The sequence below is a fragment of the Erythrobacter sp. S259 genome (genome assembly GCF_057364965.1).
Window position 1 is genome coordinate 1,818,729 of sequence record NZ_CP200286.1, and the last position, 115,343, is coordinate 1,934,071.

Genomic DNA, 115,343 nt, shown 5'->3' on the forward strand with positions numbered 1-115,343 from the left:
GGAGACAAAACCGTTTGACCCGTCGAGTTACCTCGATACCCAAGAGGACATCCTCCATTTTCTTGAGGCCGCGATGGAAGGCAATGATCCAAAACACATTTTGAGCGCTTTGGGCGATGTTGCGCGTTCAAAAGGCATGAGCGAAATTGCCCAGAAGTCAGGATTGGGCCGGCAGGCTCTGTATCGCGCTCTGTCGGAGGATGGGAACCCGACTCTCGAAACTCTACTGAGCGTGCTGGACAGCCTCGGCCTTCAGCTCTCAGTGCAACCGCGCGCTGCCTAGATGCATGAATAGTCGGCTGCCAGCCTTTGGCCTTTGTACCCCACTCTTCGCCCCTTTGCTTTTGGCGGCCGCCTGCAAGCCGCCGCCAACGGACGCGGATATGCTGCGCGATATGCCTGAGGCTGCGCCTACGTTTGCGTCCTCACCGCTGCCTTCGCCGGATACAGAGGGCGCGCAATGGGCCGCCTCGACGCGGAACGAAAGCCGCATTATCTACGGCGTGCCGGGTGAGCCTGCCCTCCTTGCACTTGAGTGCATTGATGAGGCCGCCCCGCTCATCGAAGTCAGCCGCTTTGCGCCCGCTGACGAAGGGGCTGGAGCATTGCTTGCCTTTGTGGGCAACGGCCATATCGGGCGCATTGCGGTGGATGCGAGCGAAATGGGCGACACCTTTATCTGGCAAGGTCGCAGTGAGGCGCTGGATGATGTGTGGGAGCCGCTTGCGGGCCCCCGCGAGCTCACCTCAACTGTACCGGGTGCAGGCATGGTGACCTTAAACCCCAGCGCTTTGCCGGGACTACTTATAAAAGCATGCCGCTTAGGCATCACGATTGACGAGGCTGCTCTTGCTGAAGCAGAGCCCGGAGAGACTGAAGAACCAGAAGAGGAAGCCTCACCGCTCCAGCGCTAACGATTTCGTTGAGCCCGCTCGCTCAGCATTTCAGGAGTGAGCACTTGCGGCAATTTCTCAGGCTCATCCGCGCCCGGCTCATACCACAGGTAAAGCGGCACGCCTGCTGCGCCTTGCTCGGTCAGGAATTGCGTGATCTCCTCATCGCGCACCGTCCAATCGCCCACAATGGTTATCACGCCCACCCGTTCGAAGGCTTTTGCCGTCGCCTCACGCTCAATCGCGACGCTTTCGTTGACCTTGCAGGTGACGCACCAGTCGGCGGTGAACCATACGAACACCGGCTGTCCGCTCTCGCGCGCGCTGGCCAAAGCCTCACGGCTGAAAGCATCGGGTAAAAGGAGGGACTGTGAGAGGTCGCGGACAGGCGGGGAATAGGCATAGGGAAGCGCGAATGATCCGAAAATAAGGAAGGGTGCCACAACCAGTCCAAATGCGGGCCACGCCATTTTCCCTGCTCGCTGAAGCCGCCCAACGATGAAAAGCGCAAGCAAAATGCCGATCAGCATGACTAGCGCCGACAGCCCAAATCCGCGCCCGCCCAATTGCACCGTCAGCCAGATGAGAGCGACCGCGGTGAGCGCCATGGGAAATGCCATCGCCCGGCGGAACGTGTCCATCCATGCGCCCGGCTTGGGCAACATTTGACGAAGCGAGGGCAAGAACCCGATAGCAAGAAACGGCAACGCCAACCCAAGGCCAAGCATTGCGAAGAGAAGCAGCGCCAGAGGCGTTGGCAAGAGAAGCGCTGCACCCAAGGCGGCCGCCATAAAGGGCCCGGTGCACGGCGTTGCAGCCACCGCGGCGAGCAGCCCCGTCCCAAAGGCGCTGCGCCCTTGGCTATTGCCCGTGTCCACACTGGGAAACTCAAAAATCCCCGCAAAGTTCAGAGTGATGACTGTCGCCAGCACCAGAAGCGCAATCACAACGCTCGGAGATTGCAATTGGAACGCCCAGCCCACTTGCTCGCCCGCAGCCCGAAGCGCGAGCATAATTCCGCCCAGCGCCACACAGGCGATCACCACGCCTGCGGTGTAGGCGATGCCCTCTGACCGGGCTTCCGCCTCGCTTCCACCAGCGCGCGCCAAGCTCAGCGCCTTGAGGCTGAGTATAGGGAAGACGCAAGGCATGATGTTGAGGATGAGGCCGCCAAAGAAGGCTCCGAGAATAAGCGACCATAGCGGCGGGGTGAGCCCTTCCGCGCTGTTCATCGTGACGATGGGGTCGCCGCCCAGCGCAACGTCCCCAGCCTCCGCCGCAAAGCGAACGCCGGTTTGGCCGCCAAACGAAAGAAGCCCCTCGATCTTTGCAGCTTCCCCTGTTCCAAATTCGCTGAGCGGAATTTCCACCACCAAGCGGTCGCCGTCGCGCCAGAAGCTTTGGAAAGCAGCGTAATCCACCAATTGCGTGTTCGCGACGAACACAAATGGATCGGCAAGTTCAACGCTTTCCGGGAGCGGAATGCCAAGGCGCAAGCTATCGCCATCAATCGCAAAGCTGGCCTCCGCATTGAGCATTGGCGCGACCTTGGCGCGCCAACGCGGAAAGTCTCCGCCCAAAACACCGGCCTGCCCTGCGCTCAATACAGCGCCCTGCGGCACACAAATCTCGTCGGTGCAAGCAAGGTATTCGACTATGCCTGTGACCTCCGGAATACCTTCGAGCACCGCATCAGCAGGCACCTCAACGGGCACCAACACCGCATATTCACCCTCGTAGATGTGGTTCATCAGCTCTGCGATCAAAAGCCGCTTGGGCACCGGATAGAGCGCCTCTCCCGCTTCCCACCCATCAGGCAGGTCGAGCGACAATTGCATGCCCAGCCCTGCATCACCGGGGTTTGCCCAATAGCCATGCCATTCCGGCGCGCTTGGAGTGAACTTCAGCGCGAGCATCCATGTCTCGCCCGCTTGTGGTGCGCCATCCGCAAACAGATCGGCCGAAATGCGATCGTCGCCTGTGAACTCGATCCTTTGGAGTGCGCGTTCCCGGTCACTTTCGCGGTCAATTTCGGGGTCACTCTGGCCGCTGGTGGGACTATTCGCGCGGGCATCCCTCACTTGCGCCCATCCAATGTGCGGGAACGCCAAAAGCGCCGCAAGGGCCAGCAAAAGCGCAGCGGCCCACGCCCGGTATAATGCGCCAGGCACAAAAGGAGATGCAGCGATTGTCACGTGTCTGGGCTTGCCTCAAATGGGTTGGTGGACCACTAAAAACCCTAACGCACTAATTGGTCTTCGCAAGGCCCACTTGAAGAGTTAGAGGGGTTATCATGAGCACATCAGCCGAAAATCAATCGCGTGACCTCCTCATTCTGGGTGGCGGCCTTGTTGGCATGGCGCTCGCATTGGCGGCTGCAAAACAGGGCATTTCGAGCCATGTTGTCGACCGCGCAGACCCGGCGGATCTGACCAAAGAAGGCTTTGATGACCGCGCCACCGCGATTTCAACCGCGAGCTGGCACCTGTTCGAAAACATCGGGATCGCGGATTATCTTGAACCCTTCGCTTGCGACATTGCCAGCATTGCGGTGACCGATCAGAACAAGCCGGGCCGTCTCGACTTTACGCCAGAGCCGCATGAGGGCACGCTGGGGCGCATGTTCCCCAACAGGCGTTTGCGGCTGGCCTTGTTTGAAGCCGCAGCCGCAGAACCGCTGATCAATTGGGCTTCTAAGGCAGATATTGTAGATCGCGAGCGCAGCGAATTTGGTGTTGCCGCTGTTCTGGCAGACGGCCGCAAGCTAAAAGGCCGCTTGATGATTGCAGCCGAGGGCCGCCAGTCCCCCACCCGCGATGAGGCAGGCATCACGCTTGCCAAATGGGATTACAAACACCGCGCGATTATCGCCGGGCTCACCCACTCGAAACCGCACGGCAATGTCGCCTGGGAGATTTTCTATCCCGCTGGGCCTTTTGCGCTTTTGCCGATGAAGGATGACGCGGACGGCACTCACCGTTCCAGCCTTGTTTGGACGGTCTCAGAACAAGACGGCAAAGGCGTCGCCAAGTTGAGCGACCGCGCTTTCATCGCTGAGGTGCAAAAGCGCATGGGCGATATTCTGGGCGAAGTGACCAGCGTAGGCGCGCGCTCAGCCTATCCGCTGGGTTTCCACCACACGGCCAAAATTACAGATGAACGCCTCGCTTTGATTGGTGATGCAGCGCACGGCATTCACCCAATCGCAGGACAGGGCCTCAATCTGGGCCTGCGCGATGTGGGTGCCTTGGTGCAAGTGCTGGTCGAAGGCGCCCGGATCGGGCTGGACCCGGGCGATCCGGAGTTGCTCAAACGCTATGAAACCTGGCGCGGGCTAGACAGCTTTATGGTGGCGCTGGCCACCGATGGCCTCACCCGCCTGTTCGGAGTGCCCACAGGCGCGGCCAGTGCGGTTCGCCGTCTGGGCATGGCAGCGGTTCAGCGCACGCCTTTATTGAAGACGTTCTTTATGGACGAAGCCCGCGGCGTTTCGGGCGATTTGCCTGAACTTTTGAAGGCCTAGTTGTCGCCGTCAAGCGGACTTGGCTGAGTGACGACATTGCCTGCACCATCGCGAAGCCCGCTTTGATCAAGAACAGCTGCAGTTTCAATCACTTCCAACGCCTCCATCGCGGCTTTCAAACGCTCGGCATCGGCAATCCAAGCCTCTGCTTGCGCGGCCCCCGGCATGCCTTTGATCTCATCAATGGCGTTTTGATAGCGGCTCTGTTCGAGCGCAATTCGTGCACGTTCAAGGCGCAATTGGGGCTGCGGAGAAGGCGTGCTTTCACGGCGCACCACGAACAATTCGCCAATCTCACGCTGGATCCGGGCCCAGCTTATACTCTCTTCCTGACTTACCAATTGAGGGCCAAGTCCATCAAGCCGCGCGGTCAGATTATCCACCCGCAAAGGGTCGCGCGAAAAGCTGATGATCGTGGCCACTGCATTGGGCCATTGGTCCGAAAAGCGAAGGCGCAATTGGTCCGCCAGATAGCCGAGCTCTGCCCCGCGTTCGACCGCACGCCGGGTGGCAAAAGCGATTAGCAGACCCTCGGCGCGCGCAGCGTTTCCAGCCGCTGCCTGGGCCTGAAGATCGAGCCGTGCAAGCCGCTGTTCCGCCGCAGCAAGGCGAGAATCGATGCCGCCTTGTTGATCAACGACGCCGCGCACGACGTCTGCTGCGCCCTCAGCATCTCCATCCTCAAGCGCAGCGGCGGCCTCTGCCAAAGGCGTTGGCGCAGCGCTAGCCGATCCGGTTGGACTGGGCAAAGTGTCACCTTCAATGGGCGCTGCTGCTGGTAATTCAGGCGTGGTGTCTGCGGCTGCGATAACCGCCTCATCTGGCTGCAGATTGTACCAGACCACATAGCCAACAAGCGCGCCGCCAATACCAAATAAGGCAAGCGCGGCGACGAGAAAACGGCCCGTTGAGGCAGTTCTTTTTCGGCTCCCGAATTTTGAGTCCATATCGGATTACCCCTGTCAGCCCGTTCTTTCGTTTGCTTCGGAAAAAGCCAAAAGCAATGCGGGTTCGTTACATCTATATGGCCTGTGCGCGCGCCAATTCCAACATGGCAGCGTCATTTGGTGCTTCACAAACGTGGATATCCGCCCAGCCCCTGCCCGCGGCAGACGCCACTCGCGGCCCAATTGCAACGAGCGATATACGTCCCCGGTGAAGCGCCATACGCCGCGCCTCGCTATCAAATTGGCGCGCGGCTGCCGCTGAATGGAGGAGAACGGTGAGCCCCAATTCTTGGAGAGCGCGCAAAGGTTCGGGAAGTTCCAGCGGGACCGCTTCATACACGGTGCGTGTATCGACGGTGACCCCTTGCGGAGCCTCAAGCGGGACATGTTCAGCTCCGGCAAGCCGTAGAAGCCGGGTCCCGGCGGCCACCGTTTGGAGTACATTTTGCAAGCCGCCGCTTCCAACAGAGGCAATGGCGAACCCAGCGTCTTTTGCGGCCTCAGCGGTGGCATTGCCAACCGCATGGACGGGTTTGTTGGTAAGCCGGCTGAGCGCCTCGCCTCCAAGCCGGAACGCATTCGCGCTCCCAATCAAGAGAGCGTCAACACTGGCGGGATCGGGGCATTCCCAAGGAACAGCGCGCATCTCAAACAGCGGATATCCCACTGCATTCAAACCCATTTCCTCGGCAGCGTGAAGCGTTGCGGCAAGGCCTGGTTCTGGCCGAACGACAAGGATCATCCCGCCCATCAATGCGCCTCAGGCTGGCCCGCCAAAATGCTCAGCAATCGCCGGGGTCGCGCGGTCCAGAAGGTCTCTTGCAAGCGCCTTTACCGGAGCCCTATCCAGCGCACCGAACACGGCCTCACCCTCGACCCGTTCGGTTCCGTCAGGGCTGAATAGCACCGCGCGCATGGCGAGGCCTTCACCGCCGGGCTGGCACAGAACCGCGATAGGCGAGTGGCACGTTCCGCCAAGCTCAGCCAAAAGCGCGCGTTCCGCTTCTAGCTCAGCGCAGGTGGCGCGGTCATCAATGGATGCGAGCACAGCTTTGGTCGCCTCATCATCAGCCCGGCACTCCAAGACAATCGCGCCTTGAGCGGCTGCTGGCACCCATTCGTCAACGTCCAATGGCGAACCAACGGCGCTCTCACCCAAACGCTCAAGACCTGCAGCTGCAAGAAACGTCACATCCGCCTCGCCCGCCTCGAGCTTGCCGAGCCTTGTTGCGACATTGCCGCGAAAGGTCACAACCTTGCAATCAGGGCGCAGGTTCAAAAGCTGCGAGGCCCGGCGCGGGGCAGATGTTCCCACAATAGCGCCTTGGGGAATATTGGCGATGCTTTTGGCTCCTACCAGACAATCCCGGCGATCGGCGCGGGGCAGGACGGCCCCAAATTCAAACACATCCGGGCGGATCGTCTCCACATCCTTTGCTGAATGCACCGAGACATCAATGCGTCCCTCGGCAAGCCAAACGTCGAGCTCTTTGGTCCACAGCGCCTTGCCGCCGATTTCAGCCAGCGGCCGGTCGAGCACTTTGTCACCGCTCGCCAAAACGGGCACAAGCTCAACCTGCGCCTCATCCCAGCCGTGCGCGGCGCACAGTCGCTCCCGCGTTTCAAAAGCCTGCGCCATAGCAAGCGGCGAATTGCGCGTTCCAAGGCGCAGTTTCACCGCCGTCTCAGTGTCCTGTGTCACCAATCAAGTCTCCCCTCGCGCTTGCTCTAGCGGGCACAAGGACTAGATGGAAGCGTGATGGGATCAAAACCACACATTGAACCGCAAATTGTCTTGGGCATTGAATCGAGCTGCGATGAGACCGCGGTGGCGCTCGTCACGTCTGATCGGCGTATCATAGCAGAGCGGATTGCGAGCCAGGAAGAAGAGCATGCGCCCTATGGCGGCGTGGTGCCTGAAATCGCCGCGCGCGCTCATGCAGAGCGATTGGCGCCGATGCTTGAAGGCGTCTTGGCCGATGCAGATATGTCTTTGGCCAGCGTGGATGCGATTGCCGCGACCGCTGGACCGGGTCTGATCGGCGGCGTCATGGTGGGCCTTGTTAGCGGGAAAGCGCTGGCGATGGCTTCGGGCAAGCCTTTGATCGCAGTGAACCATTTGGAGGGCCATGCGCTTTCGCCTCGGCTTGCTGATGAGAGCCTAGGGTTTCCTTACCTTTTGCTGCTTGTGTCCGGCGGGCATTGCCAGATTTTAAGCGTTGAAGGCGCGGGGCAATACCGCCGCCTTGCCACAACTATCGACGATGCTTTGGGAGAGGCTTTCGACAAAACCGCCAAGATATTGAGACTGGGTTATCCGGGCGGCCCTGCGGTAGAAAAACTGGCGTTTGAAGGTGATCCAAAGGCAGTTCCTCTGCCCCGGCCTCTCAAAGGATCGAAAGAACCACACTTTTCATTCGCTGGGCTTAAGAGCGCAGTTCTGCGAGCATTCGAAAGCGGCAAATACGAACCCGCTGGCCTTGCCGCGAGCTTCCAGCAGGCCGCCGTTGATTGCCTGATTGACCGGTTGGAGAGGTCGCTTAGCGCAGCAGGCCCTCACCCAGCCCTTGTCGTTGCAGGCGGTGTAGCCGCCAACCAAACGATCCGCAGCGCTTTGGAGGCGCTGGCAAGCCGCCATGCGATGCAATTCGTCGCGCCGCCGCTCAAGCTGTGCACTGACAATGCGGCGATGATCGCTTGGGCGGGATGCGAGCGGCTTATTACCGACCCAGAATTTGCAGGCGATCCGCTGGACCTCAAAGCCCGGCCCCGCTGGCCGCTTGATCCGGATGCGGAGGCCGTGCGCGGCGCGGGGGTGAAAGGATGAACGCTAACCAAACGATAGGCGTAATCGGAGCAGGCGCGTGGGGAACAGCCCTTGCCCAAATGCTCAGCAGCGATGGGCGGGACGTGCTCTTGTGGGCTTTCGAGCCCGAAGTTGTCGAGGCAGTCAACGAAGACCACCGCAATCCGCAATATTTGCCCAGCGCGACACTATCACCCACCATCCGCGCGACCGGCGACCTTCGTGACTTCGCCGAGATCGACATTGTTCTCGCCGTAACTCCCGCTCAGGCTTTGGGCCATGTGCTCCAAGGGCTGCCAAAGCCGCCACGTGACCTTGTCCTTTGCTCCAAGGGCATTGAGGCAGGCACGGGAAGGCTCATGAACGATGTGGCGCGGGCCGCATCACCCAAAAGCATCATCGCTGTCTTATCCGGTCCGACCTTTGCGCACGAAGTGGCAAACGGCCTGCCAACCGCAGTGACCCTCGCCTGTGAAGGTGGACGCGGCCAATGGGAGCGCGTGGCACCTGCAATCGCGAGGAGAGCCTTTCGCCCGTACTATTCGGACGATGTCACAGGCGCTGAAATAGGCGGTTCGATCAAGAATGTGCTCGCCATTGCCTGCGGCGTTGTTGACGGGCTTGGTCTTGGCCAGAACGCACGGGCCTCGCTGATTTCTCGCGGATTTGCCGAAATGCTGCGGTTTGGAGAGGCTCTGGGTGCGCGAGGCGAAACGCTTTCGGGGCTTTGCGGGCTTGGGGATTTGGTGCTGACTTGCTCCTCGACCTCAAGCCGCAATTTCTCGCTGGGCAAGGCATTGGGCGAAGGGAAAACCGCCAGACAGCTCTTGGCCGATCGCACAACGGTAGCCGAAGGCGCTCACACCGCACCGGTGCTCGGACAACTTGCTCTAGACCGCCAAATCGCAATGCCTATCGTTACCGCTGTCAACGCTATCCTCGAAGGCGAAGCACCGCGCGATGTTGTCTCTCAGCTTCTCGCACGGCCGCTGACCGCGGAACAGGCCAGTAGTCAGGCCAGCGATCAGGCAGATATCGGTTGAGCACCTCGCCGCCTCCCCCGGTTGATGTACCCCCGCCCGGCGGCCTACCGCCCGACAAAGGCGGCGACGATATGGCGACGCTTGCCAAAGGCGGCCGGACCAACACGCTCGGCTTCATCCTGCGCTTGCTCGGCGGGCTACCGTTTCTATTCGTAGGCTTCCGCTTTTACGGCGTTGAGGAGATGGGCAAGTTCGCCGCCGCCTTTGTGGTGATCGAGATATTCGCGCTCGTGTGCGCTCTCGGCGAAAAGCGCGGGCTCGCACAGCGGCTGACTGATGGGATCGAGAGCCACGAGGGGACCGCTGCAAACCTCGTGTTTGATGCGATGCTCGTATCGCTCATGTTCTCAGGCCTCGCGTGTCTTTTGATGATTGCCTTCCCGGTGATCATCTTCCCAAGCGGTACGGGCAGCCAGTTTGACATGTGGATGATCGCTGCAATCCCAGCATTTGCACTCACCGAAATATTGCTCGCAGCGCAGGCTTACAAGTACGATATCGCAACGACTGTCCGGGCGCGTGCATTGGTGGAACCGTGGACCAAATCACTGCTTGTGGCAGGTCTCTTTTATGTGCCAGCGCTCGCGGCAGGCGGCATCGCGCTGGCGTTTCTCGCAGCGACCTACGCCGCTTTCTTCACTGCGCTCTATTCTTTCGTCAAGACTTACGGCCTTCCCAAAGGATGGCGCCCTCGCCCGCGCTACCTGCTTAAGATGACCTCGCGCGCGGTGCCGCTTATCGGCGCCGACGTAATCGAACGCAGTACGCGCCTTCTTGACGTCTTCCTTTTGGGCCAGTTCACCTCAGCTGGCACAGTTGGCATTTACTGGTTCGCCAAGGAAGTCGTGAGCCTGCCGCAGAAACTAAAAACCAGTTTTGAACCGATCCTCGCACCCGTCATCACCAAGAACCTCAAGACCGGCAATATGGCAGCCATCGCCTCGCAAGTGCGCCAAGTCGGTTTTTGGATCATCGCGCTTCAGTTCGGCATTGCCCTCACCCTCGCCATTCCTGGCGAAGCGGTGATGGGGCTCGGCGGGCCTGAAATTGTGGGCGGGACGGGCGCTTTGGCGATCTTGCTTGCCGCCGAAGTGATCGCGTCGATGGCGGTCGTTTCAGAAAGCGTGCTGGTATACATCGCAAGAAAGCGCAATCTCGCGATTTCTGTGGGCGTGATCACCTTGCAAGCCGTACTCACAGTCGTGTTTATTCGGTTGGTTCAGCATTGGGGTTATCCTGAAGGTTTCCAAGCGGCCGGGGCTGCCGCCGCATTGTTTGTGGCACTGAGCGCGGCGAGTTTGGTGAAGTCGATGGTGCTAAAAACGCTTCTGAAAGCCCCGATCTCGAACTGGCGCTGGGCTTTGGTCTGGGCAGCTGGCCCAGCGGTTCTTGTAGGGTATTTCTTTACTGAGTTTACGCCTGAATGGGTGGAAATCGTTTTCGGCGGCCCTGCCATTTTTGCCGCCTATTTCTGGGTAATCTGGAAGTGGGGTTTCGATGAGTCAGACAAGGTCCTCTTCCGCAAAAATGTTGTACCCGCTGAAGCGCCGACAACTCTATAAAGCGTTTAAAATTCGGGTTCTACGAAGGGCAGCCGGACCAATATTAACGGTGCAATTCAGCGCGGCTCATACACAGTTCATCTTTGAAATGAGACCTATTCGCGCCGGGGCTAACAGAGGTTTGATGCCTCTGGGAGCCGGCCGAATGCTGATAGGAGATGTGCAAGGCAAGCTGCGTTTGCAGCGCACATATGGCATTCACGGCGCTGCTCCAGTGGATGTAATGGAGGACTGAAGCATGCCATTTAAAACAATCGCAAACCAAAATTCGCAAGACAGCTTTCGGAGCCGGAAAACCGCAATTTTTGGCGGCGTCATCCTTGCGCCTGCGCTGTTGCTCGCAGGGTGCAGTTCGGGAACGAGCGATGTGGCAAGCACAGGCACGTCACCAACCGATGTAGCGATTGCACCTCCGCCGCCACCACCTCCTCCGCCGCCTCCACCTGCAACGGCAGAAGCAGATCAGTCGATTGTGGTTTCAGGGTCACAGGTTCGCCCGAGCGGCTTGGAATCGGCATCGCCTGTTGCGTCTGTTTCTGCTGAAGCGTTGAACCGCACAGGCGCAAAACGGCACCAGATTTATGCACCACCAGTCATCGTACCGGCCGATCCGGGCCGCGAACAGTATGATGGCGAAGAAGTGTCTCCGGTGAAACTCACTAATGCAGAGCCTGTGAGCACCTTTAGCGTCGATGTTGATACGGGCGCATATGCCAATACGCGGCGTTTCTTACGGCAAGGCGCCATGCCGCCGCGCGACAGCGTGCGCACCGAGGAAATGATCAATTATTTCCGCTATGACTATGATAAGCCGAGCGGCAAGAGCACGCCCTTCACCACCAATATCGACGTCGCCAAAACACCTTGGAATGACGATACCTATCTGATGCGTGTCGGCCTTCGTGGGTATGATATCACGCGCGATGAACGCCCTGCGTCAAACCTGGTGTTCCTGATGGATGTTTCGGGTTCCATGGGCCGCCCTGATAAACTCCCGCTCGTCAAAACTGCGCTCTCTGGCCTTGCCGGGGAACTGGGCGAGAACGACAAGGTCTCTATCGTCGTGTATGCTGGCGCTGCTGGCCTTGTGTTGGAGCCCACGAACAAAACCGCACAAATCCGGCGCGCTTTGAACCAGCTTAATGCAGGCGGCTCAACCGCTGGCGGGGCGGGAATTGAACTTGCCTATAACATCGCCGAAGACAACTTCATCAAAGGCGGTGTCAACCGCGTAATCTTGGCCACCGATGGCGATTTTAACGTCGGCATCTCTGACCGCGATGCGCTTGTCGAGATGGTCGAGAAGAACCGCGACCGGGGGATCACCCTCACCACATTGGGCTTTGGTACAGGCAATTACAACGAAGCCTTGATGGAGCAGATCGCAAATCACGGGAATGGCAATTACGCCTATATCGACAGCGCCTTGGAAGCGAAGAAGGTGCTTGGCGATGAGATGTCATCGACGCTCTTCACCATCGCTAAGGACGTCAAAATCCAGGTTGAGTTCAACCCAGCGGCGATAAGCCAATACCGCCTTGTCGGTTACGAAAACCGCGCGCTTCGCGAGGAAGACTTTGACAATGACGCGGTCGATGCAGGCGATATTGGTGCAGGTCACCAGGTGACTGCGATCTACGAAGTGGTTCCCACAGGGACCAAAGGCTGGATCGCACCGCGCCGGTACGAAGATCAGCCAGCACGCGCGGCGACTGCCCGCATCTCAGAGGCAGCCCATGTGAAGCTGCGTTACAAACTGCCAGATGGCGACCGCTCGCGCCTGCTTGAAAATGTCGTGACGAGCGATGCTTTCACAAGCGCAAGGGCGCCGCGCGGCGACTTTGCCTTTGCAGCTGCGGTCGCGGCCTATGGTCAACTGCTTCGCGGCGATGACATGATGATGGGCTTTACCCATGAAGATGTCGGCACGCTTGCCGGGCAGCAGAACAATTTCTGGCGCCAGGAATTTCTCGAACTGAACGCGCTTGCAGGGTCAGTCAACGCGGCGCAGCGCGGCGGAGGCTGACACTCCGCGCGTATGCCTAGATTTTGGTCCTTACGGCCAAAATCGGCCAGCCTTCCCAAAGCTTACCCGCGGATAAGGCCGGCCGAACTGCGTTTGCCTCCCCTCTTCACCTCCTCCGCATATGCCCCGCCGCGTTTGGGCGAACGGGCTTTTGTGATCTGTGCCCTTGCTGCTAAGGGCCCGGTTGCAAGTCAAACCGTTTGAAAGATCCCCATAATGCCTGAGAACCTTCAGCAATTCGTCCCGCTTATCCTGCTTGCCATTGCGCTGCTTGTGGCGTTTTGGGTGTTGGTCAGAGCCTCGCGCAAAACAAAGATCGTCGGTAAACAGGAAGGCGATGTTCTAGACGAAGGTGCAGCCCCTGCAGCGCGCAATCAAGCCTTGATCGATTCTGCCCCTACGGCGGCATCACAAACCGGCGTGCCTCTTGAAAGCTCAGATGTGGAGCCTGCTGCGAAGACGGCGGCGCCCGCTGCTCCGACACCTGCTCCAACCCCAAGAGCAGGCTTAAGTCCAAGTCCAAGTCCAAGTCCAAGGCCTACCGCCAAAAACACAGATGATTTAAAACGGATTAAAGGCCTTGGCCCCAAGCTCGTCACTCTTCTTTCTGATCAAGGCATTACAAAATTTGAACAAATTGCCTCTTGGAGTGACGCCGACATTGAGCGGATTGATGCCACGTTAGGCAGGTTTGCGGGCCGCATTACGCGCGACAAATGGGTTGAGCAGGCAAAATTGCTGGCCGCCGATGATGAGGGTGAGTTTGTCAAAACCTTCGGAAATAACGGCTAATCTGTAGACTCCTCGATAATGGAATCTGTTTCTGGCTGAAACTGTGATACGCTCCCTTCCGGGATCAGAATCGGAGGAGGGGCGTGCTATGAGCCGCATAATTTTGATCGCCGAAGACGAGATGATCGTAGCCCATGATCTGTGTGAAACCGTTGAAGAAGCAGGATTTCACGTCGAGGGGCCCCATTCTGGAATTTCGTCGGCTATGCTCGCGTTTCAAAAAGAAAAGCCGCATGCCGCTATTCTGGATGTCGAACTGACTGACGGCAATGTCTTCTCTTTCGCGCGAACGCTGAGTGCCGAAAATGTGCCGGTGATCTTTCATTCAGGAAGCCTCACCCGCCAAGAGATCAAGGATAGATTTCCAGAGGCAATTGTGCGCATGAAACCGTGCCCTCCAACAGCTATGCTGGACGCAGTTTGTAAGGCTTTTGCTTGAAGCTTGTCGAAGGGGACGTTGTTGTCCCTCAACCGTTTTGGCCCTTGCCCCACCGGTTCACAGCTGCCAAAGCGCATCAAACAAGTTTCAATAGAAACTAAATGATCTTGAGTTGAGGGGTATTTGTGAAACTTCACGGCTATTTTCGCAGTTCCACGTCATATCGCCTGCGCATCGCGCTGGAGCTTAAGGGGCTGGCTTACGAGAATATCGGGGTAAACCTGCTGAAGTCTGAACAGAAGGAAGCAGGCTTTACCGATCGCAATCCCTTCGGCAGCGTGCCTCTGCTTGAGGCCAATGGCCGTGACCGTGCGCAATCAATGGCCATGATTGAATGGCTGGATGAAGCCTATCCCGAAAAGCCGCTTCTGCCTATTGATGTGGAGGACCGCTTCACCGCGCGCGAACTCGCCTATGCCATTGCGACCGAGTTGCATGCTCCGCTCAATTTGCCTGTGCTGAAATATCTGAAATCGAAATTTGGCCAGTCACAAGATGAGATCGACGTGTGGTATGGCCACTGGCTCGGGCGCACGTTGAAGCCGGTTGAAGAACGGCTCTCTCAATTGCAAACAGGCGATTTTCTGTTTGATAGACCGGGCCTATTTGAAACCGTATTGCTCCCTCAAGTCTATAACGCGCGCCGTTTTGGTTATGATTTTTCCTCTGCACCTCATACTGTGCAGATAGAGGCGGCGTGTCTGGCGCTCCCCGAGTTTCAACGGGCACACCCAGACAACCAGATCGACAATCCAGAAAGGCAAAATCCATGAAGCTTGCAACCCTCAACAACGGCACCCGCGACGGCAAGCTTGTGGTGGTTTCAAGAGATCTGACGCGCTGCTGCACGGCGGGGTATATCGCGCCCACGATGCAGGCAGCGCTCGATAATTGGGAACGCGTGCTGCCAGAGCTTGAATTGCTGGCGACCGATGTGGAACATGAGGCTGTACCGTGCGAGCGATTTCACGAGCGCCAAGCCCATTCGCCCCTCCCCCGCGCATATCAATGGGCTGATGGCAGCGCCTATATCAATCATGTCGAACTTGTCCGCAAAGCGCGCGGCGCTGATGTTCCGGAGAGCTTTTACCACGATCCGCTGATGTATCAGGGGGGTCAGACAGCTTCCTGCCTCCGCGCGCCGACATCCCATTGGGCGACACCGCATGGGGCTGCGATATGGAGGGCGAGATTGCGGTTGTCGTCGATGATGTGCCGATGGGTGTCTCGGTGGAAAACGCGGCGGATCACATCAAGCTCATCATGCTGGTCAATGATGTGTCCTTGCGCGGCCTTATCCCGGGTGAACTAGCGAAGGGATTTGGCTTTTTCCAGTCCAAACCCTCAAGCACGTTCAGCCCCGTTGCGGTCACGCCTGATGAGTTGGGCGATGCGTGGAAGGACAGCCTCATCCACTTGCCGCTTATGGTGGACTATAAAGGTGAGGCGTTTGGCCGCGCAGAGGTCGGCGTTGATGCGACCTTCAACATGGCGCAGTTGGTGGCCCATGCCGCTAAGACGCGGCCGCTTTGCGCAGGCTCAATCATTGGGTCAGGTACAATTTCGAACAAGGGCAGCGATGGCGGTCCCGGAAAGCCCGTTGCCGAAGGCGGCCTTGGCTACTCGTGCATTGCTGAAATCCGCATGATTGAGACGATCGCCGATGGCGAGGCGAAAACGCCGTTCATGGCTCCCGGCGACACGGTGAAGATCGAAATGCGCGATGCGGAGAACCACTCAATCTTTGGCGCGATTGAGCAGACAGTGGTGCAAGGCTAAAGCTTGGGCAGATCGGCCGTATGAGGCTCATGCCCCCAATGGCGAGCCAGCTTCAAAATATCGGTGCCCGCAAGAGTGACTGTCGCAGTGTTGCGTAAGGGGTGAACGCCGACCGGTTCCCCCACCGCAAGCGCTTCGTCGAGCACCAATGCGATCGCTCCGGGCTTTGCGTTGATCATCGCAAGCGGCGTTACAGAACCGGGGGAGACGCCGATCAGCTCTTCCATCGCTTCTGGCTTGCCAAAGCTCAGGCGGCGGCGATTCAGGAGCGGGTGAACGCGCTTGAGGTCAATCCGCGCCTCGGCTGGCACGGTGAGGAGGAAATAGGCTCCGCCAGCATCCTTCAAGAACAGGTTCTTGGTATGCAGACACGCCATATCGGTCTTGACTGTCCGGCTCTCCTCGACGGTGAACACCGCCAGATGGTCAAACACTTGATAAGCAACCCCAAGCTCATCAAGATCAGCCATAAGCCCCGCCTCGCCGCGCCTCGGATAAGACATGCTAGACCTCGACAGGTTTGTAAGCGGTCGCCTCGTCGCCTGTATTGGGCGTGCCGTCTGCGTCCATTATCAAGAGCTTCACCTCACCCTTGCGCGCGCAGGGACGGTGCTCGGTCCCCTTGGGCACCACGATCAAATCGCCTGCCGCCATCGTTTCGGTCCGGTCCCGAAACTCCATATCAAGCTCGCCTTCGACCACCAAGAACAGCTCGTCCGTGTCAGGATGGGAGTGCCAGTGAAATTCGCCCTCCACCTTAGCAAGGCGCACTTCATTGCCGTTGTAATGCGCGGCGAGACGCGGCGCCCATTGCTCGCCGAATAGAGCAAACTTGTCGGAAAGAGTGACCTTAGTCGCCACTAAAACACGACCACACTTCGGATGCTCTCACCTGCATGCATCAGGTCAAAGCCCTTGTTGATCTCCTCAAGGCTCAGGCGGTGAGTGATCATCGGATCAATTTCAATCTTGCCGTTCATATAAAGGTCAACGATGTCAGGCACATCGGTCCGGCCCTTTGCTCCGCCAAAGGCTGTCCCGCGCCAATTGCGGCCCGTCACCAGCTGAAAGGGCCGCGTGGAAATCTCTTTGCCAGCTTCGGCAACGCCAATGATGATCGAAGTGCCCCACCCCTTGTGACAGCATTCCAAAGCGTCGCGCATGACGTCGGTTTTGCCGGTGCAATCGAAGGAATAATCCGCGCCGCCATCGAGCATCTCAACAAGGTGCGCGACCACTTCGGTGGTCTCTTTGGGGTTTACAAAGTCGGTCATGCCGAACTTCTCTCCCCATTCGCGTTTGGAGGCGTTGATATCGACGCCCACGATGCGGTTCGCGCCTGCCATCTTCGCGCCTTGAATGACGTTAAGGCCAATCCCGCCAAGACCAAAGACAACGACATTGTCGCCCGGCTGTACGTTGGCGGTTTTCGTGACTGCCCCCACCCCTGTGGTGACCCCGCAGCCAACATAGCATGCGGTATCAAACGGCGCGTCCTCGCGGATTTTCGCAACCGCGATCTCTGGCAGAACAATGAAGTTCGAGAAGGTCGAGCACCCCATATAGTGGTAGATCGTCTGGCCCTTATAGCTCATCCGTGAGGTCCCATCGGGCATCACCCCCTGCCCTTGTGTCGCGCGAATTGCGCCGCACAAATTGGTCTTTCCCGAGAGGCAGAACTTACACTCCCCACATTCAGGGGTGTAAAGCGGTATCACATGGTCATCGGGCGCGACGGAGGTGACGCCGGGGCCTGTCTCGCGCACCACGCCGCAGCCTTCATGGCCCAGAACACTTGGAAAAATGCCTTCGCTGTCGAGCCCGTCCAGCGTGTAGGCATCGGTGTGGCAAATGCCCGTCGCCTTAAGCTCAACAAGAACCTCGCCCGCCTTCGGCCCCTCCAAATCAAGCTCAACGATTTCAAGCGGTTTCTTCGCTTCGAAAGCGACGGCGGCTCTGGTCTTCATTGCAATGTTCTCCTGCTGCCGGAGTATCCTGACAGCACGAGAGAATTTTGGTCAAGCCGCGATATCAGGCGCGCTTGGCGTCAATCGCTTCGACAAAGCCGTGGTTCACATCGCGGTGTTCTGCCTCATCGGCGCGCACCGCGATAATGACCTCGCGGAGGCGGGCGTCTTCGGGAAGCTGCCAATAGTCGATGGCTATTTGAGGCGCCGGTACGTTCTCGTGGCGGCCCGCATCAACCTCTGCGAGGTATCCTGTGTAGCTGATCACCGCTTCCTCTTCGAAATAGGCGACCACACGGTGCGCCGTGCGAGGGGCAAACAGGTAGAGGAAGAAATAGAAGTTGTAGAACACCATTTGAGTGACTGCGATCACCATACGCTCAAACCAACTGGGCCGGGCAATCTCGATAAAGGTCATGAGGTGCATCCGCTCATTTTCCGCCTCGTCGAGCAGAGTGCGGATCCAGCCCTCATCATCGCGCATATAGCGTAGCGCTTTTAAATGTAGCCAAAGCCCGCCGACCATTCCGGGAACAGCCGCAACAGTTTCTAGCACAACCGCGCGGTGGCCATAACGCTTGGCAAAGAAGGTATCGGCAAAAAATCTTAAAAGCTTCACGAAAGCAAATGCGATCTTGTCACTAAGGGTCTGAGGCGCGACATGACTGTCTATCTCTGCGTCGTAATTGACTTGACGCACTAGCGGGCGCGGATCGACATTTTGCATAGCGGTTCCTCACGGTTAGGCGCACAGCATGCGGGCGAATGGTGGGTGCGCGGGTCTGCCTTACTAGTGATGAATATGGGTTTTTCTGGTCCCTATTTCTCTCAGAACGCACGCAATAGATGTTCGGTTCCGCGCAACCCTGAGCCCAAAGCGCGCGTCAAACACTGCAAAATCCGCATACCTGCGTTTTTTCGCAGTTCTTTGATGAAGCCCTGCACAAAGATTGAATTGCGCGCTCCATCTGCTATTTGGTTTCCATTGAAACCAATACGAACCAAGGAACCGCTATGACCACGTATCCCGCAATCAAGATGCTGATTGGAGCCGAATGGGTGGAGAGCGGCGGCGATGGGTCGATGTCTATCATCAACCCGGCGAATGAACAGGAAATCGCGCGCGCACCCAAAGCATCCAAAGAGCAATTGGATGCAGCCCTTGCGGCAGCTGGCGAGATCGTTCCCACTCTGGGCGAAAACGCCAGCGATTGAGCGTTACCGGATCATCCGGAAGGCAGCCGATCTTTTACGCGAACGCACGCAAACCATCGCACGGGTCATGACACTCGAAATGGGCAAACCCCATGCGCAGGCTGTCGGCGAGACAGCTGGTGCTGCTGATCTGATCGATTTCCTTGCAGAAGAAGCCAAGCGTCAAGGGGGCCGCCTTGTCCCGGTGCGTAGCCACAACTTGCTTCAACAGCGTGTCACACAGGAGCCTGTGGGGCCGGCCATGCTGTTCACGCCGTGGAATTTCCCGATCAACCTATCTGCCAAGAAAATCGCCGGCGCGCTTTCGGCAGGATGTAGCGCAATCTTGAAGCCGGCTGAGACGACGCCGGGGACGGCGCAATTGCTGGCCGAGTGCTTTGTTGACGCAGGACTTCCCGCTGGCGTGCTCAATGTCGTTTACGGTGATCCTGCAATGATCTCCGAGCATCTAATCACCTCTGACATCACGCGTAAGGTGAGCTTCACCGGATCAACCGCAGTAGGGCGGCAATTGGGAGCGCTCGCTGCGCAAGGCCTCAAACGCTTCACTTCCGAGCTTGGCGGGCATGCCCCGGTGGTGATCGGCGAAAGTGCGGATTTCGAGCGGACTGTGGCGGCCTGTGCTGACAGCAAGTTCCGCAATGCTGGGCAAATTTGCGTCTCCCCCACCCGTTTCCTCGTCGCGCGCGGGATCTACGACAAGTTTGTCGCAGAGTTTGCGGCGCGCTCGCAGAAACTCAAAATCGGCGATGCTAGCGTAGACGACAGCGTTGACATGGGCCCTCTCGCGCACAGCGGCAGACTAACGGCAATGCAAGACTTGATGGCGTCGATGGGCGGCGCCGAGGGTGAGATCGTCTCGGGCGGGACTGCGCTAGAGGGTGCAGGCTATTTCTTCGAGCCAACAGTGATCGCCGGGCCTTCCGCCGGTAGCCGGTTGATGAACGAAGAACCCTTCGGTCCGGTGGCCGGCATTGTGCCTTATGACACGATCGAAGAAGCGGTCGAGATCGCAAATTCGCTGCGTTATGGTCTGTCTGCTTATGCGTTTACCGGTTCACTCGATGAAAGCCACTATCTGGGCGATTCTTTGAGAGCGGGCATGGTTGCAATCAACCACTTCGCGGTAGGCTCTCCGGAGACACCTTTCGGAGGCATTGGCGACAGCGGATTTGGTTCTGAAAATGCGGTTGAGGGCTATATGGGATACACAGAGACGAAGCTGGTCACGGTCGCCAAATCGGCGCCGTGAACTTCGCGTTTCGGTGATCGTTAGGCTCGTCGCTAACAAGGCGCCTCACCGGCTTTAGCGAGCGCCGAATACACCCGATACAAGCTTAGAAAACGTGCTTTGTTTAGACATGGGACGAATGCGTCCATAGTGCGCGCGGCGTGAGCTTTCGTCGCCAAAGTATACAGTACGGCCCATGGCATCTGGACCTGATGAGATAATGGTTGGTCGTTCCATTGTTTCGCGTCCCCGATTCGTTTTTTGTTATGCGGAGAAGCTATCATCACTAATGTGGAAAACTAAGTCAAAATTTAGCATTCGGCGCGGTTTTTTACAATTTTGGTCAATCAGGCGCGGCCAAGAAACTGTGTGCCTCCTCGCATGGCGTAACAATCGTTCACACTTAAGCACGATCAGTGCGCTGCGCCCCGGCCTCACGCACAGCTGCCAGATCGGGGTATCCGTTAACGGCCATCAAGAGATCAGCTTCAGCCAGCATACTGCGAAGAACCCACGAAGCTCCTTTTGCCCCGCCAATTGCAAGCCCGTATATGTACGGACGTCCTACCCCAACCGCAGTTGCTCCCAGAGCCAGCGCCTTCACCGCATCGCTGCCAGAGCGCACACCGCTGTCGAAAAGAACGGGGGTATCACCAGAGGCAGCAACCACATCAGCCAGCAGATCAATGGTTGCGATCCCTCCATTGGCTTGCCGCCCCCCATGGTTGGAGCAGTAAACCGCATCCGCGCCGTGATCGACCGCTTTGCGCGCGTCCTCGGGGTGACAGATGCCTTTTAGAACGATTGGCAAGTCGGTGACCGACTTAAACCATGCGACGTCTTCCCAAGTAAGCACCTGACCAAAGGTCGCAGCAAACAGCATGATCGCAGAGCGCGGGTCTTCCTCTGGAGGCTTCTCCAGCATGCCCCGAAAGACTGGATCAGAGAAATAGTTCTGCATCACCTTGCCGCGCAGCTGCGGGAAGTTGGACGCATTAAGGTCACGCGGACGCCAACCGGTAAGCCATGTGTCGAGCGTCACCACAATTGCTTTAGCGCCCGAGGCTTCTGCTCGCTTGATTAGGCTTGTGGCCAGTTCGCGGTTGCGCGGGGTGTAGAGCTGGAAAAAAGCGGGTGTGTCACCGCATGCATCGAACACATCCTCCATCGGATCGTTGCCAAGGGTCGAGACGCAAAACGGCACTCCCACTTCGGCAGATGCGCGGGCGGCTGCCATATCCCCATGGCGGTCCTGCGTTGCCTCTCCGTTGAGACCGATTGGCGCCATGAAAAGCGGGCTTTTGAGCTTCATCCCAAAAAGGTCGATAGAAAGATCGCGCTGCGTGCAATCGACCATCATTCGCGGGATCATACCCCAACGGTGGAACGCGCCCGAGTTGCTTTCCTGAGTGTGCTCGTCCCCGCAGCCGCCAGCGACATAATTGGTGAGCATCTCGCCCAGCGCCTCATGTCCGCGCTTCTCAAGCAACGCGAAATCAACTGGAAAATCAGGCAAAATCCCCTGAAGCCCGGCGTTATAGATTTCGTTTTGCATCCCACCAAAATTTTCCAAGGGGCACCTCTCTCCCAAACTGTACGTTGGATTAGAGAATGCGCCCAAGGAGCCGCTTACGGCAAGTCTTTTCGGTAGAATTTTAGCCGAGCCGTTCTTGCAGATGGGGCCGTCCACCTAGGTACCACGCATAGAACGCTTTAAGCGCCGACAGGACAAGTTGGCTCCGAGCGCTCAGTCCAAGCGGCATAGCTTTTGACGCCTATTTGAGCGCGAGCCATGAAAAGGCACAGCGGCCTGCGCTGATCTTCGGTACGGGCATTGAAGGGGGCTCCAAAAGCGAACCGGTTGCCCTCGGTGTCCGTTAGATCGGACGGCTCCCAATCCCCGCTCCTCGCCCAGGCGGCCGGCCCAACTGAGCCAAAATCGTTGGCGGTCTGCATCTGCCACTCGCCTCCAATCTTGTCAGAGAGGAACATTTCCCGCGCCCAGTCTGGCAACTCGTCCAAGGCTGCGAAAACTCGCCAACATATCACGGTCGGTCGCAGTTCGCTCGGTCGTCACATCATCGCCCCGGCGCCGCTTTATTCTCTCGCCCCGATCACGGCCTCACTGCAAACATGGACGCTCTGAGCGGCGATGGTCATCGGCCAGATTGGCGATCATATGGACGGTATTAGGGATGGGATTGCGTGTGCATGCAACCACCAAATGCACAAAGCGGACCCGCTCTTCTTCGAGCACGTCCGCCGCGCCAAGCGTGTCTTGGGTTTCGCCCAAGCCGCGACATTGCTGATCAAAAACAAAAGAATTGAGGGTGCTGAGCTTTCACCCAGCACCCCAAATCAAATCAGGAAGCTTCCGCCTCTGCGATATCACCAAGTGCAGCGAGCTGACCCATGCAGCCCTTTTCGGCCAATGCCGATGCCAGCGCGTCTGGTTGACGATAAGTCTCAGTCATAGCGACGATCTTTACGTCGACCGATGCAGGCGCTGTTTCTTCAGAAGCTGGACCAGTAATGGTGTAGGTAGCGCCATCAGCAAGCTTCATACCTTCAGGATCAAGAGCGCGCATGCTCTCTGTCTCAACGAAGTTCACATCCAGCGTCGTATCGCTGCCTTGAGGTGCGATGGTGTAGGTTTGACCCTCTGCCGCGCCAGGCCGCCATAGGCGCACATTTTCAAGGTTATACAGGCAGGTCGTGCCAGAAGCGGCGACATTGATGAGCCAAAGGTTTGGCATAGTCGCAGAGCTGCCTTTGCCGCCCCGCACTGCCCCTGTCCGGGCGCGGTTGGATGCGCCTTGGCGAGTCAAACGCGCAAAACGTGCGCGGGTCCGGGTGGCGCCTTCGCCGACACGGAAAGTTCCGGGGCCTTGCATGACTTTAGTGCCGCCATTGACGAGTACAGTAACCTTATCACCGGCACGAAGCGTCACTGTCGAGCTATCGGCTACCTTTTTGCCGACAGGATAGGTTCCCGCCGAAGGGCCTGTTGATTTCACCACAACACCAGCCGACGCTGCACCTGATACTGAAAGAACTGCGCCAGCAAGCGCGAGACCCAAAGTACGAGCCTTAATTTTATCCGAGAACATATGCTCCCCCATCGTTCAAATTGCGAATTCGGCTAGCGTAGTTTTCTAGCGCCGAATCCTTGGGATGACCAGCAACCACTTGGTCGATTAACTCCACTGCTAGTTCATAGTTGCTATCTATAACCTGAACAGCCTCTACGAGTTTGCGCCGATCTTCCTCAGGAAGGTCCGGCATTGGTTGGTAAATATCCACCGGCTGAGCGCGGCCGCGCAGGACAATTCGTCCCATCGGAACCCACCAGTCCGGATTGGATCTCTCAATAAATTCGCGGCTCGCTGACACGCTTGACTGAAGCGGCTTATTCGCCGCCTCAAGCCGTGCAGCGGTGTTCATCGAGTCGCCGAGAGCCGTGTATTGGATGCGGGTTTCTCCCCCGAAGTTTCCAACCACCGCCTCGCCATAATGAAGCCCTACGCGGGTCTTGCCGATTTTGGGCAAGTCGGGGTCCATCTCTGCCACTTCCTTGCGAAAATCTTCACCCGCCTGCCATATTGCATAGCCTGCATTCAAAGCGCGCTCTGCATCATCCTCGCGGGCGATAGGTGCCCCCCAAAAGGCCACGACCGCGTCGCCCACATATTTGTCAATAACACCGCCGTGGTCGAGTACGACTTTGCTGAGCATCTCGAGATATCGGTTGAGCAATTTCGCGACCATCTCTGGTTCGATTGCGTGGCTCATTTTGGTGAAGCCCTCAAGGTCTGAGAACATCACAAAAATCTCGCGCTTCTGGCCGCCGAGCGAAAGCAGGTCAGGCTCGTCAATAATCGCCTCGGCGATGTCGCGCGGAATATATTTGCCGAGCGCGCCTTGCGCAAATGATCTCTGCGCAGCCCCTGCCGAACGCGCCGCAGCGGTCACAACAGTAAAGGTGATAATCCACGCAACCAACCAACCGACCGCAGGCAGGCCGTAGGTATCGACCTCGTTGAAATGAAGCACAAATGGCAGACCGATATAGATCGCTCCCAGCCCGGCCAAAAGCGGCACAAGTTTTTGCGCTGGCCATTCTAACAAAGCGACCACGACAGCACTTGCAACAACCACAAGGGCCATCACCCATATGCTCCACATGGGTATCTGGGTGAGCCGTTTGCCGTCGAGCATTTGCGCAATGAGCTCACCATGGACCGACAACCCTGATGGTTCTGCTCCGGTCCATGAAGTGAATGAGGTAACGACGCGGTCGTAATCGAGAATGTCGCCGCCGATCAGAACATATTTGCCTGCAATCTCCTGCGCGACAAATTCTGCAACCGCGGGGTCAAGATCAAGGAAAAGCTCAATCGACAATGTCAGGAAAAGCGGCTCTTCCACCGCCGCCTGCTCGTCTCCGCCAGCTTGTGGATCATCTCCAAAATCAGCACGCAGCGGCCTGCGATATTCGATCGCGCCTTCGTAGCCGTTGAATTCTTCAAATGGGCCAGCGGCATCCTCGATCATAGAGCGCCCCAAGAGAGGGGGTAGATCGGCTACGATATCGGGCCACACGCGAGTTGCGCCAAAATCGTCGTCAAGTCGGATACTTGCCCGCTTGGAATTGGTGTCGCCATCTTCAATTGCGTACATGAACTCATCGAGGAACTGCTGCTGCTGATACATAATGTCATCAGCGTTCGTGGCCACAGTCGCATAGGCAACCGATGTGGGCGTCTCCATCGCGCGCAATGTCTCAACCAGATCAATATCCTCTGTTTGAGGTTGGTCGAAGAGAATATCTATCCCAATAGCTTTGGCACCCATTCCATCCAAATTGCGCAAAGCTTCTGCCAATGCGCCGCGCGGCAGTGGAGAGCGTTTCTCCAGATTGATCAGCGACTGATCATCGAATACGACCAGAACAATGCGGTCATCCTGCTCAACCAAATCCGCAGCAAGATAGGCGCGCGTATCGTAAAGAGCCCGCTCTGCATCGCTGGTGATTGCTGTTGGCTCTTGTCCGCCAGGCAAGGCCCAACTGTAACGGGCAATAAAAACGGAAAACAGAACGAAGATGACCATTCCGATAAGCTGAACGGTGCCTGCCTCGCGCAGTCCCCGCACGTTGCGCGCAAATGCGCCAATACGCTTCTTCTTGGCCGTCTCATCTGCCACTAAAGATCCCCCGCAAGCCCAATCCAAACAATCTCGTCTCTTCCACGCTGAAAGCAGCTTTGCCACTGGCGAGCAAGCTCTAAGGCGGGCCTTAGGGCCAAATCCCTAAGGTGCGGCGTCTCGTATACAAGAATGGCGCCGAAATTCTGTGACCTATATCACTCCGTGCCCAAGGGGCATCAGCGAGCAAGAACGCAAGTGCCTGATAGCGCCAAACCGACCGTGTAAATCCGGTTGAAAAGAGCGCTTCAGGCTTTGCAGCGCGGCTTCGTTATTAGCCACAATCGGGCGATCACTAGGAAAAAGTTCATTTTCTCATGCTTTGGTGAATGCAGACAATGTTGAGGCACTTAGTCGTTTATGCAAAATCTCTCTCAGATCGCCCCGATCCTTGGCGCATATGATCGCAATATAGCGCCGTATTCGCGCCTGCCACATACAAATGTGCGCAGGCCATTTGGCAATCGCGGTAAGTCACGTTATGCATACCCAATGTCAAACGACGTTTTGCAATGCTCATCTGAACAGCGAGGAAGCGCTCTTGTGCTTTTGCCTGAGGGCAGAGTGGACGAGACGAGTGCGGATGCATTCAAGGACTTTCTTGTCAGTTCGGTAGAAACCGGCCCTCAAACAGCCATTATCGACCTGTCGGGCATTGCTTACATGTCATCGCGTGGCCTTCGCGGCCTTACACTGGCACAGCGCGCCGCCGGGGACAGCGGGACGACCATTGTGCTGGCGTGTCCCAACGAGACAATGCGCGAAATCCTCAGCATAAGCCGCTATGATATGGTGTTCAGAGTGGTAGACACGATTGAGGAAGCTATCGGAAATTAGCATTCGTTAGGGGGGATTATGCAGGTCCGGTTTTGGGGAACTCGCGGCTCACTGCCTGTGGCGCCGCACGCATCGACCATTGCTGATAAGGTTGCAGATGCGCTTCTTCATGCATCGGGCAAGACGTTTTCAGATAAACAAGCCGCTCTCGACTACGCCAATAGCGAGCTCGATTTCGCGGTTGGGCAAGGCTATGGCGGCGCGACCAGCTGCGTTGAGATGGACGTTGGTAAAGGCGCGTTCGTGATCTGCGATATGGGCTCGGGCCTGCGCGAACTTGGCCTCGATACGCTCAAACGATTGGCGCAGGGTAACCGCCCCAAAGAGTGGCATTTCTTCTTATCGCATCTTCATTGGGACCATATCATGGGTTTCCCGTTCTTTGTGCCCGCCTTCGTTGAAGGTGCTAAGGTAATCATTCACTCCGGGCATTCGGACGCGGAAGCAGCTTTAAGACGCCAGCAAGAAGAGATTTCCTTCCCGGTTCCCTTCGATTGGCTCAAAGCCGATATCGAATTCCGTACTCTTGAGACAGGCAAAAAATACCCAATCGGTGAGCTGACGGTTTCCTTGACCAAGCAAGACCATAGCCATGACAGCTATGGATACCGCTTCACCGATGAAAACGGCTGCAGCGCGATTTATTCGACCGATGCCGAGTACAAGATCGACAAGATGGCTGACGAAGATGAGATGGCACAGTTCATGTCAGGCGCGGACCTTGTGATCGCTGACACGATGTATTCGCTGGCCGACAGCGTTTCGATGAAAGAAGATTGGGGGCACTCCTCCAATATCGTGGCAGTAGACCTTTGCCATCAAGCTGGGGCCAAGCGGCTTGCCCTGTTCCACCACGAGCCCACCTATAGCGATAGCGATATCGCCCGGATGCACGCTGAAACCGTTCGCTACGAAGAACTCGTGCGCGAGAGCAGTCCTCTGGAAGTTTTGTGCTCCTATGACGGGCTGTGCGTCGAGCTTTGAGAGCCGAGCATACAGGAGTGATGCCCCCCAAAACCAAGCGTAGGATCACAGCAGCAGTGCTTGCAGGCGCTCTGATTGGCGTCCTCCTCAGCGTTTTTGGCGGTGAGTTTCAGAGGCGGCTCGTCTTTGATACCTGGCAACAGTGGACGCAGCGCGAGGGAACAAGCGACGATGTGGTCGTGGTCCTGATCGAAGACCGCAGCGTTGAGGCAAAGGGCGAATGGCCTTGGCGCCGCACAGATATTGCGCAGCTTGTAGCCACCATTAATGCGGCTGAGCCCAAAGCGCTTGGCATTGATATCTTCTTCACAGAGCCAGACCGTTTCCGCCCTGAGAAACTCATCGAAATCGCAGCACAGGAGGGGCTCGACGAAAATCTGCGCGCCGCTCTCACGACCTTTCCCAATGGCGATGAACAGCTCGAAGAGGTCTTGCTTCAAAGGCCTACTGTCATGGCCCAGGTTCCCAGCAGCAAAGGCGGCCGGACAATTGACGATGAGCTGACCTTTGATGAGGTGCAAGGCGCCCCTCCCAAAGGCATCCTCACCACCAACCGGCTCCTTACCAGCATCCCTGATCTGGATGCCGCCCCTTCTGCGCGCGGGATTGTATCGGGGCCGCCTGACAGCGACGGCGTCGTGCGCCGCGTTCCTTTATCGGTTCAATTGGATCAATATGTCGTTCCCGGATTTGCCGCGCAATTGGCTCTGCTAGCACTGGGTGATGAGGAACCGATGGAGTGGCGGGGCAACCATCTCAAAATCGCAGGCAAAATGGTGCCATCCGATCCCCGAGCCAACCTTGAGCTGAAGATGAGCGCCGCATGGGAGCAGAACGTCATCACCGCGATCGACATTCTGGAAAACCGCTTCACGATTGATCAGCTCAAAGGCAAAGTTGTGCTGATCGGGTTTGGCGCAACCGGAACAACTGACATCGTGGCCACCCCTATCCAAAGCGAGATGCAGGGCACTTTGGTTCAGGCCCAGGCGGTCGATGCGATCTTGAACGGGCATTGGCTGTCGCGTCCCGGCTGGGCTAAGGCGGCTGAGTTTGCCATCGCATTTGCATTGGTTGCAGCGCTCCTTGCGGCCGGGCTTGGGCTTGCAAAATGGCTGTTTGTGCCAGTCGCCGTGACAGGCGCGCTTCTTCCCGCAGGCTCCTATCTCGCGTTTGATCATGCCGGCCTGCTGATTGATCCTTTGCGCCCGATTATCATCGCTTTGTGCGCTGGCATCGCTCTTGTGCTTGTGCGTTATGCCCTTGCCTTTGCCGAACTGGTCGAAAAACGCATTGTGACTGCCGAGCAGGAAAAGGAAAACGATAGTGCGCGCAAGCTTCAGCTCACAATGGTGCCAAGCGCCGCACGCTTAGCGAAATTGGGCACCCGCACAGAAATCGGCGCTGTGCTTGAGCCGGCAAAATCGGTTGGCGGTGACTTTTACGATGCGATGGAGTTGGAAGGGAACAGGCTCGCCTTTCTCGTGGGCGATGTCAGCGGGAAAGGGCTGCGCGCTGCTCTTTTCATGGCCTTGTCGAAATCTGTCTCAAAGAACAATCTCCTGCGCTCAAGCGGCGATTTGGAGGCCGCTGTGCGTCAAATGAACGCTGAGCTCATGGCCGAAGAAGATGAGGAGATGGACCTCACATTGCTCGTAGGGGTGATTGATTGCTCAACTGGCAAAATCGAAATGGTGAACGCAGGCCACGAAGACCCGATGGTGGTCCATACTGACGGCAGCGTTGACGTTGTCAAAATGGCCGGAGGCCTTCGCCTTCGTACCCTTGATGGCTTCCCCTACAGCGTTGAAACCCTTGAGCTTAAACCGGGCGAAACCTTGGTTATCATCACTGATGGCGCAACCGATGCGATGAATGTGAACGAGGACCGCTTTGGGCTTGATCGCGTCATGGCAGCCCTTTCACAAGACGCCGCGCAAACGGCGCCTGAGCGCGCTCAGCAGATCGCAGTCAAGGTCCGCGCCTTTGAAAAAGGTATGGACCCCGCCGATGATCTCACGATCTTGGCGCTGCGATACCTTGGCGCAGACGCAGAAGGTTAGCGAATGGTCACAACCGCGACACGGAAATCGCGGGCATTGTAAGGTTGGCCTGCATCAAGAACCGACTGCGCCCAGTTCTGGGAACCGGCAAGATCTTCGATATCCTCGTCGCTAACCGCGATATTGTTTTCTTTGATCCGTTGCTTCACCTGCTCAAGGACAGTTTTGGCCCGGCGTTCTGAAAGCGGCTTGTTGATCTTTTCACCGCCAGACACATCTGTATGCGCCGCTATCTCAACCTGGAAGCCGGGGCGATCTTGGATGTTTTCAGAAATGAACGCCTGAAGCCGGTCAAGCTCCTTGGGTGCAAGCTCGTTTTTTCCGCGCGCGAAATAGAAATAATCGCGCACCACCATGGGCGGAAAGCCCTCGGCGACATCAGTGTAAAACGGATCAGCCCTATCGTATTGGCGAACAAGACGCGGGGTTTTGGAGCCCCTGAGCTTGGCCTGCTGGCTAAATTCGCCAAGGAAAGCCTCGCGGCCGTCCTCATATTCGATAACGACCCCGCCAATATCTTTGCCCGCTTGTGACGGCGAAAGTAGGGTGACCCGCTCTTTGGACACGCAGCCAGCAAGAGCAAGCGCGGTGCCAAGGATGAAAAGTGTGAGACCTTTTCGCATCATTCATCCACCTCGACCACGAATGTTGTACCGCGCACACCAAGGATAGATGTCGGCGTTTTGAACTTCATCCGACCAGAACGCGCCAGGTCGCCTGAATCAACGCCAACCGTCCCGCGCTCAATCACCATCTGGGATGAGCCGGTTCTTTTCGCTCGGTCGAATTGATAGCTGGAAATGATCATACGGCTGCGCGGGCCAATCACCATGCGGGTGTTATCGACAAAGGTAATGCCCGCTCTTTGCCGAGCAGTTGTCACGACGATGTCACCCTCTTCGAGACGGAAACCCGATGTACCGCGATACTTCTTGCTGTCCCGCACGACTTCAATACCGCCAGCGGTCACATTCTTGATCCGCCCGATCTCTTCAGCGGCCACCGGCTGCGCAAAAAGCGCGAGGGGCGCGGCCAAAAGTAAAATGTAATTTCGCATGTATCCTCCCCTGTTGAAGCTGTGTTAGCATAGAAACATGGGGCACAGGAGACAGTTTTCAGCGTTCGTTACAAAAGATAGCAATTGTGCTTGCGCGGTTCGTCACGCTTTGCGGTTCACCCGCGACTTTCTGGCTGAATATTCTTTTGATCCGCGCCTTCAGGTAAAGCTTGTGATCCTCGTCGAAGAGCTTGTGACCAATGCCTTCAAACATGGAGGGAAATCGCGGGATCTAGCGCTGTGCCTGATCCTTTCGCAAAACGACTTGGCTGTGCACCTTTCAATCGAGGACGATGGAGAGGAGTTTAATCCGCTCTCCGCACCTCCCATCACTATGCCTGACCCTATAACCGGCGGCGGCATTGGGCTTGCGATTGTTCATGCTTGGGGTGAGGATGCGGTCTACACCCGGCAATCTGAGCGCAATCGGCTTGAGTTGACCTTGCGTTAGCCGCTCGCCGGTTATTGGCGCGCAAACAATTTGAGCTCGCACGCCGGCACAGGCGCAAAATCGTTCAGCTCCTCAGCGTCTTCCAAGCGGCGGGGATCAATTACCAAGATGTACTGCACGCCCCACGCATCGAAGAATGCTCTCCTGCCAGCCGTATCAAGCATGCCTCGGGCGATGTTGCGCGGCTCCATCATCGTGCGAAACCCGCCAAGGGCACCTGCTTTGGCGGCCAAGGTGTTGTCACCGATCACCAGAATGCGAGCGCCAGCGTTTTCACCAATACACCGGCGCAAGCGCGATACATCTCGCGGCGCTTCAAAAGCGGCCCATTGATGGCTGAAGGGCAGCTCTTTGTTTTGCGCACTCACAATATGCGAAAGGGTAAAGCCTGCGACCCAAAACCCAATGACGATTGCAAATATGGACGCAAACACCTGGCGCTGACGCGGCGTCTCGCCTTTGCTGATAAGCCACACACTAAGCGTCAAAGTCGCTGCCCAGAAGGGAGCTGAATAATAGCGATATTCTAGATATCCCGTCAGTATTTGCGGGACCATCAACGCAAACAAGGCAGCGGTAAAAATAACCACGGTGCACAAACGAGCGCTAGTATAAAGCTGGGCGGGCCGCGGGTGTGGCGCTTTAGCGCACAGGATTACCACACCGCCAAGTGCAGCTGAGGCCATCGCAAGGGCCAAACCAAAAGGCGTTAAGAGCAAGGCAAGCGCATTCACGAGCCACTGCCCTGCATTGCCCAGCACTTTCATGACCCATGCAGCAGGATCATCAAACACATTGGCCGGGGGCGAAAGCCACCAATCGGTCACAAATGCCTGCGGGTCCAGTGACGCCGCAATTCCGGCGTTGTCGGTGGCGAAAACAGCTCCAAAGGTCCAAAGCGAATAAGCCGCCCACGGCAAGACGGCGATGCAGGATGCTGTCAATGCGGCCAATGCGCGCAGGCCGCTTCGGGTCACCCAGCCGACAATCACAGCCATAAGAAATGGCAAGAGAGCTGCATCAAAGCGGTTCATTACCGCTATCCCTGCCAGAAGCCCAATCAGGCAAGCACGGGCGATACCGATCATTTTACCAGCCAAGAGATTCTGCAAAAGGAGCGCCAAAATAAGCAACTGTAAAGGGATTGTGCGCCCACCAATAAGCTCATCCCAAACCATTGAGTGAGCAAGCAGGAGCACAAATGCACCGGCCAATCCAAGCCAGTGCGCGCCCGTAATTGTTCGACCGAGCTGCTCTGAGACAAGAGCGAAACCGAAATAGCTCACAAAAGCGAGATAGAGCCCGGTGCGCGCACCCGTTCCGAGCAGCGCGTCGACGACTGCGATTGCGCTTGGCCAGAGTGGTGCAAAGGCGCTCGAATACTCAGAAACCTGCGAATAGCTGCGAAAATGGGTGAAGCGGTAGAAGTCGGAAAAAACCGTCTTGCTCAGTTCATAAAACGCCCAGCTATCGGGTGAGTAAGCCGGCGAAGCGATGACGCTTAGCAGGAGTATGCCCAAGATTAGACCAGCGACAAAAACAGGCCCGCGCCACCTTTCGCGCCGCCGGTCAACTGAGGTTGATGCAGGTTCCGGGGTGTAGCCGCCAGTGGCCGCCTTCACCGTCTCTCCCAAAAGGGCGAGCTTCGAGCCAAAACCGCCGATCTTTGTGGGCACGTTGCCGCTTTCGGGATAGCGTCTTATGACAGGCACATGGCCAACCTTCAGACCGAGTTGCCCTGCCCTTAGCGTCAGGTAAAAAAGAAGGTTGTAGACCTCAAACTCGGCGCGAAAAGGTTTAACATCGCTGTGGAGCAAATAGCGCGCGGAATAGGCTCTGAAGCCGTTTGTGGTGTCGGTGAAAATATGACGTCCGGCCACGCTTAGAATAGGTGCATGGATCAACCGGTTTGCAATCGCCCGCTCAAGCGGCGTGTTTTCCGCCTCGCCGCCTGGCAAATAACGCGAGCCTTGAACATAGTCACAGCCCTGGTCGAGCTTCGCGGCGAAATCGGCGACGGCCTCGACCCCATCTTTGCCATTGCCGTCGATGGTGACGATCCCGGCATATCCCTCACGCAGTGCCCACGCATAGGCCATGCGAAGCTGTGCGCTGAGTTTGCCGGGCCCGGTTTTGGTAAGCACAGCGCGGACGCCAATAGGCTCCACAAAATCGGCATCAAGCGAGCCATCGGTGGAACCGCCATCTGCAACTATTACGTCTACAGCAAGCCCGGCATCCTTTATGCGCGCCAACTGGCCCCGAATACGCTCACCCTCATTGATGACCGGGATGACAAGTGCGTATTGGTGCGCCTTCTCGCGGTATAACGCCACATCGTGGGTTGGGATTTCCCAAGCGCTATCATCAATTTCGAGGGGCTTCGCTGCGCTCATCGTGCTTGGCTCCTTGGCGCAGTTTCACCAAAGACAAACAGCTTACTCAGAGCAAAATTGACGAAGAACGAAATGCCCGCTCCGCATATCAAAATAAACAGAGCAAACGCCCCGGCAAAATAGGCATCAAGTGCGGCCACAACGGCTGCTCGCACCGCAAGAGTGATGGCTGCCACACATCCATACCGCGCCGCCCTGCCCAATGACAGCGCGCTCGTGCCGCCGTTGAAACTCCACAATTGATGCAGCACATAATTGGCGCAGGCCGCGCAAACAAAGCCGATAACAGCCGCCAGAGCCAAGGGCATGCCAAAGCCCTCATGGAGGCCGTATGCGATGGCAATATCAAGCACCACACCGAACACAGTCACCGCAAAGAAGCGCAGCATCTCGTTCATGCCCCCACCTCTTTGACCAGTTGGTCAACACCTTCGGAGATGCTGGGCAGCGCGTCATAGTCTATCGGGTCGTAGGTCCTTGCGAAACATGTGCCCCATCCGATCGCAGAACCATCCATCACCTCGAATGTCAGCCGCGATTCCTCACCCGCCGCCACAGGCACAGCGACTTCGACCATGCGGGAATTGGCAATGCCATAACGCGGAAAATCGCTCCATTTTGGGCTGGCTGCCGCGCGGGTCAGAGGCGATGCTTCGGTGACGGTGAGTAATGCCGAGCGAGAACTTGCATCAAACCCCTCGCGTTCCAAGAAGAGCGATGCCATCCCCGTTTTCGCGCCTTTGACCGTCACGGTAAAGCGATCGAACTCCCAATCGGTCATCTCGCATTGCACCTCTTCAGGGCGCGGTGATGCGTTGGTGCGCACCCACAAAATATGCTGATCAGTGCGGGCGATGGGCCGGTATAAGTCGCGCAAATTTTTGAAGAAGGACCAATTGGCGCGCGTATTCCATTCTGCCCAACCTGAATAATCCGGGGCAATCGTCGTCACTGCAACGGTCTTGCTAAACAGCAGCTCGTTGAACTCGATGCGATTGCGCTCTCCCAATGCATGGATGAGCGATCCCACCGGCGCAGGGCTTTTCGTCCCCGCCGCAATGTCGAGCGAGGAGGTATAGACAGACAAAAGCCGCTGATCCTCGGCAAAGCCCTTCTCGCCGATGAAGTGTGACAACCGCTCCATGCCCGCCAAATCCTCCGCCATTTGGCGGGTGACAAAAAAGCCCAGTTTTTCAGAGTACACGCTGCGATCTGTGCCTTGCATGACTTGTATAAGAGCGCTGCTATCGAGCCCAATCATCGCCAGGGCGGCCAGAGAGGCTGATATCGGCAGAGCCTTGGAGGGGAAACCGTGCAGAAGGCTCTTGGCCCAGGTCAAGATCGATTTTTGAAACACAATGATTGGGGCGCACACGCCAAGCACAAAGGTAACCGCGTTGTATTCAGATCCAATATGGCCGCCGACTTGCGGAAGAACCGCGGTGCCCAAAACGCTGGCTGCAACAAATACAAAAGCGCCCAAGCGGATAGGCGAGCCGCGCCCTTTCAGCCGTTTCACAAAAGCAAAGGCCGCGCAGCATGTAAGAAGGATCAGGCTCAGCGTAGAGAGCGAAAGGTTGCTGACAAAAATCCAAGGCAGGTCCAGCACCGACAAAATGCGCGTGTCTCTTGCCCAAGGCCCAAAGTACCAAAATTGGTCGCTGGCGACGTCTGAGAAATTGTATTGGAACCAGCCAGAGGGGGACCCCTGTGTGACTATCGTAAGCAGCGCTGTTGCTGACAAGACAGTCCCCGCTCCAAAGGTCACGATCGCCTTAAAAAGCAGCGCCGCGCGCTTGAACAATCCGGCGGCAAGCCCAATAACCGTAGCGAGTACGAGCGGGATACCGGCATCGTTCGACCACAAGAGCCCTAACCCTGCGACAACGCCCAGCCAAAAGACAGGAGTGAGCGCCCCTTGCTGCAAAGCGCGCCTAAGCGCCCACACGAAAACCGGTAAAACAAAGAACGGCAATGCGCCGCGTAGAGGTCTTAATGAAACGCCCGGATCAAGGGTTGCTGGATAGGGAATTTTGGCAAGACCCAGAGCTGTTGAGGCTGCGTAATAGAATACAAACACCAGCACGATCACCCAAAGCCAGCGCTGCGACTTGGGTATGGGCCGCAGCATCCAGATCACCGCAAAAGCGCCTGCGATACTCCCGATCAGGACCATCGTATACGAGGCAAAGGTGGACGCCCAAAGCGTCTCTCCAAAGGCTATGAACCCCGGCAAAAGGGTCAGCATGATCGTGATGCCGAGATAGGACTGAAACTCACTGCCAAGCGCTGCACCGTCAGCAAAATTGCTAAGCGCAAACCACGTCTGCATTGCCCCATCAATCGAATTGAGGTTGTGGTCGTAAAGCAATATCGCGCCGCGAAGTGCGGCAAGAATGAGGAACAGCACTGCCGCCCAAATCCATGCCTGCGGGCCGCTGCGCGGCGCAGATGGTGAGCGTAATGCCCCGGCCGCCTCAGGCATATTGAGCCTCGAGGACATAGCCGGAATGAGCCCGCGCAAATTCGGGCGCTGTGCCCTTAACCGCTTCGAACAAGTCGTAAATATTGTCGATCTTACCGCCCAGAATCGAGATCACACGGCCGCCATCTGGCGATTTGTGATAGAGAATGGGACGGCCATCATCCTGCTCATTTTTTACCAGAACGGTTTTCACATCATAAATCGAGCGGCGGTATTTCGAACCGCTTAGGCACGGCAAATAGCGCTGAGCATCGCGCAGCATAAAGGCATAGCGCGTGTCATATGCGCCCTGCCGGAACCGGCTCGCAAAATGGCGGTACGGATCGCGCGGTCCTGCCTCTTCGCTCCAACTTTCATGCGGTGTGTATCGCACATGTGTGAGCGAATAGAGGTCCGCAGAAGGGTACGGCATAGCTGAGAAAAACGGCCCATCCATAACGGTGACACCGCGTTCTTGCAGCTCTTCTGGAGGCTCTATCAGAGCAAGTTCAGCCACCTCATATTTGAGCCGGGCTTCGGGCAGATTGGCAAGGCCCAGGACCTTATTAATTTGCGCATAGGTAATGTTGAAGGCGTATCTGGTAGTGACTTCACGTCCGTCTGAGAGCCCTACTGTCACGCCATCGCGCCGCGCATCCAGCGCTAATACCTCGGCCGAAAGCCGCAGCTCAACACCGGCCTCATCCAGCCGCTCCGCCATTGCTTTAGCGAGGACAGAGTAATCAAAAGCGGTTTCGAAACAGGCAAAGACTTCCTCCACCATATCTTCGCCGAACAGGGCGCGGTCATTGGGTTTAGCCACCGCAATTGGCGCGCCCATATCATTAAACATCCGGTGGAATTTCTTCGCTGAAACTTTAGAGCGGCGTTTGGCAATCGCGTAGAGCATCTGAAACTCGTCGACCACTGCTTCGGGAAAATCCTCGAGGAATTTTCTGTGTAAAAGCATTGACTTAACTGCCGTCACAGCTGAACGCGGGTAGTGAAATCCGGTGTGCACCCGCGCTTGGTTGACGCGGCTTGCACGGGTCATCAAAGCATCGCCCGCTTCTACCAAAAGCACTTTCTGAGAGATCGAACGCAGATAAAGCGCAAGACAGCAGCCGTAAAAGCCGCCGCCGATCACGACATAGTCATAGCGGGCAGGAAGCGTAGCGCCCATCAGCCATCATCGCTCAGAGTTTTGGGGCCATTGGTGCGCGTCCAATTCTCGCTTTCCAGCTCAACATTCAGATCGACTGCTACTTTGCCAAACAGGTCGATGCGGTTGACCTCCTCCGCTACGCGCTCTCCTTTATCTCTGGCCTGTGCACGCAGCAGGTGCTGCAATCCAAGGCTAAGCCCAAGCGTCGACACCCCCATGAAAACAGCGCTCACCGCGAGCATTGTGTTTGTTGTCAGCCAGCCGGGCGCAAGGCTGTCAACCACGATAACCGCGCCTACAATCCACGCAGTATAAGCCAAGCCAACAAGGGTCAGCACGCTCGATGAAATGGCGACAACCGACAGAATTATGGGGGTTAGAAAAACCAGAAGCGTTTGCAGCAATTGCATGCGCCGTCCCACATCTGTGAAAGCACTGCGCGACGGCACCTCACGCGGCGCTCTATACGATGCAAGCGGAAGCCGGGGGTCGCGCGGAGGATATCGCAACGCGAGACGCGGCTCATCGTGCGAAAGCAGCTGGTTCAACAGTGTGCGCGGCATGGCTATGGATTGGAAATCGCTCGGGTAAACGGCAAAGCCCGCCAGCCGGCCAAGCGCGATAAATGGCCAGCTTAGAAACGCTTTAAAGGGCTGCGTCTTCCCGCAGTTCGCCAGCGCAATCGCATTGTGTTTCTCGGCATGTTTAAGGAATGCCAGCACATCAAGATGCGCCGCCTCATCCTCTTGCGCAATCAGGACCAGATCGCCGATGGCCTCTTCAGCGGCGATCACGCGCCTTTCATAATATTCCGTGCCTTTGCGCACCACGAACAGGCGCACATCGCTGACCTCTTCAACAATTGGCAAAAAGGCATCCTTCTGGTCGGCTTCAACCACAAGAACGATCTCGCGAAAGCGGTAGACTTGATCCAGCCGCTCAGCGATTTGCCTGATCGTTGCGAAGTTCTGCTTCGTGGCGGAAGGTGTTGCAAAACAAACCGATACAACCACATCCTCGCGCTGTTTGGCAAAGTCCTTGGAAGAGGGTTCATGCATGGACGGCCCCCTTCTTTGCGTTGCTGTGCCTGACAGCTTTTTCGAGCGCCGCAATCGAACTGCGGACCCCTTGCAGACCATTTTCGGGCCTGCGCATCTCTATCGAAATTGCTTTGTTGTATCCTTGGGCGTTGAGGGCCGAGAGCACTGGCACCAATCGCTCCGGATCGGCAGGAGCGGGAACCAGCTCCGGCTCGCTTACATGGACATGATTGAGCGGTGGCGTGAGCGATCTGAGATATCCGGGCACATTGTCAAAGCTCGCGTTCATATGCATCGCGCCAAGATCAAGTATTGCCGCAATTGCCGGATGATCGACGCGTTCGACAAACTCGCTCGCCTCTTCGAAAGTGGTGAGGAAATTTGTGCCGTAGGCGGCTGGGTTTGCCTCAATCGTGATGCACGTCCCGGCCGTTTTTGCTCTATCGCCAAGGGCGGTAAAGACCTCGGCGGCCTCATCCAACGCTTGGTCCATTGCCATATCATCTGGCACTTTGCGCTGCGCTGGCGATCCGAAAACGAGGTTTGGGATGCCAAACCTTCCCGCCAGATCAATCGCGCGGTGCATCCCTTCTATGAGAGCCGCTCGCGCCTCGTCACCTTCGAAGAGCCCTGCTCCCTCGACGCCGAAAAGAACCGATTGCATCGAGACCAGCGCGAACCCATGATCGTTTACCTCTGCTAAGGCCTCGCGCGCTGCATGCTCACCAGGCACGAATGGGTCAGCGCTTTTGTGGAAGAACAAGCCGGGTGCAATTTCAAGCCCGCCAAAGCCTGCATCGGCCATAGCGTCGTAGGCCTCAAAGCGCTCTTGCGGGGACCACGCGATGTTGGAGATCGCAAGGTTCATGCCTGCCCCTTTTCGCTTTCGAAGAACGCGCTAAGACGCTCTAATGTGGTTTTTGCGCCGAACAGGTAAGGCGCGTGTGAACCCCACAATCCGGCGTGTTCACTGTGCATGTCTTCGCTATGCAACCGCGCTCCGGTTTCGGGCATTTCTTCACCGGTCAACCGCTTGTGGATTTCGCTCGCTTTGAGAGGCTGCGAGGCGCAGTGGAGATGGGTGAGACTATGCTGCACTGCTACGCCAATATCGCTCCAGAGCCGTTCGATTTCATAATATTGATAGGTGGTTTCGCGATTGTGGAATTGGACGGCAGACGCACCAAGAGCCTTGATCTCGCGCTCCAATTCGCCTCGGCGCGCATCGCTGTTGAGCACCGCGCGATCGAGTTTTGGAAGGCCAGTGGCTTCATCGGGTTTATAGAGAGCCTTGACCCAATCGTGATATGCGCGCGGTAGTCCGTCAGACAGGCTAGCAAGCTTCTCTGCGTTTAGCAGTGAGGGAACCGGATTGAGCAGGTCAAAGATGAAGTTCTTGCGCAACCCATGCCCGAACAATGCAGGTAGACGCACGATCAGACTTCTCTCGAAGTTATCCTCGACAAAGGCCTCAAGCTCGCGCCGGTGCCGGCCATAGGCGAGGGTTTCTTGAAAGTCGTTGGTGCTTTCCGTGTGACCTCCGGCAAAGTCAGACAGAACCGCAATGGATGATATCAGGATGAAGCGCTCGGCCTTGACCTTGGACAGTCGCTCGATCAGCCCGTGGATCTGAGCACGGTCCCGCTCAGGCGCGCTGTTAGCCTCGATCATGGAGCCCGGCGCTGCGGCGCACACCAGCGTGCCGAAGGACTGCCCCTCAATGTCATCGACGTTCGCGCTGTTGAATTGGGCTTCAAATGCGGTTTGGCGCAGCAGCGCAGACCCCACGAAACCTGTCGCTCCCAAAAGACCGTTTACGGCGCTTTCGCCAGTCAGTTCCTGTGTTGAGCATGTCATCGAACAATCCGACCGTTCGGCCCTCGGGCTTGGTGAACCAAAAATTCACCAACGGCCCTAACGAAGATTGCTGAGGAATCTGTTAATTACGTCCCTGCTTGTGAGCGAATGGAAAAGCGTTTGTCTCAAATAGACATGGGCTCTGGGAAGCGCCGGGCGATGTTCAGTCGCATCCCATCCTGAGGCCTCAAGGTGATGCGCGACTTGGGATAGGGGATGAACCCGGGCACCGGGGCGAAGCTTACATGCCGCATCACATGAGCAAGGATTGTAACCGCCTCCATCATCGCAAATCGCTTACCAATGCAGATTCGCGGACCGCCGGAAAATGGAATGTACTGATAACGGTGATGCGAAGCGGAGCGCTCTTTTGAGAACCGTTCAGGATCGAAGCTATCTGGATTTTCCCAAAGCTTTTCATGGCGGTGCATCGGATAGATCGCAAGAATGACTTGATCGCCTTCATTCACTGACACATTGGTCAATTGCTGGTCATGCGCTGCAACCCGTCCCATGGCAGGGGCTGGCGGATAAAGCCGCATCGCCTCTTTGATGACCCACTCATGCGCTTGGAGCTGCGGCAGATGCTGTGCACTTACATCGCCGTCACCACACACATCGCGCGCTTCTGCAACCAGCCGCTCCTGCCACTCAGGCGCGTGCGAAAGCAAATATGACGCCCATGTCAAAGCAAGCGAGGTTGTCTCATGGCCTGCACCGATAAAGGTGATGATATTGTCGCGAAGCTCCAAATCGCTCAGGCCTTTACCGGTTTCCGGGTCTGCCGCTTCCAGCAAGAGCTGCAACAGATCGGCCCGCGATATCCCGCTCTCACGCCGGGCTTGAACCGCCCGAACGGCATCGCGCCTGAGCCGCTCAACCGCCGCGCGCCCCTTTGCGCCCCATGGCCGAGGCACATTTACAAGGCCAGGCACGAAATCGAACAGATCAATCTTGCCGAGAGTTTCAAGGAATAGCGATACATCTTGGGCAATCCGCTCGGCATCAAATGTCCGTTCATCCCCTGATAGCAAAGCGCCGGCAATGATCTCGAATGTCGCATCAATCATATATGGTAAAACGTCGCCTTCGCTCGCGGTTTCACCATCACGGCGCGCTGCGGCGATACGGCTCGCCACTTTACGTGCGGCGTCGTTCATATCAGGCAAGAGATCGTTAAGCCGGTCGTTCCGAAACGCTGGCGCTGCGGCTTTTCGCTGGGCTTTCCAGTCATGACCCTCCGCTGTCAAAAGGCCGTTCCCTGTCGCACCGGACAAGAGACGGTGCTCCACTTCTCCTTTGGGAAAAGCGTCTTGGTGCGTGAGCAATACTTCCTGAATTGTCTGAGGATCGCTCGTGTAAATCACTTTGCGCCCCAATACCACACGCTCAAAATGGTGTTCTCGGTAGAGTTGCGAAGAGAAAACCTCGACCGGGTTGCGAAGCAGTTTTCGGATGGCAGCAAACAGCGAGGCATCATCGGAAATGCGGTTCACGGATACAGGTTCAAACAGAGGTGCGCTGGCCATGATCGTTCCTTGGATTGCTCATTCCGCATGCGCTATGGGGCAAGTGCGTGCTGAAGACGAACCAGAAAAAAGGCAAACTTATCAACTCGAAGCCAGGGCGCTAACTGGTGCCCGCTGAGCGCAGCCGATCATAAAGGAGACGCGTTTCGAGCAGGTTCGAAATCCTAAGTCCCACCTCGATGACATCGAAAGGCTTGGCGACAAAATCCTTCGCTCCAAGAGCCAAGGCCTTCCGGCGCGCCTGTATAGTGGTGTCCGCTGTGAGGACCAGAACGGGGCGAAATTCATCAGCTGCATCGTGACGCGAAAATGCCTCGAGCAGCTGAAAACCATCAACCTCTGGCATCATCAGATCAAGCAGCACCAAGTCGGGCTGCAAATCGATATAAGATTGCAGCGCCTTGCTCGACTGTGTCAGGCAGTGAATGTCCTGATAGCCCTCGCGCTCAAGCAGGTTTCGAAGCAGCATGACGTTGGCTTCCTCGTCGTCAATCACTAGGATACGGCGCGCAAGGATTTCCTTAGGATCAATCAGTTGGGCTGGCATAGCCCTTCCTTACTCTGCTGTTTGCTGTGCGTCGAGCGGGTGGTTCTTTGCGGGCAGGGAAAACCAGAAACGCGCACCCTTGGCCAGTGGCGTATAGTCCAGAACCCCGCCCATGGATTCCACCAGACTCTTTGAAAGAGCAAGGCCAAGGCCAGTCCCTTCGCTATGCGAGTTTTTCTGCTGGCCAAGCCGGTCAAAGGCGGTGAACAGCCGCGCGCGGTCTGAGGCCGCGACGCCGGGCCCATCGTCCTCGACAAATATTTTGACCTCATCGCTTTCGCTGCCTGCACCCAGCCTTACAAATGCACCATCAAGGTTATATTTGGCGGCATTGCTAACAAGGTTCAAAATAACCTGGGTCGTGCGTCTTCTATCCGCCTGAATGCGCATATCCTTTGCTGGCAATTCCACTTCAAAACGAAGACCTGCGCTGGTCACAATCGGAGCAGCAAGATCGCGTATTTCCTCTAGTAGATCAGCGATATTGACCTCTTCAATCTCAACCTCCTCGGCGCCTGCCTCAATGCTGGAGATGTTGAGAAGGTCATTGATGAGCGCAAGCAAATGGCGTCCCGCTTTTGCGATTTGCTGGACCGCGTCGCGGTGCGGCTTGGCAAAATCCTGCTCGTCGATTTCAAGCAGCTGACCAAAGCCCAAAATAGCATTAAGGGGCGTGCGAAGTTCGTGACTGGTGCGGGAGAGAAACTCGCTTTTCGCAAGGTTCGCCGCCTCTGCTTCTTCACGCGCTTGCCTCAAATCTTCTTCGCTGCGCCGACGTTCTGTCATATCGCGCGTAACTTTGGCAAAACCTTGCAATGCGCCGCTTTCATCGCGCAGCGCGGTAATCACAACATCGGCCCAAAACTGCGTTCCGTCCTTGCGGATGCGCCAGCCCTCATCCTCGGCGGTGCCTTCTTCTTTTGCGCGTTCAAGCATTTTATCTGGCATGAACTCGCGTGTATCTTCGGGGTAGAACATGCTGAAATGTTTCCCCAGAACCTCCTCTGTTTGCCACCCCTTGATACGTGTCGCACCAAGGTTCCAGCTTGCAACAACACCCTTTTGGTCAAGCGCAAAAATGCCGTAGTCACGCACCTGTTCAATCACGAGACGGAAGCGCTCTTCGCTTGCCTTCAGATCGTCTTCGCGTTTGCGCAAAAGGGCGCTCGCCCGCGACATTCCGCGCGCCAACCGGCCCAGCTCATCAGCCTCGTCGGGCGGAGCCTCCAGGCGCTCTCCTCGCGCCAAAAGCTCTGCATCGCCCTCTAGCTTGCTCACCCGGCGCACGATGCCAGTGGAGAAGAGATAAACGGCCGCAAAACTGCCCAGAAGGCCGATTATCGCACTGACCGCGGTAAGCGTAAGAAAGCGCGTGCGCACGTCGTCCACAAGGGCACGCCTGCGATCAAGGACGATGCCCTCGAGCCGCTGGATATTGTCAATTTCCGCTCTGACCGCATCCAGCGCAAGCTTATTGGCAACCAGCGCTTCTTCGATTTGCTCCAGGCTCGGCTGTGCGGCCCCTTGCGCCAAGGCGATTGTGGTACGAAGGCCGTCGCGCTTTACCTGTGTCACCTCCAGAAGCTCAATAAAACGCGGGCGAACGGTTTCGTCCTCAATCGCTTGTTCAAGCCGCGTCAGGGTTGCGGGTAAGTCCTCTTCAGCCGTGTAGTAGGGTGCCAGAAATCGCTCTTCACGCGTCAGAGCATATCCGCGAACGCCTGCCGCCGCTTCGGCGAGCATAGCGTGTACCTGATAGACGTCGCGCTGAATTGCAAAGGCGCGGCGCACGTCGTCTTCGGCGCGGCTCTCAGCGCTTGATGCAAGGTAAAGCGAAAACAATGCACCCAGCAAAACCGCAAGCGGCAATGCCACGACGACAAGGCCTTTGATCGCAAGCGGGCGGTCAGTCCAAAACCTGATCGAACCTTTACTCATACACCGCCGGTGTGATCAGATTTGAGCTTGGTTGCAAGCACAGCGGCCTGTGTCCGGTCTGCGACGCCCAATTTTGCTATCAGCCGTTCGACATGGACTTTGACCGTAGCCGGGCTGATCCCGAGATTGCGCGCGATTTCCTTGTTGGTGAGACCTTCTGCGACCAGTTCCACCACCTCGCGCTCACGGGCTGTCAGTATCTTGCTGAGATCGCCCGAAGCAGCTGAGGTCGCGGTACTATTCATCGCCGCGCTTACAAGGTCGAGAGGAATGGCAGAGCGTCCGTCCAAAACCTGCTCAATCGCGCTTCGTAAATCGCCAATTTGTGTGTCTTTGAGGACATACCCCGCAGCGCCCGCTGCAAGAGCGGTGCGCACATAACCCGGCATGTCGTGCAGGGTCAGCATGATGACCTTTGTATGCAATTCGAGTGCCGCGATGCGTCGGGTTGCCTCAAGACCATCTATCCCGTCGCCTAGCCGGACATCCATCAGAACGATATCCGGCACTACATCGCGCACAATCTCAATGGCTTCTTCGCCAGTGCTGGCGAGATGAATGTCCTTAAAGTCGTCACCTGCCAGGACCGCGCGCAGGCCCTCCCGCGCCAGTTGATGATCATCAACAATGAGTATGCTGGGAGAGGGGGCTGCGTCAGGCATTAAGCGTACTCACATAAAGAGAGGGATGGATCATAGAGATGCGGGAAAACGCGCTTCGACCACAACACCACCAGCCTCTCCTGCCCCCCAGCTCAGAGTACCGCCGATGAGCGACATTCGTTCTTTCATTACTTCAATTCCGATGTTCTTTCCCGAAAAAACACCGTCTTGTGTGGTTTCTTCCGAAGGTCCGACCCCATGATCTTCGATCTGCAATATCAGCGGATCGGTGTCGAACTGCGCATATACCGAGACAGCGCAAGAACCGCCAGAATGCTTGCGAATATTCGCCGCAGCTTCTTGCGCAACACGAAAAACAGCATTTTCAATCAGAGGGTTGAGGCGGCGATCGTTTCGCAGCAGTGTTTGAGACACCTCGTACCCATCTGCCTCAAGACTATCAAACAGGGCTTGCAGGGCAGGCACCAGCCCTAAATCATCGAGCAGTGTGGGCCGCAGCCCTCCAATGACGCGGCGCAGTTCTGATACGAGCGAGCGGGCAACCTCGCTAGGCTGCAATTGGCCATTCGCCGGTCCGTTTCCGTGCGAGCTATCGACTTCGGGGCTCTCGAGAATACGCACCAAAGCCGTTGCGGTCTGCGCTACGCCGTCGTGCAATTCGTGACTGACCCGGCGGCGTTCCTCTTCTTGCGCGGTAAAAATCTTGTCGAGCAGCTTGCCAAGTGTTTGCTCACGCGCTTGTAGCTGTGAGACCAGGCGCGCGCGCTCGTTGTCTTTTGTGATACGGTCGATGGTCGACCCGATAAGGTCGAGTTTCATGCTGAAAGCATCGCGGTCTTCGGCATCTGGAATATCTCCAAGCTCCGTAAGGCCGTCTACGATCAGCCAAGCGATTGGAACCGTATCATCGCCCGGTGCAGCTATTGGGATAGCGCCTTCAACGCTCACGCCGTCTTGCGATACAAACACCCGTCCACCGCGGCAGCCGGCAAAAAAAGCCAGCCTTTGCGCGCAGCGTTCAAGAACTGCCTCGAGCGTGGCCTCGTTCGCCTCTGCCAGTTCGCGCGCTGAGATAGACAAAAGCCGCAGCCGCGCAGCGCGCGCTTCGGATGCGCGGTAAAGCTCGCGCAGCTCGGCGATTGATTCCGCATCTGACGGCATAACGGGCGATGGATCCTGCATACCCCCTATAATAGGGTGCGCTTTCAAAACTGCATAGGCCGCCCGGCCTAAACCGGGAAGACTGCCAAGCGGCTGACGCATGTGCTGCGTCACCGCGCTAGTCAGATTGCATGCCGGCATGGCCGGACTGTCAATAAAGCGGTGCCCCTTGTTTGCCCCTCCCCTCCCCTTCAAGGGGCACCGTGACAGCCCTCTAAGCCGGCCAGTGGCGGCCGTGGACGGCACATTACAGCAATGGCGCGCGGGCCCCGTCACACCGTTTGCCAAATGATACCGGCGATTGGAGCGCCGCTGCCTTTTTGAGGCAATGCCTTTTTCGACAAACGAGGTTGATCGTGACTTTTCCAAACAAGACCGCGCTTCTTATCGGGGCATTGGCGATGCCGTTTGCAGTGCCTGCGACCGCGACCGAAGATGATTTTAATGTGTGGACTGGACAATTTGTGACGGTCGACCTTGGCGAAGACCGTGATTGGTATCTTCGCGCCGAAGCGCAAGAACGCTTTACTGATGATGCCGAGAGGCTGGGCCAGTTGCTGCTGCGCTCATTCGTTGGTTACCGGATCACCGACAAAGTCAATATCGGAGGGGGCTATGCATATATACTTACCGATCCGGTCGGCCCGCCCGAACTTAATGAGCACCGCTTTTATCAAGAATTGAACGTGCGCCTGATCGACAAAGACGGCGTAACGCTCGATTCCCGGACCCGGCTTGAGCAGAGGACTTTTGAAGAGGCAGATGGCACCTCATGGCGGTTTCGCAACTTTGTCCAATTGAAGGTGCCGATCTCCGAGAACAACAAATTTGTCGCCTATACAGAGCCCTTCATCGAGCTGAACGACACCGCCGTGCAGTCAGGCGGGCTTAGTGTGTGGCGCAATTTTGTCGGCGTCTCGGTTCCGCTCGGCAAAAACATTGAGGCGGCTCCAGGCTATCTCAACCAAACCATCTTTCGAGACGGGCGCGAGGACCGAATGGATCACATTGCCAATGTGAACGTGTTTGTGAAATTCTAAATTGGTCGATTAAAGAAAGACGCGCAGCTTACATAAACCCGCGACTAGCTTTGTCGGCCACTTCGCTTTCATCCCAGCCCAAAAGCTCGCCCAAAACTTCCGCATTGTGCTGCCCCGGCGTCACCGGAGCCGTCCGGCGCACCTGCCCTTGCGTCTTAGAAAAGCGCGGGAAAGCGTTCTGCATCTTGAGCGGGCCATGCTTTTCAGTCTCGACCTCGATAATCGCCTCACGCTCCTGAAAATGGGGATCGGCGAGCATGTCTTTGGCGGTGTAGACGCGGCCTGCAGGGATTGAGTACTCGATCATCAATGCGTCCAATTCATCAATCGTCAGCACCGCGGTCCATTCATTGATGAGGTTGTCGAGCTCGGTCTGATGAGCCCCGCGCGCAAGGTGGGTCGCATAGCGTTCATCCTCACCCAATTCAGGCCTGCCCATCGCCTTCGCAAACCGCTTAAAAATCGCGTCATTGTTCGCGCCGATCATAAACGGGCCATCCTTGGCCGAGTAAACATTGCTGGGCGCGATACCTTTGAGGATTGAACCAGAACGCTCGCGGATAAAATCGTTCTTGTCGTATTCGGGGACGAGCCCCTCCATGACCTGAAGCACGGCTTCGTAAAGAGCGGTGTCGATCACCTGCCCCTCACCGGTTTTCTGACGGTGGTGAAGCGCGGCAAGCACGCCCATCGTGCCGTAAGTCGCGCAAAGCGTGTCACCGATTGAGACGCCCATACGTGCAGGCGGCCGGTCGGGATCACCCACAATATAGCGCCAACCACCCATAGCCTCGCCAATGCCGCCAAACCCGGCGCGAGTGGAGTAAGGCCCTGTCTGGCCATAGCCCGACATGCGCGCGATAATGAGGCCGGGATTGGTTTTGTGAAGCTCTTCGGGTCCAAGCCCCCACTTCTCTAGCGTCCCGGGCTTGAAGTTCTCGATCAGAATATCCGCCTTGGCGATGAGCTGACGGGCAATATCTTGCCCCTCGGGCACGCGAAGGTTGCAGGTGACCGAGCGTTTGTTGCGTGCGATCACTTCCCATTGGACTTTCTCCTCGCCCTGCCCCCATTCGCGCATGGGGTCGCCCTTTCCGGGCGGCTCAATCTTGATGACGTCCGCCCCCATATCGCCAAGCAATTGGCCGCAGAAAGGCCCTGCCAGAAGTTGGCCCATCTCGACTACGCGGAGGCCTGCAAGGGCGCCTGTGTTAATCGCTTCAACCATGGCGCTGCTGATCCCACGAAGGTTGGATTGGCGCCTCGAGGCCGGTATCGTCTTTGCAGTTGGCGCGAAGGGTTTCGATGTCGGGGCCATAATCGAACAACGCAAGCTCACCGCGCGCAGCCTTGATCGCCGCACGCGAGGTCTTGGTGCCGCTTTCATCGACGCTGTGATCGTCATTGATGATAACGCCGTAATCGCGCGCGCCTTCTTGCGTCACGAGACCTTGGCGCACTTCCAATGCCACCAGCTCAGGATCGCGTGTCAGCGGGTCACCCCAACCTCCGCCGCCCCATGTGATGAAGTGGAGCTGTTCGCCCGCCTTCACCTCGACGTCTTCGACCTTATTGCCGACGATTTCGGTGGTGCCGTCGAGGCGTTCGAGAAGCTTGGTCGCGCGTTTACCCGGATGGCCGCCGTTGACGCCCCAAGGCGGCACAAACCAGCGGTCATCGTGGATCGCAATCGCGCCGTCCGCCAAGAAGCGGTAGGTCATGTGAATGCCATTGCCGCCCCGGTGGAGACCGGCTCCGCCTGAGTCTGGTGCAGTCTCATAGCGTTCAATCCGCAAGGGGAAATAGCGCTCAAGAAACTCGTTGGGCACGTTGGTAAATCCCGGCCACAGCGAGTGCCCATCAGGACCGTCACCCAGTGGCCGTCCCGGAATACCGCCAAAGCCGATCTGGAAGAGCTGGAACCAATCCGCTTTCTTGCCCTCGCGGTTATCCCAACCCGAATAGAACAGGTGCGGCGATGAGGAGAAGCCAGCGGCATTCAGGAACTCAGGCGTACCTTGGCCGAGCAGTCCGCCAAGAATATCAAAGATGCGGCCCAGCGCGTGGGTGCGGCCTGACAATGCCGCCGGGAACTTTGGCTTGAGCAAAGACCCTTCCGGAATGCGCACTTCAATGAGATCATAGAACCCATCGTTGAACAGGATCTGAGGGTCGAAGACCATGATCATGTAGATGCCGAAGAACATCTTAAACATGTTTTCATTGAGGTAGAAATTGATCGACGCCGCTGACTGCGGATCGGTGCCGTCGAAGTCCAAAATCACCTTATCGCCATCGCGCCACATGGTGCATTTGATCTTGTAGGGGCCATAGCCCTTGCCGTCGTCGCAGATGAAATCTTCAAAGCTGTTTTTAGCTTCAGGGATCGCCTGACCAATCAGCGCCTTCATCGCGCGGTGGTTGCGCGCCAGCAGTTCCTGGGTGGCGGAGTAATACACATCATCGCCAAAGCGCTCTGCCATTTCGACAAGGCGATTGGAGGCCACGCGGCAGCTAGCAATGAGCGCGTTCAAATCCGCCTGACACCAATCGGGTTTGCGCGTTTGGTGCATGACGAGCTTCATCAGGTCGTCATTATATTCGCCTTTTTTCCAGATCTTAACGGGCGGAATGCGCACGCCTTCTTGGAAAATCGAGGTTGCCTCAATCGGCATGGAGCCGGGCACCATGCCGCCAATATCGGACTGGTGCCCGAACATGGCGGTGTAGGCGATCAGGCGTCCATCTTTGAACACGGGCAGCATGACGAGCCAGTCGTTCGAGTGACTGATCGCGCCTTCGCACGAATATGGATCGGAGAGGAAGATCATGTCTCCATCCTCAATCGTGCCCTCAAAGCTCTTTAGAAATCCACCGATGAAGCTGCCGAATTGGCCCACGATCATCTTGCCCGATGGGTCTGCGATCAGCGGGAAGGCATCGCCCTGCTCGCGAATACCGGGGCTCATGGCAGTGCGCACAAGCGTCGCGTCCATTTCGGTGCGCGCGTTCCTCAGAGCGTTCTCGATAATATCGAGCGTGACCGGGTCGATATCTAGTTTTTTAAAGGGCGCGGTGTTGGTTTCGATGATTTGTGCTGGCATTATTGCGCTCCAAAATTCTCTATGTCGGCATTCCGGCACAAGCCGGAATCCAGGGAGCGGCACTGGTGGCTCCGCACTGGACCCCGGCCTGCGCCGGGGTGACGGGAAAGGTGAAGTTTCTGCATCACGGTGCAGCCGTTGGATTGATCAAGATATTGCCCACCGCATCGATTGTCGCGGTGCAATCGTGCTCAACGAGGGTGGTTGAATCCATCTCGGTTATGATCGCAGGGCCGGGAATGGTGTCCCCTTGGAGCAGTTTCGCGCGGTCGTAGATGACGGCAGCGCGCTCCTCCCCATCCATCCACAACGTGTGGTCCTTTATCTTGGCATGGGCCGGATCGCCGCCGCCTTTAGCTAGCTCTTGGGCCTCCAATTCGAGCGACTCTCCGAGAGCCACAGCGCGCAGGTTCACGATCTCATGGGGTGTGTCCATGTTGAAGGTGAAGAGGCGGCGGTGCTCTTCGTCAAAGCGGGCCAGCAGTCCATCAATTCCAAGCTCACGCAGAGTGTTCTGATCAACTGTGAGAGGAACCTCAAAGGCCTGCCCTGCATAGCGCACATCAATCTCAAACTCGCTGGTGATGCTGTCTGGCGGAATACCATCTTGCTCCAACTCACTGCAAGTTTGCTCAGCCATTTCGTCCAGAACCTCGATCAGCTCGGCGACGTCGGTATTCATCGCAAGCTTGCTGAAAGAGCGCGCAGTCTCAGTCCGCATACGCGTTGTCGCATCGCCCAGAGCGCAGAGCACTCCGGGGGAGACGGGCGAGACAGCAGGCCAGGAACCCATCAATTTCGCTACAGCGTTGACGTGCAAAGGCCCTGCCCCGCCAAAGCCCATGAGGGCAAAGTGGCGCGGGTCATAGCCTTGCTGAACGCTAATCATGCGAAGCGCGCCGAACATATTCTCATTGACGATATCAATGATCCCGCGCGCTGCATCCATGAGGGGGACGCTGAGCGCATCGGCAATCGTCTGTACCGCCTTTTTTGCGCCTTCGCGGTCGAGCTTAAACGATCCACCGAGCAAGTCCTCGGGCAAATAACCGAGCACCACATTGGCATCGGTCACGGTGGGCAGTTCGCCTCCTTTGGAATAGGCCACCGGCCCCGGCACAGCTCCCGCGCTTTCAGGGCCGACCCGAAGCGCTCCGGTCAATTCCGGCACGTGAGCGATAGAGCCGCCGCCCGCCCCAACAGTCTTTACGTCAAGAGCCGAAGCACGCACCGACAAGTGTCCCACTTCCGTGGTCCGCACCCGGCGCGGCTCAAGCTTTTCGATGAGCGCAACATCCGTAGACGTCCCGCCCACATCGAGCGTCAAAATGTTCTTAAGCCCTGCGTTGTTCGCCACCCAAACCGCGCCCGTCACGCCGCCAGCAGGACCGGACATAAGGATATTGACCGGATGCTCCTGCGCCTTCTCGCTGCTCATCAAACCACCGTCTGAACGCAGCAGCGAGAGCTTGCCCTTCACGCCTGCTTCGACAAGCTTGTCGCGCAAATTGGCGATGTAATTGCCCACCACCGGGCGCACAGCCGCATTGGCGACGGTGGAGAGCGTGCGTTCATATTCCTGCATCTCGGGAAGCACTTTGTGGCTTAAGGAAATCGGCACATCGGGGCCGAAAACCTCCTCAGCAATCGCGCCGATCTGCTTCTCATGCGCGCCGTTGACATAGGCGTTGATGAGGCTGACGGTGATTGCCTCGACACCTGAGGCTTTTAGCTGCTGCAGAGCCGCCCGAGCCCCTGCCTTATCGACGGGGCGCACTTCATTGCCATCGGCGTCCATCCGGCCGCCCACGGTAAGGGTGTCTTCAAGCGCAGCCAAAGGCTGAGGCTTGGGCCATACGATCCACGCCGCCAAACCGCCGGGCACAAAACTGCGCGCGATTTGCATGATGTCGCGGTAGCCTTCGGTGGTGATAAGCCCGACACGCGCGCCCTTGTTTTGCAGAACCGCATTGGTCGCAACCGTCGTGCCGTGCAGGAAGAACTCAATATCACCCGGATCAACCTCGGCTTCAGCAGTGATCGCCAGCACGCCGTTCAGGATACCTTCCGAACTGTCATGCGGGGTCGAAGGCGTTTTGTGCCGCCAGAAAGCCCCAGAATCTTGATCGAACAGCAGCAGATCGGTGAACGTGCCACCCACATCCACACCCAGACGGTAACGCATCAGGCGATTTCCTTCTTGTCAGGTTGAGCGGCCGGAAAACCGCCAGACTTGGCAACCATCGCTGGTAGCTCTTTGGCCATAATGTGCGAAAGCCAAGCGTTGGTCTCAATGAGTTTTGCAAGCGAAACGCCGGTGTCTATCCCAGCGCGCTCCAGCATATATTGCACATCTTCGGTGGCGACATTGCCCGCAGAACCCGGTGCAAAAGGACATCCGCCCAGCCCGCCGATAGAGGCATCAATGGTCGAAGCCCCGGCCTCAATCGCGGCCCACACATTGGCGAGCCCCGTCCCGCGCGTGTTGTGAAAATGCATTCGCACGGGCAGATCGCCCACGACTTTTTTCACCCCTTTGATCAGACGCGTGACATGCGCTGGATTTCCCACGCCAATCGTGTCCGCAAGCGCGATCTCAACCGGCCCCGCCTCAACCACCGCCTTCGCTATTGCGATCACCCGTTCCTCAGCGACCTCACCTTCAAACGGGCATCCGAAACTTGCGGCAATGGTCGCTTGCGCTGTTTTGCCTGCTTTGTGAGCGGTGTCGATGATGGCCTTCGCCGCCTCAACCGAACCTTCCGAGGTCTGCCCTTGATTGCGCATCGCAAAGGTGTCTGTCGCCACACAAACCGCACCCAATTGGTCAATTCGCCCCGTCGCCAGCGCCCGGCCCGCCCCGCGCTGGTTCATAACAAGACCAATGTAGGTCACATCATCGCGGTCCGGCAGGCCAGCGCATACCACGTCAGCATCCGCCATTTGCGCCACAGCTTTGGGATTGACGAAGCTCGTCACCTCAATCCGCCGCGCCCCAGCGTCAATCGCTCGGAAAATCAGGCTGAGCTTATCTTCAGTTGAGACAGCCGTTTTCTCGTTCTGGAGTCCGTCACGCGGGCTCACTTCAACGATTTCGACAGTTTTTGTATACACTGTTGCCATTACGCCGCACCCTTCGACCGCTTAACTTCCGCCTTCCCAAATCCAGTGTGGGCATCCGCATAGGCGTGAAAAGCGCGGCGAATGTGTCCCGCCATAATGCTCATCGCCCAGACCCCATCGCGCCTCTCAAAAGCGGTCAAAAGGTCAGCATGCTCGCCATGCGAACTCTGGAAAGCCTCTGGATCATAATGCTGCGCTGTGCGCCAGATAACCGGCTGCTCAATAAGGGTTGTCAAAAGACTCTTCAAACGCGGAGACCCTGCCGTCTCAAGCACGAGCGCATGAAATTCACGGTTGCGATCCAAAAAGGTCGTGATATCGGGCTCCGCCTTGGAGATTGCTATATATATCCCTTCGTTACATGAAGTTAGCCGCGCAAGGATATCACCTGTCATGCGTTCAGCTGCTCGCTTCGCCGCATGCCCTTCCAGCATCGCGCGAAGCTCAAACGCATCGGCCACGTCATCCAAAGACCAGTCTGCAACATAGCTGCGCTGCGATTCGGTACGGCGCACCAAAAGGTCCGCCTCCAACTGTCTAAGCGCCTCGCGGACAGGTGTACGCGACACGTCGCAAATCTGCGCCAATGCCTCCTCGCGCAATGCATCCCCCGAGGACAATTCGCCGGATAGGATCATGTTTCTGATCGTCTCATAGGCGCGGTCTGACGCTTTTGTCATAGTAAGATTTTCATCCAACATGAAGGGCTTGCAAGAGGTCGCGCCAAGGCTTTGAGCAGCCTTGACTCCAAGCAATTGTATACAATAGTGTCTGAACCATGCAAGGCGCTCTTCGAAAAGCGCGCTGCTTGTGAAGTGGCGGGATCCACTTTGGCTGCAACAACGCAGTCTGGTGCCAAAAGGATCATTCGTGTCAGCAAATTGTTCTAATGACGCCCCACAATGACCGACAGGGACGGTCAGGCGGCAACAGGGCAATTGAAAAAGGGAAAACACATGCGTCACCTCCACCTTTTATCCGCAGTCTCCTTTGCCAGCCTCGCTTTGGCCGCACCGCTCAGCGCGCAGGACAACGCCGCGTCTCAAAACGCCGACGCTCAAAATGCAGCGGAAGAAGACGATAACGCGATTATCGTCACAGCTCGCCGCCAGAATGAACGCTTGCAAGATGTGCCTGCTTCGGTGTCGGTTCTGACGGCGGATGCGCTGGAGAAGACGGGTGCTCAAAACGCGGCGGACTTCTCGCAGCTCACTCCAGGCGTGACCATCGTGACCGGTACGGCGGAAGCGGGCGACACACAGATTAACATCCGCGGCATCAACGGTGCGCGCGATGCGGAGAGCTCGGTCGCTTTGGTGGTCGACGGAATCCTTAAAACCAATACCGCGCAGCTCAATCAGAACCAAGGCACACTGCGCCAAGTCGAAATTCTCAAAGGTCCGCAGGGCGCTCTGTATGGCCGAAACGCGGCAGCCGGCGCAATTGTGCTCCAGACAGTGAAGCCCGGAGACTTTGCCGAGGGGGGCGTGCGCGCTTCTTATGCCAATGACAACACGTTCGAGGGGACAGCATATATCTCTACCCCGCTAGGCGAAAACATTGGTGTGGTTGCATCGGGCTACTACCGCACCACAGACGGCTTTTTCTTCAACGAGTTTCTCGATGACGATGTGGTCGACGATCAGGAAGTTTGGTCGGTCGACGGCCGTTTGGTCGCAGAGCTTGGCGATGCGACCGAAATCGACGTGAAGGCGCGGTATTCGCAGCTTCGCGGTGCGTCCATCAACTTCAACTCCTCGTTCCACATCCCGGCCTTCGGCGGCACCAACCCAGCTTTCTTCGAAGACGTGAACGAGCACCCATTTGTCTTCAATGGCAATATCCGCCCGACAAACGAGCAAGACAGCTTCGACATTTCAGCCAAGATCGAGCATGAGTTCGACAGTATTACGCTTACCGCATGGGCGCTTTACTCCGATGTCGATCAGCTCCTGACCGCCGATGGCACCAGCGCCGACTTTGCGCGCTTCATCTCGGCCGCTGACCCGGCTGCACAAGGCGTCGTCGACAGCTGCTTTGCGTCTACCGCTGAGCTTACCGGTTTTCCGATCGCTCAGCCCGGGTTTATCGGCCAAATCCCTGTGCCGTTTATCTTCGCGCCGGCCAATGGCTCCACCTTTGGCGCATACAGCCCGACCACATGCGACGGCACACAGCTGCAAATTCGCGAGCAATCCGACATCAGCGCTGAAATCCGGCTGGCCTCCAATGGCGGTGATGCACTGAGTTGGCAGATCGGCGCTTACTTCCTCAATATCGACCGTGAAACCGGCGTTTCCATCGGCGGTGATACAGGCGCGGGCGTTAGCCGCGAGCTGTTCAACGCGCCCGGCAGCTCCAACCCTACAAGCCTCCTTTTGAACGATGAATTCGATACCACGGTTTATGCTATCTTCGGCAATGCGGAGTATGCGTGGGAGGATATCACTTTGGGCCTTGCGCTGCGATATGACATCGAGGATCGCTCTTCAGAGAGCCTTGTACCTGCGGGCGCGCTTGACCCGTTCGCAGGCGGTCCGATCAACCCCGGCCTGGCCTTCGGCGCGTTCACCCCGGTAAGCGAGACCTTCAGGCAGCTTCAGCCGAAACTGTCTTTGAGCTACCAACCGAGCCCCGACCTCAATCTCTACGCCAACTGGGGAATTGGGTTTAAGTCGGGCGGCTTTAACAACCAAGGCTCTGCGGCGATCATTGATGCCAACTTCGTGCAGTTCATCGGCGCGGATGTGACCATTCAGGACGTGTACGACAAAGAAGTTTCGTCCGCCTTCGAAGCGGGGGTCAAAGGCGAGCTTTTAAACGGCCGGATCACTTTCGATCTGGCGGGTTACTACACCGATATTGACGACATGCAGTTCTTTGAGTTCTTCGTGGGCTCCTTTGGCCTGCTGCGCGTTGTGTCAAACATTGACGAGGTCGAGGTTTACGGCCTCGAGTTCAATACAAGCTTTGAAATCATCGAAGGCTGGAAGTTCTTTGGTTCTGTCAACGTCACCGAAAGCGAGATCAAGGCGAACAGCTCGCGGCCTTCGACAGTTGGGAATGAGAGCCCCTACACGGCCGATTACACGATCAACCTTGGCACTGAGATCGACACGCCGATGAGCGACAATGTCAACCTCATCATGCGGGCCGATTACCGCATCACGGGTCCAACCTGGTTCCATTCATTCCAAGATCAAACCTCGCCGACGCTGTTCTCAGGCTTGCTTCCGGGTTCGGCGCTCGCGCTTCCAGCCTTTGTAGGTGACGCAGACTACAGCGTCTCTCAGCGCGAAGCCTTTGGTGTTCTGAACCTTCGCGCCGGGTTCGAGATAGGTGATTTTACGGCGACCGTCTTCGCCGAAAACGCACTGAACCGCGAGTATTTGAACGAGGTGATCCCCGCGATTGAGTTTGGGGGATCGTTCATTTCACCTGGTGCCCGCCGATTGGTTGGAGTGGAGGTCGGTTATAGCTTCTGACGCCGGCACCATAAAAGAGCGCTTCGAGCGCCGCGAGAGGACAGGTCTTATCGCAAGGCCTGCCCTTTTCTTTTTGTGCGGTGTAAAAGAGCCTCGAACTGCCTTGAAGCTGCAACATGGTACGGGCAGCAAGCAAGACCTCAATTAATCGGGATCTTCATCAATGAATGACTACAGATCACGGCGGCTAGAACTCTCCCGGCGCCTTGCGCTCAAGTCCTTTGGTTCCTCCGCAATCCTTGGATTGTCGCTTGTCACAGCGACGGGCGCGATTGCTCATCCGGTGTTCCGGCAATACCCGTTTCAACTGGGCATTGCATCTGGCGAACCGGAGGCGGATGGCTTTGTGATCTGGACCCGCCTTGCCCCGCAGCCGTTTGAGCCCGGCTATGGCATGCTGCCTGCCCCGGTCGAAGTGAGCTGGGAAGTTGCAAGCGATGAGCGGATGCAGAACCGAGTGGCACAAGGCACAGCGGTTGCGCGGCCAGAGCTTGGCCATGCGGTGCATGTTGAAGTAGTAGGGCTCGAGCCCAATCGCCCCTATTTCTATCGTTTCTATTCAGGGCGCGAGCGGAGCGGGATTGGCCGCGCAAAAACGACGCCTGCGATTGGCCAACCGATTGACGGTTTGCGCTTTGGTGTTGCGGGATGCCAGAATTATGAGGAAGGCTATTACACCGCGCATCGCTATCTCGCGCAGGAAGAAGCGGACTTCATTTTTTGCTATGGCGATTATATTTACGAGTATCGCGGCGACCGCATGCGTGCCAAGTGGCACGGCGGGGTTGAGGAAAATGTGCGGCCTCACTTTGGCCAAGAAATCCACACTATTGAAGATTACCGCCGCCGCTACGCGCAATATAAGATGGACCCTGACCTTCAAGCCGCGCACGCCTCTGCCCCGTGGTTTGTGACCTGGGACGATCATGAAATCGACAACAATTGGGTCGCTGACATTGATCAGGACGGAACGCCCGCCTCGATCTTTGCCCTGCGCCAGCAAATGGCGATGCAAGCCTATTACGAACATATGCCTTTGCGCGCATCCTCCATGCCGCTGGGCAATCGGATGCAAATTTTCCGGCAGGCGCGTTTTGGTGACCTGCTCGATTTGAACCTGCTCGACACGCGGCAGTACCGGACGGATCAGCCGTGCGATGACCGCTGGGCGAGCTATTGCGATGGGGTTGATGATCGGGCCGCTCAGGTTCTGGGCAAAGCTCAAGAGGAGTGGCTGTTCGACAAGCTCGGCTCATCCAAAGCGCAGTGGCAGGTGCTTGCGCAGCAGATCATGATGATGGACCTCGACCGCAAAATTGGCGATGGCGAGGGTCGCAACCTCGACAGCTGGGGCGGCTATGAACGCCCTCGCGACCGGGTCTTGGCGCAAGTCAAAGAACTTGGCCGTGACAGCGTTGTCGTGCTGACGGGTGACGAGCACCAGAACTATGCAGGCGAGCTTCATTTGGATGGGCAGCGACCCGGTGCGCGCCCAATCGCAACCGAATTTGTGTCGACTTCGATTACATCGGGCGGAGATGGCTTGGACAAGCGCTCTGACACGGTGGAAATCCAAAAGGAAAACGAGTGTCTCAAATGGCACAATGCTCAGCGCGGCTATGTCATGTGCGATGTGACGCGCGATCAGTGGACGACCGAGTTTAAGACGGTGGACCATGTTTCCAAGCGTGGTGGTTCGATCAAAACGCGCAAGCGTATGGCAGTGGCGGCGGGTCAACCGGGCACCTTGGCCGAAGCCTAAAGCAACTAGACAACAAAAAGGGGCGGCTGAGAATACCTCACCCGCCCCTTTTTTGTGTCGCTTATTCAGCGCTTAGCCTGGAAAGTTCGGAACTCCGCTGCCCGGAATGTACGGCGCGCCTTGTGTCGCTAGCTCATCCTCAAGCGTCTCTACCCGAAGCTCCACATCGCGCAGTTGGCTGAGCACTTGCTGGAATTCGCTCTTAGCGACTTGGAAGGCGCTCTTATCCGAGCCCGTCACTGGCGATTGGTGGTTCCAGCCCCAACCCCTGATCTGCCCAATACGCTGGGAGATAGAGAATGGCACTGGCTCGTCGCGGCCTCCAATGGTCCGGTCGCCGAACAGCGATACATCGGCAGAATCGAGCAGGCTTTCGATCTGTTGAATGCTCGTGCGCTGTGCATCGTTAGGCTGTGGCAGAGCCTCAACTGCGACCTTCATCAGCTCGATCCGATTGCGCAGCTCGCGCGAAGCAGCGCCTGCACCGGAAACCGCTTTGGAAAGCTCAGCAGTTTCATTCTGGAAGGCGAGAACGCTTGCGCGATCGTCCGCCAACTCAGGGCTGTTGTTGAGCTCTTTCACAGTAAAGGTCTGCGGGTTCCCAAGCGGTGTCAGAATGCCGTTCACCCGCTTGCCCATCTGCACAGTGTATTCACCCGGAAGCACCAGCGGACCCGTGGGCGGGCTCGAGAAGATGCTGGTGCTTGGCGGAGCGAGGCTCGCGGGGTTCGGCGCAGGGTAGCGCAAATCCCAAGCCACCCGGTGGAGGCCCTTGGTGTGCGGTCCGGTCATACGGCGCACGATCTGGCCAGTTGCATCTGTAATCGTGAACACAATCGCAGGCGCATCCTCGCGGTCTTCTGCACGAAGCGCTTCCCACGATGGGTACGGCGTATCGCCGCCGGTCTTCTCAATTGTGCGCTCAGCCTTGCGGCGGCTTTGCGCGCGGGTTTCCAGCCCATCGCGAAGCGTGTAGGTGAAGACCGCGCCAAACGGCGGGTTTTCAGCGAACCAGAAGTTGTCACCATTGGACGCCTGTGCGCCGCCATAAGTGCCCCACAAATCGCCTTCAATATACATCCAAGGGTCGCGCACGGGGAAGAGCGTGGCTTCGCTCGCAGCGACCGTAGAGGCGCTGGTGCGCAGCGCCGAATAATCGTCGAGCACATAAATACCGCGCCCGAAAGTGCCCACCACGAGGTCATTCTCACGGCGCTGGATTTCGATGTCCCGCACGTCGATGGTCGGGAAATTTGCTTTGAGTTGCTGCCAATTGCCGCCGCCGTTCTGCGTGTAGAACAGGCCAAACTCGGTGCCTACGAAGAGCAGGTTCGGGTCAACATGATCCTCGGCAATCGTGTGGACAGAGCCCTTCCCAGGCAGATTACCCGCAATAGACGTCCACGTCCGGCCACGGTCATTGCTGCGATAAACGTAAGGCTTATCATCCCCGCGCTTATGATTGTCGAAAACCGCATAGGCGACGCCCGCATTGTGAACCGAGCTGACGATGTCTTCAACGAGCGTCATCTCCGGCACGCCGCGCACGGTAGTGAGCCTGCGCCAGTTTGCACCGTTATTCTCGGTGACTGAGATCACCCCGTCATCGGTGCCAACGTAAATCAGACCTTCGACGAGCGGGCTCTCAGAAAGCGCAATCGCCGCGCCGTAAATCGAAGTGCTGTCGTTCTTCGCAATCGCATCAACGCTCCACACACGGCCCATAACTTCGAGCGCGTTGCGGTCAATCTGGCGGGTCAGATCAGGGCTGATCTTCTCCCAGGAATTGCCTTGGTCGTTGGAAGCGAAGAGATACTCCGCCGCGTAGTAGATCCGATCCGGGTTATGCGGACTGATAAGAAGCGGCGTGTTCCAGTTCCATTTGTATGCTGGCTCACCGGGCTCTGGCTGGGGGTGAGGAATACCCGCTCCTGTGTGCGCCGGTCATAGCGCGCCAAACCGCCATATTGGTACTGTGTGTAAACAAGGTTGGGATCGCGCGGGTCGATTTGAGGCTTATAGCCGTCACCTCCCAGCACAATGTGCCAATCGGAATTGGTGATGCCGTGGACGAGCGTCGTGCGCGAAGGCCCACACAGCGAGTTGTTGTCCTGCGTCCCCCCGCACACATTGTAAAACGGCGCCGCGTTATCGGGCTGGATGCGATAGAACTGCACAATCGGCAGGTTCTGGAAATGCCTCCATTTCTGGCCTCCATCCCAGCTTTCATAAACCCCGCCATCACCGCCGATGATCATGTGCGAGGTGTTGTTCTCATCAATCCACAGCGCATGGTCGTCCACATGGCGCGCCGCATTGCTCAGATCAGAGAAAGTCTTACCCCCATCGGTCGAGCGCTTTGAAAACGTGTCGAGCGAATAGAGAACATCCGGGTTTTTCGGATCGACCACGATCTCGTTATAGTACTGGGGGCTGGTGGTCATATGACCCGAGCGTTTTTCCCAGCTCTGACCAAAATCAGTCGAGCGATAAACGCCCTTCTCATCGTCCTGCGCCTCAATAATCGCATAGAGCATATTCGGATCAGACGGCGCCATGGCAAGACCGATGCGGCCCAAATCATCTTTACCCGGAAGGCCTGACGAGACCTTGTTCCAGCTTTCACCGCCATCGCTCGAACGGTGAATAGCAGACCCCGGACCGCCGTTGATCAGCACCCACACATGGCGACGTCGCTGATACGAAGATGCGGTGATCAGGTTGTAATTGTCCGGGTGGACGACAAACTCGTTAATGCCGGTGTGCTCGTCAATCTCGAGGATGAGCTCCCAGCTCTCCCCGCCATCGGTCGTCTTATAAAGCCCGCGATCCCCGCCTGCCGACCACAACGGGCCTTGCGCTGCAACCAAAACGTGGTCTGCATCCTCAGGGTTGATCCAAACTTGGGAGATGTGGCCTGAGTCCTTGAGGCCCATATTCTTCCATGATTTGCCGCCATCGGCGGATTTGTAGACGCCGTCACCAAAGGCAACCGAGCGCTGAGCGTTGTTTTCACCCGTGCCAACCCAGATGGTATTTTCATCGCTAGGGGCGATCTCAACAACTCCGATAGAATAGGCACCCTCGCGGTCAAAGATCGGGGTCCAGGTGGTGCCTGCATCCTTCGTAACCCAAAGACCGCCAGAGGCTGTTGCGACAATGTAGTGGTGCGAGCCGCCTTTGAAGAAAGCAAAATCCGAGATACGGCCGGAGACATAAGAGGGACCGATGAGCCGTAGGGGAAGTGAGGACAGAGCGCTTTTGTCATCATCTTGTGCCATCGCAGGAGCGCCGGTGCCCACTCCCATCAGCAAAGCGATGAATGCAAATGCGCGGGCAGCGGATTGGAAAAGATGTCTCATGGCCTCGTGGCCTCCCCGATAACGACTCTCTTGAGGGGCGACCTTAGTCAAGAAACACGCCTTGGCAACGCGCAACTTTTGTGCGCGCCGCTTTTCGAATGAGCCACAGCCCCCGCACAAGCTCTATCAGCCAAGCCGCCGCTTCACGCTTGACCCTTGTTCCCGCCTCGTCAAAGACAAAGTAATGTCAGATAGTTTGGATGAAAATTACGCAAAGGCCTATGGAGGTACGGCCGGGTTCGGAAAATCGCCCGCGCTGATACTGATCGACTTTGTTGAAGGCTATTTCGATCCCGATTGCGACCTCTATGCCGGGGTTGAGGATGCACTCGCCTCTGCCCTTCGCGTCAGGGAAGCCGCGCAAAGGGCCGGTCTCCCTGTCATTCTCACAAATGTGGTCTATCACCCGAAGGCCATCAACGGCGGGCGCTTTTATGAAAAGGCCCCTCCCTTACGGTATTTCCTTGAAGGCAGCCCGATGGGCGCTTGGCCCAAAGGGTTGGAGCCTACTGCCGACGAGCTTGTCATCTCCAAACAATACCCAAGTGCATTCTTCGGAACCTCCCTCGCCTCGACCCTAAACAGTATGCGTGTGGACAATGTGATCCTGACAGGGCTCACCACGAGCGGATGCGTGCGCGCGACGTGCGTGGATGCGATGAGCCATGGCTTCATCACAACCGTCGTACGCGAGGCATGCGGAGACAGGCATAATGGCCCTCACGAAGCGAACCTCTTTGATATGCAAGCAAAGTATGCCGACGTTGTATCTGACGACCAAATCATCGCCTATCTTACGTCGCTTGGCGTAGCGCAAAAGTGATTGATATCCCTGCATAAACACGCTGCAATTTTACAATTTTCAGGAGTTTACACTCACGCGCTTGGTTTATCGCTATAGGCCCTTTTAACGAAGAAAAGGAGGAACAAAGCGATATGGATCGCCGAGTGGATGACACTACACCGGACACAAGCACACTTTGGCTTGCCATCGGTTTAGGCGGCTTCTCGGTTTTCGCCTCGTTCTTTCTTGCGATTTACTGCTCGGCCGGCGGCATCACTGAACAGAGCGCCGCAATCGAAGTCAATGGCTTTGAAACGGTTGAGAACGCTGCCGACTAAAGAGCAGCAGCGGTAATCTTCGACGTGCGGCTAGGCCCTTCGGGTATTTAGCACACAAGTGCCAAGCCAATCGTTTGAGGCGAGCTCCATCCTAACCCCCCGGAGCTCGCCTCATCCTTTTTTAGCACCACCAGTACACATGTGCTGGCCGGTAAAAAGATGTAATTTGTGAGCTATAAGTGACTGCACTCACTGGATTGATTGCTCAGCGAATGTAACATGCAGTTGTAACAAGCCGTTCATGTTACAAGCTTCCAATGAGACGGCGACCACACGGAGATACCCATGCGAATTGCCCTTGCAGATGATGATCGTGATATCCGCGAACAGGTTATGGCGCTAGTCAAGAAGGCAGGGCATATCGTCGATGACTTCACCAATGGTCTTGACGTCCAAAAGGCATTGCAGCGCGATACCTTTGACGTGGTATTGCTCGATTGGAATATGCCGGGGCAAACAGGGTTCGAAGTCCTCAATTGGGCGCGCGAGAACCTTGAATCGGCCCCGCCCTTCATTTTGCTGACCAGCCGCCAGGACAAGAGCGATATTGTCGCAGGGCTTGAGGCGGGCGCTGTGGACTATATCGTCAAACCCGAAAGCGACGAGGTTATTCGCGCCCGCATCGAAGCAGCTGCACGGCGCACAGCGGTCAAAGAAACTCGTGAGACCGCCGAATATGGTCCGTTCGAGGTCAATTACAGCGCACGCAGCATATCGCGCAGCGGAGAGGCCATCACTCTCACCGCTAAGGAATATGATCTGGCGGTGCTCTTATTCGAAAACATCGACCGTCCGCTTTCTCGCAGTTACCTGTTCAGCCGGGTGTGGGGCGGAAATATCGACGTCGAAACCCGCACAATCGACATGCATATATCACGGCTGCGCTCAAAACTGGGGCTGACACCTGAATCAGGCCTTGTGATCAGGACCGTTTTTGGCTTTGGTTATCGGATGGATCACTTTGAGGTCGAAGCACTGACCTAAATCAGTGCGCGTCGGCCTATCGTTGGTCCCCTGATGGGAGCAGGTCGACATGCAACTCTTTGGAATGCAGAGCACCACTATCATAGGTGCGTTCGCGGTGATGACGGTATCCCTGTCCGCTTGCGCGGTGGGTTCGCCAGCCTCGATCACATCATCCCGCTCCGACTCCAGATACGTGACAAGTGTGGAATTGCTGCGCGAAGCTGATGAAGCCGAGCTTCGTTCGCGATTTGCAGAAGAGCTGCTCGATGCTCTTGAGGCACGCGAGATCTCTTCAGAAACCGGTGCAAGCTTTGTCGCTGACTTTGCCGTGTCTGAGCGTTCAGCACAGGTCGCTTTACAGCCAATCCGCGAGGACGGGGAGGATACCGAGGTCGCAGCTGAGACGTTGTCTTCGAGCATTTTCGACAAATGCAAGCCCAACCGGGTCAGCGCAAGCCTTGTGGTCTATTCGCGCGAAACGGGCGAAGTGCAGGCAAAATCTTCTGGAGAATTTCTCGCCTGTCCAGATGACCTTGAACAGCTCAGCGATCTTGCCCGGCTTTTGGTACAGCGCACATTTCGCAAGTGATCAAAAATGCGCTCATCCTGTGGGAAGAGTAATTACGAAACGGGTTCCCTCGCGCTCGCCTGAGTGCACTTCAATCTTGCCTTCATGCAGATCAACAACCTGCTTCACATATGCCAATCCCAGCCCAGAACTGGGGCCAGCGCTGGTGTCGCGCGCACCAAACCGGGCAAAGGGGTCTTCGCGCCTTTCAGGCGAAAGACCGGGCCCCCGGTCCGCAACGCTCAGCACACAGGTCCCCAACGCTTCGGCCTGCAATCCGAGCTCAACCGCAGAGCCTTTTGGTGAGAATTTCACCGCATTGCTGATCAGATTGTCAAGCATTCGGGCAACAGCAAAGGCGTCCACACGCGCAAATATCGGTTCCTCGCCCGGCTCAAACTCAACCTTAACCCGTTTTTTATGCGCAAGCGGAAAGGCCCGGTCCGCTGCCTCTTGAAGCACAGAGCTCATCTCAGTTTCCTCGCGCTCCAGCCCCTCATTTGCGATCCGCGCAATCTGCACAAAATCTTCCGTCAGTTTGAGAGTGCGGCGCGCCTGATCCTCAATCCGGGTGAAGCGCTCTGGTGTCTCAAGGACCCCATCACCCTGCTTGGCAAGGCTGATGATCGCAACCTGAGGAGAACGCATATCATGGCTCAGAAACTCAAGCGTCTCGCGCCGTTGCCGTTCTGCTTCCTTGATCTCTGTTACCTCGCGCAAGGACAAAACCTTGCTTCCCACATCCGGGTCAAGATCCGCAGACGCCAGCCAGAACGTGCGTCCATCGCCGAGGGTAAGCTCATCGCGCGGCTCATTGAGAACGCCATGGGTGCGGTCAAGAAGATCGGTGAGATGGGCCCCTTGGACATCGCTGATCGGGCCAAAGAGATCCTGAGCGGTGAAGTTGCCAATTGAAACCGCGCCCTCACCATCCGTCACCAACATGGCATCAGGCGAGGCGTTAATCACATCTTGGATGAGAGTGAGATTGCCTGAAACACCCTTGGTAAGGCGCCGAAGCAAGGCGACCTGCTGAGCAACAATGTCAAAACCCTCACTGGCCTCGCTCCCCGTGACACTGGCAAGTTCGCGCAAATTGGCAGCCTCGTTTTCAAGAAAGCGGCTAACCGATGACAGGCGCCGCCAGCCCCACAAGGGATAAGCGATCACAATAGCGACCAGCGCCCCGCTCACCGGGAGCCAGATGTTGAACCATGCAAGAAGCAGGAAGGCACACGCAAACAGTCCGGTTACGAGCGCTAAGGCGGTGATCAGAGACGCGCGGGGGGTGAGCCTCCAGAACCCTGCAAACAACAACAGTATCGCTGCGATCTGAACGGCGACTGTCGCCGTGTCGCTGGCTCGCTCGATCAAATCATCGGTGAGGATCGCATTTGCAAGGTGCCCCTGAATTTCCACTCCGGGGAGAATACCTCCGGTGTGAGCGGGCGTCGAATACCGATCACCAAGGCCAGGTGCAGACGCTCCGACAAAAACGATGGCGTCCTTGAAATATTCGGAGGGCGCACTTCCATCCAGAACCATTGCCGCTGAAAACGACGTAATTTTCCCATTTTCCCCGTACCGGATGATCGCGCTCGGCGGCACGCTATCACCGCCCGGTTCGATTTGCTCGGCAACCTCTAGTGCATAAGTAACGAGATGCGGATAGACCTCGCCTTCAATCTCTTTGAACAATTCAAACCGGCGCGCTACCCCGTCTTCATCTGCGGTAAGGCGGACATGGCCTAACCGCCGAGCTGTATCGCGCACAGGGGCAATCGGATCGACCGCAACGTCAACAAAGCTCGCGTCCAGTTTCTGCTCAAAGCTATGCGGCAATACAACCTTGCCGCTGTTTCTTATCGCCTCGCCAAGCGCTGCATCACTCAAAGGGGCAGTGGGCTCCAAAAACAGCACATCATACGCAATCACGCGCGGACCAAAGGCGGAAAGCTGATTAATGAGTTCGGCATGTCTTTGCCTGTCCCATGGCCATGCACCGACCGCATCAAGGGCCGAGTCGTCAATCTCAACGAGGATGATAGAATAATCGGTCGTAGGCGCATTGATCTCCCCCTCAAGATCAAGGAGGTAAAGGTCAAACCGCTCGAAAGATCCGCGTTGATGGCTCAGCAATACGATAGCCAACATCGCAGCAAACAGCACGATCCACTCAACAATAAGCCTGGATTTCAGGGGTTTGGACGAATGATCTGTGACTGATTGGCTGGGCAAACCTTTGGCCTATTCGCTCACAGAAAGGTCGCGCGGTTCGCTCCAGACTTTGATAACTTCGCCCTCGTCGATGATAGAGGTGGCAACCCGCCAGCTGTAGGTGCCGAGAGGAAGATCGCTGATGTACACTCCTGTGGTCTCAAGCCCGACTTCGTCGATGATAGGCGAACTGGGGTTATCTTTGCTCCAAAGCTGAAAGGCGGAGTAGCTAATCCCGCTGCCCTCGGGGCGCCAGGCGAATTTGTATGCGTCCGCAAAGGGGGCTGGTTCCGCCCCGACATTGCTCCCTACGCGTTTGCGCCGAAAAGACGCGTCTTCGCTTTGCCAAAACCCTTCAAGCCCGTTTTGCGCAATCGCGCGGCTGCGAACTGAATAGCGCCCATCGGGAACGTCTTTGAAAGCGATGTTCAATTGAGGCGAAACCAGCTCGTCCACCACCTCGGTAAAGGTCACATCGGTTGCGATCTGGGTGCGATAGTTCACTGCTCCGGATAGCGGTGCAATGGCAAACTCGACCAACTCGCCGGTTTGAAGCCCATTGCGGTCCGATAAACTGGGAGCAAGCAGCAGGTCTTCTGGCTGCCCAAGTCCGCTGGTGTCGCTCGCAAGGCCCTGCCCCGCTGGCGCTGCGAGAGAAGCGCCGCCTGCTGATATATTGACCAGCCCTTCAGTCACCTCGGTTAAGGCGACCGCTTTTTCCGCATCGTAGCCAACCCGAAACTCTGTCCCGCGAACCGCAGTCACCGCAAGCGGTGTACCGGTGCGAAACCGCTCTCCCTCGCGCAGTTTTGGCGCAGTGATCTCCCCGCGTCCTCGCAGCACCCGAAGGTCCACATCAAGCGCATTGTTGATCCGGTATCGCTTCGCGCGCCTTATCTGGACGCTTGAATTGGAGGGAAGCGAAAGGGCCGTTCTGCCTTCGCCAGCAAGCGAGATGAAGGAGCGCGCGCCAGTTGAAATGATTGCGTTTTGACGGATCCGTTGGCCCGTTTGGGGGGTGCGCGTTCTTCCCCCTTGCTCGATCCGAACATTGCCTTTGAACGATACCACTTCGAGCGGCACCGGATCCCATTTGAGCAGCGAACGCGGGACAGTGATAATCTCTCCAACCGGAATACCCCGGTCGTTCGAGATACCATTGAGCCGCTGAACCCGAAGCGCTGCATCCCTCGAAACAAAAAAGTCGCGCGCGAGACCGAACAAGGTGTCGCCTGCTTCAAAGGTGTATTCTACCGCGTCTTCGCGTCCGGATTGTGTTTGTCCGGATTGTGCCTGTGCGGAGCCCGCCGTAAAGACGCTGCCGACAACACCAACCGCAAGACCAGCTGCCAGAATTTTCCCGATATTATTGACCATGATAGGCTTCCCGCCGATTTTTAGTCCCCTGTCCGGACTAGCTTTAGCGCACTTCTTGAAACAAACCAAAACGATGGACGCAAGTTTTGGCGAACTTTTACAAATTTTTGCCTGGTCGCATCCCCTTAAGCCGGGACATCTTGTCTCGTCAGAAGCTGTAGCGCGCCGATGCCACCGCAGATACCTGCTCGGTTTCCACGATCTGCACACCGTCGGACGTGATCCGTGCATCTTCGGCATTGACGCCAAGGTTGAGGGAGAACCCGCGTGCGATATCATAGCCTGCGCCCAGACTAGCGGCATATTCGGATTGCCCGTCAGCCTGTCCGTAGTGCAGTTCGCCAGAAAGCCTTAGTCCGCCGAGCTGAGTTTGCGCGCCTCCGGATACAAACCATCTGTCAAAGTCTGAAATAGGACCGTCAATGATCTCATAGCCCGCGCCCAGATCGTAAATGGTGCTGCCGTAGACCATCTCGGCGACAGCGCCTGCGCTAAGGGTGTCAAAATCGGTCGTTTGATTAACTGAGGTGAAAGAAGCGCGCCGCAAACGGCCCGAAAAGCGCAAATCGCGCTGACGGATAGGACGCTGGAACAGCGCTCCAACTTCGAAGTCGCCGTTTTCGTCGACAGCCACGCCAATCTGACTTGCTCCGAACCGGCCGACATACGCCCCGCCCAAGCGGGACAATTGGCCGTAGAAATCGTCAAATGCGAGGAAGCCATTGCCCACACCGCGCTGACGGCGCGTTAGTTCACGGACCTGATTGGCGGTGTTGCCCCCAATCAACGTACCGAAGCTTGTCCGCACAAACCCTGCGACATTGTCGTTGTAATCATCCAGGCCCAGCGGACCGCCAAGGAACAGGCTGCCAGGATCCGTTGAGTATTGACCAAAATAGGTGACACCCACTTCCCAACGGTTTGCCAATTGTGTCTCAGCCGAAACTTGGACGTTGCCGACAAACTCAACCTCAATCGTGGGCTGATCGCCGCCGGTGACTTCATTGTTCTCCGCCAGAACCGGAATATCGGCAACACCGGTCACCTCAAAGGTAATACCGCCAAGCTCATAAGCGATGGGCTCTTCCAATGACGACAGCCGGTCGTAATTGAGATTGACCACCTGCGCCTGAGCCGAGCTTGCGATCAAGGCGAATACTCCTGCGCCAGAAAGAAGAAGCGTGCGTTTCATTATCACGTTAATCGCGGGAACATGGTTTCAAAGGCCTGCCGTGCAATCAGATTGCCCGCATTATCAGCAGCGGTGTGATCAGACATCCAATGGACCCCGCCATAAATGCGGCTCATCCCGTTTTCCCAGCGCGCTTGATCAAGGCTTGTGAAATAGCGTTTTTTGCCCGTTAGCGTCGGCCACAGCACCTGATCAGGCGATTCGTGGCTGAAACGGACCTCATCTGTGCCAATGATCAGCTTGGTCATCTCAATCCCGGCAGCGCCAAAGGTCGAGTGGCCTGAGGTGTAGGCGGGAAAGTTGGGTGTGGGGATATAGCTTTCCCATTTGCGGTCCTGTCGAACCCGCTCATCCGCGGCTGCAAATTTTCCGGCTCGCAGACAAATCGCTGTTTCCGGGCGCAGGATATCGTGGTGATATTTGCTGTCCCATGCCTGGATCGAGGCATCGGCCTGCGTTGCCCCGAGAAGGGCAAAATTACGCGCCATATCGAGGAAATCGAAGCCCCGGTCTTGCATGACCTGAAGCGCGATATAAAGGAAATGTCCCGGAGGGGTGATGCCCCACGGACCATCTTCCCAGAACAAGGCAATCTCAGATTGATCCTCTGTGCGAGAGCGGCTGTCCTTGCCGCCAAGCTCGCGCACTTGAGCAAATTCTTCGGCAAATCCAGGGCTGCGCACATCGGGAAAATCTTCGACTCGGAATTGGTCTGATCGGGTCATGGTCCAAGGCGTGATCTTGCCGTGGCCGGGGAAAAGCCCGCGTTCATAAGCGCCCACAGTAGGGCCCGGACGCGCTGCATATGCGGGGCCGGTCGGCGTCCATTTCAGCACATCTTTGCGGCGAGGATAGCGGCCATGATAAAAGTTGACGCTGTGCGGTTCAGAGCCGTCGCCTGTGCGCATTTTGTTAATCGCAATGCCAACCTTGCGGCCCCACTCGATCCCAAGCGACTTGGCCTCGCTATCAGCGAATTTGTCTTTAAAGGCGCGGCGCTCCCACAAAAAGGGTTGGCCAAAACACTGCGAGGCAGCCGTTGCGAAAGCAACGCCATAAGCGACCTCAGGATGCGCACCTGTTGGTGCCCAGCCCAGTCCATACTGGTCTGCATATCGGCGCAAAACGCCATTGGCCGCAACAAAGCCAGCAACCATGGGCGCTGCGAAATTATACGCTGCACGAGGCGGCGCGACCCGCTGATCGCGGACCTGCTGCATTAATACATCAACCCAATGATAGACTGTGTTAAAGTTCTTTGGGTGGACGATATTCGTCAGATAGCTCGAACGTGAGCCGAATTGTGCGGTCGAACAGCCGGAAACGCCGGCTGCACCTGCGGTTGCCAGGCTGGCTGCAAGAAAGCTTCTGCGTGAAAAGTTCATAACTCGTGCCACAATGAAAACGACGTTTGCGGCGGCCCTAAAGTGGTTAGGTGACTTTATGGTAAATTTGCCCCTCGCCAGTTACAAAGCGGCGCACTGTGGGGGCTCCTGCAAGAAAAGGGCGGGAACCAAGCCGGGCTGGCGACCATTTGCCTTATGTCATCCAAATCGAAAGAAAATCTATGAGCGAGCACGTCAAAGAGCATCAAGGAAAGACCGTCTTTATCACTGGCGGGACGAGCGGGATCAATCTGGGCATCGCCAAAGGTTTCGCGCGCGAGGGAGCCAAGGTCGCCGTCATTGGACGCGACCCGGACCGCGCCGCCAACGCTGAGGCTGAGATCAAGGCCGAATGCACCGCAGGCGGCGATGCAATGGGCTTTTCATGCGATGTTCGCGACTATGAAGCGGTTGAAGCGGCGCTTAAGAAAGTTTCGCAGGCCTATGGCTCGATTGACGTCCTCGTCGCTGGCGCGGCAGGCAATTTCTACGCGCCGCTTTTAGGGATGAGCCCCAACGCATTTAAAACTGTGGTCGATATTGACCTGTTTGGCACCTTTAACGCGTTCAGAGCGAGCTATCCCTACATCACCAAACCCGGTGCATCTTTGATCGCCATCTCCGCAGGGCAAGCCGAGCGAGCAGGCGCAATGCAGGCTCATGCCTGCGCAGCCAAAGCGGGCGTCAACCAACTCACGAAAGTGTGCGCGGTCGAATGGGGCCCTGCAGGCGTGCGTGCCAACATCATTTCGCCAGGAGGGATTGCCGACACCGTGGGAGTCCAATTCCTGAGCAAGGACCCGGAGGAATTCGATCAGGCCATCAACCGAATTCCGGCCAAGCGCCTCGGCACGGTCGATGAGATCGCTGATGCGGCAAAGTTCCTAAGCTCGGATGCGGCGCGTTATATCAACGGGCAAGTGATCTATGTGGACGGCGGGCTTTATGCGGGTGATGCCAGTACCGATTGCCTTAACCCGCCTCCCAGAAATAAGGCTGCGAAATGAGGGCCGAACACGTAGGCTTATAGCTCGCCGCCTTGGCGAATTTATTACCCCATCGCCCCTTGCTAAGCGGCAGGAGTGTGCTTTCCTCGCCCCATTCCTTTCAATCGCGATTTCCCATCAAAAACCGCGCGCGCGATCGGCCGGACTTCAATCCCTGAACAGTGTGCCACGGCCGCCAAACGGCCCATTTATCGAAAGAAACTTGGAGAACGGGGGAGGAAAGGAGCTCAGCTAAGAGCGACAATCCTCATCCTCTTCACACGTTTCGCTGTCGTCGACCCAAAGGTCCTCATTACCAGCGCCCGTGACCGGATCGTCGATGAGAGGATCATCGTTGAACTCTGAATCGGGCGACAGCTCGATCAGACCTCCTTGCAGCGGACCTCCCGAACGTACGTCAGGCGGTGAGAGGCCATCGTCGATCAAATCGCGCGTCTCCACTTCTGACGCATCCGAAGTCAGCTCCTGCGAAGAAGGCGGCGCTGCTGTTGGTGGTGATGGCGGCGCTGTTGTTGGTGGCGGCGGTGTTACCCCGGTCTGGCCGCAAGACGCTGGATCAGCGATGATACAACCGTTGATTGTGGAGCTTACCGCAGGCGTGCTGCCAATCGCGGTCACTGAAATGGCTGCGATCCCGGTTTCACCGCCAACGATGCCGTTGATGGCAATGGGTTGATCGGTCGAACCACCTGTCGAGATAGATAGCGAGTTCACTTCAAACCCGCGGCGTTCATCAAAGTCAGTCCCGCTAGCGGTGTTCTGGATGAACACTTCGCTGGCTGTGGTCTGAATGGTCAAATCGTTCGCCCGGATGACACCATCGGTGCGAACGACCCCATCGTTATCGGCAAGCCGCAAATCAATCTCAGCGACGCTAAGCCCGTCAATATCTAGGAAGGCCTGATCGGTGACGGCAAGGAAGTCCGTAGCAAAGACCGACAAGTCGCCGGCAAGACCATTGTCCACATCAAGCACAAAGATCCCGCCATTGGCCGTGTCGATCCTGACGAGATTGGCCGCATCAAACGAGACAGGGGTAGCGGCAAGAGCGCCGGTCACACTGACGTTGCCCAGCACCTCGATATCACCTTCAGCATTGAAGCCAAGGGTACTGGATTGCCCAAAGTTCTGGCCAAAGCTGCTAAACCCGTCCCCAGCGGTGAAGTTGGCTGTATCCAACAAGAGAAGCGCGTCAAACCCGCTCCCATCAGAGCGTGCTGTGAAGTTCAGACTGCCCCCCGAGGTGATCTGTGCAAGCTCGGCATTGTCGATTTGGTAAGCGTTATTGGGGTCGTTCGCCCCGCCCACAACCATATCGCCAATTGTCTCAAACCCGATAAAGAATGTGCGGTCTGCAGTCCCGATGATGCTGTCACTGCCAAGGGCAACATCACCCGAAACGATACTGATCGCCTCGCCAATGGCTGTCCCATTGATAGCGTCGAAAGTGCCGCCTGCGTCCACCTCGAGGAATGTCCCGGCATCGGCGGAACCTTCAATCGTAACGCTGTTTCCAGCAGAAAGGCTGATATTGTTGCCAGATGCATCATTGACAACGAGCTCGCTGCTGACGCTGCTCAAGTTCACATCCTGGCTTGCCTGCGCGAGGAGTGCGACCAAAGTCCCGTCGGCGGTGACATTGATGTCTCCATCTTCTGCAATCGCCTGTGTGTTGAGGCTTGTGCTTGAGGTGACATCAATCGCAGCCCCAGTGGCAACCAGAAGCCCGTCAATGACCGCGTCGTCGACTGTCACCGGGCCGCCGAATGCACGAAGGTTTGCATCGGGCGCTGTAAGAGCGCCAAGGTCAATTTCGCCGGGCTGTGCAATGGCCACCGGTCCGCCAGCGCTTCCGCCTGCGCCGCCGCCGTCGGAACCCGCAACCACATCAACCTGAGCACCGCCAGAAAGAGAGTTGCCGCGCACGAAGGTCTGCGCAGCGAGATTGACCGTTGTGCCTGCACCAAGCGTGTCAAATTCGATCTCAGACGCGCCGATATCGGCAAAGGTTTCTGCGCTTGACGTGCCAAGGTTTGCCGCATCCTCAACCGATATTAAGATACCGCCGCCTGTGACAATGTTTGCAGTGATGCCAGCATCGCCTTGGGCGCTAAAGTTGCCTGCCGCTTCTACCGCGCCAAGGGCGATTTCATCGGCTGCGTCAATCTCAACATCTCCGCCAGCAAGCGTGTCAGCGATCGTCACGCCGCCCGCGGTAGCGGTGACGTCGACATCGCCGCCTGCATCAATCGAACTGATGGTGACGAGGCTACCGGTGATAGAGGTGTCGCCGCCGCTGATCGCGCCTTCCAAGTTTGGCGAACCGGCTGCGGTGATGGTGATGTCGGTTGCGGCATTGACCACACCAAAGCTTGCATCACCCGTCGTCGCATCCGCAGTCACAGAGCCAAGCGATGTAACATCGCCAATTGCGATATCAAACGCGTCCAGCATCACATCGCCGTCGCTCGTAATGTCGCCCGGACCAAAATTGGTTGCAATCGAGCCATTGCTTGCATCAAGCACGATCGCATTTTGCGCAGTAAGGCTGGCGAACAAAATATTCGAGCCACTGTCGAGGGAGATGTCCTGTGATGTGACATTGCCAACGGCGATAAAGCCAGCGCTGACAGACACTTGGTCGCCTGCATCAATATCACGGACGTCCACACCGCCAGCATCAATCGAGGCGGTACTGCCAGCAGAAATGCCTCCACCAGTGACCAGGCCAGACGCGCCGATTGCAACGTCGCTCCCGCCAAGGAAGCCATAGTCAACGTTTGCACCGTCGAGGGAGATAAATCCGCTGACGTCCGCAAGATCAAGCGATACGTCGCCGCCTGCTACAAGACTGATGTCGGAAGGCGATGAGGCCTCACCGATGGAAATGTTGCCATCAGCTGACAGGTCGATACTGCTTTGGCCTTGGCTAAACACCCCTGCGACAAAATCGCCTGCTACGGAATAGGAACCCGTCGAGCTGCCCACATCGTCGACCAATGTGAGGTCGCCCAATGTATCAATGCCGCCGACAATAATGGAATTTCCAACGGTGACGCCAATATCATTGCCGCTGGTGAGGAGCCCGCTGCCAAGCAGGCTGCCAGCAGCAGTGATGAGGATCTGATCAGCACCAATATCGGCATCACGCAAATCAACATCTCCGGTCAGGCTTTCAGCCGAGAATGTACCGGTTGCATTAATTTCAGTGTTGATCCCGTCTGTGCCCATGACGATGTCATTGCGGGTCTGAATAGAGATATCGGTCGCCGAAATCTCAGCTTGCTCGATAATCAGTTGGATCGCATCATTATTGCTATCAAGTCCGATCTCTATGATGTTGTCGGCGTCCATATTGCCAAGGCAGATAACCCCTTGAAGGCAAAGGCCGCTAAGCAAACCGTCATCATCGCCAAGAGCGACACCAGCATCGGGCGCATCAAACACGTCAGCTTTGATCGACCCTGCGATAAGGGTGCTGTCGAGCCCCTCAATCGCATCGGCTTCAAGGATGATCGCCGCATCATTGGCGTTGACCGTCCCGTCGAGCACTATCGAGGCAAATTCGCTTGCCGGAAGCGAAGCAAGATCATCTCTGATCGCGCCTGCTAGCAGCTCCACGTTAGGTCCGCCTGAGAACGGCGTTGCCGCGTTAATGGCATCGGTCGGATTATTGGCTGCCGAAATCTCAGCACCAGTCTCAAGAATAATATCATCGCCGGTAAGGACAATAAGAGCGTTGTCTGCGGCGGTTTCCGATCCAGCGGCAAAGACAGCATTGCGCCCTGCAGTGATGGAAATGTCTTCAAATCCTGTGACGGTTCCTGTGATCGTCGCATCTGCTCCGGGATTGAAGAATGGTGTGCTGCCCCCCGGACTAAGGTTGCCTGCTTCGATAATAATGCCGCTGGCGTTTGCACCGCCCGGTCCTGAGTTCTCTGCATCATTTAGCGTAACATCGCCGCCAGCGGTCAGGAGAATGGCCTGCGCTGCCCGCAGATCGTTTGCGGAGATGTCATCAGAAGTGTTGATCGAAATCTGGCCAAGCGTTCTCAGAATGGAGCCTTCACCTGATTCAAACGAGCGGCCCAGATTGATGCCTATACCGATGCCTGCATCAAGCGAAATCGTATCGGCAGTGTTGCCAGTATGGGTGACGAACATGTTGCCAAGCGACGCGTTGAAGTTGGCTGAGCCCGCCACCAGCAATTGCTGCATCCCATCAAAGGCGAGCGTGATGTCACCATCGAGCGCGTTCACGGACAGATTGCCGCCAACATCACCGCCGTCAAGGCCAACTGATGCGCCCGTAAGCGTCACATCGCCGCCGCTGGTCACGCTGTCGAGCAGCGGGCTGCCTGTGGCCGTGATGTTGATGGTCGTGCCCGCATTGAGCGCGCCAAAGCTTGCATCACCATCGCTTGCATCAGCTGTGATTGCCCCTGCGCTCAAGATATCGCCCATGTCGATATCTTCAGCGGTCAGGTCCACATCGCCGCCGCTATCAATATCGCCTTCGCCTGGCGTGGTTGCGCCGATTGTACCATTGGCGGCGACAAGCGAAATTGCAGCCGGCGAAATGAGCCCATTGAAACGCAAATCCGCGCCGCTGGTGAGCGAGATGATGCCTGCCTCCAACGTGCCAATCGCGATGCTACCAGCTGCGTCGAAGGTGGCTGTGTTGCCGACCGTGATTGATCCAAGACCGGTGATATCACCCATGGTCGAGGTAACATTCAAGCTGCGCGTGAGAGTGCCGCTGTCGAGATTGACCGAAGAGCCGTTCACATTCGAGTTGAAATTGGCAACCAGATTACCAATGGAAACTGCTCCAGGCGCGTCGACCGAGACAGCCTGGTTGGTCGATTGAACAAGTCCAACATCGACCGAAGCGGCATCAATCGTCACAACACTGTTCGCGCCTTGTCCCAAGAAGTCACCGCCGGTCAGTGCCCCTACGATGTTGAGATCGAGCAGGCCATTGGCGGTCCCGCTTTCGATACTCGCATCGCCGTCAACATTGACCGTAAGACCGGGGCTTGTCGTGCCTGAAAAAAGGTTCCCCGCCGTCAGATTGCCGCCGACGTTCAAAGAGCCTGTCAGGCCTGCGTTCATATCGCCAATGATGAGATCGCCGGCAGTCGTCACAGCGGCGGTCGATGAGGTAGTGATACCGGCAATATTGCCGCCCGCTCCCGAAGTGATCGTTGCGATACCTTGCGCAACCGTGACTTGGCCGGTGGTTATATCCCCTGTGTCCGTCGTGAGGGCGATACTGCCAGATGAAGTTACGGCCGCATCGCCAACATCAATCGAACCAGACGCGTCGAAGTCGATAGAAGCGACCGCGCTCAAATCTCCGCCAGCAATGTCGGCCGCTTGGACTGTAAGACCGCGGTTTGAAGTGACATTCCCTATATCAGCCGTTTGATTTGCTGTGATGAACACATCACCGAAACCACCCGTTGTGGTGACGCTGTCCGCAGTGAAGTTCGTAGTCGCAAGACCGCTGAAACTGCCCGCTACAGCGGTGCCCACATCAATGGCGCCCGCAGAAACCAAGTCGAGGCTGCTTGCGGCCGTAGCATTGCCCAGTATGAGATCACCTACGGTTGTCGTGAGGTCGACGATACCGCTCGCATCAAGAGTGGTTATGCCAATCGAGCCGCCCTCGGCAATGACCTGACCAATCCCGAAACCAGCGCGCGAGGTATCGACATCATCCACATTGACCGCGCCGCCTGCATTGAACTCTATCCGCTCAATCCCGTCGGCGGTGCCGCCCGAGATATCGCCGTCCGCATCAACGTCGATAAAGCCGTCAGTATCAGCGATCAACGTACCAAAAGTCACATCCTCGGTCGCATCAAGCCGGATAGCATCGACAACGCTTGACCCGGTTATCGTACCATCCGCTGTGCCGGTGATGGAACCATCGGTGGCGATCAGAGTGACGTCGCTCGGCGTGGTGATCGAATTGTATGCGATCTCCTCTGCGATGATCGTCACTGCCGAACCTGCGACGATATCGCCAAGCGAAGAGCTGTCGAAAATACCCTCTGTCACATTGGCGATAAAGGCCGTGCCCACATCCACTGCGCTTACTCCAGCAGCAGGATCAATATGGCTGATCGTTATGCTCTGTGTTGCGTCCAGCGTGGTGGTATTGACCGGATTTGCGCCCGGATTGACAAGCAGCTGGCCGTCATTGCGCATCGCGATCACGATATCGCCTGTGACATCAAGGTCGAGGCTCTCATTGACGGTGATTGGGCCGCTATCTGAGGAGATCGAGATAAGGCCTGTATTGGTGCCCGCATCGCCGGTCGCATCGACCGTCAGACTATCGAAAGCGATCAGCCCATCAATCGACGGCGACATATCGCTAATGGTGACAGTGCCCCCTGAACTTGCGAGTTGGAAGATGCCCCCGCCGCCTGTGCCAGTGGCAACAATGTTCACGTTGCCTAGGTTGATGATGCCCGGGCTACCCTCAATCACCTCAATGGTGGGGCTGCCTCCAACCCCGGAACCGCCAGCGGCCGGGATGGTATCAGTCGGACTGGACACAACTTGACCCGGATCGCCGCCGCTTCCGCCCTGACCGACTGCTACCAAATCGACATCGCCGATATTTATTGTGGCGCCAACCGCGCGCAGCGTCGGAGAGCCGCCTATGCCCGTGCCGCCGACGCCGCCGCTGCCGACAAACTCGTTGGCCGTTGCAAAACCGCCCATACCGCCAGCGCCGCCTGTGCCGGTGCTTGACAGAAGAAACGGATCAGAGGTTGCCGCTGTGATTGTGACCTCGCCGCCAGTTGCCGCAAGTATCCCGACAACCCCTCCGGTCGCCTGACCGCCAACGCCGCCGTCACCTGCCGGAAGACCAGCGATCTGATCTTCACCATTGCCGCCTGCACCACCGGAACTGTCTGCGTTGAGCGTGAAGTCGGCTGCGCTGATTGTAATGAGAGCCTCGTCCTCGACCGCAATCGTTGCCGATCCGCCTGCTGCATTGCCGCCTGCGCCGCCGTTTCCGCTTGGGTCTAAGTCATTCTCACTGAGAGAGCCGGTGCCGCCTGCAGCGCCGACCGCACCAGCAATAATCGAAACGCTGGAGTCCGCCTCAAAACTGCCGCCAACACCCGTGACGAGCAAGCGCGCATCGCCACCTGTCGCATCGCCGCCATTGCCGCCATCAGTGACCTGACTATCGCTGACGGCACCAGGAAGTCCGCCTGTCGCAGTTGAATCAATAGTCAGCGCTTCGAAGACCACACTCACGTTATTGATTGCAAGCTCCGCAGAGCCGCCGATGCCGTTACCGCCTTCGCCTGCGAAACCGCCGTCACCTCCAGCGCCCCCTATGCCTTGCGAAAGCACCGAATAGGTCTTGGGCGTCGTATCAGACTGATTGAGCGAGATCAGCGCGCTGCCACCTGTACCGTCTCCGGCATCGCCGCCTGGGCCCTGTGCAGGCAAGCTGGTAAAGCCGCCAGAACTGGTTCCACCCTCACCGCCGCGCCCGCTGGAATTTACGGTAAGCGTGCCGAAGGTAAGGTTCCCGGCCACATCGTTGAAGACTGCGGTGCCGCCAACAGCATTACCGCCTGCTCCGCCGCCTAAATCGGGATCGGCCGACGAATCTGCCCGACTAAGGCCTCCATCGCCGCCAAATGCCTCTGTCGAAACAACGACGGCAACTGCGTCCACGGTGGCGTTACCATTTAGGTTGAAAGTTGCATTGCCCCCAGCCGCATTGCCGCCATCCCCGCCAACAGAACCAAGTGATTGACCGCCCTCACCGCCAAGATTGCCGCTGTTAGATGACGAATTTGCAGCCGCTGAGACAGTGAGCGTATCTGTGACCGTAAGGGTTCCGGATACGGCGTTGAATGTAGCAGAGCCGCCAATTGCATCGCCCCCGTTTCCTGCGTTGGTGGTGACGGTATTGCCGTTAAAGAACCTGCCGGGAATGCCGCCTATCGCACCCGACCCGCCTTCACCTTCCGCTTCAACGTTGAGATTTACGACTGTCGCATTCCCGCCATTAAGGTTGAAGACAACCTCACCTCCGACCGCGTCGCCGCCCTCACCGGTGTTCTGAAATCCATTAGTGGCATCGACGCTACCATTAGCAAACTCACCGCCCGGACCGCCAAAACCGCTGGATGATACGTTGATGTCTTCAGCCGTGAGCGTTCCGCCAAGCACGTTAAACACAGTCAAGCCGCCAGAGCCCAGACTGCCATCGCCGTCAAAATTGGTCTGAGGCACTTCGCCATCGAATACAAATGTGCCGTCTGTACCAGCGAACAAATCTTCGAATGTTAGGCTTCCATTGTCGCCTTGCACGGTGATGGTGATAGTTCCGCCGACACCCTGCCCCCCTTGATCTTGTGCGCCCGAACCAGGGGATGCAAAGCCATTGGCATCAATAAAAAGGAAATTGTCAAAAGCGATGACGCCATTGTCAGCAAGCACGGTCACACTGCCGCCAAGACCAGTCCCTGAATTGGGGTTATCCGGGTCTGGAATGCCTATGCCATCAGCGTCGATGAGACTAAAGTCAGACACGTTGATGGAGCCGCCATTGGTAGCGGTAATCGCAATATCGCCGCCTCGGAAACGATCACTTGAATTGCCGGGTCCAAACGCTTCGTTGCCAGCATTCGCATCAAAGATGAAATTGTCAGCGAGCAGCTGGCCATTGTCGGCCGAAACGCTGATACCACCCGCTTGCGTCAAATCGCCCGGTGCGCCTGTTTCGGCGCTTGTATCGATCGTTAGGTCGTCGCCGAGCGTCAAACCAGCACCTGTGTTGAAGCCGGTATCAGAAACGCTAACGGAAACCGTATCGCCAGATGGTGCGGATACCGCGCCCCGAGTGATGGCGGCAACACTGATCGATTCAGCTACGCTGACCCCTGTATCAGAGCCGAAGATATCAATGGTTGCACTGCCGCGTTGGACGGCGCCGGTAAACCCATCACCAAGACCATCGAAAGAGGCCGCAGCTTCAGCTGACACGTCGACGGACACAAACCCAAAGGTGTAGAAACCAGATGAGAGCTCAAATGTGAGATTGCCGCCTGTTGCATCATTGGACTGAGCAATCGCGTCATCTGTGCCAGCAGTGGCGTTGGCTCTCGCAAAAACAGACAGCGAACCAAGTTCCGCACCGCCGCCATCAAACACTACTGAAACATCGCCTGCAATAGAATCGCTACCCTGACCGTTATCGCCGCCGGAGGTGCTTGTGCCTGCAACGTTGCCTGCGCTATTAATATTTAGACCGCCATCGACGGTCAGAGAACCTTCAGTGAGAGCAACCGAAACGGCGCCCCCTTGCGCAGAACCGCTGCGCACTTCGCCTTCGCCGCCATTGGCAAAAGTATTGATCGCAAAGCTTCCGCCAACGGAAAGCCCAGCAGACTGGCCAACAGAAACGCTGATATCGCCGCCTACACCGTCGCTGCCAATGCCTTGACCGCCGTTATTGCGAGTGTTGCCGATATCATCGAGACCCTGTCCGCTTGCATCAAGCGTCAGATTGTTACCAACGCTAAGAGTGCCGCCATCAGGTGAACTAAAGCCATCTTCGAAGTCGACGGAGAGGTTGATGTTGCCGCCAGTTCCTGCGCCGTCACTAGCTCTGACAGAAAGCGAACCGCTCACATCGATCAAACTAACCTGATCGACTGAGATATTGACCTCTTGGCCTGCGATAAGAGTGAGGTCAGCCTCGTTATTAGCGCTGCCGACGATTACGTCATTGTCGTCAAAGTTGCTGTCAGTGAACGCCCGTAGGTTGAGGCTTCCCTCGGCAAAAGCTGTTGTGTCGGATGTCAGGCTTAAATCAGTAAAGTTGATGTTTCCAGCAGGGCCGCCATCAACTGATGTGTCAACGGTGTTGAACGAAACCTCGACATTTTGGCCACTCACCCGCACCTCGCGTTCACCGCGTTCGACCCTATTGCCGGTTGTTAGGATGATATTGCCATTAACAATATCAGCTGAACTGGCTTGGGCGTAACCAATCTCACCGCCGAGCAGCATAGACAGCGCGTTATTTTTCGGTACTGCGACGAAATATATCGCCTGTTCGTCTGTGACGCCTGTGGATGAAGGACCGGTCGTGATGCCGCCGTGAATAATCCCCTCACCGTCTTCGGTCCCCACTTCAACAGAGATATCGAACAGGTTGTTCTGAATTGTCAAAGTGGCTTCTTCGGCAGCCACATAGGCAACGGAACCGTTTACATTGACCGTACCATTCTGAACGATACGCGGTGCAACCAAAGCTACATAGGAGTTGTTGTTATTCGCAGTAATCGAGGCTCCGCTTTGGATTTCAACCGCCGATGAAGGATTAGAGGTGCGTGTGAAGTCGATAGAGGATGCGCCGGCCACCACACTACTTTCGCTGACCTCACTGCTTGTCAGAAGCAGGCTTCCAATATTGAACGAGGCGTCGGAGCCAATGATCAGCCCCCGGGGCTCGAAAACCAGATGTTCCCGCCTGGCACCCCTCCACTGACGGTCGATGACACGGTTCCGTCGATAACAACGGGGCTGTCCACACCGGTCAGGAAGGTCGTAGTGATCCTATTGAGGACCGTGTAATCGCTCGCGTCCCCAGTGAACAAAAGATTATTGCCGGACCCCAAGAAGGTGATCGGAGACCCGTCTCCGATATCGAATGTCGCCCAGTCAATAATCGCTGAGCTACCGAGAATTTCGACTGTATCGCCTGCGACAGCCGGCGTGAAGCGCACCTGTGCATCATCGAACATCGCAGTCGCTCTGACCGAAATCCCGTCCGTACTCTCCGCAGCCTGAGCCGACGCGGTGGACGGCACGTTTGCAGTGGTCTTTGTCGCGCTAGGGGTTTGGGTGGTATTGAATAGCGGCGAGGAAGGCACCGCTGTCATTGCCACTGCCGTTGCCGTTGGAGCACTTGTTACATTTACCTGGTTCTGCTCAATTGGGGCTACGGCGTTGTGCATGATTGTAGGCGTATTGGCCGGTATGGCTAAAGCCTGCGTGTTGACCGTTTGTGTCGGAACACTTCGCGCATTCGAAATACGCACAGGAACATTCGGTTGATTTGGCACACGCAAATCTGCGGCATTTGCAGGCAGCAACACATTGGGTGAGGCCGCGCTATGGTTCAAAAGGCCCGGGCTCGATTGAGCAAGCGCAGGCGCTGTCCCTGCAACCAGGGCAGATGCCCCCGCGATGATTGAGCCGCTCCGAAGCCATTTCAGTCGTTTGTGGCTGCGATGGGTAGGATTTTGCGTGTTGATCATGTTTTTTTCCCTCTGGCTCATTTGAACCAGGGCTCCAATTGCACCGTAAGCGTCCCTAGAATTCGGACATCGCCCCTGCTCGTCGCCAGATCTGGCCTTTCAAGCGGAACGGCCGCAAACAGGTCGAACAGCGCTTGCCGGCCGATCGCCATTCGCACCCCGCCGCCAACCGATGTGATGCTGTCTGCATCGTCCGCGATATTGTTCACCGAAACAGTCGCATAATCGGCAAAAACAAACGGCTGCACCGCGATACCATCGGGTGTCTGAGGGATCACAGAGCCATAAAAAGCCTCAAGCTGGAAACCCACACCCTCATCGCCGATAATTGCGCCCGGATCATAACCGCGTCCGACCGTGAAGTTACCGCCCGAATACTGCTCATATCCAAGCAACGCATCGGGCGACCATTGGAAACGCGATCTTGCGGTGAGACCAAACAATGGCGTCGCTCTGTATGTGATGCGTGTGTCGCCGCGCACGGCAAACCCCGTCGCTTCGCCATCCAATCGGCTGGGCGGGACGACGCCAGGCGCAAGGCACGCGGCAAAGCCAACTCCGCATGATGGTGACGCCCCGAAAATATCGAGGCCCTGACGAACTTCCACCGCGGCTTGATAGGAGAGCTTCGGCTCAAACACGGTGTATCCACCGCGCCCATTGATGCTGCCCTCATCGCTGCCGTTCATATCCAGCCGCGCAAAAGCAACACGCAGCTCGTCCCGGCTGAAATCAAGGTCGGTGAAATCGACACTCTGGTTGATGAAATCACCGCCAACCGACAGCGTCAGATTTCTCTTTTGCGACCGGATAATCGGGTAACGCGCATAGGCGGAGACCGCCAGCGTATCGGTATCAAAAACATTCGGACCAGGCACATCCGGCTCAGACCATGCGCGGGTTGCGGAAAGGCCAAGTGTCAGCCCTTCAGAGCCGACTTTAAACTCATGATAGCCAGAGGCCACGATCTGCTCATCAAAATCGTGTGTCGCATAGGCGCTGAGCATGGTTTCATCGCCAAGGCCGGTAATGCCGTTCACCCGCACGCGCGCAAGACCGCCAAATCGACCAATCGCTTGAGAGCCGAAGTTTTGGACGTTCGCATCTATCAGCAAAGGTGTGTTCACGACGTCGAAAACACCCACAACATCGCCCGGCGCGCCGCCCTGCTCAGCCGTCAACGGTTGCAGCGTCAGGCGCACATCGAGCCCCGGTATATCGCGGGCGAGAAGAAGATATCTCTCCGCCTCATTGGCGTTAAAGACCTCCTGTGCAGACAATTTGTCGAGGACAGGCTGGAGAGCGCCTGACTGATTGCCAGCATCACCGCGCACCTGCACCGCTTTCATCCGGGCAAGAAGGACATCAAATCTGACCGTTCCTTCCCCGATAGTCTGGACCGGCACCTGCACCGCTGCAAGATACCCTTGAGCGCGCAGGATAGTCGCTGCACGGTCGCGGATATCGCAAATGGTGGCGACCGGTATTTCCTGACCCACATAATCGGAATAGGCAGGCCTAAGGATTTCTGGGTCGATAGGTCCAAGGTTCGAAAATTGCGGAGCGCTAAAGGTGAACTTAAGCTCTGAGAATTGCTCAGCTGCCAAAGGGCACGCAGCGCGCTCAATCTCACTTTCAATCGAAACCGGATTGGCTTCACCGCGCAATTGAGCCTCAAGCGTGCGGCGCTGGATCTCTTCACGGGTCGGAGCGATTTGCCCCTGCGCCGAAGCTGGGCTTGGAAGAAGACCCAGTAGCGCAAGCGCTGTAATCCCGGACAGGGAGCTGCGCGCAATCATGGCTTTCGAAACAATAGAAGTGATCATCACAAGGCTCCCCGTTCTTGCGCCATCGCAATGTCAGGGGCGCGGTCCTGTGATCCGGAGGTAAGGAGCGGCCTTGTCGCATCTCCGATGATTGCAAACGCTGACCAATAGAACGGGTGCGACGTCGCAGCCTCATCCATCAAAAGTTTGCGTGACTGCCCAAGAGCATTGCCAATCGTTTGGTTCTGACCGCGCTTGAACATTTCGATCATCAAACGCTCAGTGGAATCAAAATCATCGGGCACCGGCCAATGGCTGGCCATGACGGCGCGTCCGCCTGCACCGATAAACGCGCGCACAAGGCCTTCAAGTTCCGAGCCGCCGCCCGTTTCAATGCCCGCTGCCAAAGTGGCTTCAACGCTAGCAGCGCCAGCGGTGTCGCACGCCGATAGGATAATTAGATCAGCATCAAGGTTAAGCTCAAAAATCTCTTCAAAACTCAAAAGCCCATCAGAGGTTGCGCCGCCAAACGATGTGACCAGCGCAGGCTTTGCCGGGCAATTGGGGTTGGGCGCTGTGACAAGGCCGTGCGTTGCGAAATGCAGCACACGAAATTCATTCAAATCGCCGCGCGTTTTGATGCTGTCGTCGGTGAACCCCTCGTTCGTCACAACCTGAGCCAAGTCAGACCCGATAAGCCCTGCCGCCGTGCGGAGCTCGGTTGAACTAATCGGATCATTCCATTGGCTTGCAGGCCACAGACAGTCGCGCGCAAATTGCGCCTCGCTAGCTGTAAAGCTTGCTGGAAAGCTTGCGCCAATAGGCGCGTTTTCGCCGAAGCCGACATATTCTCGGCGCGCTTTTGAATTATTGGAACGGCGCGATTGGACGAATGCCTCGGCAGACACCGCAGTGCTGATTACCCGGTCACGGGCCAGCCAATTTACGCCAGTGAAATTATACTCATCGCCGTTCGGCCCCTGCAACTGGTCCTGATAGCGTTGTACAGAGACATCGTCTGTCACCAACACATCAATCGGCAAGCGCAACATCGCGCCATCGGGTTCAAAAATGATATGCTGCGCGCCTTCAAGCGAGCCTGCAATCGGCCCGAACAATTTCTTGTAAAGCTCGCGCGCGGTTGTGATTTCAAACGGGAAGGTTACGTTTTGCCCGCCGTCAAAGAGCGAGATGGATTCGCGAATGATATCGACTTGCGTTTCAAGCTCGTCCGCTGAGATGTCTACGCGGTAAGCCATGGCATTCTCGCGATCAGTGAAAAACACATAGACATCGTCGCTCACCAACGCGACGCGGGCGTATACCTCACCAGGTTTCAGGGTTTCCCGGAATTCGGAAAGTTTGAGAGATGATTGAGTGACCACCCGGTATTGCGGATAAGCGTTAAGCTGGACCTGTGTTTCGATCAGAGCGTTCTCAAGCCGCGATATCTGCGCAGACAGCTTGGTTGATCGCGCTTTGGTTTCGGCAGTTGCAGGCCGGGCTTCGAGCGCCTCAAACCTGATGCGCGAGCGCTCAAGTTCGCGGCCAAGATCGGTTGATTGACGGAAAAGCCGCGATGCTTCGTCGGACTTTGCGCTGAGCCTGCGCGCAAGCACGGCCTGCGTTTCGGCAACCCCTGGCCGGATCAGAACCTGAGTTGCCTTAAAGAAGTTATCAGCCGCGGCCGGATCGCTCGCAACACGGCTCGCCAAGAGTTCGTAATATGGGTTCAGCTGGTTCGCAAACCCGATAATTGCGTTACGCTTTCCAAGCGCGCGGTCAATCACTGTTTCGTAAAGATCAAAGGCTTCCTCTTCGCGGCTTTCGCGGAGCAGGAAAGAGGCAAGGCGCGCTTCGGACGCGCTCACAGCGCGGCGCTCCGGGAATTGGGCCCGAACCAGTGCCAAGCCATTGCGCAAATACGCCTCAGCGAAGGCCGAGTTACCTTGCCGCTCAGCGATGAGAGCAAGATCACCCAGTACCTGACTTCTGAACCGGGTGATTGACGTCACCCGCCCGTCGCGAACCGCCAATGCCTGTTCATAAGCCGTAATCAGGTCGACGCGCGCTGCATCTAGATCGCCAGCCAGACGCTTCGCAGTCCCGCGGATTTGCAAGGCCTGCGCATCAACAATCAGAATTCGCTCTTCGGTCGTTAGGCTGAGCTCATCGACAATGCCGAACAGATATCCACTGCGCTGCTCCCGGTTGAGCCGCTCAGAAATCGGCAGTGTTATCGACAGTTCACCTTGCGCCGTGCTCGCGCCCGCTGCGCTCGCCGGAAGTTCCTGGGACAAGCGCTCAATGGCCGCATCGCCGAACCCCTGATTGAGGAGATGGATTGCCTCAAAATTGCGCAAGAGGCGCGCTGTCAACGGATCATCGCCTCCAAATTCACGGGCCTGCTCAAACAAGCTGCTCGCGACCGAAAATTCGCCCAGATTGCTTTTTTGAAGCGCGCGATTGACAAAAAACTCGCCCGGATTGATCGCCGCATCGCCGTCATCCTGAAGCCGTTTTTGCAGCGTCTCAAAATACGCAGCCGCTTCGGCATAATCGCCGGCCAGATTGCGGCGATACCCCTCGGCGAGGGCTTGCTCAGGCTTAAGCGTATCGGCTTGCACTCTGGCAAATGACAGCGGGTCCGATACGCTGGTTGAGGCCACATCAATCGTGCCTTGCGCAACAGAATCGCGAAGCACCGATTGCAGCGCAAGGGTAGTCGCATCATCATATGCGCTGAAGCCCTCGGAGTAATAGGTCAGCCCATTGGCCTTGGTGGTAATCTGGCTCCAGTCAAGTTCGCTGCCTTCAACTTTGCATATCTGTTTTGTCGCACCGGCAACGGGTCCGGCCGAACTGGAATCGCCAGCAGGGCAGGAAACCCCAAACCGGCGCATGGATTTCACCGCACCGCGCGCCTCTGCATCAAAATTCTCAAAGGCAAAGACCTCGGCAATCGGGCGAGGACTGTCACGGCACACAATTGCCCAGCGCCGGTCAAAGATGGATTTCTTGGCAGAATTGGACAGGCTTCGATCTTGAACCTGACACAAAATGCCATTGCTATCACCGATCGGAAAACTGTCAGAGGTGAGAACCGATTGGCTCTGTACCGGCGCGCCTACAAGCGAGATGGCGAAAAGCGCACAGACAATTGAAATCTTAGTGGAAAAACGCCCCACATCTACCCCCTTTTGGCGCCACAATTACCCTCAACCCCCTCGCTGAAACATCAGCGAGAAAGCAAGACGCCTTAAATTTGCACGACCGCACCTTAGACACACGATTTGCGCGTCAATAGTAAGAACCCGACAGCCTTTTAGAGACTCGCCGTCCGCTTACTGATTACGCAGTCTAGACCCAAACGGGCCGAGATACGAATCTCGCATCCCGAGTGGTTCAATTGGGCACAACTGTAGGGGTAAGGCTGCAAGGCTTCAGTGACGCAAATCACTTTTTGCCAAATTCAAATTTGGTGCCCAGGCAGCATCAGAAAAAAGGCTCCGATAGCGCCGCGCGGTGCCACCGAAGCCTCTAAAGTGTTTTCACTAGGTCCAAAGACTGATTTAGAAATTGCCGCGCAGGCTCACGCCGTAAATACGCGGCTGGTTCACGAAACCAGTGTTGTTGTTGAAGTCAATCGCCCCGATGAGGTTCTCTTCATCGGTCACGTTCCGCGCGAAAGCGCCGACTTCATATTGACCGTCTGCAAACACATATCCAACCCGAACACCCAGCTCATTATTGCCCGAGTGATTGAACTCGAGGCTTTCATAAAGGAATATGTTCGTCTGACCCTGAATGAACCAATCAGCGTTGAAATAAAGCTCGTTCTCACCGACAGGTAGAGTGAACTGCGCCTCGATATTGAAGTTCGTCCTTGGTGCCTGGGGCAGCGGATTGCCATTTATGAGGGCCAGGCCGCTCTCATTCAGCGGATCGACCACAGTGCAGGCAAAACAGACTGCCACCGCGAGATCATCATCTTTGATCTCTGTATCAACATAAGCGAAACCAGCGCGCAGGAAGAAGAAGTCGCTAGGGTTCCAGTCAAGGTCGATTTCGAACCCGTTGGCATCAGCATTTTCAGCATTGATAAGCGAGATAAAATTACCCGCCCCGCCTACAGCCGTAAGCTGAATGTCGCTCACCTCGTAGTAGAAAATAGAGCCATTGAAACGCAGTGTGTCATCAAACAGCGTCGTTTTAAAACCGGTCTCATAGGAAATCACTGTCTCAGATTGCGCCTGCGATGTCGGAACGCCAAATGCGATGCTGCGCCCTTGAATAGACGGCCCTCTGAAACCCCGCGCGGCGCGTGCGTACATGTTAAAGTTGTCTGTGACTTCGTAAGTCGCGCTCAGATCCCAGCTGAACTGGCCATCGTCAATTGATGTCTCCAAAGTGCCATTGTCGAGCGTGAATGTCGGGTTCGGCACCAAAAGGACCTCAAAGCTTTTTTCGTCATCGGTGTAGCGCAGGCCGCCTGTAAGCGTGAGCTGATCGCTCACTTCGAAGCCGACGTGACCAAAGACAGCCCAGCTGTCAGCATCGGATTGCCAGGTTGTTGCCGGAGCGGGAGAGCCACCAAGGAAGGTGGAATCTAACAGGCTGTTTTCAAAATAGAACGCCCCCACCTGCCAGTTGAAAATACCAGAAGTATCGCTCGCCAGCCGAATTTCCTGCGTGAATTGATCGCTGTCCGAACGCCCGCCTGTATCGGACGGGAACGGAATGTTACCGGGGAACGAGAAAGTTCCCCCGGTAAAAAGGCTGGTGCCGGGTGAAAATGGCGCAGGAGCAACCCCGCCAAAGGTGCCCGCAAAGTCGATTGCGCCGCCATCAATATCACCGCGCCCGGAGCGGTTGAGATCGCTGTAGCTGGTGATTGAGGTCAGTGTGATGCCATCAGCCACATCAAGGCTCAACCGGAGCGATGATAGAAAGATATCACGGTCAGCGGGATTGCCCCCTCCCCCATCATAAGCAACCACATCGCGGTCGAAATTATTGTTGAGCTCGTTGCTTCCGGCGGTGAGGACGTTTGCACGGAAGAAAGTGGCTGAGGCATTCGAGTCCGCATAGCTGACCATTGCCAGCGCACTAAATCCCGGTTGATTCAGTTCAAGCTGGACGCGCGCGGCTGCATCAAAAAAGCCGCCAGAGAAATTCTCTTCTCCGGTGAATGCATTGTCCACCCAATCGTCTTGGCGCTGATAGAGGCCAGAGACGCGAAAGTTCAATACGTCCTCAATCAAAGGACCGCCGACAGCAGCCTCTGCATTGACCGTATTGAAACGGCCATAGTTGAGGTTGAATGACCCTTCGAGAACGTCCGAAGGCTTGCGGGTGTCAAACTTCACGATACCCGCCGGCGTGTTGCGGCCAAACAGCGTGCCTTGCGGGCCGCGTAGGACTTCGACCTGCTCGACATCGAAGATCGGGAAGCCTTTGAGGATCACGTTTTCCAGAACCACATCATCGAGCACGACTGAAACGGGCTGAGAGGCCGCAGTGTCAAAGTCAGTGTTGCCAAGACCGCGAATATAAAAGCGAGGAGATTGGCGCCCGTTCGAGCTTTCTATATTCAGTCCCGGGACCCGCCCATTGAGGCCCAAAACATCTTCAACCCCGGAAAGAGCGTTCTCCAAAGACGCGCCCGACAATACGCCAATTGAGGCGGGCACGTCCTGCAAATCTTGCTCGCGGCGCTGCGCAGTCACGATGATCGCGTTGCTGCTTGAGTCCTCAGCAGCCTCTTGATCGGCGGACTGAGCGAGAGCCTGTCCACTGAACATAAATGTGCTGAGTGCGGCTGACGATAAAAATAGGCTTTTTTGAACATGGCGAACATACTCCCCTTCATGACCATTTACACAGATCTGCCCCAAGTCCAGCCAAGCAAGAGCCAGCCCACCCGGCCGGTTCGTTGTTCAGCTGCCAATCCCAAATTTTGTTGTCGTTTTTAAAGAATTTCGCTGCGCTAAGGACATAGTCGAAGAGAGTCAAATCCACCTGTCACCATGCGAAACTCGCAAAAGGGAGAACACTCAGACCGCAGTTTACAGCCCATCAACAACGCCCCTCTAAACGTATCACATCAGGCGGGTGTTTAATGAATGCAGTGTTCCAAAATTCTCAGACCTACAGAAACATATCTGATGACGCACATGCCAGCGAGTCCCGCCTAGACATAAGCGCCGGTTTGCTCGATCAAAACCGCGAGGGTTGCGCGGCAGCATCACGTGAGCCTGAACCGAAACGGCGTGACCGCAATCTTCTCCAGCGCATCTTTGGGGTTCAACCTTACGATGCCAAATGGGAACACCTTCAACGAGAGTACCAGAACACGCTTGTATCGCGCTATATCGTCCAAACAGGATGGAACAGCGTCGTTGCGATGAGCCTTATATATCTGCTTGGAGGGCTCGGCGAAAACTCTTGGCTTATTCTCACCGCGTTTTGCATAAATGCGTCCGCCTTAGTCTTCGGGGTTTCCTTCACGCCCGGATCGAGGTTCGGGAAAATCCACTATATCCGAACCGCGCAAGGGACGTATTGGGCTTACTTTAGCTTGCTCGTATTTGCGTTGGGATGGTCGATATTCGGCTATGCAACAATGCGGTATTTGCCGCCTGAATGGCATGGGTTGGCAGTCGCTATGCTGGTTTCCTTGATCGCGATGGGCGGGCTTGGGTGCTCGGCATATCCGCCGCTTTCCTTGAGCTACATGTCGATCATTGCAACCGGGGCTGGCATTGGAGTGGTAAGTGTGGGCCGTCCTCTCGAAGCCTATTATGTCGGCGGCTTGGTTTTTCTGATCATGCTGCTGTACTTCCAGTTTCTGCGCCGTTCGCACCATGGCCTTCGGCATGTGAGGAACGCGGCTGAACTGGAAGCTAGCGCAGCTGAAAAACGCGCTGCGATCGAATCCAAGCACGAAGCAGAACGCAGCCTGCTGAACGCAAGAGAGCAAGAGCGCCTGCGCGACGAACAGCGCCGTATTGAAAAAGACGAATTACAGCGCGAGGAGCTTTTCACGCTCGCATTGCAATTTGAAAACACCATAGGCGAGGTCTCTAGCAATGTTGCTTCGGCAGCCCATCAGTTCAGCGCAACTGCCAAAGCGATGTCTCGGCAAGCATCCGAAGCTATTAAGCGCACAGAAGATATCGCCGCTGCAATGGAACAGGTCGCACGCGGCAGTACAGCTGCTGCGGCTGCCTCTGATGAGTTCGCGATCTCGATCGACAATGTCGCAGGACAGGCAGCAACCGCCGCGCAACTGGCCCGTTTTACAAACGAAACAGCGCGTGCGACCGATGCCACGATGGCGCTTCTTGAGCAGCGGTCAGAAGACATCGGTGAGATCGCCCAATTGATCGACACAATCGCGGGGCGCACCCGGCTCTTGGCGGTGAATGCATCCATCGAGGCCGCGCGCGGCGGCGAGGCCGGACGCGGGTTTGGCGTTGTCGCAAGCGAAGTGAAGGACCTCGCAAGCCAAACGCGCGAAGCAACCGGTCACGTCTCAAGCAGGATTGAGGAGGTGCAAAGGCGCTCGCAGGCAAGCGCGAAAGAGCTTGCTGATATCAGAGAGCAGATTGGCGTCCTTGAGAACGCAGCATCATTTATCGCGATGACCATGGATCAACAAACCCATGCGAGCAAAAACTTGGCCGAAAGCATTGATATGGCAGCTTCTGGCGCTGGAGAAGTGTCTGCATCCACACAGGATCTGCACACGGCTGCAAGCGCCGTGGGCGACGTATCAGGTGAACTTCTTAAGGCTTCGGACGACTTGGAACTGCAATCCAATCTTATGAACGAAAAGGTCGCAGAATTCCTTTGCCAAATCCGCAAGAACTGACCTCCTGCTCGCACCAACGCGAGTTCTGCGCAACTTACCGGGCCAGGATATCTGCGACCGGTTCATATGCGTAGCCAAGCTCTTCAGCGACAGCCTGATAACACACTGAGCCCGCGTGAACATTGAGCCCTTCTGCCAAGTGCGGGTCAGCCGAAAGCGCGTCGACCCAGCCCCTGTCAGCAATCCTCAAGGCGTGCGGAAGGGTCACATTGTTGAGCGCATATGTGCTCGTGCGCGCAACCGCGCCGGGCATATTGGCAACGCAATAATGGACAACGTCATCAACCACATAGGTGGGATCGGCATGGGTGGTAGCTTTCGATGTGTCAAAGCACCCACCCTGATCAATCGCAACATCAACCAGCACCGCACCTGGCTGCATATCCTTCAACATCTCGCGCGAGACAAGCTTGGGCGCCGCGGCCCCGGGGATCAGCACTGCGCCAATCACAAGGTCGGCCTCGCAAACCGCTTCCTGCAAATTGGTGAGATTGGAAAAGCGGGTCTTGGCCCGCGATTCAAAGTGAATAGCGAGCTTTTCAAGGACTTCAGGATTGCGGTCAAGTATTGTCACATCAGCGCCAAGCCCTGCTGCCATCTGCGCTGCATTAAAGCCAACCACACCGCCGCCGATAACAGTCACCTTTGCAGGCAAAACACCGGGTACACCGCCTAGAAGAACACCGCGTCCGCCATGCGCTTTTTCGAGTGCGCTTGCCCCTGCCTGCACGCTCATTCGGCCTGCGACTTGGCTCATCGGTTTGAGGAGGGGAAGCGAGCCTTCTGCACCTGTTACGGTTTCATAAGCAATCGCAGTGACGCCGGATTTCACGAGGTCTTCGGTTTGTTCAGGATCGGGTGCCAAATGGAGATATGTGTAGAGGACCTGCCCTTCACGAAGCTTCGCTCTTTCGACAGCCTGAGGCTCTTTGACCTTCACCACCATTTCACACTCAGCAAAGATCGGATCGGGGCCATCGGCGATCTTTGCGCCCGCAGCAATATAGGCGTCATCCAAGGCGCCGATCCCGAGCCCGGCACCGCTTTCAATCCAAACATCGTGCCCATGAATGGCAAGTTCGCGTGCGCTTTCTGGGGTAAGGCCAACGCGGTATTCGTGGTTCTTGATTTCCTTAGGGCAACCGACAAGCATATTAGACTCCTTGCAAGTACTTTAGAGCAACTTATCACGATTAGAGAGGCAATTCTGAACCGTGTTTGCGGAATGTTTCGCTCTATTGGGATTTTAACCGGTTAATTGATATTGAGAGTGAAAATCGACCAGATCAGAATGCAGGCTTCTGGAGCAGGTCCAAATAGATGCTGGACGCTTCATGACTTCTAATCTCAATCGGTAGGCGATGGCGGTTTCAATATGTGGGCTGCGCCTATTCTTGCTTACTGCGTCAACTCGCTCCTTTATCGGCAATTGATGCGCATATGGGGCCTTTACCCTCGCAAGGCAAACCGTGTTTGCGGCGGATCGCGGGCATATGTGACGCATATCACTGACCGCGAGTATTAGGACCTCTATATACATCTCAGATCGGACCAGTGTAATGGTCGTGAGGGGGAAATATGATCCGTATATCGAAGCTCGCAAAGGTAAAATGGGTTGGCATTTCGCTGACCTCTCTCGCTGCGTGCACAGCGCAAGGCGCTTTTGCTCAAACCTATGGCTCTTTCGGCGACAATATCGCTGATCCGGGGAACATTCCCGACATCATTGAAGCGGGTAACGAGGCAAATGGGACCAATGATGATCCCAATTTTCCGCCTTCACCTCCAGGTTTTGGCAACCGTTTTTCCAATGGGCGCACAGCGGCGGAGCTCCTACCCGAACTGCTTGATTTCAATCTGACTGACATTAACAATGAAGCGGTCGGCAATGCATTCTCGGACCAGCTCCCGGTCAGCCTTGCAGGCGGCATTTTGCTTGGCAATGGCAGCTCTATTCCCGGCCCCATCGGCCGGGGGCTGACCTCACTCAACGACACCGATATTGCGAGCCAAGTCGACAATTTTCTGGCGAGCGCGGGAAGCCTTAGCGAAGGCGACGTGATGCTTCTCTACGCTTCGGGTAATGACGCAGCGCTGGCTTTGAACACGGCGGCCCTCACCATGGCGCCGCCCGATCAAGCCGCGCAGCTTGCGATTTCAGGGGCACAAGCAAACGCTGTGAACACAGCCGCCTCAGCGCAAAGATTGCTCGATGCAGGCGCTGGGACGGTGGTTGTCTCGAACCTGCCGAACATCGGACAGACGCCTGCCGCGCGCGCTGGCGGGCTTTCGGGAGTGCAGCTGGCAACGCTCTTTTCAACCACTACCAATCAAGGCCTTGCGACCTCGCTTTCGGGGCTCAATACCGGTGATGGCACATTGCTGCTGGCCGATAGTTTCACACTCACCAACGATATTGCCGCAAACCCTGCAAAATTCGGCTTTAGTGATGTGACCAACCCGTGCTCGCTCGTGCCAACATGTGTGAACGCAGACCGGTCGGTGCAGGATCAATTCCTGTTCTGGGATGCCTTCTTCCCAACCGCACGGGGCCACGAGATTTCCGCTGCTTTCTTGGCCGATACGATCAACGCGCCGCGCACCCTGCCAGCCCTTACCGAAGTCGCCCGCTTTGCTACCGAAGAGCAAGCGCGCTCGCTTTTGAGGCTTGAGGGCGATGGCCTGTGGGTGGATGGACGCGCCGGATACGACCGTATGCGCCGCACGCGCGATACATTTGCGGCGGGGTATGAGGCCGATGGTCCGAACGTGCAACTCGCACTTGGCTATACCTTGCTTGATAGCTTCACCGTGGGTGTTGCCCTAGGGTATTCCGACAAGGATGTGGACTTCGATTTTATTGGCGGAGGGTTCGACAAACGCTCGGTGCACGTGAGCGGCTTTGCCACGGTCGAGACGCCTTTCGTCGACCTATCCGCGGCGCTCAGCTACGGCTCTGACGATATCGAGAACCTTGCGCGCGTCACGAATGTGGCAGGGCAAACGTCGGTGGGTGAGACTGAGGGTGACAGCATAGCAGTGGTGTTCGAAGCCTCGCGCTCCATCGCCCCAACCCCTGTGATTACCATCCGCCCGACAATACGCGTGGGCTATTCGGAAAGCGATGTGGATGGCTTTACCGAAAGCGGCGCAACGGGCCTTTCGCAGGTGGTCTCCGACCTTGCGCTGGACAAAACCTTCGCAGAATTGGGCGCAAGGGCGCAACTGGAGTTTGCCGGTGTCGATGCGCATCTTTCCGGCTTCTATCACGTGCGTTTGGACGGCGGATCGCAGGAGATAAACTCCGCACTTGTCACCATCCCTGACTTCACCCGCAGCGCCACCGCGCTCGCGGGCGACCGCAACTACGCACGGGTCGAAGCCGGGCTTTCGAAGACCTTTGGCAAAGTGCGAGTTGGTGTGAACGGCACAGCGACCTTTGCCGACAGCGACTTCAGCCATATTGGCGGGAATGCCAATGTGACAGTGTCATTTTGAGGTTAGGCTCGTTCTAGGATCAGGCTGAGAGGTGGGCGATGTTGTCCAACACGCCGACGGTCTGCTCGCAAAGCACCCCATCTGCGTTACCGTAAATTCGGCGGCCATCAGATCAAAGGCGGCACAAATGATGGTCAATGACCGCTTAGGTGTCCCTTCTCATCTATTGACCAAATATATGCCTTACCCTGCACTTCCATTTTGCTTAAAGGTGCTACAAGGCATTCGCGAGTATATTTGGAAAGCCGCTCTCCCCGCGCTAGGAGACTTGCGCTAAAGTTCTACAAAAGTGCTTTAGCTATCTCTTGAGCAAGCACATCTGGCGGGGTCGGTTTAAGAAGGAGGCGGGCCTGTACCCCCTCCCTCTCGTCCAGCGGATAATCGGTATGACCGCTTATATAAATCACGGGTAATTCAGGGATGTGCGATCGCAATTTGTTTGCGAGTTTAAATCCGTTCATGCCTCCTGGCATCACCACATCGCTAAGCAAGAGGTCGATCTGGAGGCCGCCTTCAACCATGTCGAGCGCTTGCTCAGCCGAAGCAGCGATCGACGGGGTGTAGCCCATCTTCTCTATCAGATCTTCGCTCATGGCCAGCAGCAAAGGGTCATCTTCGACGACCAAAATTCTTTGCCCTTCGCCATCCATGATCATATCGTTCATCATAGCAAACTCTTCGGCCTCTCAGCCCGGAGCGGGCGTAGACATAACGCAAATTGCTACTGACCGCACTTTGCAAAAAAGCATGCTAATCAAATTCAACTTTTTGCTGCATCAACAACATCTAATCCAAGAGACTGACACTAAGACCGCTTGGTAGGAAAGTCGTTTATTTGAAACAGACCAGGACGCGCGCCGGAACGCTCACCAGCGCACTCGTCAATATAGGTGCCAGAACAGCGGTTAGCACAGTGCCATTTCATAGATCTTGATCCCTGCCGCAAGCCACCTTCGAAGCGCGCCCAAAGTTTTCAGGAGGCGGAATTCGCATTATTGCGGCTTTGGAGCCTCACCTTGATCGCGCGCAACAGGGAGTGAAGCAAGTGTGCGTTAGACGGAAAGCACACAAGATCATATCGGTATAAATACATATGCAATTTGGATTACAACCAATTTAAATGATCTGATCACAGCCCTTCACGCTCATATTTGTGCTGGGCTTCATTCAAGCAAAAATAAAAAACACGTTTTATCTGATCTTATTCAATCCGATTTCGTTGTAGTATTATCAATTTGGTTTAGCATACGAGTTCTAATTGAATAATTTTTGTCTTATGATCCATATTCGGGCAAACAAAGACAACAATTGCGGGACGGGAGCGAAACAGGTTGGAGCTTGAAACATCAGACGACTCCGGAGTTGAAGTTCACTCTCAACTTGATTTCCCCATAATTGCGATTGGCGCATCTGCAGGCGGACTGGAAGCCGTGACGCAGATGATCCTCAACACCGACACTGGCACAGGCATGGCCTTTGTCCTCATCATGCACCTCGATCCCAATCATGAAAGCATGATGGCAGAGCTGTTATCGAGCAAAACCCGCCTGCGTGTTCGCCAGATCAGCGACAATGAACACGTCGAGGTCGACTGCCTTCACATAATTCCTCCCGGCTCAGGCCTGCGCATCGAAGGCGGCAAGTTCAAACTTGATCCCTTTAGTGAGCCGCGGGGCCTGCGCCGCCCCATCGACAGCTTTTTCGCCTCAGTTGCGCAAGTACAAGGTGACAAAGCCGCATGTGTGGTGCTGTCTGGTACGGGTGCAGATGGGACTGCGGGCCTGCGCTCAATCAAAGAGTTCGGAGGGGTCTGCGCTGTCCAATCGCCTGAAGAGGCGCGCTATGACGGGATGCCTGTGTCGGCGATCTCGACCGGACTTGCCGATTTCGTGTTCGAAGCAGAACAGATTATTCCGCGCCTTCGCTCCTATTTTGATGGCACGCTTGAGGGCAGCCTTCCATTTGCAGAGCAAGTCACAGAAACTTGGATGCAGGAAATCTTCGCCCTCATTCGGGAGGGCGTAGGGGCCGATTTCTCCGGCTACAAGCGGTCCACATTGCTGCGCCGATTGCAACGCCGGATGCAGGTGCTCGATATCGACGCGATAGATAGATATGTCGGCCATCTGGCAGAATCGCTTGAGGAACAACAGGCTCTTGCGCGCGATTTCCTGATCAACGTGACGTCGTTTTTCAGAGAGCACGAATATTTCGAACACGCACGCCAGACAGTTTTGAAACCGCTCCTTCAAAACGCAAATGGCACCAATGAGGTCAGGATCTGGATTCCGGGCTGCTCCAGCGGCCAGGAAGCTTTCACGATCGCTATGATGGTTGCTGAGACATGCGAGGAGCTTGGCGTAAGCCCCCTCGTCCAGATTTTTGCAACTGACGTCGATGAGCAGATGATCGAGCATGCGCGCAAAGCGTCCTATCCGCTTTCGATGTACACTGAGATCCCTGAACACTATCGCGAGAAGTACACGGTTGCTGCCTATGAGAGGTTTGAGTTTCTTCCCGAAATCAGACGCTTGGTCCGCTTCTCAGTTCACAACATTGTTCAAAATCCGCCCTTCTCAAAAATCGACTTTGTTTCATGCCGCAATCTTCTGATTTATCTGGGGCAGCACCTGCAATCGGAGCTGTTTGCACTTCTCCACCTCAGTTTGCGGCCGGGCGGTCACCTTTTGCTAGGAACCTCAGAGAGCGTCAGTAGAGGAAACAATCTGTTTCGTCCTATTGACCGAAAAGCGCGGCTCTTCAGGCGGAATGACGCGGCCAAACGCATGCATGTCAGCCTGCCTCTCGGCAACACGTCGCGTGACGGCGTCGTGCAGCGCGGGATCGGACGCCTTGCACGGGAAACCGATTTCCCCCGGCACCAGAGCTTTGATGCCTCCAACCTCTCGATCTACGAGCATTACGCGCCGCCTTTCGTTCGCATGACGTCTGATGGTCAAATCATTGATAGCTCAGGCGATTTGAGCCTGTTTATAGAATCGCGCCCCGGTGATGAGCGCACCCTTGCGGCGCTTGGGCGCGGCGCTCTTTCAGATGTGGTGACCCCATTGGCGGCGCAGGCGATTGCGACGGGCGAGCGCCTCTCTTTGAAGGATATCGAGGTCAATTCGCCTTTTGGTACCCAGAAAACCGACATTCTTGCGCACCCCATGAAGGACGAAACAGCGGCGATCGTGTTCCTTGTGAACGAGCGCCTTCAACCCCTTGTTGATCAGTATGCATCGCGCCCCATTTCCAGAGACCAGCGCATCAGCGATCTTCAAGATGAGCTGAAGAGCATCAAGCTTGAGCTCAAGATCAAAGTTGAGGAAATCGAAACCGCGAATGAAGAGCTGAAAAGCTCGAATGAAGAAATGATGTCGATGAACGAGGAGCTGCAATCGGCCAATGAGGAGCTAACAACCGCAAACGAGGAGCTCAAAAACAAGATTGATGAGCTCACCTTGGCCAATGCGGACCTCGACAACTTCCTGCAATCTTCTGATCTTGCGATGATCGTATTGGACCGCGAAAGCCGAATTCGCCACATAACGCAGGCCGCGCGCAACGCATTCCCGCTGGTGCCAACGGACGAGGGACGGTCGCTGGGCGAGTTCAACATTCCGATAACCGGGGTGGCTTTGCATGAAGAGGTCTACAAAGTCATCAAGACCAGCGAAAGTATGGCGTGCACCACACCGCCCAATGATGAAGGCAAAAGCTTTTTCCTTCGGATTACCCCCTATTTCTTTGCAAGCGGCGCAGTGGAAGGGGCCTCGATCACTCTGCTGGATATCACCGAAGAGGTTGGCCTGCGCCAGAACCTCAATGTCCAATCAGAAAAACTGCGCAACGCCCTTGAGACCGCACGCATGGGCATGGCTGAACACGATGCCAAGACTTTCGAGGCCAGCATTGATGCAACCATGGCAGCTCAGCTCAATTTACCCGGGCCCGGCGTGTATCCGCGTGAGGCCATATTCGAGCATTTGGTCGAGCAAGATCGCGGGACCGTCCACGAAGCCTTGGAGCACGCTGCAAAAAGCGGCGAAGATCTCGAAATAGACTTCGCTATAGAAGTATCAGGCAAAGAGCCGCGGCAATTCCGCTCAAGAGGTTTTCTCTTCACTAATCCCGATGGCGAAACGAAAATCATCACGCCGACTGTCGAAGTCACCGCGATCAAGCACCAGCAAATGCTGGTCGAAGAGATGAGCCACCGAATAAAGAATCTGTTCGCGGTGATCGGCGGGCTCATTCAGGCCGCTCCGCAAGAGCTTCCTGAAACTCAGAAGATGGCCAATGATTTGATCGAGCGAGTGGTGTCACTTGGCCGGGTTTACGATTTGGCGCGCAAAGACTTTGGCACTGGAGGCGCAGACCTCGATGATCTGGTCCACTCCGTCGTCCAGCCGCATACAACCTCACAAAAACTGACCTTGCGGGGTCCAAAGGTCCATGTTGATGGTGATGCGGTAAACACGCTCACCCTTATCATTCATGAGCTGACGACCAATGCCACCAAATATGGAGCTTTATCACGGCCAAACGGGTCAATCACCATTTCTTGGGAAGAGAGGGCCGATAAGAAGGTCGAATTGAAATGGTCAGAAATCACACCTGACTTTGAGCTAAGTAAAAACACCGATGGGTTCGGAGCAGTACTTATTGACACAGGGGTCCGGCAACTGAAAGGTGAGTTCAGTCGTGAGTATTTCCCAGAAGGAGCTCAGATTGAATTACGTTTCCAACTCTAGCTCTACTATGAGCTTATTTGAATATGAACCTTGCGATGAGGTATTGTCTGATCGCTCCATTCTTGTCGTCGAAGACCAGTTTATTGTCGCTGCGGGAATTGAAAAGACCTTTCGTAAAGCCGGTGCTCGCTCGGTAACGGTGGCTGGAACGATGGAAGACGCGTGGAAGTTCGCTAAAGAGCAAAGCTTTGATGCAGCTCTGCTCGATATCAGATTACCAGATGGCTATTCGTTCCCCCTGGCGCTCCATTTGTTCTCGCGAGGCCTTCCTGTCGTGATGCATTCGGGTCATGCGGAGATTTATCACTCAGCCAAATTGCCAGGGATCATTTTCTGTCCGAAACCTGCAACCCCGGCTGAACTCCTGGATTCTGTGGTGAGAGCGCAGCGTCTTTCTAAAGATGCAGCGGTGCTTGAGGGCACCGAAACAGGCTAAATCTTCGATCTTGCGGTTGAGGTGACAAATGCATTCGCCAAAGACCGTTCGGCCGATGGCAACAGCGGCTGAAGTCCGCTGCGAATATCACAGTCAGGCGCCAAAAACTTGGCAATCATCTGAATCTGAGCAGCAATCTGCAAATCTGCATATTCAAGCGGCAATCCGCGCCCCATGCACTCATGCAGCGGCTTTCCTTGGCACACGACCTTTACATGCGTCCCAGAGGTCAAATCATGCCTTGCGACAAAATCGCGGACTGGCTTTGAGCGCGGTGATGAATTCTGCATTAGCAATCCGAATGGATTTTCCGCGTGCACAGCGCTGCACAAAAAAGTGCCATTCGTAAGGCTCTCGAGATGATCCCGCGTTAGGCCGCCCGTGCCGCCAACCGTCTGAAAAACTACCGACGCGCAGCGCAAAGCCTCATCCAAAGGTTGGACGCGCTGACCATTCATAACCGCCTTCACACACCTCACCGGATCAGCTTCCACGACAATCACTCGGCCGCCGTAAGCTTTGGCATATTTGGCGACCCCATAGCCTATCGGGCCATAACCAAGGACAACCACATCCGCGCCGGCGATCTGGAGGTTGGTGATATCGAGAAACCCGGAAACACACGCTTGTCCGATGCCGTGAGAGAGCAGCACCATCTCCATCAGGTCGGACCGGGTAATGTCGATTATTGGGGTCTTTGAGGTGGGCACGATGTCTGAACCGGCCGCGCTCACCAAAATAGCTCCTTTGAGCGGCGCTGTTTTGAGCGGCGCTGTGTACGAACACAGCAATTCTCCATTGGTCTCCAGCATGACGTCCAGTTCTTGCGAAATGAACGCATCGCGGCTTGCGGTGAATTTTGCGCCCGCAAGCTCTAACGCAGCGATCAGGTCCAGAGCGCCCGGAGGCGTATCTTCGACCAGAAAGCTAACCTCGAGGCCAGCGCCTGAGAGAATTTGACCGAGGCTCGCAGTGGCCGCATCAAGGGGTAACCCTATGCCGATTGAGCCGCCGAGTTTGGCCTTTAATAGTCCGGTCGCATCTGCGCTTAAGGGCATCGAGCCGCGAGCCCATTTGATGGCTGATAAACCAGCATGTGCTTCTCCGCCACTTAGCGCTACGTTCCCAGTCACAACTCGATCCTATCGACATGCCCTAGCAGATCATCTTCTTGCTCTTCGCGTGCATGGGTAAGCCCGATCCCAAGCGAAGCGAGTTTCGCCTCTGCGATGGAATCGTCGATGGATTTGGGGAGAATATGAACGCCCGGCTCCATCTGTGAATTCATCAAATGGTGCGCACCAAGCCCCTGAACCGCGAAGGATAGATCCATGATCTCAACCGGGTGACCGCTTCCCCCAGCGATATTGACAAGAGCGCCTCGGCACAGGACGTGGATGTCTCGGTCCGAGAGCGCAAAGGTGTAAATTTCCGGTCCAGAAACGGTTTCTGCCTCGGCCAACTCGCTTAGCGCATCCACATCAATTTCTAGATCGTGGTGCCCCGCATTGGCAAGCATCACGCCGTGCGGGAGCAACGCGAATTCCGGTTCACCAAGCGCGCGCATTCCGCCCGTCGCGGTCACCACGAACTGCGCATCGGGGAGCACAGCGTCGGCGGTGCCCACTCGCATGCCGTCCATATGTGCCTCAAGCGCCCGGACGGGGTCCATTTCGATGACGCTTACCCGCGCATTCATTGCATGCGCATATTCAGCGATCCCGCGCCCGACATAGCCATAACCGACAACGACCACCCTCGCGCCTGCAACTTTGCGGCCTGTGAGCGCCAACAGCGCCTGCATCGTGGTCTGGCCAGTGCCATACCGGTTGTCGAACAGATGCTTGCACCGCGCATCATTGGCGGTGAGCGCTGGGAATGGAAGCTTACCGGCCTCGTGCAAAGCATACAGGCGCGCGGTGCCGGTTGTGGTTTCTTCTGAGACGCCTTTTAGACGCTTGAAAGCTTGCGGTCGGTGCATGGCGATACGCATGGTGAGCTCCGCGCCATCATCGATGATGTATTCAGGCTCAAGGTCGGCGGCGGCGAGGAGTTCCTTCTCCCAGCTTTCGTGATCGCCGCCCGCATCGGAAACGACACGAATGCCACGATCGCGCAAAGCCGCCACTACTGAACCATGCGTCGTCGAAGGATTGCTTCCCGCCGCGATTACCTCAGCGCCCGCCTCCGCCAGAAGCAGCGCGAGATAGGCGGTCTTCGCCTCTAGGTGGACGACAACGGCAATGCGCTTGCCCTTGAGAGACCCGTCGCCAAGCCGATCCCGGACCATCCCGCGCATGACGGGGGAGTGCTGCTCCACCCAGTCAATGCGCGCGTTACCATCGTCGACGATGGCTTGATGGTCTGGCCCATTATCACCAAAGCCGTTATCGCCTCGCAGCATTTATGCCGCGACGGGAGGTGCGTATTTGGTGAGGTTAATACCTTCAACGGCGGCTGTGTATTCCTCAATCGTTGGCGTCCTGCCAAGGATCGTTGAAAGCACCACAACCGGCGTGGATGAGAGCAGGCTTTCACCCTTTTTATCGGAAGCATCTTCCACCACGCGGCCTTGGAATAGACGCGTCGATGTCGCCATCACCGTGTCGCCCTTGGCAGCTTTCTCTTGGTTGCCCATACACAGGTTACAGCCGGGACGCTCAAGATAGAGCATGTTCTCATAATCGGTGCGCGCGGCGTTTTTCGGGTTCGTGTCGTCGAACTGGAAGCCTGCGTATTTCGCAAGCAATTCCCAATCGCCTTCCGCCTTCAGCTCATCGACAATGTTGTAGGTTGGAGGAGCGACCACGAGAGGCGCTTTGAATTCAACCTTGCCGTTTTTCTTCTCAAGGTTTTGGAGCATTTCGGACAGGATCTTCATATCGCCCTTGTGCACCATGCAAGACCCGATAAAGCCCAGATCGACTGTCTTCTCACCGCCGTAGTAGGAGATGGGACGAATGGTATCGTGGGTGTAACGCTTTGAAATGTCGTTATTGTTGACATCCGGATCAGCGATCATGGGTTCTGCAATAATGTCGAGGTCCACCACCACTTCAGCAGCGTATTTCGCATCAGCATCGGGGCGCAGAGCGGGCACTTCGCCAGAGCGGATTTCAGCGATCCGCGCGTCAGCCTTGGCGATCAGGCCAGCCAGCACGCCGCCTGCATTGTCCATGCCTTTGTCGATCATGATTTGAATGCGCGACTTCGCGATTTCGAGGGACTCAATCAGTGTCTCGTCTTCGGAGATACAGATAGAGGCCTTCGCCTTCATCTCTGCGGTCCAGTCTGTGAAGGTGAAGGCTTGGTCAGATAGGAGCGTGCCAATGTGCACTTCGATCACGCGGCCTTGGAAGACGTTATCGCCAAATTGCTTGAGCATTTGCGCCTGCGTCGCGTGGACCACATCGCGGAAATCCATGTGGTCTTTGAGTGTCCCTTTGAAGGTCACTTTGACACTTTCGGGGATCGGCATAGTTGCCTCGCCCGTCGCAAGCGCCAGAGCCACTGTGCCGGAGTCCGCACCAAACGCGACGCCTTTGGACATACGCGTGTGGCTGTCCCCGCCCACGATAACCGCGCGGTCGTCGATGGTGAGATCGTTCAGCACCTTGTGGATCACATCGGTCATCGCCGGGTATTCACCCTCTGGATCGCGCGCGGTGATGAGTCCGAACTTATTCATGAAGCTCATAAGCTTGGGGATGTTGGCTTGCGCTTTCTTGTCCCACACCGATGCCGTGTGACAGCCCGACTGATACGCGCCGTCTACCGTTGGTGAGATCACGGTCGCGGCCATCGCTTCCAATTCTTGGCTGGTCATCAGGCCGGTGGTGTCCTGCGAACCCACGATGTTCACGCCTACGCGAACATCAGAGCCAGCGTGGAGTGTTTGGCCGTCCGCTACGCCCACAGCATTGCGGTTGAAGATTTTCTCAACTGCGGTGAGACCTTGGCCTTCATGGCTGATCTCACGATTGGGCGCATAGGAAGATTTGAGCGGAAGGCCCAAGGTGGTTTGCGCAAATGACTGAATCTTCTTGCCAAAGACAACAGCGTAAGAGCCGCCCGCCTTCATAAACTCCATCTTTTGCGCGGTGAAAGCGCTCGATATGTCGGCGAGTTCTTCGCCGCCTTCGTAGAGTTTCTTGGTTCTGGTGTTGATTGTCAGGACTTTGCCGGTTTCCACCGAATAGGCCTGCTCAAGGATCGGATCGCCGTAGCCATCTTTTACGACCTCGCCGTTCTCATCGACCTTCTTGACCCAGTTTTTGAGGTCCAATCCAATGCCGCCGGTCACGCCGACAGTGGTGAGGAAGATTGGCGAAATGCCATTGGTCCCCGCCACAACCGGAGCGATATTGACGAACGGCACATAAGGGCTCGCCTGCTTACCCGCCCAAAGCGCGACGTTGTTGACGCCGGACATACGGCTGGAGCCAACGCCCATCGTGCCTTTTTCCGCGATCAGCATAACGCGCGCATCGGGGTGCTTTTCTTTAAGCGCTGTGATTTCTGCCTGCGCCTCTGGTGTGATCAGGCATTTGCCGTGCAACTCGCGGTCAGAGCGCGAGTGCGCTTGGTTGCCCGGAGACAAAAGATCGGTCGAAATATCGCCTTCGCCAGCGATATAGGTGACGACTTTGATCTCTTCGTCGATCTCGGGCAGCTTAGTAAAAAATTCGGCCTTGGCATAGCTTTCAAGAATAGCGGTCGCGACGGCGTTTCCATCGTTGTGAGCTGCCGCCAACCGGTCAGTGTCCGCCTCGTACAGGAAGACTTGCGTTTTCAGCACCGCTGCTGCCTTGGCCGCATTCGCTGCATCATCGCCAAGTGCAAGATCGAGCAGAACCTCAACCGAGGGGCCGCCTCTCATGTGGGAAAGAAGCTCAAATGCGAATTCAGGGGTAATCTCGGCAACGCTCGCTGAGCCAAGGATGATCTCTTTCAAAAACGCCGCTTTAACGCCTGCCGCGCTCGTGGTGCCCGGAAGCGTGTTGTAGATCAAAAACTCTAACGACTCCGCCCGGTGCTCATGGCCCGCATCTTTGATTTGCGAGATCAGCTCAGCGACCAGCGCGCCGTCGTCAATCGGCTTTGGCGCAAGCCCTTGGATTTTGCGGGTTTCAATCTCGTCGAGGTATGATGCGTAAAGGCTCATGGCAGATCCCAGATTTTCTGTGTGGACGGTTGCAGCAGATTGTGCGGCGTCAAGCACGCGCATTTGGTCGTGCTTTGCCGGGTATTGAAGACTCCTCCAGCGCGCAAGGAAATTTGGCACGCCCTAGAAACGAAACTTATGCAATCGCGCGCGCCAAATTCGGAATTTTGTAGGGCAGTACAGCGGCTTAGTGCAAGCTTCGGATAAGAATTCCGCCTGCTACCAGCATCGAAAATGGAAAATCTGTAAAAAATCGAACAACGGGCCCGCGATTTGCGCTTGTTTGAGGGCCAGAAGCGCGTTTGAGAGTGCGACAAGCCGTGCCAGCAGATTTGAAAGGTTCATAAAGCCAAGGAGGCACGCATGCGGCTGGAGCAGCACCGACGAATGGCTTTCAGACACCTTTTGCACTTCAAATTTCAAGCATCGTGCGCGAGGATGCGGCAGAAGGGATAGAGTGCTCGTTCCAAAGGAACAGCGTTCGCAAACAATACAAACCGGGGAGAGCGCGGGTGACGCTTCAGACAATAGATATCGTGATTATTGCTGGCTATGCGATCGCATTGCTTGGCATTGCTCTGTTCGTCAGCCGCGAGCCTGCTGGGCACGAAAAGAACACTGAGGATTACTTTCTTGCTGGCCGCGCACTGCCTTGGTGGGCGATTGGTGCTTCGCTGATTGCCTCGAACATTTCTGCAGAACAGATCATCGGCCAATCTGGGCAAGGGTTTGCGGTGGGCGTCGCGATTGCCGCCTATGAGTGGCAGGCGGCGATTGTCCTTATTATCGTTGCCAAGTTCTTCCTACCCATTTTCCTCAAACGCAAAATCTACACCATGCCCCAGTTCTTGGAGCAGCGGTATGGGGAAGGTGTAAAGAACCTGATGAGCGTGTTTTGGGTCGCTCTTTACACCGCTGTAAACCTTACGGCGGTCCTTTGGCTGGGCGGGCTTGCGGTGCAATCTCTCACAGGTTGGGGGATTATGTCTTGCATGATGGCTCTGGCTGGATTTGCAGCGCTCTATTCGCTTTACGGCGGGCTTAAGGCGGTTGCTCTTACAGACATCATCCAGGTCTTCGTGCTTGTAATCGGGGGTCTTGCGATCACATGGTTCGCCCTTGATGCCCTTCCCGCTGACGGCGCGCTCGGAGGTTTTGCCTATCTTATGGGTGAGATGCCGGGGCACTTTGAAATGATCCTTGAGCCTGAGCATCCTGCATACGGTGACCTGCCCGGTATCTGGACGCTTCTGGGCGGGCTTTGGGTGCTGCACTTTAGCTATTGGGGTTTCAACCAATACATCATCCAGCGCGCACTTGGAGCTGAGAACCTTGGCGAAGCGCAAAAAGGCCTCGCCTTTGCCGCTTTCCTTAAGATCCTCGTGCCGTTTATCGTGGTGGTGCCCGGTATTGCAGCGGTCATCTTGGCGCAGCAAGGCGTGCTTGATGGATCAGCACTTGCCGAGAAATCGGACCGCACATACGGCGAACTCATGGCCTTTGCGCCCGCTGGCCTTCGCGGTTTGGTGTTTGCGGCTCTCATCGCAGCGGTTGTCTCATCGCTTGCCTCGATGATGAACTCGGTCTCCACCATTTTCACCATGGACCTCTACAAGGCGGTGCGGCCTGATCGCGGTGACCAGCACTATGTGACCGTTGGCCGGATCGCGGCATTCAGCGCTATGGCGTTTGCACTTGTCCTTGCCCGTCCCTTCATTGGCGGTTTCGAGAGCGGGTTTCAGACGGTTCAGGAATACACCGGCTTTATCGCGCCGGGGATCGTCGTGGTCTTCCTGCTTGGTTTCTTCGACAAGAAGACAAACGCGGCAGGCGCCCTTACGGCGCTTATCGGATCACTGCTGGTCAACATCGCATTGAAGTTCGGTATGCCAGACGTGCCGTTCATAATCCGTATCTGGTTCGTCTTCCTCGGCGCTTTGGTGGCCGCCGCGGCCATATCACGCATGACCACAGCGCCAGACGAAGAGCGCACCGTGAACCTTTCCGATATAGCCTTTGCGACAAGCACACTGTTCAACACGCTCGCGGCGATCACAGTGGCGATGCTTGTGGGGCTCTACGTCTGGCTTTGGTAACGCGTTAGGGGCCAAAGACGCAGGCCGCTGCCTTAACCGATAAGCCGTTCGATCAACCAGAAGCTGCCAATGGCGCCAATACCATAGGTTGCCGCGGTGAGCGCTCTGTTCTCGATCAGAGACGGCATGCGCCTGAGCGCTGACAAAACCACTATCGTGAGCGCGACAACCAAGAGCTGTCCTGCCTCGACCCCGACGTTGAACGCGAAGAGTGCGGCGGCGAGCTGGGTTTGGGGCAGACCAATATCGGCAAGCGCGCCTGCAAATCCAAAGCCATGCACAAGGCCAAAGGCAAAGGCGACAGCCCAGGGGAAACGGCGTGTCAGTGTCTGCCGGTCAGGATCGCGCAGAATGAGCGCTACCTCGACTGCAAGAAACACAATGGAGAGCGCAATCAGCGCTTCTACCGGGCGTCCTGGAAGCCCTGAATAGCCGAGCACTGTGGCCACCAGAGTGAGCGAATGGGCAACCGTGAAGGCGGTCGCCGCCTTGATCACAGGCCACGGACTGCGGATCAAAAGCACCAGCGCAATCACAAACAGAAGGTGGTCCCAGCCAAACACAATGTGCTCTGCGCCAATGATGAAATAGTCCCACAGGACGCTTAGCGGCGACGGCTCTGCTAGGATCGTAGTCGATGGCTCGTCAGCGGTCAGGCGGAAGCTTTGCGTTGGCGCATCTATCGGAATGTAGCGCGCGATGGCGTCCGATTTGCCGAGCAGCTCGGAAAGCCCAAATGCACCGCCTGCCGGGTCACCTTCGCAGGTCAGACTAGCGCGGCCCATAAGGGCGGCGGACTGAATGCGCTGCACCGCCTCGCCCCGGATCGCGCAATTGTCAGGGATCACCGGCTCCAAGCGATCCGCAAGCAGCCCGGCACTGCCCACTGAGAGCGTCACCCTCCAATCGAGCGTATATTGCCCCTTGTCCGTCTCACGCATTTCCACGACCGACGGGCGCAGTTCATGCGCGCTGAGCGGAAAGGCGATGAGGAGTGTAAAGAGGCCGATCAGCCAGCGCAGCATGGGGCTCACCGGTCGATGTCGATGCGGTAAGCGCTGCTGAGCGTTTCAAAGGCTCGCTCTTTGCGCGCCTTAATCTCAGCATTGCGCCAGTCATTTGCAATCGCGACCCGCAAGGTCTCAAAATCAGGCTCAGGCACTTCGCGCGCAGTCAACCGAACCAAGTGCCAGCCAAAGCCTGAGCGGATGGGCCCCTGCCACTCATCCTTGGCATCAATCTGAGCGAGGCCAGCGGCAAACTGTTTGCCAAATTGAGCCTCAATATCGCGCAGGTTAGTTGATGAAACACTTCTTGGCAGGCTGGTCGGCTCACTTTCAACAGAACCGCCCCCCACGGCATTTAACACACTGTTTTCATTAGAAAAAAATGCCTGCTCAAAGCTCAACTTAGCATTTGCGGACGCATCATCAGAGTAAGCTTCCGGATTGGCCTCGAAAAAGGCGCGCAAGACCTCCTCCGTAGGCTCTGCGGTTTCGGCGGCTAAGCTTGCCGAGAGGTCCATTTTGGAAACCAAACGGCGGCGCACAATCGCATCGCTTTCGTCAAGGCCAAGCCGCAATGCCTCACGGTAAAGCACCTCTTCGCGAACGAAGGCATCAATCGCCAGGTCAAGCTCCGCATCTGTGGGGGCACGCCCCATGGTCAGCGTCCAGCTTTCGGCGATCTTCTCCGTTTCCGCAGCCCCCACGCTGATCACGCGGCTCGAGGGATCAGGCGGATTGCCGCCCCATGTAAGGGCGACGTAAAGTACAGCGCCGAGCGCAGTGAAATGAACGAGCGGCTCGCGCGTCCAAGCAGGTAAATTCATTTTACTTCGCCGCTTTTAGCCAGATCGGCGAGGTGTAGGCCCGCTCCTGCGCCACAGCATCGTCCATGGCCTCCTCGGAAAGCGTGATCCCAAAGCGCACCGCATCAAACAGTGTCCAGCGCGGCGTCGGGATCTCAAGAACGCGAACGTAATAAAACGGGCGTTGGCCCACTTGGTAGTCAGGATCGGTCCAGGTGGTGCGCAGTTCCGCTGCGCCTATGTCGTTGGTGTAGGTCGCATCCTCGCGGTTCACCGTATCACCCACAGGCGTGAGGCTTCCGCCAGATTTGCCGCGCGTGTCGCTGTCGCTCCACACTACATCGTAGACCTGCTCTTGCATTTCGCCAGAGCTATCGAGCCAACCTTTGATGACCTGAACACGGTCGAGGTTGGCCCCATCGGGGTCTTTCATCGCGCTGATCAGGAAGCTTGGCGCTTTGCCTTGATCGGTCAGCTCGCCGCCCATGGGGACGCCGTCGGTATAACCTTTGCGCACCCAATCGCCGTCCCAATCATCCGCGGTAAAGCCAAAGCCGCCGAACACCCGGACGCTCATGCGCGGACCGGTGGTCGCGTAGACTTCGCGGCGCGCAAACGCATCGAAGATTTCAGCCCGCGTATTGCCCCGTGCCCAGGCCGCTGCGTAGCCGCCTGCAAGGTAATGCCAGCCGAAGCGGCCCTCACGCGTACCAAGGTTTTGTCCTTGTATCGCCCTGTCGGTATAGGACTGCTCGTTTCCGGTGTGTTTGCCCCAGAAATTGTTCTCATCCCCTGTTGCAAGCGAGGTGTGGCTGTCGGTCGAACCGATCATGCCAAAGGCATATGGGTTGACGCCCAATTGCTCTTCTAGAGTAAGCCCGCGCAAAAGCGCCGAGCGTGCATAAGAGCCTGCATACATCGAAGGCTCGGTCTTCTCGCTCAAAGACAGATTGCCAAAGTCCCAGCCCTGAACGCCGAACCCTGCCATCTCATCATTGGGAGAAAGATATGGGTGGGTCTCGCTGTCGCCCTTAATCTGGGTCGCCTCGATCACCGGCTCGGCCCACGCGCGAAGGGCAGCGTATTCCTCGGTCATGGGCGAACCATCTTCCATGGTCATTTGCCACATCATACCATTGGAAAGGTTGCCATTGTGCGGGATCGCCAGAACCCGGCCGCCCGTCTCTGCCTCATAATTGCGCATATATTCCCAGAGCTGCGGCGCTTTGGTCTGAAGACCGGGAAAAGGCACAGTCTGGCGCGTCTTATCCGAGCCATCGCGGAACATGACCACTCGGTGCAAATTGTTGCCATTGGGCATGGCAGTCCATTCATAGCCGGCAAGCGCCGTGAAGACGCCCGGCTCATTGTAACGATCAAGAATGGAAAGCTGTGTGTTCCAAATGTCCTTAGTCGCCTCGGCTGCTGCGTCTGGATCGCCTGCGAGCGCCGTTGGCGCATTGCCTTCTGCGGCCGCTGTGACGAGTTCACCGATCGCCTTGGTCGATTCCTGCGGGCTTTCGTGCATCATATCGTACCAGCGAAGCACGGTTTCATCGCCGATGACCCAGTTCACATACCAGCGCGGCGCGTCATAAAGCCTGCGGGTCGCGCCAAGCGCATCAGAGTGGTCGGCGATCACCAGAAAGTCGAGCGGGCGGGCAAGCTGTGTGTCAGTGCCGGTGGTGGCTGTCACTGTCTCACCGCGTGCAAAACGAAGCGCCGCCTCTGGCCCCAGCCGTGTACCAAAGCCGAAGGCATCTACTGAGTTATCAGTGTGAAGGTGGGTGTCCCCCCAATAAGGGCGGTCTGGAAACTCTGCGAGTTCGATAGTGTCAGTGCCATCGCCCGAAGCTTCGGGACTTGCCTCAGGCTCATCGCCCGAACACGCTGCCACACCGATTGCCAAAATGCTTGCCGCCGCAAACGAGCCAAAACTCCCGCGCATTAGCCCTCTCCCCTCATTTATTGTTCTTTGGGTAAGAGCATTGCCACCACACGCCCGCAGGTCAAGCAAGAAGCCTTGGTGATGGATTGAGTCTGCCCCGCTGGGGCTACCCAGTCTACGCACAGCCCGCTAGGTTTTGACGGCGAAACAGTCCTTTAGAAATGCAATCAGCTCGCCCTGCTCACCAGCCGGGATGGACACACGGCAAAGCTTTTCGCGCGAGTGCAAGATCGCTTGCCTTTTGCGTCGGCCTCAACACTTGACCGGCTTCCCTTTCTCCTAAAAGTTCAAGCGGATTATGATTGACGTGCGTTTTGCAGAGGCAAGCCGGGCGCTCCCATTGCTTTTAGGGGCTTAGCGATGCAGATGTTGCGATAAGAGCCGCATTACAGGGTTGGGATATCGTTTTATGAAGGCTGGCTCATGACCCTGCGCCTAACCAATGTGTCCAAGACCGTCGGCGGCAAGCCCCACATTCACCCGGTCACTCTCGAGCTTGAGCGCGGCACGATGAATGTGCTGCTCGGGCCAACACTTGCCGGTAAGACCAGCTTGATGCGGCTGATGGCTGGGCTGGACAAGCCGGATACGGGTCAGATTGAATGGGACGAGGCTGATGTGACGGGCGCGCGGGTGCAAACCCGCGATGTCGCCATGGTCTATCAGCAATTCGTCAATTACCCCTCGATGAGCGTGTTTGAAAACATCGCCTCGCCTTTGCGGTTGCAGAAGAAATCAGCGGCCGAAATCAAGGCGAAAGTCCATGAGATGGCCGAGCTGTTGAAGCTTTCCGACCTTCTGGACCGCAAACCCAGCGAGATTTCAGGCGGGCAACAACAACGCTGCGCGATTGCGCGTGCGCTAGCGAAAGATGTGGGGCTCGTCCTGATGGACGAGCCGCTTGCCAATCTCGATTACAAGCTGCGCGAGGAGCTGCGGGTGGAAATACCGCGCCTGTTCGAGGCATCCGGCAGCATCTTTGTTTATGCGACGACCGAGCCTGAAGAGGCGCTGCTCCTTGGAGGGAACACCGCGTGCCTTTGGGAGGGACGCGTTACGCAGTTTGGTGCGGCGATGGAGGTGTACCGCAGGCCGGTGGATGAGATCACGGCGCGGGTCTATTCCGACCCGCCGATGAACTTCGTTACCGTGCGCAAGGAAGGCGCAAAGGTGCACTTTCCCGGTGGTCAGGTGAGTAAGATCGAACCGGGCAATACTCATATGCCAGATGGCGAATATCGCGCAGGGTTTCGCGCCCACCAGATCGGTGTTGGAGAGGATTTGCCCGGCGCTTTGTCGTTCGAGACTTCGGTTATCTCGACAGAACTAACGGGGTCAGAAACTTTCGTGCACCTGCAAATGGGTGACACGCGCTGGACCGGTTTGGTGAGCGGGCCTCAGAGCTTTGCAATAGGAACAAAGCTTGAGGTTCATCTGGACCCTAAAGGTCTGTTCGTTTTCGACAGCCACGGCAAGTTAGCGCTAGCGCCGCAGGCTCAAACTGCAACGGTGGGAGCTTAGACGTGGCATCCATCACTCTCGAGAACCTCGCACACAGCTATGCTGCGAGCCCAGAAACTGCGGCTGACTTTGCTCTCAAAGAGGTGAACCTGCAGTGGGAAGACGGGAAAGCCTATGCCCTGCTTGGGCCCAGTGGCTGCGGCAAAACGACGCTTCTCAACATTATGTCGGGCCTCCTCCAGCCCACACGCGGACGCGTGCTGTTTGGCGATAGAGATGTGACCGGGGCCTCAACGGCTGAGCGCAATATTGCGCAGGTTTTTCAGTTTCCCGTTGTTTACGACACAATGAGCGTGCGCGACAATCTGGCCTTCCCCTTGCGCAACAGGGGCGTCGATAAGGCGGAGATATCGCGGCGTGTTGAAACCATTGCCCGTATGATTGGGATTGAGGATATTTTGGGCCGCAAGGCGCGCGGACTGACGGCTGATCTCAAACAGAAAATCTCGCTTGGCCGGGGCGTGGTGCGCGAGGATGTGAATGCTATCCTGTTTGACGAACCTCTGACCGTCATCGACCCGCATTTGAAATGGGAATTGCGCACTCAGCTGAAGGCGCTTCATCACGAATTTGGTCACACCATGGTCTATGTGACCCATGACCAAACAGAGGCCCTGACCTTTGCGGACAAAGTGGTGGTGATGAATGCTGGAGAGGTCTTGCAAATTGGCACGCCGCGCGAATTGTTTGAGGCGCCTGCTCATACCTTCGTGGGCTATTTCATTGGCTCACCAGGAATGAACTTTCTACCCGTCTCTCTCGAAGGAAGCGATGCGTTTGCAGAGGGGCACAAGCTCGCACTTGGGCAGGACTATGGCGCGCTTAATGGCTCCGTCGAACTCGGCATCCGGCCCGAATTTGTGCAGCTGACAAGCGGCGACGGCCTGCCTGTGACTATCAACCAAGTGCGCGACGTGGGGCGTCAGAAATTCGTCAATGCCAGCGTGTTTGGGACCGAGATCAATATCGCCATGGATGCCACTAAAGAGCTGAATGCCGACATGACCAGGCTCGCATTCGATCCCGCCAAAGCAAGCGTATTTCACAATAGCTGGCGTGTTGAACCAGAGGGGCACGCCTGATGGATAAACCCACCAACAACCGTGCATGGTTCCTTGTCCAGCCTGTTCTGCTCCTTGTGGCATTCTCCTCGATCATTCCGATGATGACGGTGGTGAATTACTCGTTTCAGGACAGTTTTGGCGGGAACGAATTTTTCTGGGTGGGCCTTGAATGGTATCGCGAACTGCTTCGCTCTGAACGCTTGTGGGACGCGCTTGGGCGGCAGGTGATGTTTTCAGGCCTTGTCCTTTTGATCGAGATACCGCTGGGCATCTTGATCGCGCTTTGCATGCCAAAGAAGGGCTGGACCGCCTCGCTTTGCCTTGTGCTAATCGCCCTGCCCTTGCTTATCCCATACAATGTGGTGGGCACCATCTGGCAGGTCTTTGCCCGCTCAGACATCGGCCTGTTGGGACGCCTCGTCACCGATATGGGCTTTGAATACAATTACGCGCAGGATGCGGTGGACGCATGGGTGACGGTCATCGCGATGGATGTGTGGCACTGGACCTCGCTTGTGGCGCTGCTTTGCTACGCAGGCGTGCGCTCGATCCCGCCCGCCTATTATCAGGCTGCCGAAATCGACCAAGCGAGCAGGTGGAGCGTGTTCCGCTATATCGAACTTCCCAAGATGCGCGGAGTTTTGATCATTGCCGTGTTGCTGCGGTTTATGGACAGCTTTATGATCTACACAGAGCCATTCGTGCTCACAGGAGGCGGACCGGGTAATGCGACGACGTTCCTGTCGATTGACCTTGTGAAGATGGCACTGGGTCAGTTTGATTTGGGGCCCGCTGCTGCCTTTTCGCTGATGTATTTCCTTGTCATCTTGGCCATCTCTTATGTC

The 115,343-nt window shown here is 56.6% G+C and carries 83 protein-coding genes and 1 pseudogene (3 of these 84 running past the window's edge); 34 read left to right on the forward strand and 50 right to left on the reverse strand.

What is annotated here, in order from left to right; all coding sequences use genetic code 11:
- Nucleotides 1-18, forward strand: the 3' portion of a protein-coding gene (locus AC0V60_RS08785; RefSeq protein ID WP_486178099.1) for a type II toxin-antitoxin system RelE/ParE family toxin. Its footprint begins 348 nt before the window's first position; the window shows 18 of its 366 coding nt (coding positions 349-366); its start codon lies off the left edge, out of view; its stop codon occupies nt 16-18.
- A protein-coding gene (locus AC0V60_RS08790) for an addiction module antidote protein (protein ID WP_486178100.1) crosses the window boundary here: on the forward strand, nt 1-283 show its 3' portion. 2 nt of this gene lie to the left of the window's left edge; only the last 283 of its 285 coding nucleotides appear in the window; only part of the start codon is in view: it crosses the left edge, with 1 base visible at nt 1; the stop codon is at nt 281-283. The genes AC0V60_RS08785 and AC0V60_RS08790 overlap by 20 nt, the downstream gene beginning before the upstream one ends.
- 100 nt (nt 284-383) lie before the next feature.
- Nucleotides 384-914: a hypothetical protein gene (locus AC0V60_RS08795; RefSeq protein WP_486178101.1), complete on the forward strand. Its 531-nt coding sequence runs from the start codon at nt 384-386 to the stop codon at nt 912-914.
- Here AC0V60_RS08795 and AC0V60_RS08800 read toward each other — a convergent pair.
- A complete protein-coding gene (locus tag AC0V60_RS08800) occupies nt 911-3,088 on the reverse strand; it encodes a protein-disulfide reductase DsbD family protein (protein ID WP_486178102.1) in 2,178 nt (725 codons plus the stop codon). The two genes, AC0V60_RS08795 and AC0V60_RS08800, sit on opposite strands and share 4 nt — an antisense overlap.
- Nucleotides 3,089-3,186: 98 nt before the next feature.
- On the opposite strand from AC0V60_RS08800, the gene AC0V60_RS08805 reads away from it, so the two are divergent.
- Nucleotides 3,187-4,416 carry an FAD-dependent monooxygenase gene (locus AC0V60_RS08805; protein ID WP_486178103.1) on the forward strand — a complete coding sequence of 410 codons (1,230 nt, stop codon included), beginning with the start codon at nt 3,187-3,189 and terminating at the stop codon, nt 4,414-4,416.
- Here the strand turns inward: AC0V60_RS08805 and AC0V60_RS08810 are convergent.
- From AC0V60_RS08810 to hemC, 3 genes are all read right to left on the reverse strand, one after another.
- Nucleotides 4,413-5,363 carry a hypothetical protein gene (locus tag AC0V60_RS08810; RefSeq protein ID WP_486178104.1) on the reverse strand — a complete coding sequence of 317 codons (951 nt, stop codon included), beginning with the start codon at nt 5,361-5,363 and terminating at the stop codon, nt 4,413-4,415. The genes AC0V60_RS08805 and AC0V60_RS08810 overlap by 4 nt on opposite strands.
- A 73-nt stretch (nt 5,364-5,436) precedes the next feature.
- Nucleotides 5,437-6,114, reverse strand: a complete 678-nt coding sequence (locus AC0V60_RS08815) for a uroporphyrinogen-III synthase (protein WP_486178105.1) — start codon at nt 6,112-6,114, stop codon at nt 5,437-5,439.
- Nucleotides 6,115-6,123: 9 nt separating this feature from the next.
- Nucleotides 6,124-7,035 carry a hydroxymethylbilane synthase gene (hemC, locus tag AC0V60_RS08820; RefSeq protein ID WP_486179471.1) on the reverse strand — a complete coding sequence of 304 codons (912 nt, stop codon included), beginning with the start codon at nt 7,033-7,035 and terminating at the stop codon, nt 6,124-6,126.
- 87 nt (nt 7,036-7,122) lie between these two features.
- Here hemC and tsaD point away from each other — a divergent pair, with 87 nt between their 5' ends.
- The 8 genes and pseudogenes from tsaD to AC0V60_RS08860 all read left to right on the forward strand — a co-directional run bounded on the left by tsaD (nt 7,123) and on the right by AC0V60_RS08860 (nt 15,810).
- Nucleotides 7,123-8,190, forward strand: coding sequence for a tRNA (adenosine(37)-N6)-threonylcarbamoyltransferase complex transferase subunit TsaD (gene tsaD, locus AC0V60_RS08825; RefSeq protein ID WP_486178106.1), 1,068 nt, complete (start codon nt 7,123-7,125; stop codon nt 8,188-8,190).
- Nucleotides 8,187-9,212, forward strand: a complete 1,026-nt coding sequence (locus tag AC0V60_RS08830; protein ID WP_486178107.1) for an NAD(P)H-dependent glycerol-3-phosphate dehydrogenase — start codon at nt 8,187-8,189, stop codon at nt 9,210-9,212. The genes tsaD and AC0V60_RS08830 overlap by 4 nt, the downstream gene beginning before the upstream one ends.
- A gap of 71 nt (nt 9,213-9,283) precedes the next feature.
- On the forward strand, nt 9,284-10,774 hold the full coding sequence (locus tag AC0V60_RS08835; protein ID WP_486179472.1) for a lipopolysaccharide biosynthesis protein: 1,491 nt from the start codon (nt 9,284-9,286) through the stop codon (nt 10,772-10,774).
- 238 nt (nt 10,775-11,012) lie between these two features.
- Entirely contained in the window at nt 11,013-12,800 is a 1,788-nt protein-coding gene (locus AC0V60_RS08840) for a vWA domain-containing protein (RefSeq protein ID WP_486178108.1), read from the forward strand.
- Between the two features lie 216 nt (nt 12,801-13,016).
- Nucleotides 13,017-13,592: a hypothetical protein gene (locus AC0V60_RS08845; RefSeq protein ID WP_486178109.1), complete on the forward strand. Its 576-nt coding sequence runs from the start codon at nt 13,017-13,019 to the stop codon at nt 13,590-13,592.
- A gap of 88 nt (nt 13,593-13,680) precedes the next feature.
- A complete protein-coding gene (locus AC0V60_RS08850) occupies nt 13,681-14,031 on the forward strand; it encodes a response regulator (protein WP_486178110.1) in 351 nt (116 codons plus the stop codon).
- A gap of 125 nt (nt 14,032-14,156) precedes the next feature.
- Nucleotides 14,157-14,804: a maleylacetoacetate isomerase gene (maiA, locus tag AC0V60_RS08855; RefSeq protein WP_486178111.1), complete on the forward strand. Its 648-nt coding sequence runs from the start codon at nt 14,157-14,159 to the stop codon at nt 14,802-14,804.
- Nucleotides 14,801-15,810 (forward strand): annotated as a pseudogene (locus AC0V60_RS08860) (fumarylacetoacetate hydrolase family protein). The gene maiA and the pseudogene AC0V60_RS08860 overlap by 4 nt, the downstream one beginning before the upstream one ends.
- Here the strand turns inward: AC0V60_RS08860 and AC0V60_RS08865 are convergent.
- The 4 genes from AC0V60_RS08865 to AC0V60_RS08880 all read right to left on the reverse strand — a co-directional run bounded on the left by AC0V60_RS08865 (nt 15,807) and on the right by AC0V60_RS08880 (nt 18,504).
- Entirely contained in the window at nt 15,807-16,280 is a 474-nt protein-coding gene (locus AC0V60_RS08865) for a prolyl-tRNA synthetase associated domain-containing protein (RefSeq protein WP_486178112.1), read from the reverse strand. The pseudogene AC0V60_RS08860 and the gene AC0V60_RS08865 overlap by 4 nt on opposite strands.
- Before the next feature lie 34 nt (nt 16,281-16,314).
- Nucleotides 16,315-16,671, reverse strand: a complete 357-nt coding sequence (locus AC0V60_RS08870; RefSeq protein ID WP_486178113.1) for a cupin domain-containing protein — start codon at nt 16,669-16,671, stop codon at nt 16,315-16,317.
- Nucleotides 16,671-17,777, reverse strand: a complete 1,107-nt coding sequence (locus tag AC0V60_RS08875) for an S-(hydroxymethyl)glutathione dehydrogenase/class III alcohol dehydrogenase (protein ID WP_486178114.1) — start codon at nt 17,775-17,777, stop codon at nt 16,671-16,673. The genes AC0V60_RS08870 and AC0V60_RS08875 overlap by 1 nt, the downstream gene beginning before the upstream one ends.
- 64 nt (nt 17,778-17,841) lie before the next feature.
- Complete coding sequence (locus AC0V60_RS08880; RefSeq protein ID WP_486178115.1) at nt 17,842-18,504, reverse strand: alternative oxidase; 663 nt, start codon at nt 18,502-18,504, stop codon at nt 17,842-17,844.
- A 287-nt stretch (nt 18,505-18,791) separates the two neighbouring features.
- On the opposite strand from AC0V60_RS08880, the gene AC0V60_RS08885 reads away from it, so the two are divergent.
- Both AC0V60_RS08885 and AC0V60_RS08890 read left to right on the forward strand, forming a co-directional pair.
- The gene (locus AC0V60_RS08885; protein ID WP_486178116.1) at nt 18,792-18,992 is read left to right on the forward strand and encodes an aldehyde dehydrogenase family protein; all 201 of its coding nucleotides are present in this window, start codon (nt 18,792-18,794) and stop codon (nt 18,990-18,992) included.
- A complete protein-coding gene (locus AC0V60_RS08890; RefSeq protein ID WP_486178117.1) occupies nt 18,931-20,244 on the forward strand; it encodes an NAD-dependent succinate-semialdehyde dehydrogenase in 1,314 nt (437 codons plus the stop codon). Before AC0V60_RS08885 ends, AC0V60_RS08890 begins: the two co-directional genes overlap by 62 nt.
- Nucleotides 20,245-20,626: 382 nt before the next feature.
- Here the strand turns inward: AC0V60_RS08890 and AC0V60_RS08895 are convergent, their stop codons facing one another.
- The 4 genes from AC0V60_RS08895 to AC0V60_RS08910 all read right to left on the reverse strand — a co-directional run bounded on the left by AC0V60_RS08895 (nt 20,627) and on the right by AC0V60_RS08910 (nt 25,428).
- Complete coding sequence (locus AC0V60_RS08895) at nt 20,627-21,796, reverse strand: alpha-hydroxy-acid oxidizing protein (protein ID WP_486178118.1); 1,170 nt, start codon at nt 21,794-21,796, stop codon at nt 20,627-20,629.
- A gap of 549 nt (nt 21,797-22,345) precedes the next feature.
- Nucleotides 22,346-22,516: a hypothetical protein gene (locus tag AC0V60_RS08900; protein WP_486178119.1), complete on the reverse strand. Its 171-nt coding sequence runs from the start codon at nt 22,514-22,516 to the stop codon at nt 22,346-22,348.
- A 70-nt stretch (nt 22,517-22,586) separates the two neighbouring features.
- A complete protein-coding gene (locus tag AC0V60_RS08905; RefSeq protein WP_486178120.1) occupies nt 22,587-23,333 on the reverse strand; it encodes a hypothetical protein in 747 nt (248 codons plus the stop codon).
- Nucleotides 23,320-25,428, reverse strand: a complete 2,109-nt coding sequence (locus AC0V60_RS08910; protein WP_486178121.1) for a CHASE2 domain-containing protein — start codon at nt 25,426-25,428, stop codon at nt 23,320-23,322. Before AC0V60_RS08910 ends, AC0V60_RS08905 begins: the two co-directional genes overlap by 14 nt.
- A 360-nt stretch (nt 25,429-25,788) precedes the next feature.
- On the opposite strand from AC0V60_RS08910, the gene AC0V60_RS08915 reads away from it, so the two are divergent.
- The 3 genes from AC0V60_RS08915 to AC0V60_RS08925 are packed head-to-tail and all read left to right on the forward strand — an operon-like array spanning nt 25,789 to nt 29,312.
- On the forward strand, nt 25,789-26,265 hold the full coding sequence (locus AC0V60_RS08915; protein WP_486178122.1) for an STAS domain-containing protein: 477 nt from the start codon (nt 25,789-25,791) through the stop codon (nt 26,263-26,265).
- An 18-nt stretch (nt 26,266-26,283) separates the two neighbouring features.
- A complete protein-coding gene (locus AC0V60_RS08920; protein ID WP_486178123.1) occupies nt 26,284-27,249 on the forward strand; it encodes an MBL fold metallo-hydrolase in 966 nt (321 codons plus the stop codon).
- A gap of 20 nt (nt 27,250-27,269) precedes the next feature.
- The gene (locus AC0V60_RS08925) at nt 27,270-29,312 is read left to right on the forward strand and encodes a CHASE2 domain-containing protein (protein ID WP_486178124.1); all 2,043 of its coding nucleotides are present in this window, start codon (nt 27,270-27,272) and stop codon (nt 29,310-29,312) included.
- Here AC0V60_RS08925 and AC0V60_RS08930 read toward each other — a convergent pair.
- Both AC0V60_RS08930 and AC0V60_RS08935 read right to left on the reverse strand, forming a co-directional pair.
- Nucleotides 29,309-29,938, reverse strand: coding sequence for an OmpA family protein (locus AC0V60_RS08930; RefSeq protein WP_486178125.1), 630 nt, complete (start codon nt 29,936-29,938; stop codon nt 29,309-29,311). The two genes, AC0V60_RS08925 and AC0V60_RS08930, sit on opposite strands and share 4 nt — an antisense overlap.
- Nucleotides 29,935-30,369, reverse strand: coding sequence for a FecR domain-containing protein (locus tag AC0V60_RS08935; RefSeq protein ID WP_486178126.1), 435 nt, complete (start codon nt 30,367-30,369; stop codon nt 29,935-29,937). Before AC0V60_RS08935 ends, AC0V60_RS08930 begins: the two co-directional genes overlap by 4 nt.
- 37 nt (nt 30,370-30,406) lie before the next feature.
- On the opposite strand from AC0V60_RS08935, the gene AC0V60_RS08940 reads away from it, so the two are divergent.
- The gene (locus AC0V60_RS08940) at nt 30,407-30,820 is read left to right on the forward strand and encodes an ATP-binding protein (protein WP_486178127.1); all 414 of its coding nucleotides are present in this window, start codon (nt 30,407-30,409) and stop codon (nt 30,818-30,820) included.
- Nucleotides 30,821-30,831: 11 nt separating this feature from the next.
- On the opposite strand, the gene AC0V60_RS08945 is transcribed toward AC0V60_RS08940, so the two are convergent.
- The 12 genes from AC0V60_RS08945 to AC0V60_RS09000 form a co-directional block, all read right to left on the reverse strand.
- Nucleotides 30,832-33,216 carry a glycosyltransferase family 2 protein gene (locus AC0V60_RS08945; protein WP_486178128.1) on the reverse strand — a complete coding sequence of 795 codons (2,385 nt, stop codon included), beginning with the start codon at nt 33,214-33,216 and terminating at the stop codon, nt 30,832-30,834.
- Nucleotides 33,213-33,614 (reverse strand): GtrA family protein, encoded by a 402-nt coding sequence (locus AC0V60_RS08950; protein WP_486178129.1) that lies wholly within the window; start codon nt 33,612-33,614, stop codon nt 33,213-33,215. The genes AC0V60_RS08945 and AC0V60_RS08950 overlap by 4 nt, the downstream gene beginning before the upstream one ends.
- Entirely contained in the window at nt 33,611-35,701 is a 2,091-nt protein-coding gene (locus tag AC0V60_RS08955) for a hypothetical protein (RefSeq protein ID WP_486178130.1), read from the reverse strand. The genes AC0V60_RS08950 and AC0V60_RS08955 overlap by 4 nt, the downstream gene beginning before the upstream one ends.
- The gene (locus AC0V60_RS08960; protein ID WP_486178131.1) at nt 35,694-36,863 is read right to left on the reverse strand and encodes an FAD-dependent oxidoreductase; all 1,170 of its coding nucleotides are present in this window, start codon (nt 36,861-36,863) and stop codon (nt 35,694-35,696) included. The genes AC0V60_RS08955 and AC0V60_RS08960 overlap by 8 nt, the downstream gene beginning before the upstream one ends.
- On the reverse strand, nt 36,863-37,903 hold the full coding sequence (locus AC0V60_RS08965) for a hypothetical protein (protein WP_486178132.1): 1,041 nt from the start codon (nt 37,901-37,903) through the stop codon (nt 36,863-36,865). Before AC0V60_RS08965 ends, AC0V60_RS08960 begins: the two co-directional genes overlap by 1 nt.
- The gene (locus AC0V60_RS08970) at nt 37,896-38,753 is read right to left on the reverse strand and encodes a sugar phosphate isomerase/epimerase family protein (protein ID WP_486178133.1); all 858 of its coding nucleotides are present in this window, start codon (nt 38,751-38,753) and stop codon (nt 37,896-37,898) included. The genes AC0V60_RS08965 and AC0V60_RS08970 overlap by 8 nt, the downstream gene beginning before the upstream one ends.
- Nucleotides 38,750-39,742 carry an NAD-dependent epimerase/dehydratase family protein gene (locus AC0V60_RS08975; protein WP_486178134.1) on the reverse strand — a complete coding sequence of 331 codons (993 nt, stop codon included), beginning with the start codon at nt 39,740-39,742 and terminating at the stop codon, nt 38,750-38,752. The genes AC0V60_RS08970 and AC0V60_RS08975 overlap by 4 nt, the downstream gene beginning before the upstream one ends.
- Nucleotides 39,743-39,867: 125 nt before the next feature.
- The gene (locus AC0V60_RS08980; protein WP_486178135.1) at nt 39,868-41,271 is read right to left on the reverse strand and encodes a cytochrome P450; all 1,404 of its coding nucleotides are present in this window, start codon (nt 41,269-41,271) and stop codon (nt 39,868-39,870) included.
- A 100-nt stretch (nt 41,272-41,371) separates the two neighbouring features.
- Nucleotides 41,372-41,818 (reverse strand): response regulator, encoded by a 447-nt coding sequence (locus AC0V60_RS08985; protein ID WP_486178136.1) that lies wholly within the window; start codon nt 41,816-41,818, stop codon nt 41,372-41,374.
- A gap of 9 nt (nt 41,819-41,827) precedes the next feature.
- Nucleotides 41,828-43,756 (reverse strand): sensor histidine kinase, encoded by a 1,929-nt coding sequence (locus AC0V60_RS08990; RefSeq protein ID WP_486178137.1) that lies wholly within the window; start codon nt 43,754-43,756, stop codon nt 41,828-41,830.
- On the reverse strand, nt 43,753-44,418 hold the full coding sequence (locus AC0V60_RS08995) for a response regulator (protein WP_486178138.1): 666 nt from the start codon (nt 44,416-44,418) through the stop codon (nt 43,753-43,755). Before AC0V60_RS08995 ends, AC0V60_RS08990 begins: the two co-directional genes overlap by 4 nt.
- Before the next feature lie 30 nt (nt 44,419-44,448).
- A complete protein-coding gene (locus AC0V60_RS09000) occupies nt 44,449-45,681 on the reverse strand; it encodes a sensor histidine kinase (RefSeq protein ID WP_486178139.1) in 1,233 nt (410 codons plus the stop codon).
- 215 nt (nt 45,682-45,896) lie between these two features.
- Here AC0V60_RS09000 and AC0V60_RS09005 point away from each other — a divergent pair, with 215 nt between their 5' ends.
- Complete coding sequence (locus AC0V60_RS09005) at nt 45,897-46,580, forward strand: DUF2490 domain-containing protein (RefSeq protein WP_486178140.1); 684 nt, start codon at nt 45,897-45,899, stop codon at nt 46,578-46,580.
- Nucleotides 46,581-46,608: 28 nt separating this feature from the next.
- Here the strand turns inward: AC0V60_RS09005 and AC0V60_RS09010 are convergent, their stop codons facing one another.
- The 5 genes from AC0V60_RS09010 to AC0V60_RS09030 form a co-directional block, all read right to left on the reverse strand.
- Nucleotides 46,609-47,808 (reverse strand): CaiB/BaiF CoA transferase family protein, encoded by a 1,200-nt coding sequence (locus tag AC0V60_RS09010; protein ID WP_486178141.1) that lies wholly within the window; start codon nt 47,806-47,808, stop codon nt 46,609-46,611.
- Nucleotides 47,801-49,684 carry a hydantoinase B/oxoprolinase family protein gene (locus AC0V60_RS09015; RefSeq protein ID WP_486178142.1) on the reverse strand — a complete coding sequence of 628 codons (1,884 nt, stop codon included), beginning with the start codon at nt 49,682-49,684 and terminating at the stop codon, nt 47,801-47,803. The genes AC0V60_RS09010 and AC0V60_RS09015 overlap by 8 nt, the downstream gene beginning before the upstream one ends.
- Nucleotides 49,685-49,808: 124 nt before the next feature.
- Nucleotides 49,809-51,869 carry a hydantoinase/oxoprolinase family protein gene (locus AC0V60_RS09020; protein WP_486178143.1) on the reverse strand — a complete coding sequence of 687 codons (2,061 nt, stop codon included), beginning with the start codon at nt 51,867-51,869 and terminating at the stop codon, nt 49,809-49,811.
- On the reverse strand, nt 51,869-52,807 hold the full coding sequence (locus AC0V60_RS09025) for a hydroxymethylglutaryl-CoA lyase (protein WP_486178144.1): 939 nt from the start codon (nt 52,805-52,807) through the stop codon (nt 51,869-51,871). The genes AC0V60_RS09020 and AC0V60_RS09025 overlap by 1 nt, the downstream gene beginning before the upstream one ends.
- Entirely contained in the window at nt 52,807-53,487 is a 681-nt protein-coding gene (locus AC0V60_RS09030; protein WP_486178145.1) for a GntR family transcriptional regulator, read from the reverse strand. Before AC0V60_RS09030 ends, AC0V60_RS09025 begins: the two co-directional genes overlap by 1 nt.
- 276 nt (nt 53,488-53,763) lie before the next feature.
- On the opposite strand from AC0V60_RS09030, the gene AC0V60_RS09035 reads away from it, so the two are divergent.
- Nucleotides 53,764-56,292, forward strand: coding sequence for a TonB-dependent receptor (locus AC0V60_RS09035; protein WP_486179473.1), 2,529 nt, complete (start codon nt 53,764-53,766; stop codon nt 56,290-56,292).
- Between the two features lie 163 nt (nt 56,293-56,455).
- A complete protein-coding gene (locus AC0V60_RS09040; RefSeq protein ID WP_486178146.1) occupies nt 56,456-58,054 on the forward strand; it encodes an alkaline phosphatase D family protein in 1,599 nt (532 codons plus the stop codon).
- Nucleotides 58,055-58,126: 72 nt separating this feature from the next.
- On the opposite strand, the gene AC0V60_RS09045 is transcribed toward AC0V60_RS09040, so the two are convergent.
- Together AC0V60_RS09045 and AC0V60_RS09050 are read right to left on the reverse strand one after the other, a co-directional pair.
- A complete protein-coding gene (locus AC0V60_RS09045; RefSeq protein ID WP_486178147.1) occupies nt 58,127-59,779 on the reverse strand; it encodes a hypothetical protein in 1,653 nt (550 codons plus the stop codon).
- Nucleotides 59,780-59,811: 32 nt separating this feature from the next.
- Complete coding sequence (locus AC0V60_RS09050) at nt 59,812-61,416, reverse strand: WD40/YVTN/BNR-like repeat-containing protein (RefSeq protein WP_486178148.1); 1,605 nt, start codon at nt 61,414-61,416, stop codon at nt 59,812-59,814.
- Between the two features lie 184 nt (nt 61,417-61,600).
- Here AC0V60_RS09050 and AC0V60_RS09055 point away from each other — a divergent pair, with 184 nt between their 5' ends.
- The 4 genes from AC0V60_RS09055 to AC0V60_RS09070 all read left to right on the forward strand — a co-directional run bounded on the left by AC0V60_RS09055 (nt 61,601) and on the right by AC0V60_RS09070 (nt 64,093).
- Complete coding sequence (locus AC0V60_RS09055; protein WP_486178149.1) at nt 61,601-62,239, forward strand: isochorismatase family protein; 639 nt, start codon at nt 61,601-61,603, stop codon at nt 62,237-62,239.
- A gap of 125 nt (nt 62,240-62,364) precedes the next feature.
- Entirely contained in the window at nt 62,365-62,538 is a 174-nt protein-coding gene (locus tag AC0V60_RS09060) for a hypothetical protein (protein ID WP_486178150.1), read from the forward strand.
- Between the two features lie 285 nt (nt 62,539-62,823).
- A complete protein-coding gene (locus AC0V60_RS09065; RefSeq protein WP_486178151.1) occupies nt 62,824-63,522 on the forward strand; it encodes a response regulator transcription factor in 699 nt (232 codons plus the stop codon).
- Nucleotides 63,523-63,571: 49 nt separating this feature from the next.
- A complete protein-coding gene (locus AC0V60_RS09070) occupies nt 63,572-64,093 on the forward strand; it encodes a hypothetical protein (RefSeq protein ID WP_486178152.1) in 522 nt (173 codons plus the stop codon).
- 12 nt (nt 64,094-64,105) lie between these two features.
- On the opposite strand, the gene AC0V60_RS09075 is transcribed toward AC0V60_RS09070, so the two are convergent.
- From AC0V60_RS09075 to AC0V60_RS09090, 4 genes are all read right to left on the reverse strand, one after another.
- Entirely contained in the window at nt 64,106-66,310 is a 2,205-nt protein-coding gene (locus tag AC0V60_RS09075) for a CHASE2 domain-containing protein (protein ID WP_486178153.1), read from the reverse strand.
- Between the two features lie 9 nt (nt 66,311-66,319).
- Nucleotides 66,320-67,666 carry a FecR domain-containing protein gene (locus AC0V60_RS09080; RefSeq protein ID WP_486178154.1) on the reverse strand — a complete coding sequence of 449 codons (1,347 nt, stop codon included), beginning with the start codon at nt 67,664-67,666 and terminating at the stop codon, nt 66,320-66,322.
- Nucleotides 67,667-67,814: 148 nt separating this feature from the next.
- Nucleotides 67,815-68,858 carry a hypothetical protein gene (locus AC0V60_RS09085; RefSeq protein ID WP_486178155.1) on the reverse strand — a complete coding sequence of 348 codons (1,044 nt, stop codon included), beginning with the start codon at nt 68,856-68,858 and terminating at the stop codon, nt 67,815-67,817.
- A 2-nt stretch (nt 68,859-68,860) separates the two neighbouring features.
- Entirely contained in the window at nt 68,861-70,243 is a 1,383-nt protein-coding gene (locus tag AC0V60_RS09090) for a vanadium-dependent haloperoxidase (RefSeq protein ID WP_486178156.1), read from the reverse strand.
- A gap of 182 nt (nt 70,244-70,425) precedes the next feature.
- Between AC0V60_RS09090 and AC0V60_RS09095 the strand changes: the two genes are divergently transcribed.
- Nucleotides 70,426-71,250, forward strand: a complete 825-nt coding sequence (locus AC0V60_RS09095) for an SDR family oxidoreductase (protein ID WP_486178157.1) — start codon at nt 70,426-70,428, stop codon at nt 71,248-71,250.
- 231 nt (nt 71,251-71,481) lie between these two features.
- On the opposite strand, the gene AC0V60_RS09100 is transcribed toward AC0V60_RS09095, so the two are convergent.
- The 5 genes from AC0V60_RS09100 to AC0V60_RS09120 form a co-directional block, all read right to left on the reverse strand.
- The gene (locus AC0V60_RS09100) at nt 71,482-81,663 is read right to left on the reverse strand and encodes a hypothetical protein (protein WP_486178158.1); all 10,182 of its coding nucleotides are present in this window, start codon (nt 81,661-81,663) and stop codon (nt 71,482-71,484) included.
- 74 nt (nt 81,664-81,737) lie between these two features.
- Entirely contained in the window at nt 81,738-82,562 is an 825-nt protein-coding gene (locus tag AC0V60_RS09105) for a hypothetical protein (RefSeq protein ID WP_486178159.1), read from the reverse strand.
- Between the two features lie 17 nt (nt 82,563-82,579).
- Nucleotides 82,580-84,388 (reverse strand): ShlB/FhaC/HecB family hemolysin secretion/activation protein, encoded by a 1,809-nt coding sequence (locus AC0V60_RS09110; protein ID WP_486178160.1) that lies wholly within the window; start codon nt 84,386-84,388, stop codon nt 82,580-82,582.
- Nucleotides 84,388-87,516: a CHAT domain-containing protein gene (locus tag AC0V60_RS09115; RefSeq protein ID WP_486178161.1), complete on the reverse strand. Its 3,129-nt coding sequence runs from the start codon at nt 87,514-87,516 to the stop codon at nt 84,388-84,390. Before AC0V60_RS09115 ends, AC0V60_RS09110 begins: the two co-directional genes overlap by 1 nt.
- A gap of 384 nt (nt 87,517-87,900) precedes the next feature.
- The gene (locus AC0V60_RS09120) at nt 87,901-90,132 is read right to left on the reverse strand and encodes a TonB-dependent receptor (RefSeq protein WP_486178162.1); all 2,232 of its coding nucleotides are present in this window, start codon (nt 90,130-90,132) and stop codon (nt 87,901-87,903) included.
- 407 nt (nt 90,133-90,539) lie between these two features.
- Here AC0V60_RS09120 and AC0V60_RS09125 point away from each other — a divergent pair, with 407 nt between their 5' ends.
- Entirely contained in the window at nt 90,540-92,204 is a 1,665-nt protein-coding gene (locus tag AC0V60_RS09125; protein ID WP_486178163.1) for a methyl-accepting chemotaxis protein, read from the forward strand.
- A gap of 34 nt (nt 92,205-92,238) precedes the next feature.
- Here AC0V60_RS09125 and ald read toward each other — a convergent pair whose 3' ends face one another.
- Complete coding sequence (gene ald / locus AC0V60_RS09130; protein WP_486178164.1) at nt 92,239-93,357, reverse strand: alanine dehydrogenase; 1,119 nt, start codon at nt 93,355-93,357, stop codon at nt 92,239-92,241.
- A gap of 425 nt (nt 93,358-93,782) precedes the next feature.
- Here ald and AC0V60_RS09135 point away from each other — a divergent pair, with 425 nt between their 5' ends.
- Nucleotides 93,783-95,702 carry an autotransporter domain-containing protein gene (locus AC0V60_RS09135; RefSeq protein WP_486178165.1) on the forward strand — a complete coding sequence of 640 codons (1,920 nt, stop codon included), beginning with the start codon at nt 93,783-93,785 and terminating at the stop codon, nt 95,700-95,702.
- A gap of 281 nt (nt 95,703-95,983) precedes the next feature.
- Here AC0V60_RS09135 and AC0V60_RS09140 read toward each other — a convergent pair whose 3' ends face one another.
- Complete coding sequence (locus AC0V60_RS09140) at nt 95,984-96,370, reverse strand: response regulator (RefSeq protein ID WP_486178166.1); 387 nt, start codon at nt 96,368-96,370, stop codon at nt 95,984-95,986.
- A gap of 663 nt (nt 96,371-97,033) precedes the next feature.
- On the opposite strand from AC0V60_RS09140, the gene AC0V60_RS09145 reads away from it, so the two are divergent.
- Together AC0V60_RS09145 and AC0V60_RS09150 are read left to right on the forward strand one after the other, a co-directional pair.
- On the forward strand, nt 97,034-100,459 hold the full coding sequence (locus tag AC0V60_RS09145) for a CheR family methyltransferase (RefSeq protein ID WP_486178167.1): 3,426 nt from the start codon (nt 97,034-97,036) through the stop codon (nt 100,457-100,459).
- Nucleotides 100,460-100,466: 7 nt separating this feature from the next.
- The gene (locus tag AC0V60_RS09150; protein ID WP_486178168.1) at nt 100,467-100,895 is read left to right on the forward strand and encodes a response regulator; all 429 of its coding nucleotides are present in this window, start codon (nt 100,467-100,469) and stop codon (nt 100,893-100,895) included.
- On the opposite strand, the gene AC0V60_RS09155 is transcribed toward AC0V60_RS09150, so the two are convergent.
- From AC0V60_RS09155 to AC0V60_RS09165, 3 genes are all read right to left on the reverse strand, one after another.
- The gene (locus AC0V60_RS09155) at nt 100,892-101,953 is read right to left on the reverse strand and encodes an adenosylhomocysteinase (RefSeq protein ID WP_486178169.1); all 1,062 of its coding nucleotides are present in this window, start codon (nt 101,951-101,953) and stop codon (nt 100,892-100,894) included. The genes AC0V60_RS09150 and AC0V60_RS09155 overlap by 4 nt on opposite strands.
- A 71-nt stretch (nt 101,954-102,024) precedes the next feature.
- The gene (locus tag AC0V60_RS09160) at nt 102,025-103,299 is read right to left on the reverse strand and encodes an adenosylhomocysteinase (protein ID WP_486178170.1); all 1,275 of its coding nucleotides are present in this window, start codon (nt 103,297-103,299) and stop codon (nt 102,025-102,027) included.
- Nucleotides 103,300-106,059 carry a bifunctional aconitate hydratase 2/2-methylisocitrate dehydratase gene (locus AC0V60_RS09165; protein WP_486179474.1) on the reverse strand — a complete coding sequence of 920 codons (2,760 nt, stop codon included), beginning with the start codon at nt 106,057-106,059 and terminating at the stop codon, nt 103,300-103,302. It abuts the gene before it with no gap.
- A 512-nt stretch (nt 106,060-106,571) separates the two neighbouring features.
- Here AC0V60_RS09165 and AC0V60_RS09170 point away from each other — a divergent pair.
- On the forward strand, nt 106,572-108,155 hold the full coding sequence (locus AC0V60_RS09170; RefSeq protein WP_486178171.1) for a sodium:solute symporter family transporter: 1,584 nt from the start codon (nt 106,572-106,574) through the stop codon (nt 108,153-108,155).
- Between the two features lie 32 nt (nt 108,156-108,187).
- Here AC0V60_RS09170 and AC0V60_RS09175 read toward each other — a convergent pair whose 3' ends face one another.
- The 3 genes from AC0V60_RS09175 to AC0V60_RS09185 are packed head-to-tail and all read right to left on the reverse strand — an operon-like array spanning nt 108,188 to nt 111,913.
- A complete protein-coding gene (locus AC0V60_RS09175) occupies nt 108,188-109,180 on the reverse strand; it encodes a HupE/UreJ family protein (RefSeq protein ID WP_486178172.1) in 993 nt (330 codons plus the stop codon).
- A 5-nt stretch (nt 109,181-109,185) separates the two neighbouring features.
- Entirely contained in the window at nt 109,186-109,986 is an 801-nt protein-coding gene (locus tag AC0V60_RS09180; RefSeq protein ID WP_486178173.1) for a peptidyl-prolyl cis-trans isomerase, read from the reverse strand.
- Between the two features lies 1 nt (nt 109,987).
- Nucleotides 109,988-111,913, reverse strand: coding sequence for a DUF3604 domain-containing protein (locus AC0V60_RS09185; protein ID WP_486178174.1), 1,926 nt, complete (start codon nt 111,911-111,913; stop codon nt 109,988-109,990).
- A gap of 423 nt (nt 111,914-112,336) precedes the next feature.
- Between AC0V60_RS09185 and AC0V60_RS09190 the strand changes: the two genes are divergently transcribed.
- The 3 genes in view from AC0V60_RS09190 to AC0V60_RS09200 are tightly spaced (at most 2 nt apart) and all read left to right on the forward strand, a layout consistent with a single transcriptional unit that may run on beyond the window.
- Nucleotides 112,337-113,434, forward strand: coding sequence for an ABC transporter ATP-binding protein (locus AC0V60_RS09190; protein WP_486178175.1), 1,098 nt, complete (start codon nt 112,337-112,339; stop codon nt 113,432-113,434).
- A 2-nt stretch (nt 113,435-113,436) separates the two neighbouring features.
- Complete coding sequence (locus AC0V60_RS09195; protein WP_486178176.1) at nt 113,437-114,516, forward strand: ABC transporter ATP-binding protein; 1,080 nt, start codon at nt 113,437-113,439, stop codon at nt 114,514-114,516.
- Nucleotides 114,516-115,343 carry the 5' portion of a carbohydrate ABC transporter permease gene (locus AC0V60_RS09200; RefSeq protein WP_486178177.1) on the forward strand. The gene runs 48 nt beyond the window's last position, so the window shows 828 of its 876 coding nt (coding positions 1-828); its start codon is at nt 114,516-114,518; its stop codon lies off the right edge, out of view. The genes AC0V60_RS09195 and AC0V60_RS09200 overlap by 1 nt, the downstream gene beginning before the upstream one ends.

Coding starts and splice junctions, on each gene's coding strand:
- AC0V60_RS08795 (WP_486178101.1), top strand. CDS start 384: ATGCTGCGCGATATGCCTGAGGCTGCGCCTACGTTTGCGTCCTCACCG.
- AC0V60_RS08805 (WP_486178103.1), top strand. CDS start 3,187: ATGAGCACATCAGCCGAAAATCAATCGCGTGACCTCCTCATTCTGGGT.
- AC0V60_RS08810 (WP_486178104.1), bottom strand. CDS start 5,363: ATGGACTCAAAATTCGGGAGCCGAAAAAGAACTGCCTCAACGGGCCGT.
- AC0V60_RS08815 (WP_486178105.1), bottom strand. CDS start 6,114: ATGGGCGGGATGATCCTTGTCGTTCGGCCAGAACCAGGCCTTGCCGCA.
- tsaD (WP_486178106.1), top strand. CDS start 7,123: ATGGGATCAAAACCACACATTGAACCGCAAATTGTCTTGGGCATTGAA.
- AC0V60_RS08830 (WP_486178107.1), top strand. CDS start 8,187: ATGAACGCTAACCAAACGATAGGCGTAATCGGAGCAGGCGCGTGGGGA.
- AC0V60_RS08835 (WP_486179472.1), top strand. CDS start 9,284: ATGGCGACGCTTGCCAAAGGCGGCCGGACCAACACGCTCGGCTTCATC.
- AC0V60_RS08840 (WP_486178108.1), top strand. CDS start 11,013: ATGCCATTTAAAACAATCGCAAACCAAAATTCGCAAGACAGCTTTCGG.
- AC0V60_RS08845 (WP_486178109.1), top strand. CDS start 13,017: ATGCCTGAGAACCTTCAGCAATTCGTCCCGCTTATCCTGCTTGCCATT.
- AC0V60_RS08850 (WP_486178110.1), top strand. CDS start 13,681: ATGAGCCGCATAATTTTGATCGCCGAAGACGAGATGATCGTAGCCCAT.
- AC0V60_RS08865 (WP_486178112.1), bottom strand. CDS start 16,280: ATGGCTGATCTTGATGAGCTTGGGGTTGCTTATCAAGTGTTTGACCAT.
- AC0V60_RS08875 (WP_486178114.1), bottom strand. CDS start 17,777: ATGAAGACCAGAGCCGCCGTCGCTTTCGAAGCGAAGAAACCGCTTGAA.
- AC0V60_RS08880 (WP_486178115.1), bottom strand. CDS start 18,504: ATGCAAAATGTCGATCCGCGCCCGCTAGTGCGTCAAGTCAATTACGAC.
- AC0V60_RS08885 (WP_486178116.1), top strand. CDS start 18,792: ATGACCACGTATCCCGCAATCAAGATGCTGATTGGAGCCGAATGGGTG.
- AC0V60_RS08890 (WP_486178117.1), top strand. CDS start 18,931: ATGCAGCCCTTGCGGCAGCTGGCGAGATCGTTCCCACTCTGGGCGAAA.
- AC0V60_RS08905 (WP_486178120.1), bottom strand. CDS start 23,333: ATGTTCTCGGATAAAATTAAGGCTCGTACTTTGGGTCTCGCGCTTGCT.
- AC0V60_RS08915 (WP_486178122.1), top strand. CDS start 25,789: ATGCAAAATCTCTCTCAGATCGCCCCGATCCTTGGCGCATATGATCGC.
- AC0V60_RS08920 (WP_486178123.1), top strand. CDS start 26,284: ATGCAGGTCCGGTTTTGGGGAACTCGCGGCTCACTGCCTGTGGCGCCG.
- AC0V60_RS08925 (WP_486178124.1), top strand. CDS start 27,270: ATGCCCCCCAAAACCAAGCGTAGGATCACAGCAGCAGTGCTTGCAGGC.
- AC0V60_RS08930 (WP_486178125.1), bottom strand. CDS start 29,938: ATGATGCGAAAAGGTCTCACACTTTTCATCCTTGGCACCGCGCTTGCT.
- AC0V60_RS08935 (WP_486178126.1), bottom strand. CDS start 30,369: ATGCGAAATTACATTTTACTTTTGGCCGCGCCCCTCGCGCTTTTTGCG.
- AC0V60_RS08940 (WP_486178127.1), top strand. CDS start 30,407: ATGGGGCACAGGAGACAGTTTTCAGCGTTCGTTACAAAAGATAGCAAT.
- AC0V60_RS08945 (WP_486178128.1), bottom strand. CDS start 33,216: ATGAGCGCAGCGAAGCCCCTCGAAATTGATGATAGCGCTTGGGAAATC.
- AC0V60_RS08950 (WP_486178129.1), bottom strand. CDS start 33,614: ATGAACGAGATGCTGCGCTTCTTTGCGGTGACTGTGTTCGGTGTGGTG.
- AC0V60_RS08955 (WP_486178130.1), bottom strand. CDS start 35,701: ATGCCTGAGGCGGCCGGGGCATTACGCTCACCATCTGCGCCGCGCAGC.
- AC0V60_RS08960 (WP_486178131.1), bottom strand. CDS start 36,863: ATGGGCGCTACGCTTCCTGCCCGCTATGACTATGTCGTGATCGGCGGC.
- AC0V60_RS08965 (WP_486178132.1), bottom strand. CDS start 37,903: ATGCATGAACCCTCTTCCAAGGACTTTGCCAAACAGCGCGAGGATGTG.
- AC0V60_RS08970 (WP_486178133.1), bottom strand. CDS start 38,753: ATGAACCTTGCGATCTCCAACATCGCGTGGTCCCCGCAAGAGCGCTTT.
- AC0V60_RS08975 (WP_486178134.1), bottom strand. CDS start 39,742: ATGACATGCTCAACACAGGAACTGACTGGCGAAAGCGCCGTAAACGGT.
- AC0V60_RS08980 (WP_486178135.1), bottom strand. CDS start 41,271: ATGGCCAGCGCACCTCTGTTTGAACCTGTATCCGTGAACCGCATTTCC.
- AC0V60_RS08985 (WP_486178136.1), bottom strand. CDS start 41,818: ATGCCAGCCCAACTGATTGATCCTAAGGAAATCCTTGCGCGCCGTATC.
- AC0V60_RS08990 (WP_486178137.1), bottom strand. CDS start 43,756: ATGAGTAAAGGTTCGATCAGGTTTTGGACTGACCGCCCGCTTGCGATC.
- AC0V60_RS08995 (WP_486178138.1), bottom strand. CDS start 44,418: ATGCCTGACGCAGCCCCCTCTCCCAGCATACTCATTGTTGATGATCAT.
- AC0V60_RS09000 (WP_486178139.1), bottom strand. CDS start 45,681: ATGCCGGCATGCAATCTGACTAGCGCGGTGACGCAGCACATGCGTCAG.
- AC0V60_RS09010 (WP_486178141.1), bottom strand. CDS start 47,808: ATGGTTGAAGCGATTAACACAGGCGCCCTTGCAGGCCTCCGCGTAGTC.
- AC0V60_RS09015 (WP_486178142.1), bottom strand. CDS start 49,684: ATGCCAGCACAAATCATCGAAACCAACACCGCGCCCTTTAAAAAACTA.
- AC0V60_RS09020 (WP_486178143.1), bottom strand. CDS start 51,869: ATGCGTTACCGTCTGGGTGTGGATGTGGGTGGCACGTTCACCGATCTG.
- AC0V60_RS09025 (WP_486178144.1), bottom strand. CDS start 52,807: ATGGCAACAGTGTATACAAAAACTGTCGAAATCGTTGAAGTGAGCCCG.
- AC0V60_RS09030 (WP_486178145.1), bottom strand. CDS start 53,487: ATGACAAAAGCGTCAGACCGCGCCTATGAGACGATCAGAAACATGATC.
- AC0V60_RS09035 (WP_486179473.1), top strand. CDS start 53,764: ATGCGTCACCTCCACCTTTTATCCGCAGTCTCCTTTGCCAGCCTCGCT.
- AC0V60_RS09040 (WP_486178146.1), top strand. CDS start 56,456: ATGAATGACTACAGATCACGGCGGCTAGAACTCTCCCGGCGCCTTGCG.
- AC0V60_RS09045 (WP_486178147.1), bottom strand. CDS start 59,779: ATGGGCCGTGTGTGGAGCGTTGATGCGATTGCGAAGAACGACAGCACT.
- AC0V60_RS09050 (WP_486178148.1), bottom strand. CDS start 61,416: ATGAGACATCTTTTCCAATCCGCTGCCCGCGCATTTGCATTCATCGCT.
- AC0V60_RS09055 (WP_486178149.1), top strand. CDS start 61,601: ATGTCAGATAGTTTGGATGAAAATTACGCAAAGGCCTATGGAGGTACG.
- AC0V60_RS09065 (WP_486178151.1), top strand. CDS start 62,824: ATGCGAATTGCCCTTGCAGATGATGATCGTGATATCCGCGAACAGGTT.
- AC0V60_RS09070 (WP_486178152.1), top strand. CDS start 63,572: ATGCAACTCTTTGGAATGCAGAGCACCACTATCATAGGTGCGTTCGCG.
- AC0V60_RS09080 (WP_486178154.1), bottom strand. CDS start 67,666: ATGGTCAATAATATCGGGAAAATTCTGGCAGCTGGTCTTGCGGTTGGT.
- AC0V60_RS09085 (WP_486178155.1), bottom strand. CDS start 68,858: ATGAAACGCACGCTTCTTCTTTCTGGCGCAGGAGTATTCGCCTTGATC.
- AC0V60_RS09090 (WP_486178156.1), bottom strand. CDS start 70,243: ATGAACTTTTCACGCAGAAGCTTTCTTGCAGCCAGCCTGGCAACCGCA.
- AC0V60_RS09095 (WP_486178157.1), top strand. CDS start 70,426: ATGAGCGAGCACGTCAAAGAGCATCAAGGAAAGACCGTCTTTATCACT.
- AC0V60_RS09105 (WP_486178159.1), bottom strand. CDS start 82,562: ATGATCAACACGCAAAATCCTACCCATCGCAGCCACAAACGACTGAAA.
- AC0V60_RS09110 (WP_486178160.1), bottom strand. CDS start 84,388: ATGATCACTTCTATTGTTTCGAAAGCCATGATTGCGCGCAGCTCCCTG.
- AC0V60_RS09120 (WP_486178162.1), bottom strand. CDS start 90,132: ATGTTCAGTGGACAGGCTCTCGCTCAGTCCGCCGATCAAGAGGCTGCT.
- ald (WP_486178164.1), bottom strand. CDS start 93,357: ATGCTTGTCGGTTGCCCTAAGGAAATCAAGAACCACGAATACCGCGTT.
- AC0V60_RS09135 (WP_486178165.1), top strand. CDS start 93,783: ATGATCCGTATATCGAAGCTCGCAAAGGTAAAATGGGTTGGCATTTCG.
- AC0V60_RS09140 (WP_486178166.1), bottom strand. CDS start 96,370: ATGATGAACGATATGATCATGGATGGCGAAGGGCAAAGAATTTTGGTC.
- AC0V60_RS09150 (WP_486178168.1), top strand. CDS start 100,467: ATGAGCTTATTTGAATATGAACCTTGCGATGAGGTATTGTCTGATCGC.
- AC0V60_RS09155 (WP_486178169.1), bottom strand. CDS start 101,953: ATGCCCTTAAGCGCAGATGCGACCGGACTATTAAAGGCCAAACTCGGC.
- AC0V60_RS09160 (WP_486178170.1), bottom strand. CDS start 103,299: ATGCTGCGAGGCGATAACGGCTTTGGTGATAATGGGCCAGACCATCAA.
- AC0V60_RS09165 (WP_486179474.1), bottom strand. CDS start 106,059: ATGAGCCTTTACGCATCATACCTCGACGAGATTGAAACCCGCAAAATC.
- AC0V60_RS09175 (WP_486178172.1), bottom strand. CDS start 109,180: ATGCTGCGCTGGCTGATCGGCCTCTTTACACTCCTCATCGCCTTTCCG.
- AC0V60_RS09180 (WP_486178173.1), bottom strand. CDS start 109,986: ATGAATTTACCTGCTTGGACGCGCGAGCCGCTCGTTCATTTCACTGCG.
- AC0V60_RS09185 (WP_486178174.1), bottom strand. CDS start 111,913: ATGCGCGGGAGTTTTGGCTCGTTTGCGGCGGCAAGCATTTTGGCAATC.
- AC0V60_RS09190 (WP_486178175.1), top strand. CDS start 112,337: ATGACCCTGCGCCTAACCAATGTGTCCAAGACCGTCGGCGGCAAGCCC.